The organism is Pseudomonas sp. BCA17, assembly GCF_004519405.1.
In the GTDB taxonomy this organism is placed as follows: Bacteria; Pseudomonadota; Gammaproteobacteria; order Pseudomonadales; family Pseudomonadaceae; genus Aquipseudomonas.
Genome location: NZ_SGWI01000009.1, coordinates 57,672 through 173,014 on the forward strand (window position 1 = coordinate 57,672; position 115,343 = coordinate 173,014).

Genomic DNA, 115,343 nt, shown 5'->3' on the forward strand with positions numbered 1-115,343 from the left:
GGAAACCCTCGGCGAGCTGACCAAGACTGCCTGGAAACATGACGTGCAAACCATGATCGAAGGCCCGGGCCATGTGCCTATGCAGTTGATCAAGGAGAACATGGACAAGCAGTTGGAGTGCTGCGACGAGGCGCCGTTCTACACCCTTGGCCCGCTGACCACCGACATTGCGCCGGGCTACGACCACATCACGTCCGGTATCGGTGCCGCGATGATCGGCTGGTTCGGTTGCGCCATGCTCTGCTACGTCACGCCCAAGGAACACCTGGGCTTGCCGAACAAGGATGACGTGAAGACCGGGATCATCACCTACAAGATTGCCGCTCACGCCGCCGACTTGGCCAAGGGGCATCCGGGCGCTCAGATTCGCGATAACGCCTTGAGCAAGGCACGCTTCGAGTTCCGTTGGGAAGACCAGTTCAACCTCGGTCTGGACCCGGACACCGCGCGCTCCTATCACGATGAAACCCTGCCGAAAGACTCGGCCAAAGTCGCGCACTTCTGCTCGATGTGCGGGCCGAAATTCTGCTCGATGAAGATCACCCAGGAAGTGCGTGAGTACGCAGCCAACCAGCGTATCGATGCGGTGGATGTAGACGTGGCCAAGGGCTTGGCCGAGCAGGCGGAGCGGTTCAAGCAGGAAGGTAGTCAGCTTTATAAGAAGGTATAGGCTGCAAGCTGCAAGCTTCAAGCTGCAAGTTAAAGGCAAAGGCGGATCTGCTTTTGCTTGAGGCTTGCAGCTTATAGCTCGTCACCCCTGTCCTTTCCGAGATCTCTGACTTGAACACCTATTCTCCCGATATCGCGGTCCCCGCCGATAGGCGCGTGTTCGGCGCCCGCGATCTGTTTTCCCTGTGGTTCTCCCTCGGCATCGGCCTGATGGTCCTGCAGACCGGCGCGTTGCTTGCGCCGGGCCTGGGCTTGTCCGGTTCGTTGCTGGCCATCTTCCTCGGCACCCTGGTGGGCGTGTTGTTGCTGGCTGCTGTCGGCGTGATCGGCAGCGACACCGGCCTGTCCGCCATGGCTGCCCTCAAACTCAGCCTCGGCACCCAAGGCGCGAGCCTGCCGGCGTTACTGAACCTGCTGCAACTGGTGGGCTGGGGGGCGTTTGAGATTATCGTCATGCGCGATGCCGCCAGCTTGCTGGGCACGCGGGCGTTCAGCGAAAGCAGCCTGTTGGCGAGCCCTTTGCTATGGACGTTGTTTTTCGGTGGTTTGGCGACATTGCTTGCCGTCAGCGGCCCGCTGACGTTCGTACGGCAAATTTTGCGCAAGTGGGGCATCTGGCTGCTGCTCGCCGCTTGCCTGTGGCTGACCTGGAACCTGTTCGCCAAGGCCGACCTCGCTGCGCTCTGGTCCCAGGCCGGTGACGGTACGATGCCCTTCGCGGTGGGCTTCGATATCGCCATCGCCATGCCGCTATCATGGTTGCCGCTGATTGCCGACTACTCGCGTTTCGGCAAGCGCGCAAAAGGCGTGTTCGGCGGCACCGCGCTCGGCTTCTTTATCGGTAATTTCTGGCTGATGAGCCTGGGCGTGGCCTACACCCTGGCGTTTGCGCCCAGTGGTGAAGTGAATGCGCTGTTGCTCGCGCTGGCCGGTGCAGGCCTGGGGATTCCGCTGTTGCTGATCCTGCTGGACGAGTCGGAAAACGCCTTCGCCGATATTCACTCGGCGGCGGTGTCCAGCGGGATTCTATTGCGTTGGAAGGTCGAGCACCTGGCCTTGGCCATCGGGGTGATCTGCACCCTGATCGCCTGCCTTGCACCGTTGGCGCAATACCAGAACTTCCTGCTGCTGATCGGCTCGGTGTTTGCGCCGTTGTTCGGCGTGGTGCTGGTGGACCACTTCATCCTGCGTCGCCGAGGCCGTGGCACCGTCACTCACCTGCACTGGCCGGCGCTGGTGGCCTGGTTGGGCGGCATCGGCGCGTATCACCTGTTGGCCAACCTGTATCCGAATGTCGGTGCGACCCTGCCGGCGCTGGTGCTGGCAGGGGTACTGCACTTCATCCTGGGCCGGGCCTTCAGTGGCGGGCGGGCACCAGCTCAGGCTTGATTACGCCGGTGAGACGGGCGTAGGGGATGGTCATTTCGATCAGCCCCAACGCGTACGGGCCGATGGTGGCCACGTTGTACTTGAGCACCACACCGTTGCTGGTCAAAGCCACGTTTGGGGTTTTCTGGAACGGCCAGTTCTTCACGAACTCGGGGTCACGGTCCATCTGCGAGTTGATCAGCCAACTGTTGTGGGCGACTTTCGCGGTGTTCCAGAACGCCTGTTCCTGGCCTGGCAGCAACATGTCGGTCAGGCTCAGTTCCTTGTGCAGCAGGCGCGAATAGTTGATGAAGCCACGGCCAGGCTCACCGTGGGCCGCGCCGGTGTCCAGATAACTGGATACTTCGATGATCACCAGTCCGTCATGCTGCTCACGTACCTTGGCTTGCAAGTACATGCTGTTGCGGTCGGCGGATTCGCGCAGGAACTTATCCCGGTAGGCGTTCAACGTCGGCGGCACGCTCGCACCCGGCGTGGTGCGGGTCATTTGCAGCAGGCGCTGCTCCACCAGGTTGTCGAGCTGCGGTTCGGTGGGGAAATGCACGGTATCGATGTTGACCAGCGGGCAATCCGGGCTGTTACAGCCGGGCTTGATCTGTTCCGAGGTATCCGGCCGGGTGTCCAGCGGTTTGAGATAGCTGGGTTGAAACAGACTCTGGCAGGCGCCCAGAGTCAAGGCAATGCAAGCCACGGAGGCGATTTTTAAAAGCGACATGTGCGTCCTTCGTAAATCGATGGAAAGCGAAAAGAGTAGCGCTTGGACTGCCCACGAGGCAGTCAGTTCGCCACTAGACTGATGAGAGTGAGTTTGACGTCCGCCGTCTATCCCGGCAACTGGAAAGGGGCTGCATCCAGGGGCATGAGCGCGTTAGGATGGCGCCAATTGTACGGGGATAGCAGGAGTGAATATGACGGACATTGCGAAGTCGACGCCGAGCAAGATCGAAATTGTTCAGCACGACAATGCCTACCAGGGCTTCTACAAGCTTGATCGCGTGCAGCTGCGCCATGAGAAGTTCGACGGCGGCATGAGCCGAGTGATCAATCGCGAAGTCTTCGTTCGGCATGACGCGGTGTGTGTGCTGCCTTACGACCCGCAGCGTGACGAAGTGGTGTTGATCGAGCAGTTTCGCGTAGGCGCCATGGGCCGTACCGATAACCCCTGGCTGGTGGAAATGGTCGCCGGGCTGATTGACAAGGACGAGCAACCGGAGGAGGTTGCACACCGCGAAGCCGAGGAGGAAGCTGGGCTTACGTTCTCTGCGCTGTGGCCGATCACGAAGTATTTTCCTTCGCCCGGCGGCAGTACCGAATTCGTCCACCTTTACCTGGGGCGTTGCGACAGCGCAGGGGCCGGTGGCGTCCATGGACTGGAAGAAGAGGCCGAAGATATCCGCGTCACCCGCTGGGTGTTCGAAGATGCCTTGCAAGCGGTGCGCGACGGTAAGATTTCCAATGCAGCCAGCATCATCGCCCTGCAATGGCTTGCGCTTAATCGCGCGGAAGTGAGGGGGTTATGGCAGTAAAGGCACGTGAACGATATCGAGTTGACCTGATCGGGCTTCAAGCCGCGTGCGAGGCCAACTATGCGCGGCTGATGCGTCTGCTTCCCGACATGCGTCATGCGCCCGAAGCACGCCGCATTGCCGTGACCCATGGCGACCAGATGCTCGGCGTGTTGACCCTTGAAGTCATCGTCAACTGCCCCTACACCACCACCCTGCGCGTGCGTCAGGAGCACAGCCTGCCGTGGCTGCCGGTGCCGCAGTTGGAAGTGCAGGTGTATCACGATGCACGGATGGCCGAAGTGATCAGCGCCGAGCATGCGCGGCGCTTTCGCAGCATCTATCCTTACCCGAATGTGTTCATGCACCAGCCCGATGAGAAAGCACAGCTCAATGTGTTCCTCGGTGAGTGGTTGAGCCATTGCCTGGCCCTGGGCCACGAGTTTGAAGTCGTGCGGTAGATGTGAACTGCGTCTGCTTCCCCAGGTTTCCTCTTTGCGTCCTGCCCAGCATAATCGCGCCAATCGTCCATTTTCCTGTGACTGCCTTGGGAGAGCGCCTTGCCGAGCGTATCCACTGTGAACCCTGACGCACCGGCGTTGCTGGTGCAGCTGTCCGACAGCCATCTGTTTGCCGAGGCAAATGGCACGTTGCTGGGCATGAACACCCGCGAAAGCCTTCAGCGGGTGATCGAGTTGGTGCGCGCGCAGCAGCCGCAGATCGATTTGATGCTGGCGACAGGGGACTTGTCCCAGGACGGCACGCTTGAGTCGTATCAGCAGTTTCGTGACATGACCCGGCAGGTCGACGCCCCGGCGCGCTGGATTCCCGGCAACCACGACGAACCGCAAGTCATGGCCCTCGCCGCCATGCACAGCGATTTACTGGAGCCGGTGTTCGACATCGGCAACTGGCGGGTCACCCTGCTGGACTCCGCCGTACCCGGCTCGGTGCCCGGTTACCTGCAAGACCGGCAGTTGCAAGTGCTTGCCCAGGCCCTGAGCGAAGCGCCGAGCCGGCACCATCTGGTGTGCTTTCACCATCACCCTGTGCCCATCGGTTGCGCGTGGATGGAGCCGATCGGCCTGCGCAATCCGGAAGCGCTGTTTGCCGTGCTCGACCGTTTCCCGCAGGTCAGGGCTGTGCTCTGGGGGCATGTGCATCAAGAGATCGATCACGAACGCAATGGCGTGCGCCTGCTGGCCTCGCCGTCCACCTGCATCCAGTTCGCCCCGGGCAGTGAAGAGTTCCAGGTCAGCGAGCAGGCGCCGGGCTATCGCTGGCTGCGCCTGCATGCCGACGGACGGTTGGAAACGGGCGTAGAGCGCATTAAGGGGTTCACCTTTACCGTCGATTACGGCAGCAACGGCTACTAAAACCGATAAACGCCGATCAAAATGTGGGAGCAAGCCCGCTCCCACACAGGTTCTGCCGAGCCTGGATGATAGGGACTCACACACCACGCCGATCCCTGTAAACTGCGCCTCTTTGGCTGAAGCACGGAGAGCCCGGCATGTCCGCTTCGATCTTGTATATCCACGGTTTCAACAGTGCGCCTGCGTCCAACAAGGCCAGTCAGTTGATCGCCGTGATGGATAGCCTTGGCTTGGCCGACCAATTGCGTGTGCCGGCTCTGCATCACCACCCGCGTCAGGCGATTCCTCAATTGGAGGCGGCCATTGCGCAGTTGGGGCGGCCACTGCTGGTCGGCAGCTCACTCGGCGGCTACTATGCAACCCATCTTGCCGAGCGCCATGGCCTCAAGGCGCTGCTGGTCAACCCGGCGGTCAGCCCTCATCGGATGTTCGACGGTTACCTGGGCACCCAGAAGAACCTCTATACCGGTGAGACCTGGGAATTGACCCACGATCACGTCACGGCGCTGGCCGAGCTGGAAGTGCCGGCTCCCCTGGATGCCGGGCGTTACCAAGTGTGGTTGCAGACCGGGGATGAAACCCTGGATTATCGCCTCGCCCAACAGTATTACCGGGCCTGCGCCTTGCGCATCCAGGCCGGTGGCGACCATGGTTACCAAGGGTTCGCCCAGCAATTGCCGGCGATGCTGAGCTTTGCCGGCATCGGTGCGGATCAGTATCAATCCTTCGACTTTGCAGCACTGTAAAGTCGCAGGTCACTTTTTAATCGAACGACTCACGACGAGACCCCATGGCCACTCCCAGCGCTAGCTCTTATAACGCCGACGCCATCGAAGTCCTCTCGGGCCTCGACCCGGTGCGCAAACGCCCCGGCATGTACACCGACACCAGTCGGCCGAACCACCTTGCCCAGGAAGTCATCGACAACAGCGTCGACGAAGCCTTGGCCGGGCACGCCAAATCGGTGCATGTCATTCTTCACGCTGACCATTCCCTGGAAGTGTCCGACGATGGTCGTGGCATGCCGGTGGACATCCACCCGGAAGAGGGAGTGCCGGGCGTCGAGCTGATCCTCACCAAGCTCCATGCGGGCGGCAAGTTCTCCAACAAGAACTACCAGTTCTCCGGCGGTTTGCACGGTGTGGGTATTTCCGTGGTCAACGCCCTGTCCACGCTGGTGCGGGTCAAGGTCAAGCGCGACGGCAACGAGTACCAGATGACGTTCGCCGATGGCTACAAGGCCACCGACCTGGAAGTGATCGGTACCGTTGGCAAGCGCAACACCGGCACCAGCGTGTACTTCGCGCCGGACCCGAAATACTTCGATTCACCGAAATTCTCCATCAGCCGCCTCAAGCACGTGCTCAAGGCCAAGGCAGTATTGTGCCCGGGCCTGCTGGTCACCTTTGAAGACAAAGGCACCGGCGAGAAGGTTGAGTGGCACTACGAAGACGGCCTGCGCTCCTACCTGGAAGACTCCGTCAGCGACTTCGAACGCCTGCCCAACGAGCCGTTCTGCGGCAGCCTGGCGGGTAATAAAGAAGCCGTCGACTGGGCGCTGCTGTGGTTGCCCGAAGGCGGCGACAGCGTGCAGGAAAGCTACGTCAACCTGATCCCCACCGCCCAGGGCGGCACCCACGTCAATGGTTTGCGCCAAGGTCTGCTGGATGCCATGCGCGAATTCTGCGAATACCGCAGCCTGTTGCCGCGCGGCGTGAAGCTGGCACCGGAAGACGTCTGGGAACGTATCGCGTTCGTGCTGTCGATGAAGATGCAGGAACCGCAATTCTCCGGCCAGACCAAAGAGCGCCTGTCGTCCCGTGAAGCGGCGGCATTTGTCTCCGGTGTGGTCAAGGATGCCTTCAGCCTTTGGCTCAACGAGCACCCGGAGCTGGGCCTGGCACTGGCCGAACTGGCGATCAGCAACGCCGGCCGTCGCTTGAAGGCCAGCAAGAAAGTCGAGCGCAAGCGCATCACCCAGGGCCCGGCGCTGCCCGGCAAACTGGCTGATTGCGCGGGGCAGGACCCGATGCGTTCCGAGCTGTTCCTGGTGGAAGGTGATTCCGCCGGTGGGTCCGCCAAGCAAGCGCGGGATAAGGAATTCCAGGCGATCCTGCCGTTGCGCGGCAAGATCCTCAACACCTGGGAAGTCGACGGCAGCGAAGTCCTTGCCAGCCAGGAGGTGCACAACATCGCCGTGGCCATAGGTGTCGACCCGGGCGCAGAGGACATGAGCCAACTGCGTTACGGCAAAATCTGCATCCTCGCCGACGCCGACTCCGACGGCCTTCACATCGCCACCTTGCTGTGCGCGCTGTTCGTCCAGCACTTCCGTCCATTGGTGGAGGCCGGCCACGTCTATGTCGCCATGCCGCCGCTGTACCGTATCGACCAGGGCAAGGAGATCTTCTACGCCTTGGACGACGCCGAGCGCGATGGCATTCTCGATCGTCTGGTGGCCGAGAAGAAGCGTGGCAAGCCGCAAGTCACACGATTCAAGGGCCTGGGTGAAATGAACCCGCCGCAACTGCGTGAAACCACCATGGATCCGAACACTCGGCGTCTGGTCCAGTTGACCCTGGACGACTTCGTCGCCACCGCTGAAGTGATGGACATGCTGCTGGCCAAAAAACGCGCCGGCGACCGCAAAATCTGGCTGGAATCCAAAGGCAACCTGGCTGAGGTCCTGGGCTGATGCGCACAGGTTTCGCCCTGGCGATCCTGATGTTGAGCGGGTTGGCGACCACCGTAGTGATCGCCGCGCCCGTGGCTGAGTTGAAGCTGGTATCCGAGCATCCGGTGGACGGTATGCGCGGCGGTAACCTGTCGGGCCTGGCCATGTGCGGCAAGGAACTGTGGACGGTTTCGGACCGTGACGACGACCAGATCTATCGCCTGGATATCAGTGCGCCGACCTGGCAGGCCGAAACGGTAAAGATTGACGTGCCGCCAGTGCCTGAGTCCGGCTTGCCCTGGGGGTTGCGTTCGCGCACCAAGGCCGCGTCCTTCATACGCGGTGGCGACCTGGATTTTGAAGGCATCACCTGCGACGCCGCGGGCAATCGTTACATTGTCAGCGAAGCCCATGCGGCGGTGCTGCAGGTAACGGTAGCCGGGGCGGCCGAGTGGCTGAAAATTGCCCCGGGCATGGTGCGTGAAGCCCGCGCCAGTGGCATGTTGCTGCACTTCAATGCCTTGTTTGAGGGCCTGACGGTGAATCCCGAAGGCAATCAGATCTGGCTGGCTGCCGAACGCGAGCGACGTGGCCTGATCTCCATCAAGCGCGGACAAAGCGTATGGGATTGCGACGGCCCTTGCGTGTTGTTGAGCGAAGCGGGCCAGGAAGTGCAGCCGGCGCAGTTTGAACATGCCAAGGCGGTGTCCAAGGACTTTGCCGATCTGGCGCTGTACAACGGCAAGCTGTTTACCCTGGAGCGCAATGCGTTCCAGATTTGCCGGCGCGATACGCTCACCGCCAAGGTTGAACTGTGCTGGTCGTTTGCCGACGAGGCCCTGACGCCCGACCGACGTTATCCCCAGTCCTATGGCCTGGCCGAAGCACTGGTGGTGGACGCCGACGGAGCCTGGGTGGGTATCGACAACAATTTCGGTCCACGTGCCGATGGTGAAAAGCGCCCGATGGTCTATCGTTTCGCCGCCCCGGCCGGTGGCTGGAGCGCCCAGCCATGAATCACACCTTTTTTGAATTGACTCAGCGCAGCGGCAGTTCCGCTGCGCCTTACCCGACATTGATGAGGCCCGCATGAGTGACATCCTCGCAGACAGCTTAGATGGCGTAGAACGCCGGTCGCTGGCTGAATTCACCGAAAATGCCTACCTCAACTACTCCATGTACGTGATCATGGACCGTGCTTTGCCGCATATCGGCGACGGCCTGAAGCCCGTGCAACGGCGCATCATCTACGCCATGAGTGAGCTGGGCCTGGACGCTGACTCCAAGCACAAGAAATCCGCGCGTACCGTCGGTGACGTGCTCGGTAAGTTCCACCCCCACGGTGACTCGGCCTGCTACGAAGCCATGGTGCTGATGGCGCAGCCGTTCAGCTACCGCTACACGTTGGTGGACGGCCAGGGCAACTGGGGTGCACCGGATGATCCGAAGTCTTTTGCCGCCATGCGTTACACCGAGGCGCGCCTGTCGCGTTACTCGGAAGTATTGCTCAGCGAATTGGGCCAGGGCACGGCGGACTGGGGGCCGAACTTTGACGGCACCCTCGACGAACCCTTGGTGTTGCCGGCACGTTTGCCGAATATTCTGCTCAATGGCACCACCGGCATCGCGGTTGGCATGGCCACCGACGTGCCGCCGCATAACCTGCGCGAAGTCGCGACGGCTTGCGTACGTTTGCTGGATGAACCAAAAGCGACGGTCGAGCAGCTCTGCGAGCATATCCAGGGCCCGGACTATCCCACTGAAGCGGAAATCATCACGCCGCGCGCCGACCTGCTGAAGATGTATGAAACCGGTAAGGGCTCGGTGCGCATGCGCGCTGTGTACCACATCGAAGATGGGGACATCATCGTCACCGCGCTGCCGCACCAGGTGTCTGGCGCCAAGGTGCTGGAACAGATCGCCGCGCTGATGCAGGCCAAGCCGTCAAAACTGCCGCAAGTCGCCGACCTGCGTGACGAGTCCGACCACGAAAACCCATGCCGCATCGTGATCATCCCGACCAATAGTCGGGTCGACCACGAAGTGCTGATGCAGCATCTTTTCGCCAGTACCGATCTGGAATCCAGCTACCGCGTCAACGTCAACATCATCGGTCTGGACGGCAAGCCGCAGTTGAAGAACCTGCGCAACCTGCTGGTGGAGTGGCTGGAGTTCCGCGTGCAGACCGTGCGCCGCCGCTTGCAATTCCGCCTCGACAAGGTCGAACGCCGCCTGCACCTGTTGGACGGTTTGCTGATTGCCTACCTCAACCTGGACGAAGTGATCCATATCATCCGGACCGCCGAGCACCCGAAAGCCGAGCTGATCGCGCGTTTCGAGCTGAGCGAGATCCAGGCGGACTACATCCTCGATACCCGCTTGCGTCAGTTGGCGCGGCTGGAAGAAATGAAGCTGCGTGATGAGCAGGACGCATTGCTCAAGGAGCAAGCCAAGCTGCAAGCCCTGCTGGGCAGTGAAGCCAAGCTCAAGAAGCTGGTACGCAGCGAGCTGATCAAAGATGCGGAAACCTATGGTGATGAGCGTCGTTCGCCAATCGTCGAGCGTGCGGAAGCCAAGGCGCTGACGGAAACCGAGCTGCTGCCGAACGAGAAAATTACCGTCGTTCTGTCGGAAAAGGGTTGGGTTCGTTCCGCCAAAGGGCATGATATTGACGCCACCGGGCTTTCCTACAAAGCCGGTGATGGGTTCAAGACCGCCGCGCCTGGGCGATCCAACCAGTTTGCGGTGTTCATTGACTCCACCGGGCGTAGCTATTCGGTGGCGGCCCATACTTTGCCTTCAGCGCGGGGGCAGGGCGAGCCGCTGACGGGTCGCCTCACGCCGCCGCCAGGTGCGAATTTTGAGTGTGTGTTACTGCCGGACGATGACTCGCTGTACGTGATCGCCTCCGACGCCGGTTATGGTTTCGTGGTCAAGGGTGAAGACCTGCAGGCCAAGAACAAGGCGGGCAAGGCACTGCTGAGCTTGCCGAATAACGCCAAGGTGATATTGCCGCGCCCGGTGGATGATCGTGAGAGCAACTGGCTGGCCTCGGTGACCACCGAAGGCCGTCTGCTGGTGTTCAAGATCAGCGACCTGCCGCAGTTGGGCAAGGGCAAGGGGAACAAGATTATCGGGATTCCCGGGGAGCGGGTGGCCAGTCGCGAAGAGTACGTGACCGATATCGCCGTGATCCCGGAAGGCGCAACCTTGGTGCTTCAAGCCGGTAAGCGCACATTGTCGCTGCGCCCTGACGACCTTGAACACTACAAGGGCGAGCGCGGTCGACGCGGTAACAAGCTGCCGCGAGGGTTCCAGCGAGTGGACGCTTTGTTGGTGGAAGCGCCGGTTTAAGGCGTACTAAGGCCCTCGATCTACGATTTAACGCGTAGATCGACGCTTTGGCGCTGGAGTCATGGCGCATATTCACGGATGATATGGCCTTTCCAGCGCCGGCGTGGCCGAGCGTGTTTAGGTTATTTTTTAGTATTACGTTGTGGTTCGCCTTGTGGCAGCCACCTGGATGGGATGATGACTGCTCCACGCCTTCCTCTATTTTTGATGCTCGCTGGCCTTTTGGGGTTGGCGGGTTGCAGCACACACCAGCCGGTGTCGCTGTACCAGCTGGACAGCGGAAGTCCGGCTCAGCCTGCCCAAGCCGCAGGCATGGCTGTATTACTGGGTCCGGTTATCGTTGCCGATTACCTGCAACGCGAAACACTGCTGCAACGTCAGAACGATGGCAGCCTGCGAGGTTCAACCGACGGGCGTTGGGCGGGCAGTCTGTCGTCTGATATCAATCAGTTGATGCTGCGCCAGGTGGCCGGTCAATTGGACAGCCAGCGCGTAGTGCTGGCCCCTGCGCCAACCGGTTTCACGCCGGATGTCCAGGTTTTGCTGACGATTACCCGACTCGACTCGGGTGCTTCGCAGCCGGCGATCCTGGATGCACAGTGGCGCTTGATCGACCGCCGTGGCCAGGTACGCGATAACCGCATCGTGCATCTGCAGGAAGAGCACGTCGGCACCACCGCGTCCCAGGTCCAGGCCCAGGGCGTGTTGTTGCAGCATTTGGCGCAACAGTTGTCGATGGCGATCAAACCGCTGGCCAATCAACCGGCGGTCGCCGAGGTGCCGCGCAAAACCGCCCCGGTACGCGCCAAGCCTACAGCGCCGGAGAAGCCGAAGATGCCGATGGCCACGCCAATTCGCACGGACATGGAAGTGTTCAGGTTCTGATCCGAATCGCAGCCAAACAAAAGGCCCGCTGAATAAGCGGGCCTTTTTTGTGGTGAGCGGGCTTGCCCACCTCAGGGCTTGGTACGGGTCTCATGCATCCGTGCCAGCTGCCGTTCCAGCATCGACGGGTACGGCTCCATCAGCCGTTCCACGCAGCTTGCGCCTTCGGGGCTGGCGATTGGCCGGATACGTGCGCGCTGGCGGATCAAAGTGTCTTCGCTGATCTTGCGCTCCACCAGCAGCAAATTGCGGCTGTGTTGGGACAGGGCCAGTGCATCCTGGGCTATTTCGGTCAGCAGCAAGTCGATCTGGCTCATGCCGAATAGGTCGTCGCCAACGGTCAGGCCCAGTTGCAGTTGCAAGGTAATGCCGCTATCGGCCACTTCGATCTGCAGAGCATGGCCCAGGGCGCGCAGCAGTTCGCCGCAGCAGATGGCGTTGGTCAGGTAGTCTTCGCCGCTGTCTTCGCTGTGGAACAGCATCAGCGTGCTGCCATCGTTCAGGGTGTGCAATTCGCTTTGATACAGCGAGGCCGCCTGGTCGAGGCAGTCACGGTAGCGTTCGAGCAGTTCCGTCAGGCGGGCGCGGGGCAAGCGACGCAGTTGGTCCTGGGCACCCAGCTGCACGGCCAATACCGCACTGTGCTGGGGCTCGGTGTTCTTCACTGGAACCGGCTTGAGTGCCGCGGCTGGCGCCGCGGCCGACGTGTCGCGCAAGTCGGCGAACGGGTCTTCGTCGTCCAGTTCGTCTTCTTCGGCCTTGACCACGTGGCGGGGCGATGCCTTCAGTCCGGCTGCCGGGGCGCTGTCGTCAAAGCCTGGGTCACGCAGGTCGCGTACTTCGAACTCGGGCTCATCGGCGTCGTCGTATTCGGGCTCGGGTGCAGGCTCGCGTACCACCGGCTCCGGGGCGAAGCTGGCGTGGAGCTGGCGGGCGAGGTCGCCGATTTCGTCCTGGCGGTCGGTGGCCGGGGTGTGTTCGTCGATATCCCGCAGCCAGATGCGCAGTTGCATCAGCGGCGTGGAGATATGCCGGCCCAGGCGCAAGCTCAGGGCCAGGGCCAGCGCCAGCAGGATCGCGCTGAGAATGCCCATGCTTTGCAGGCTGATGGTCATCGGCTGCTGGAATTGCTGCATGTCCAGGCTGATACGCAACTGGCCGGCCTTCACATCCTGGAACGTGATGTTGCTCTGATACAGGCCCTCGGCCTCGCCCAGCAGGCCATTCTTCGGACGCTGCCCGGCTTCGGCCATGATCCGGTTATCCACGCTGTAGATAGCGGCGTGAGCCACCAGCGGATTCTTGGTCAGGTTGTTGAGCAGCACGTTCAGGCTGAGGATGTCGTTGGACACCAGCAACTCAGTCGCCGACGTGGCGGTCTGGGTCGTCAGGCTCGCGCCCAGGGCATCGGCTTGTTCATGCATGGCCTGCTTGAACTGCAAACCCATCACACAGGCGTAGATCACCAAGGCCAGGGCGACCAGGATCACGTTATGGCTGGCGATGCGTAATGCGATCGGTACACGGCGGTGGCGCAGTGCCCGGAAGATCAGCAGGAAGAAGTTATCGGTTTTTACTGGCGTGGGCCGGTTCACTTGCGCTCGGCTCTTGGTCCGTGAAGTTGACGCGCAGTATAGCGATAGCCCTAGGGCCGGCAAAGCGCTGGCTGTGCCCGATGGTCACTGAAAGTGGGTAGAATGCGGTTTTTTTCCAGCCTGGGGGTGCGCTTTGCGCGAAATTGTCCTGATAAACATCACCGGTGAAGACCGCCCGGGTCTCACCGCAGCCATTACCGGTGTGCTGGCCCAGGGTGGTGTGAACATTCTCGACATCGGCCAGGCGGTGATCCACGACACCTTGTCCTTCGGCATCCTCGTCGAAATCCCGAGCACCGAACAGGCGTCTTCGGTACTCAAAGACATCCTGTTCACGGCGTATAAGCTGGATCAACAGGTGCGATTCACTCCGGTGTCCGAAGAGGATTACCAGCATTGGGTGGACGGTCAGGGTAAAAAGCGCCACATCGTGACGCTGCTGACCCGCAAGGTGACTGCCGAACAATTGCAGCGCGTCAGTTCGATCACCGCCCACTATGGTTTGAATATCGACCATATCGACCGTCTGTCGGGTCGCATGCCATTGGACACGCCAGCTGACAAAGGCAAGGGCTGCATTGAGTTCTCTGTGCGCGGCGAGCCGGCTGATCCGCAGGCATTGCGCGCCGAATTCCTGAGCGTGGCCCAGGAGTTGAACGTCGATATCGCCTTCCAGGAAGATTCGCTGTTCCGCCGCAATCGTCGTCTGGCAGTGTTCGACATGGATTCCACGCTGATCGAGGCTGAGGTGATCGACGAGCTGGCCAAGGCTGCCGGTGTGGGCGAGCAGGTCTCCGAGATTACCGAGCGCGCCATGGCCGGCGAGCTGGATTTCCGTGCCAGCTTCAAGGAGCGCCTGGCGCTGCTCAAGGGGTTGGATGTGAGCGTACTGGACTCGATCGGTGCGTCGCTGCGCCTGACCGAAGGCGCTGAAACCCTGTTCGCTGAACTCAAGCGCCTGGGTTACAAAACCGCGATCCTGTCTGGCGGCTTCACCTACTTTGCCAAGCAATTGCAGGCCAAGCTGGGTATCGACTACGTGTTCGCCAATGAACTGGAAGTGGTGGATGGCAAAGTGACCGGCGTGGCGGTGGAGCCGATTGTTGATGCACAGCGCAAGGCCGACCTGCTGAAAGAACTGGCCCACAAGGAAGGTTTGCGTCTGGAGCAGACCATCGCGGTCGGGGACGGCGCGAATGACTTGCCGATGCTGGCAATTGCCGGGTTGGGTGTGGCGTTCCGCGCCAAGCCGCTGGTCAAGCAGTCGGCCAAGCAGGCGATTTCAACCCTCGGGTTGGATGGCGTGTTGTATCTGCTGGGTTTTCGCGACCGTGACGGTCAGTTGTAAGTCGAGATCGCTGTAGCTATGCAGTAAAAATGTGGGACGGGAAAGCCCGCTCCCACATTTGATTACCGTCAGCTTCGGATCAGGCGTTCGGCAGGGCGATGCCTTGGCCCATCTGCACCGGGGTGCCGGCTGTCAGTGCTTCTGCCCACTTCACCTGACCTGGCCCGAACAGCACGATGGCGGTCGAACCCAGTTTGAAGCGACCCAGTTCTGCGCCTTTCTCCAGATGAATCGGTGCCCGCGCCGCTTCGTCGTAGCGGAAGGTCTTAAGCTCACGCTTGGGCGGCGTCACCAAGCCTGCCCACACGGTTTCAATCGACGCCACGATCATTGCACCTACCAACACAACAGCCATCGGGCCGCGTTCGGTGTCGAACAGGCAGACAACGCGCTCGTTACGTGCAAACAGCTCCGGCACGTTTTCAGCGGTGGTCTGGTTCACCGAGAAAATCCGCCCCGGCACATAAACCATCTCACGCAGCGTACCGGCCAAAGGCATGTGCACGCGGTGGTAGTCTTTCGGCGACAGGTAAATGGTGGCGAAATCACCGCCCATGAACGGCGCCGCCAATGCCGCGTCGCCACCCAGCAACTCCAGCACGCTGAAGCTATGGCCTTTAGCCTGGAATACCCGGCCGTGTTCGATCGGGCCCAACTGGCTGACGGCACCATCGGCAGGGCTCAGCACTGCGCCTGGTGTTTGATCCAGCGGGCGTGCGCCGTCTTTCAGTGCGCGGGTGAAGAAGGCGTTGAAGTGCTCATAGGCGGTCAGGTCTTCAACCAGGGCCTGTGACATGTCCACCTGATAACGTTTGGCGAACCAACTTGTGAAGGCGTTCTTGAACCAGCGCACGCGGCACTCGGCAACGCAGCCGGCCAGGCGCGACAGCAAGTGGTGCGGCAACAGGTACTGGCTGAGGATAAACAACTGCTTTTTCATTTACTGTCCTTAAACCTTAAATCTCAACGGGGGTGTCGGGGTGGTTGCCCCATTCGCCCCAGGAACCGGCATAACCTTTGACTCGCGGATAACCGAGCGCCTTGGCCACCAGGTAGGTGAAGCCAGAGCGGTGATGAGTCTGGCAGTGGGTGATGATTTCTTTGTCGCGGGTCAGCCCGAGGTCTTCGAGGATCTGTGGCATGTCACGGCGGATGCGCAGGTTGCGTGCCTTGTCCATGCCGGCGGTCCATTCGAAGTTCACCGCGCCGGGGATGTGACCACCCTTGGCCGCGAGGACTTTCTCGCCGGAGTACTCCAACGGGCCGCGTGCGTCCCAGATGCCCAGGTCGGCCGCGCCGAGACGGCTTTGCAGGTATTCGCGGGTGGCGGTAGGGCCGTCGTGCAAGGTCAGGCTGACCGGGCCGCCGACGGGGGCGGGCACCTCGGTGGACAGCGGGTGCTCGCCTTCCAGCCAGGCGAGCAGGCCGCCGTCCAAATAGTGGTATTTCTGATGGCCGATCACGTCGAGCATCCAGATAAAACGCCCGGCCCAGCCACCGCCTTCGTCGTCATAGACCACGTAGGTCGCGTCCGGGGTGTGGCCCAGCTCGCCGAACAGCTTTTCCAGGTCGGCCTTGCTCGGCAGCAGGCCCGGCGCTGGAGGCTGGCCCAGTTGGGTGCGCTTGGGGTCAACGAAATGCGCGCCGGGGATATGCCCTTCGGCGTAGCGGGCTGCGCTGGTGAGGTCCACCAGAATCAGGTGTTCGGCATCAAGGCGACCTTGCAGGTCGCTGGGTTCGATCACCAGCGGCAAGCCAGAGAAGTCAGGCATGTGAGGTCTCCTGGGCACAAATGTTGGCGATAAAGGACCGCGATTGTAGCGCAAGCATCAAGCGCTGCGGTTGGTAAAGCTGTGCAGCGCTTTCTCGATGCATTGAGCGGTTTTGCCGAAGGCCTGCACCGTGGTTTCAGAGAGTGGCCCGCCGCCCTGGTCAGCGATCATCAGCATGACCACTCGGCCATTGCAGCTCAGGGAGCGCAGCAATAGATGCTCGCCGGTAAACAAGCGACGCAGCACCGGCGGCAGCAGCGCGCAGAACTGTTCATGGTTATCGGGTGTGATGCGCACCTGCGCGGATTTTTCCAGAAGGCGCTGCAACAGCGTGCTGTTGACCACGTCCAGGCTCAGATTCGCGGCGTCCTTCGGCAAACCATCGGCTTGATGCACGCGCAATGTGCTCAAGGCCCGATCGGCCATGAACAACAGCACCCTTTGCATGCCGCTGGCCACCAGGGCTTCCCGCGCGCAAGTGGTCAGGTGCATGGCGTTGGCGAAGCGGCTTGGTTCAACCAGCAACTCGGTACACCGATTGCGCCACACGGCCAAGGACTCGGCAGTGGGCGGCGGCGCGGGCAGCAGGCCGCGATGGATCTTCTGCACATGCCACGGCCAGATCAGCGACAACGCTGGGTGCCAGAGGTCAGGCATCAGGGTGTGGCGGGCGCTGGTCACGGCCTGCTGGTGAACCTGTTGCTGCACTTCACCGAGGGGTTCTTGCAGGTAGAGGGCAGTCAGGTATTGCCAGCGCTCGGTGTGCGGGCAAGTCCAGGATTCCTGGGCCGACATTGCCAGGCCGTTAGCCAGTAATACCGTGTTGGCCGGCTGGTTCAGCCAGCGGCGCAGGTTGGGTTCGGCATCGAGCAACTGCTGGTGGCGCAGTGCGTCGTCTTCGCGGGCGATATGCAGCGCCTTGACCAGCAAGCGCTGTTCGCTCAGCAGCAGGTGGTAGCCTTGGGATACCCAGATAGGCAAGTGCCAGGCTTCGGTCAAGCCAAGGCACAAATCCAGCAGGCGTATGCCGAACAAATCCTGTTCGACCTGACGTGCCGGCTGACCTTTGTGGATCACCCGTAACTCCCATTCTTCCAGGAGTTTGGGGTAGGCAATGGCCATCGGCCAGAGCGGCGACAAAAACAGCAGGCTACCCCAGTGAATGTCTTGCCACAGCCGCGCCAGGCGGCTGCCGAAGAGGCCGTTGGCTTGCTGCGAAGCGTGCTGGCTTATCAGCAGCAGTTGCCGAAAGGCCGCGGGGATTTCATTGGCCGGCACTGAGGGCAGGCGTACCAGCAGTTCTTCGGCGCGTTTGAGGCCGAGGCGGTTGAGCGCCACTTCGAGGTTTTCCGCAGGTGCCGCCATGCTGCCGTGGGTGTGGCTATTGGCTTCGCGCATTACGCCGAGTACCAGCGCCGGGCTGTTTTGCATCAGCTCGGCAATATCTCGTAATGAGCTGCGGCTGTCGCGAATGGCTTTGCACACACGTTCGTGGCTGGCTTGCGGGACGGGCAGCAGGACGTCATCCAGGCGCTTGATCCAAGCCGCGAGGGTGGTCGGTTTTGCAGTTGGGACTGTCGTTTCATTAGCCATGGTTGGGGCGCGATCATCACTTGCATTCAACACGCCCGGAGTGGGCTGAATTGGCTTTTCGCCTTAACGGGCTATAGTCTGGCGCAGTTTTGCCGATAAGTAGAACAAGAGTTTTTCAGCTGCACCTACTATGTCCATGAACCCGACGGCGCAAGTACCAATCTCCTATGGCTAAAATTATCGGCATCATCGTCGTCCTCGCAAGCGTGCTCGGTGGGTACGTCCTGTCCCACGGTAAGATTGCCGCACTGATCCAGCCTTTCGAAGTGCTGATTATCGGCGGCGCCGCATTTGGCGCTTTCCTGCAGGCCAACCCCGGCTACATGACCATGCATGTGATCAAGAAGTCGCTGGGTATGTTCAGCTCGCGCTTCTCCCACACCTTCTATCTGGAAGTGTTGGGGTTGGTCTACGAGATCCTCAACAAGAGCCGCCGTGAAGGCATGATGGCCATCGAAGGCGACATCGAAGACGCCGCCGCCAGCCCGATTTTCGCCAAGTACCCGGCGGTGCTCAAAGATGAGCGCATGACGGCTTACATCTGTGATTACCTGCGCATCATGTCCTCCGGCAACATGGCCCCCCATGAGCTGGAAGGCCTGTTCGACATGGAACTGTTCAGCCTCAAGGAAGAACTGGAACATCCTTCCCACGCCGTCAGCGGCGTCTCTGACGGCATGCCCGGTTTCGGTATCGTTGCGGCGGTACTGGGTATTGTGGTGACCATGGCGTCCCTGGGCGAAGGCGACCAGAAGGCCATCGGTATGCATGTGGGTGCGGCGCTGGTGGGGACCTTTTTCGGTATTCTCGCGGCCTACGGTTTCTTCGGCCCGCTGGCGACCTCCCTGGCCCACGACGCCAAGGAAGAGATCAACCTCTACGAAGCGATCAAGGCGTGCCTGGTAGCTTCGGCCTCCGGTATGCCGCCGTCGCTGGCGGTAGAGTTCGGGCGCAAGGTGTTGTACCCGAAACATCGCCCAAGTTTTGCCGAGCTGGAACAAGCGGTTCGCGGTCGCTAAGCCATGGAAAACAACCAGCCGATAATCATCAAGCGCGTCAAGCGCTTCGCTGCGGGGCACCATGGCGGCGCCTGGAAAATCGCCTTCGCCGACTTTGCGACGGCGATGATGGCGTTCTTCCTCGTGCTGTGGCTGATGTCTACCGCCACGCCGGAACAGAAGATCGCCATTGCCGGTTACTTCAAAGACCCCATTGGCTTCTCGGAAAGCGGTACACCTTTCGTCATCGACCTTGGTGGCTCACCGCAGTTGGCGCCTGAGCGCACCATCAACCCGGAGGTCAAGACCGAGGCGCCGCAGGAAAAAATCCCTGTCGAGCGCGACACTGTCGAGGCCATGGCTGAGCAAGTCGAGCAGGAACGCCTGGAACTGCTGTTGAAGGAATTGCAGACCAAGGTTGAAGAAAACCCGCAACTGCTGAAGTTCAAGGATCAGATCTCCTTCGAAATCACGCCTGAGGGCCTGCGCATCCAGATCACCGACGCCGCTAACCGGCCGATGTTCGACTCCGGCAGCGCGCGCCTGAAACCGTACTTCGAAGATATCCTGCTGGCCATGGCCGACACCATCAAGGCGGTGCCGAACAAGATCAGCATCAGCGGTCACACCGACGCCAAGCCGTATGCGGGCCAGGGCGACTTCGGCAACTGGGAACTCTCGGCGAACCGCGCCAACGCCGCCCGCCGTGCGTTGGTGGCAGGCAGCTACCCGGACCCGCAAGTGGCCCGTGTGGTGGGTTTTGCTTCCTCGCAATTGTTTGATCCTGCGGACCCGTTCAACCCGGTCAACCGCCGGATCGATATCGTGGTGCTGACCAAAAAGGCCCAGCGCGCGATCGAGGGTGATCACAGTGGGGCACCTGCGCAACCGCACCAAAGCGAAGGCGCGCCAGGAGAAGCGCCAGCTGATCCGAACGCCATTCCTCCAGGGCAGGAGCCGTTGCCGGCCCATGAACTGCGACAGAAGCTGAACCTGTTTGATGATGGTGGGGTGAAGGATCCTACGGCGCCTGCCCCCAAGCCGTAATCCCCATGCAAAAAGGCCGCGATTATCGCGGCCTTTTCGTTGGTGCAGGTTAGTAACTGCTCTCCGGCAGACTCGCAATGATCGAGCGATAGCTGTTCATCCGCTGCTGCTGCACGCGGCCATCTTCCAGCGCCTTGAGCAGCGCACAGCCCGGTTCACGATCGTGTTTGCAGTCGCGGAAGCGGCAGGTGCCGATCAGGTCATTGAACTCGATGAAACCCGCTTCCACATCGCTGCGGCTGACGTGGCCGAGGCCGAACTCACGGATGCCCGGGGAGTCGATCAGCTCGCCGCCACCTGGGAAGTGGAACAGCCGCGCGGTAGTGGTGGTGTGGGTGCCCTGGCCGGACAGCTCCGACAGTGGGCCCACGCGGGTCTCGACTTCCGGCAGCAGGCTGTTGACCAGCGATGACTTGCCCACGCCCGACTGGCCGACGAACACGCTGATGCGCCCGTCCAACTGCCGTTGCAGCTGTTCCATGCCATCGCCGTGATGCGCCGAAACTTCCAGCACCGGGTAACCCAGGGTGCGGTAGACCGCCAGCAATGCGTTGAGCGCCGGAGCGTTCTGTTCGTCGATCAGGTCGAATTTGTTCAGCAGCAGCAACGGGCGGATGCCGGCATGTTCGGCCGCCACCAGATAGCGGTCGATCAGGTTGGCATGGGGCTCGGGCAACGGCGCGAACACAATCACGATCATGTCGACGTTGGCGGCCACCGGCTTGAGCTGGCCACGGCTGTCGGGGCGGCGCAGTTCGGTGGTGCGCGGCAGTTGAGCGACGATTACGCCGATGCCCTGGTTGCCGGCACGCCACACCACTTTGTCGCCGGTGACCAGCGCAGGCAGGTTGGCGCGCAGATGGCAACGGAACACCGAACCTGCGAGTTCGCCTTCCAGCGCCTCGACTTCGACCTGTACGCCGAAGTGCGCGATCACCAGGCCCGTTTGTTCGGGGCCCAGGTCGCCGCCCTCAAGTGCTTCCACTGCGGAGGATTCACGTTTGGCGGCGCGCGCGGCGCGCTCACCCTGAATCTTTTCGATGCGCCAGTTTTGGCGGCGATTGAGCTGGCGTTTGGCCATTGGTGTTCCGTGTCGATAATGCAAAGGATAGGTGAAACGGTCGCGAGTCTAGCATGCCCCCGCCTGCTAAACTGCGCAGCCACGCCAAGGTGCCAAGAGAATCAAGCCATGCAAAACCCACAGAACCTGATTTGGATCGATCTGGAAATGACCGGTCTGAATCCCGACACCGACGTCATCATCGAGATGGCGACCATTGTCACCGACAGTAACCTCAATACCTTGGCCGAAGGTCCGGTGATTGCCATTCATCACAGCGATGCAGTATTGGCCACCATGGATGAGTGGAACACCCGCACCCACGGCAACTCCGGCCTGACCCAGCGCGTGCGTGACAGCCGCGTCAGCATGGCCGAAGCCGAGGCCCAGACCATCGCTTTCCTGGAAAAATGGGTACCCAAGGGCAAGTCGCCGATCTGCGGCAACAGCATCTGCCAGGACCGTCGCTTCCTTTATACGCACATGAAGGCGCTGGAAAGCTACTTCCACTACCGCAACCTGGATGTGTCCACTTTGAAAGAGCTGGCCGCGCGCTGGGCGCCGGAAGTCAAAGACAGCTTCCATAAAGGCAGCACGCACCTGGCGCTGGATGATATTCGCGAGTCGATTGCCGAGTTGCAGCATTACCGCAAGCATTTCATCAAGGCCTGAAGGTGCAGCTTGCTCGCGAAGGATGCGGCTCGCTCTTTCGCCAAGCGCCCCCTTTTGGTGCCATCAGCAAATGATTAGACTGCCGACCTCTTTGCAAGGATCGCCATCATGCTGCTGATGCTGTACCTCATCGCCATCACTGCCGAAGCCATGACCGGCGCGCTGTCCGCCGGTCGGCGTGGCATGGATTGGTTTGGCGTAGTGCTGATCGCCTGCGTCACCGCCTTGGGCGGTGGTTCGGTGCGCGATGTGTTGCTCGGGCATTACCCGCTGACATGGGTCAAGCACCCGGAATACCTGGTGCTGACCTCCGTTGCCGCTCTGGTGACGATCTTTATCGCGCCGCTGATGCGCCACCTGCGTTCGCTGTTCCTGGCGCTGGACGCCGTGGGGCTGGTGGCGTTCACCTTGATCGGCTGCATGACCGCTCTGGAAATGGGCCACGGCATGCTGGTGGCGGCGGTCAGTGGCGTGATCACGGGTGTGTTCGGCGGCATCCTGCGGGATATCTTCTGCAACGATATTCCGCTGATCTTCCGCCGTGAGCTGTATGCCAGCGTGTCGTTCCTCGCAGCGTGGTTCTACATGCTGTGCCTGTATCTGGAATTACCGAGCGAGCAGGCGATTTTGCTGACGCTGTTCAGCGGCTTTCTATTGCGGCTGCTGGCGATCCGTTTCCACTGGGAAATGCCCAAGTTCGTCTACAACGACGATGTGCACTAGCGCCTGGCGTGCTGGTCGAGTGCCCACTCGACGTGTTCGCGCACCAGCTCCGATGGATAGTCCCGGCGTGCCTTCAATGCTTCGAGCACCGGGATGCTCGACGGTGCATTGCCCAGGCCCACCGCCAGGTTGCGCAGCCAGCGCTCATAACCGGCGCGGCGTAGGGGTGAGCCTTCGGTGCTGCTGAGGAATTTATCCTCGTCCCACATGAACAGCTCGGCCAGTTCGGCGTTATCCAGGTTGTGACGCGGCTTGAAATCACCCTCGGCGGTAGGGCGGGCGAAACGATTCCACGGGCAAACGATCTGACAGTCATCGCAGCCGAATACGCGATTACCGATCAACGGGCGCAGGTCTTCAGGGATCGCCGTCTTGAGTTCGATGGTCAGGTAGGAAATGCAACGCCGTGCGTCCAGCACATAGGGGCCGACGAAGGCATTGGTAGGGCAGATGTCCAGGCACGCGGTGCAGCGGCCACAGTGTTCGGTGCTATGGGGTTCGTCCACCGGCAGCGGCAAGTCAACAAACAGTTCGCTCAGGAAGAAATAGCTGCCGGCCTTGCGATTGAGTACCAGCGTGTTTTTGCCGATCCAGCCCAGCCCGGCTTGTTCGGCAATGGCTTTTTCCAGTACCGGCGCGCTGTCCACGAAGGCGCGGAAGCCAAATGGGCCGATGTGTGCCTGAATGCGGTCGGCCAGTTGCTGCACGCGCTTGCGGATCAGCTTGTGGTAGTCGCGACCCAGGGCATAACGCGAGATATAGGCTTTTTCCGGCTGGGCCAGCAATTGCGCCATTTGGGTGTCGCCGGGCAGGTAGTCCATGCGCAGCGAAACCACGCGCAAAGTGCCCGGCACCAGTTCATCCGGGTGGGAGCGCTTGCTGCCATGGGCGCCCATGTACTCCATCTCGCCGTGATAGCCCGCGTCGAGCCAGCGTTGCAGGTGCTGTTCATGCTCGGCCAGGTCCAGACCGCTGATGCCGACTTGTTGAAAGCCCAGTTCGCGGCCCCAGTCTTTGATCGATTGGGCGAGGGCGGGGAGATCGGAAGTAATAGCAGGCATGAGACACGGGAAACCACGGGTTAGATGCGTATAATTCTGCCAGACATCGGAGCTTGAAGACGCATGCCGCAGACAAAACACGAAATAACCGACGTTCAGCGCTTGTTGTTCGGCCATTTGCCGCAACTGGCTGCGCGTTCTCCGCAGGCCCATAAAGGCCAGTTCGGCCACCTGCTGGTCATCGGCGGTGACCATGGCTTCGGTGGTGCAGCGCTGCTGAGCGCCGAAAGTGCCTTGCGCAGCGGTGCAGGCATGGTGTCCCTGGCGACGCGGGCTGCGCATGTGCCGGCAGCGCTGGCACGCTTGCCGGAGGTCATGACTGTCGGTGTCAGTTCGGCTAACCAGTTGATGGGGCTGCTGGAGAAAATCTCGGTAATTGTCATTGGCCCTGGCCTGGGTGATGCGTCCTGGGGCAAAAGCCTGTTGTCGGCCGCCGCCAACGCCAAGCAGCCGCAAGTCTGGGATGCGGACGCGTTGAATCAACTGGCGAAGGGGGCTGTCAACTTGCCAGCCGGCTCGGTCATCACCCCGCACCCTGGTGAGGCGGCGCGCTTGATGGGGCTCACGACAGCCGAGGTTCAGGCCGATCGACTTAAGGTAGCGCGCGATTTAAGCCGGAAATTCAATGCAGTCGCTATTCTCAAGGGTGCTGGCAGTTTGATTGCCAGCCCGGACGGCCGGGTTTCCCGTTGTGACCAGGGCCATCCGGCGATGGCTACGGCCGGGCTGGGGGATGTACTGGCCGGCTTGGTCGGTGCCTTGCTGGCTCAAGGCATGCCGGCCTACGAGGCGAGCTGCCTGGCCGTGTGGCTACACGCCTCGGCGGGAGAGCGCCAAGGCACCTTTGGTCGCGGGCTGGCTGCCAGTGACCTGATACCTGCCATTCGTCAATTGCTGGAGGAGCAATCGCCGTGTCTGAAGTAACCCTTTTTCTGGCCGATGAAGACGCAATGGTCGCGTTCGGTCTTCGCATAGCCCAGGTAACGGCGGGCGCCGGGCTGATCTTTCTCGAGGGGGACCTGGGCGCGGGCAAAACCACGCTCTCGCGCGGCATTATCCGTGGGTTGGGCCACACGGGAGCGGTAAAAAGCCCGACGTTCACTCTGGTCGAGCCCTACGAAATTGGCCAAGTGCGGGCCTTCCATTTCGACCTTTATCGCCTGGTTGACCCTGAAGAGCTGGAGTACATGGGGATTCGGGATTATTTCGACGAAGACGCGTTATGCCTGATCGAGTGGCCAGATAAAGGCACAGGCTTTTTGCCAAAGGCGGACCTGACCATTACCATTACGCCGCATGAATCAGGACGTCAGCTGAAGTTGTTGCCCCAGAGCGTTCGTGGCCAGTCCTGGTGCGGCGCTTTGGCATTGGAATTCAAATAATTGGTGGGGTTAGGTATGCGCTTTCGCGCGTTGGTTGCTGTCGTAGGGGTATTGCTTGCGGCAATGACTTTCAATGCTCTGGCTGCTTCGCAGGTGAAAAGTGTTCGCCTGTGGCGAGCTCCGGATAACACGCGACTGGTGTTCGACCTGTCTGGCCCGGTCCAGCACAGCGTCTTTACCCTGACGGCGCCCGATCGCCTGGTGATCGACATCAACGGTGCGACCCTGGGCGCGCCGCTCAAAGTGTCCACCGCCAACACCCCGATTACCTCCATGCGCTCGGCACAGCGTACGCCGACCGATCTGCGTGTTGTTATCGACCTGAAAAAGGCCGTGACCCCGAAAAGCTTCTCTCTGGCACCGAATGCCCAGTATGGCAACCGGTTGGTGGTCGATCTGTTCGACAACGCCGCCGACGCCAACCCGTCGCCGGCGCCGACCCCGAGCGTAGCCACCGTACCCGCCGTGCCGGTCAATCCGTCGCAGCCGCAGGTCAAGTTGCCGCCACCACCGCCGGCACCGCCGGGCAAGCGCGACATTATCGTGGTGATCGATGCCGGCCACGGCGGCGAAGACCCGGGTGCGTCCGGCTCGCGCGGCCAGCATGAGAAAGATGTGGTCCTGTCCATCGCCCGTGAGCTGCAGCGCCAGGTCAACGCGATGAAAGGCTATCGTGCCGAGCTGACCCGTACCGGCGACTACTTCATTCCTTTGCGCGGTCGTACCGAAATTGCGCGCAAGAAGGGCGCCGACTTGTTTGTCTCGATCCATGCCGACGCCGCACCTTCGTCCGCAGCCTTCGGTGCTTCGGTGTTCGCCTTGTCTGATCGCGGCGCCACTTCCGAGACCGCCCGTTGGTTGGCCGACAGTGAAAACCGTTCCGACTTGATAGGCGGGGCCGGTAACGTGTCATTGGATGACAAGGACAAAATGCTCGCCGGCGTGTTGCTCGACCTGTCGATGACCGCTTCGCTGACCTCCAGCCTGAACGTCGGCCAGAAGGTACTGAGCAATATCGGCCGCGTCACTTCGCTGCACAAACAGCGGGTGGAGCAGGCTGGGTTCATGGTGTTGAAGTCGCCGGATATCCCGTCGATCCTGGTGGAAACCGGGTTTATCTCCAACTCCAACGAAGCGTCCAAGCTGGCCAGTACCAGCCACCAGCAGGCGCTGGCCCGTTCGATCAGTGCAGGTATTCGCCAGTTCTTCCAGCAGAACCCGCCACCGGGCACTTATATTGCCTGGCTGCGTGACTCCGGGAAAATCGCCCAGGGCCCGCGTGATCATCGCGTGCAGCCCGGCGACACCCTGGCCATGCTGGCTGTGAGGTTCCAGGTTTCGCCCGCGACGTTGCGCAACGCGAACAACCTGAAAACCGATGAGTTGAAAGTCGGCCAGGTGTTGACCATCCCCGGCACTGAATTGGCGGCGCAGTAATGAGTGAATCACAGTTGAACAGCGGCTCACGCATCGAACTGCTCAGCCCGCGCCTGGCCAACCAGATTGCTGCGGGCGAGGTGGTTGAGCGTCCGGCGTCGGTGATCAAGGAACTGCTGGAAAACAGCATTGACTCCGGCGCCAAGCGCATCGACGTCGATGTGGAGCAGGGCGGTGTCAAGCTCCTGCGCGTGCGCGACGACGGCAGCGGTATCTCCTCCGATGACCTGCCGCTGGCCCTGGCCCGTCACGCCACCAGCAAAATCCGCGACCTGGAAGACCTTGAACGGGTGATGAGCCTGGGGTTTCGCGGCGAGGCCCTGGCCTCTATCAGCTCCGTGGCCCGCCTGACCCTGACTTCCCGCACCCGCGACGCCGACCAGGCCTGGCAGGTAGAAACCGAAGGCCGTGACATGGCGCCTCGGGTCCAGCCGGCTGCGCATCCCGTGGGTACGTCGGTGGAAGTGCGCGATCTGTTCTTCAACACGCCGGCGCGCCGCAAATTCCTCAAGGCCGAAAAAACCGAATTCGACCACCTGCAAGAAGTGATCAAGCGCCTGGCGTTGGCGCGCTTCGACGTGGCTTTTCATCTTCGCCATAACGGCAAGTCCATCCTCAGTCTGCACGAAGCCAATGACGACGCGGCCCGCGCACGTCGTGTAGCGGCCGTTTGCGGCTCGGGTTTTCTGGAGCAGGCACTGCCGATTGAAATCGAGCGCAATGGCTTGCGCCTGTGGGGTTGGGTCGGGTTGCCGACGTTTTCCCGCAGCCAGGCGGACCTGCAGTATTTCTTCGTGAATGGTCGTGCCGTGCGCGACAAGCTGGTAGCCCACGCGGTGCGCCAGGCGTATCGCGATGTCCTGTTCAATGGGCGGCACCCCACGTTTGTACTGTTTTTTGAGGTGGACCCGTCGGTGGTGGACGTCAACGTGCACCCGACCAAACACGAAGTGCGTTTCCGTGACGGGCGCATGGTGCATGACTTCCTTTATGGCACGTTGCACCGCGCCTTGGGCGATGTACGCCCGGATGATCAGCTGTCTGCGCCTATCGTGACGGCGGTGGTACGACCTAGCGGTCCGCAAGCCGGTGAGTTCGGCCCTCAGGGAGAAATGAGCCTGGCCGCCAACCTGCTGCAATCGACGCAGCCGCAACCTTCGTATACGGCTTCAAGCTCTGGTTCTGGCTCAGGTGCCGGCGCGGGTTATCAATATCAATACACTCCGCGCCCGCAGTCGGCGGTACCGGTGGCGGAAGCCCAGGCGGCCTATCGCGAGTTCTTTGCGCCGTTGCCGGGGGCCGAGCCGGGCGCCGTTGCATTGCCGGAGGGCGGTGGTGATATTCCGCCGTTGGGTTACGCGCTGGCGCAACTCAAAGGCATCTACATCCTGGCGGAAAACGCCCATGGTCTGGTGCTGGTCGACATGCATGCCGCGCATGAGCGGATCATGTACGAACGCTTGAAGATCGCCATGGCCAGCGAAGGTCTCAGCGGCCAGCCGCTGTTGGTACCGGAGTCCCTGGCGGTCAGCCAGCGTGAAGCCGATTGCGCCGAAGAGCATCACAGCGTGTTTCAGAAACTCGGCTTCGAATTGCAGCGCCTCGGTCCGGAAACCCTGGCGATCCGCCAGATTCCTGCACTGCTCAAGCAGGCCGAAGCCAATCGCCTGGTGGCTGACGTGCTAGCAGACTTGATGGAGTACGGCACCAGCGACCGCATTCAGGCGCACATCAACGAATTGCTCGGCACTATGGCTTGTCACGGTGCCATCCGAGCCAATCGCCGCCTGGCCCTGCCGGAAATGAACGGACTGCTGCGCGACATGGAAAACACCGAGCGCAGCGGGCAATGCAACCATGGCCGGCCGACCTGGACCCAGATGGGCCTGGATGACCTGGACAAACTGTTCTTGCGCGGCCGTTGATGAGTGCCTTGCCCCCCGCAATCTTTCTGATGGGCCCCACGGCCGCCGGCAAGACCGACCTGGCCATCGAACTGACCAAGGTGTTGCCGTGCGAGTTGATCAGTGTCGACTCTGCCCTGGTTTACCGGGACATGGATATCGGTACGGCCAAGCCTTCAAAAGCGTTGTTGGCCCAGTACCCGCACCGGCTGATCGACATTATCGACCCGGCCGAGAGCTATTCGGCGGCGGATTTTCGTACCGACGCCCTGTCGGCCATGGCCGACATCACCGCGCGGGGCAATATTCCGCTGCTGGTGGGCGGCACGATGCTCTACTACAAGGCTTTGCAGGAAGGCTTGGCGGATATGCCGCCAGCTGACGCCCGGGTGCGCGCCGAGCTTGAGCAGGAGGCTGCGCGCCTTGGCTGGCAAGCCCTGCACGAGCAGTTGGCGTCTGTCGATCCGGTCTCTGCCGCACGCATTCACCCTAATGACCCCCAGCGCCTCACCCGCGCCTTGGAAGTCTGGCGTGTGAGCGGTCAGACCATGACTGAACACAGGCTGAAACAAACTGCGCAAAGTGCTGATGCAGACGCATCTGGACACTCACAATTGCCCTATACTGTGGCGAATCTGGCCATTGCTCCGGCAAATCGCCAGGTGTTGCATGAACGAATTGCACAAAGATTCACAATTATGTTGGAACAGGGGTTTGTGGACGAGGTCGTAGCACTGCGTTCAAGAGGTGACCTGCATCCCGGGCTACCTTCGATACGTGCTGTAGGCTACCGCCAAGTCTGGGATCATCTGGATGGCAAGCTGACGTCGGCCGAAATGCAGGAGCGCGGCATCATCGCCACGCGCCAATTGGCCAAACGGCAGTTCACCTGGCTGCGCAGCTGGAGCGATTTGCACTGGTTGGACAGCCTGGACAGCGACAATCTGTCACGCGCCTTGAAATACTTGGGAACGGTCTCCATATTGAGCTGAGTCCTTGCAATTGCCGTCTATCCTTGGGGGTGTGACGGCCATAAGCTATCTATTTTCCGCTTTTTTATTATTGATCCTTATAGGAGTGCGACACATGTCAAAAGGGCATTCGCTACAAGACCCTTACTTGAATACTTTACGTAAAGAGAAAGTGGGGGTTTCCATCTACCTGGTCAACGGGATCAAGCTGCAAGGCACGATCGAGTCGTTCGACCAGTTCGTGATCCTGCTGAAAAATACCGTCAGCCAGATGGTCTACAAGCACGCTATCTCGACAGTCGTTCCAGTTCGTCCAGTCCGTCTGCCTAGCGCAGGTGATGAACAGGGTGACGCTGAGCCAGGTAACGCCTGATAGGAGTCTCCTTTGTTCTTTGAGCGCCACGGTGGTGGTGAGCGAGTAATCCTCGTTCACTTGGATGGACAGGACCCTGAGGCGCGCGAAGATCCGCAGGAGTTTCAGGAGTTGGCAAATTCGGCCGGCGCCGAGACCGTTGCGTTTTTTAACGTGCCGCGTCATCGGCCAACCGCCAAATTCCTGATTGGCAGCGGCAAGGTCGAGGAACTTCGCGACCTCGTGCACGCCGAAGAAGCCGATCTGGTGATCTTCAATCACGTCCTCACACCCAGTCAGGAACGTAACCTCGAACGTGTCTTCGAGTGTCGCGTGATCGACCGTACCGGTCTGATTCTCGATATCTTCGCCCAGCGCGCCCGTACCCATGAAGGCAAGCTCCAGGTTGAACTGGCCCAGCTTGACCACATGAGCACCCGGCTGGTCCGCGGCTGGACTCACCTTGAGCGCCAGGGGGGCGGTATCGGTATGCGCGGCCCGGGTGAAACCCAGCTTGAAACCGACCGACGCCTGTTGCGGGTTCGCCTGCGCCAGATCAAGGGGCGCCTGGAGAAAGTGCGCAGCCAGCGCGAGCAGTCGCGCCGTGGCCGTTCCCGTGCGGATATCCCTACCGTTTCCCTGGTGGGCTACACCAACGCCGGTAAATCCACGCTGTTCAATAACGTGACGAAATCCGACGTGTACGCGGCCGACCAACTGTTCGCCACGCTCGACCCGACCTTGCGCCGTCTGGACCTGGATGACCTGGGGCCGATTGTCCTGGCTGATACTGTGGGTTTTATTCGTCACTTGCCCCACAAGCTGGTCGAAGCGTTTCGGTCTACGCTCGAAGAGTCGAGCAACTCGGATCTGCTGTTGCACGTGATCGATGCGGCCGAACCGGATCGCATGTTGCAGATTGAGCAGGTGATGTTGGTACTGGGCGAGATTGGTGCACAGGACTTGCCGATCCTCGAGGTCTATAACAAACTCGATTTGCTTGAAGGCGTAGAGCCACAAATTCAACGCGACGAGAACGGCAAGCCCCAGCGGGTATGGCTGTCAGCGCGTGATGGGAGTGGTTTGGAATTGCTCGAACAAGCCATTGCCGAGCTGTTGGGCAGTGATTTGTTTGTCGGTACCTTGCGCTTGCCTCAGCGTTTTGCTCGACTGCGTGCACAGTTTTTCGAGTTGGGCGCGGTACAGAAAGAAGAGCACGACGAAGAAGGTGTCAGCCTGCTGGCCGTTCGATTGCCGCGCTCGGAACTGAATCGGCTGGTCAGCCGTGAAGGCGTTGTGCCGGCGGAGTTCATCGAACAACACACTTTGCAATAAAAGCCTGAGAAAGCGGTTGTGCCGCAGCAGCAGGCATTCTGTAGCATTGGTCGGCGCGCCGTGGGCGCGTCTTTGCTTTATCAGATGGAGAGCGCTATGGCTTGGAATGAGCCGGGTGGCAACTCGAATAATCAGGATCCTTGGGGTGGTAAGCGCCGCAATAATGGCGACCGCAAGGGGCCACCGGATCTCGACGAGGCCTTCCGAAAGCTGCAGGAAAGCCTGAATGGGTTGTTCGGTGGTGGGAAAAAAAGTGGTGGTGACGACGGCGGTCGCACAAGCAAGGGTGGCGGCTACGGCCTGCTCGGCCTGGGGCTTGTCGTGCTGGCAGCCGTGTGGCTGTACAGCGCGGTCTACGTAGTGGACGAGCAGGAGCAAGCCGTGGTGCTGCGCTTCGGCAAGTACTACGAGACCGTTGGGCCGGGCCTGAACATCTACTTCCCGCCAATCGACAAGAAGTACATGGAGAACGTCACGCGTGAGCGTGCCTACACCAAGCAGGGCCAGATGCTGACCGAAGACGAGAACATCGTCGAAGTGCCGCTGACCGTGCAGTACAAGATCAGCAACCTGCAGGACTTCGTGCTGAACGTCGATCAGCCGGAAATCAGCCTGCAGCACGCGACCGAAAGTGCCCTGCGCCATGTAGTGGGCTCCACTGCGATGGACCAGGTGCTGACCGAAGGTCGTGAGTTGATGGCCAGCGAAATCAAGGAGCGCCTGCAGCGGTTCCTCGATACCTATCGCACCGGTATCACCGTCACCCAGGTGAACGTACAGAGCGCAGCGGCACCGCGTGAAGTGCAGGAAGCCTTTGACGACGTGATCCGCGCCCGTGAAGACGAGCAGCGTTCGCGCAACCAGGCTGAAACCTATGCCAATGGCGTCGTGCCGGAAGCCCGTGGTCAGGCCCAGCGCATTCTCGAGGATGCCAACGGTTACCGTGACGAAGTGGTTTCTCGCGCCAAGGGTGAGGCGGATCGCTTTACCAAGCTGGTTGCCGAGTACCGCAAGGCTCCGGAAGTCACGCGTGAGCGTCTGTACCTGGACACCATGCAGGAAGTCTTCAGCAATACCAGCAAGGTTCTCGTGACCGGCAACAAAGGTGGGCAGAGCAATCTGCTGTACCTGCCGCTGGACAAGATGATCGAAGGTGGTCGTAGCGGCACCGGCGCGCCGTCTACCGGTTCGACATCGGCTGCCAACGAAGCGAGCGCCCGTTCGGCCGCTGACTTGCTGCAACAGCAAACACGTACCAGGGAGAGTCGTTGATGAGCAATAAATCGCTGACCGCCCTGATTGTGGGCGTCGTCGTGGTCATCGCTGCCTGGAACTGCTTCTACATCGTGTCTCAGACCGAGCGTGCGGTGTTGCTGCAATTCGGTCGTGTGGTGCAGGCGGATGTCCAGCCGGGCCTGCATGTGAAGGTCCCCTACGTCAACCAGGTGCGCAAGTTCGACGGCCGCCTGATGACCCTGGATGCACCGACACAGCGCTTCCTGACCCTGGAAAAGAAAGCCGTGATGGTTGACGCCTACGCCAAGTGGCGCGTCAAGGATGCCGAGCGTTTCTACACTGCGACCTCCGGCCTCAAGCAGATTGCCGATGAGCGTTTGTCGCGCCGTCTGGAATCGGGCCTGCGTGACCAGTTTGGTAAGCGCACCCTGCACGAGGTGGTATCCGGTGAGCGTGATGCGCTGATGGCTGACATCACGCGTTCGCTGAATGCGATGGCGGAAAAAGAGCTGGGCATTGAAGTGATCGATGTCCGGGTCAAGGCCATCGACCTGCCGAAGGAAGTGAACCGCAGCGTGTTCGAGCGCATGAGCACCGAGCGTGAGCGTGAAGCCCGTGAGCACCGCGCCAAGGGTAACGAGTTGGCCGAAGGTATCCGTGCGGATGCGGACCGTCAGCGCCGTGTACTGCTGGCGGAAGCCTATCGTGAGTCTGAAGAGGCGCGCGGTGATGGCGACGCTCAAGCGGCGGCGATCTACGCCAAGGCTTATGGTCAAGACCAGGAGTTCTACGCGTTCTACCGTAGCCTGCGTGCCTACCGTGAAAGCTTCGCGAACAAAACCGACGTCATGGTGCTGGACCCAAGTAGCGATTTCTTCCGCTACCTGGAAAAAGCCAAGTAAAAGCCTGTGACTTTAAGGCGCACTCCGTCGGGCGGCTAAAACGCCTGGCGGGGTGATCCTTTCACAAAACGGGTGTATGATGCGGCAGCCGGGAAATTCCCGGCTTTTTTGCGTCTGCGTGTTTGATTCGGCAGGCGTGACAGGTTTTTCGAGGAAAGTGCCCGACGAGGCCGCTAGCAGGCCGATCGTCACGTCGCTCTTGCGCGTGGTTTATGCAGACGGCGGGTATTTTCTGCTTCACTCAAGGCTCGGCCGAGGGCTGGCCGCCCGGATCATAGGGGAATGGCGTAATGGCAACGGTAGACCGCTGGCTGCTGCCAGATGGCATCGAAGAAGTACTGCCACCGGAAGCTGCGCGCATTGAAGTAGCGCGTCGCCAGGTGTTGGATCTGTTCCAGAGCTGGGGTTACGAGTTTGTCGTCACCCCCCATATCGAGTACCTGGAATCCCTGCTGACCGGCGCGGGCCAGGATCTGGATTTGCGCACCTTCAAGGTCATCGATCCACAATCAGGCCGGCAGATGGGCTTCCGTGCGGACATCACGCCGCAAGTGGCGCGTATCGATGCGCACACCCTGCGTCGCGAAGGTCCGAGCCGTCTGTGTTACGCCGGCAGTGTGCTGCATGCGCAGCCTCGTGCCTTGTCGTCTTCCCGTAGCCCGATCCAGTTGGGTGCCGAGTTGTACGGCGATGCCAGCCCGAGCAGCGACGTCGAAGTAATCAGCTTGATGCTGGCGATGCTGCAACTGGCGGATGTGCCGGATGTGCACATGGACCTGGGTCATGTCGGTATCTACCGCGGCCTGGCCCGTGCGGCCGGTTTGTCCGGTGAAGTGGAGCAACAGTTGTTCGATGCCCTGCAACGCAAGGCCATCGATGAGGTCGTCGCCCTGACTGCCGGCGTGCCTGCCGATCTGGCCGACATGCTGCGTGCGCTGGTGAACCTGTGCGGTGGTCGTGAAGTGCTGGTGGCTGCGCGTGAGCGCCTGGCCAATGCGCCGGCGCCGGTACTCGCGGCACTGAATGACGTACTGGCGATTGCCGAGCAGCTGTCGGCGCGTTTCCCGGAACTGCCGCTGTACTTTGATTTGGGCGAGTTGCGCGGCTACCACTACCACACCGGTGTGGTGTTCGCCGTATTTGTACCGGGTGTTGGCCAGGCCATCGCCCAGGGTGGCCGTTACGATGATATTGGCGCCGACTTCGGTCGAGCGCGTCCGGCCACTGGCTTTTCCACCGATTTGAAAACCCTGGTGACCCTGGGGCGTGCTGAGGTCGAGCTGCCGTCTGGTGGCATCTGGATGCCTGACAGTACGGACGCAGCACTCTGGCAGCAGGTTTGCCAGTTGCGCAGCGAGGGTCAGCGTGTCGTCCAGGCATTGCCTGGACAGCCATTGGCCGCCGCCCGTGAAGCGGACTGTGACCGGCAATTGATTCTGCAGAACGGGCTTTGGCAAGTATCGCCACTGGCTTCTTGAGTTTTCCTGCCGGCCATCGCCGGCACCAAGTTTGCGCGAATGAGGACAAGTGTTATGGGTAAGAATGTCGTAGTCCTGGGCACCCAATGGGGTGATGAGGGCAAAGGCAAGATCGTTGATCTGCTGACCGAACATGCTGCCGCCGTAGTGCGCTACCAAGGTGGTCACAACGCCGGCCACACGCTGGTTATCGACGGCGAAAAAACCGTCTTGCACCTGATCCCGTCTGGCGTGCTGCGCGAAGGCGTGCAGTGCCTGATTGGCAACGGCGTGGTAGTTGCACCTGACGCCTTGCTGCGTGAGATCACCAAGCTGGAAGAGAAAGGCGTACCGGTGCGCGAGCGCCTGCGTATCAGCCCTTCCTGCCCGCTGATCCTGTCCTTCCACGTTGCGCTGGACCAGGCTCGTGAAAAAGCCCGTGGCGAGCTGAAGATCGGTACCACCGGTCGTGGTATCGGCCCGGCCTACGAAGACAAGGTCGCGCGTCGCGGCCTGCGTGTGGGCGACCTGCTCAACATGCCGCGCTTTGAAGACAAGCTGCGTGAGCTGGTGGATTACCACAACTTCATGCTGGTGGGTTATTACAAAGAGCCGGCGATCGAGTTCGACAAAACCCTGGCTGAATGCAAGGAATACGCTGAGCTGCTCAAGCCGTTGATGCTGGACGTGACTGCTGAGCTGCACGACCTGCGCCGCGCCGGCAAAGACATCATGTTCGAAGGCGCCCAGGGTTCGTTGCTGGACATCGACCACGGTACCTATCCTTATGTGACCAGCTCCAACACCACCGCAGGTGGCGTTGCGACAGGTTCGGGCGTGGGTCCAATGTTCCTGGACTACATCCTGGGCATTACCAAGGCCTACACCACGCGTGTCGGTTCTGGCCCGTTCCCGACTGAGCTGTTCGACGAAGTCGGTGCGCACCTGGCCAAACAAGGTCACGAATTCGGTGCGACCACCGGGCGTGCTCGTCGTTGCGGCTGGTTCGATGCCGTTATCCTGCGTCGCGCTATCGACGTGAACAGCATCTCGGGCATCTGCCTGACCAAGCTGGACGTACTCGATGGTCTGGAAACCATCAATATCTGCGTTGGCTACAAAGATGCGCAGGGCAAGGATGTTGCTCCGACTGACGCCGACAGCTATGTGGGCCTGCTGCCAGTGTACGAAGAAGTACCGGGCTGGACCGAATCGACCGTGGGTGCCAAAACCCTGGAAGAGCTGCCCGCCAACGCCCGTGCTTATATCAAGCGTGTGGAAGAGCTGATTGGCGCACCGATCGACATTATTTCGACGGGCCCGGACCGCAACGAGACAATCGTTCTGCGTCACCCGTTCGCTTAATAAGCTGTTGATGTAAAAAGCAAAGGGCTCCTTCGGGAGCCCTTTGTCGTTTTTGCCTGGCAAACGGCACGGGCCTTGCTTCGGTTCTTTCCTTCGCGGTGCTATCGGATTAATGGCACCCAGGTGGAGGGATTCCCGATGTCTGCCGTTCTGTCATTGTTACAAAGCCGTCTGTTGCGGCCGGTGTTCGTTACCCTTGGTATCGCTCTTTTGGTGCAGGTGTTGGTGGCTGTCGCTCTGACGCGGAGCACCGTCACTGCGCTTGAGGCTGATTTGGGCAATCGGCTGGGGGGAGACAGTCAGAAATTGTCGGGTGAGCTGGCGCAAGCCGGTAAAGAGGTCACGTCGAGCCTGGACAGCCTGTCTTCGAGTACGCGCCAGCGTCTCACTACCGGTTTATCTTCGCGCTTGCAGGAAGAGCAGAAGCAGCTGCGCGCGGCTTTGGAAAAAGACTTGAAGGACTCTGCCAACGACATGGCGCAACTGCTCGCGTCGGTGGCGCCTCGCGCCATGTGGGACAGTGACGTGCCGACCCTGTCGGAGTTCGCCCGACGTGCCCAGCGTAATCCCAATGTGCTGTTCGTGGTGTATGACGATGCGGCGGGGGAGCACTTGACGCGCTACCTGAATCGGGAAAACCCGATCAACCAGGCCCTGCTGGAAAAGGGTCAGGGTGACCGTGCCCTGGACAAGGTCTTGAATGCTGCCAAGAACGATCCGTCGGTGTACTACGTCGAGGCGTCCATCAGCCCTAACGGTGTGGAAATCGGCAAGGTCATCATGGGAGTTTCGACTGCATCGGTAGAGACTGACCTGGCTGCTCTGGATAAACGCTTTGCTTTGCTCATTGCCAGCAGTGATCAACTGGTGGGTGACAGCCTCAAGGGGGCAGCTGCCGACAGTGCGAGCGCAATGGGCGCACGCCTGCAGTCGGCTCAGGTCACCGCCACTCAGATGGCTGCCAATACCGCCAGTGCTGTACAGGAGGCTGCTGGCACTCTGCGCTGGCGCATCGGTATGGGGCTCGCCATTGTCGGTTTCGGCGTACTGCTGTTGGTCGCTATCGTGTTGGGGCGTCGTGTGGTCAACCGCCTGAAGCTGCTGATTGCCGCCATGGATGATCTGGCGGCGGGTGAGGGCGACCTGACCAAGCGTGTGCAAATCAACAGCCAGGACGAAATCGGCGCCATGGCCTCGGCGGTCAATCGTTTTGTGGATAAGTTGCAACCGATCGTACGCGAGGCGGGCGATGTGGCTCAGCGAACCGGCGTAGAGATCGGAGCCATGACCCTTCGCAATGCCGGTGCTGATGCGGCGGCTGGTTTGCAGCGTGATGAAGTGGCCGAGAGCTTGCGCGCGCTGTCGCAGATGGCGGATGAGGCCCAGGCTGAAAGCCATGCAATGCAGGCGGCGTTACAGCAGGTGGTGGATATCCGTCAGGCCACGGATGAGAACTCGCGGACTTCGGCGCAAGTCGGCAGCTTGATCGAAGCCTTGGCCGGGCAAGTGCAGGCCGGCTCCCAGGTGATCGAGCGGTTGGCGCAGCAAAGCGAGCAGATCGAAGTGGTGCTGACGGTCATCCACGGGATCGCCGAGCAAACCAATTTGTTGGCCCTCAACGCTGCAATCGAAGCGGCGCGTGCCGGTGAGACCGGGCGCGGCTTTGCGGTCGTGGCGGATGAGGTGCGGGCCCTGGCCAGCAAAACCCAAAGCTCAACCGGTGACATCCAGGCCCATATCGTGGCGTTGCAGCAGGGCGCGCGTGAGGCGGTGGAAACCATCGGCAAAGCCGGGCGCCAGGCCAGCGAAGGGCTGCTGGTGTTGCGCGACAGCGTGCGCTTGCAGCAGACCGTGCAGGCGTCGGTTGAACAGGTGCATGCGGCGATCGGTTTGGCGACGCGCGCAGCCGAGCATCAGGCCCAAGGCGCCCATGCGGTACGTGGTCGTGTCGAGGTGATCCATGCACAGGCGGAGCGTGCTGCGCAGGCAGTGGTAGAGACCACCGCCAGCGGCAAGGTGCTGGACGGGTTGGCGGCGCAGTTGAAGGCGAGCCTGGGGCAGTTCCGGGCCTAGGGGTTTGTCAGCAGGGATGCTGGCAGTCCCGACGTGGCGTCAACAGGAGCGCGTAGTGCACTGTTGACGCGAATGTCAGTGCAAGCGTCACCCCCGGGCTAATGCCAGTCAGTTAAGAGTGAAGGCTGTATTTGTGGCGAGGGAGCTTGCTCCCGTTGGGCCGCGAAGCGGCCCCGCTCTTTGTTTACAAAGCATGGGACTGCTGCGCAGTCCAACGGGAGCAAGCTCCCTCGCCACAGGTTACTTTTTAGCCTTTCTCTTTCTTAACTGACTGGCATTACACCCTTAGGCTTGTCTTCAAGAAGTGCGGGGGAGGGAGTTGCAGGGAAGGTTTTCGAACGTCAGAAACGAAAAAACCCGCTTTCGCGGGTTTGATCTGAATTTGGTGCCCAGGAGAAGACTCGAACTTCCACGACCGTAAGGTCACCAGCACCTGAAGCTGGCGTGTCTACCAATTTCACCACCTGGGCATTATCAGCAACGCTTGCGCTGTTGATGGAGCGAACTATACGGAGGGCTTTTTGATCTGTAAACCCCTGATAACAAAAATATAAATCAATATTTTCGTTGAAAATCAAAGGCCTGAAACACAAAAACCCGCTTTCGCGGGTTTTTGGGAGACTCGAGGTTGAACCTTGAGTTTGAAATTGGTGCCCAGGAGAAGACTCGAACTTCCACGACCTTGCGATCACCAGCACCTGAAGCTGGCGTGTCTACCAATTTCACCACCTGGGCAGCATCAACAACGTTGCCGTCGTCGATGGCGCGCACTATACGGAGCGATTTTTGAGCTGTAAACCCCTACTATGAAAAAAACTGGGAAATTTCGTCAATGGTGGTGCAAGGTCCGTGTCAGGAGGCTGCAAAAGACTTTTAAACACTTGTTGGCGCCTGAAATTTCCCGTTTCAATACGCGTATGCCAAACTAACCCGCATATAGACAAGGTGAAAACTCTCTAATGGCCGATTGGCAATCCCTCGATCCCGAGGCCGCTCGTGAAGCGGAAAAATACGAAAACCCAATTCCTAGCCGCGAACTGATCCTGGCGCACCTCGCCGATCGGGGTTCGCCTGCTAGCCGCGAACAATTGGTTGAAGAATTCGGTCTGACCACCGAAGACCAACTCGAAGCCCTGCGCCGCCGCCTGCGCGCCATGGAGCGCGACGCACAACTGATCTACACCCGCCGTGGTACTTACGCGCCTGTGGACAAGCTCGACCTGATCCTCGGCCGTATCGCCGGTCACCGTGACGGTTTCGGCTTTCTGATCCCGGATGACGGCAGCGACGACCTGTTCATGAGTCCGGCGCAAATGCGCCTGGTGTTCGATGGCGACCGTGCCCTGGCCCGCGTATCCGGCCTGGACCGTCGCGGTCGCCGTGAGGGCGTGATCGTAGAAGTGGTGTCCCGTGGTCACGAGACCATCGTGGGGCGTTACTTCGAAGAAGGCGGTATCGGCTTTGTGGTGCCGGACAATCCCAAGGTCCAGCAGGAAGTGCTGATCACTCCGGGCCGCAATGCCAATGCCAAGGTCGGTCAGTTCGTCGAGGTGAAAATCACCCACTGGCCAACCCCGCGCTTCCAGCCGCAAGGTGATGTCATCGAAGTGGTCGGCAACTACATGGCGCCGGGCATGGAAATCGATGTCGCGCTGCGCACCTACGATATTCCTCACGTCTGGCCTGAAGCCGTCGTGAAAGAAGCCCGCAAGCTCAAGCCGGAAGTCGAAGAGAAGGACAAAGAGAAGCGCATCGACCTGCGCCACCTGCCGTTCGTCACTATCGACGGTGAAGATGCCCGCGACTTTGACGATGCGGTCTACTGCGAAGCCAAACCTGGCAAGTTGCGCCTGTTTTCCGGCGGCTGGAAGTTGTATGTGGCGATTGCCGACGTTTCCAGCTACGTGAAGATCGGCTCTGCCTTGGACAACGAAGCCCAAGTACGTGGTAACTCGGTGTACTTCCCCGAGCGCGTGATTCCGATGCTGCCCGAGGAGTTGTCCAACGGCCTGTGCTCGCTGAATCCGAAAGTCGACCGTTTGGCCATGGTATGCGAGATGACCATCTCGAAAACCGGCGAAATGACCGATTACCAGTTCTACGAAGCGGTGATCCATTCCCAGGCGCGCCTGACCTACAACAAGGTCAGCACCATCCTGGAAGCGCCGAAGACCAGCGAAGCCAAGGCTCTGCGTACCGAATACGCAGGTGTTGTGCCGCACCTCAAGCAGCTGTATGCGCTGTACAAGGTATTGTTGGGCGCACGTCATACCCGTGGCGCGATCGATTTTGAAACCCAGGAAACCCGGATTGTCTTCGGTTCCGAGCGCAAGATCGCCGCGATCACCCCGACCACCCGTAACGATGCGCACAAGCTGATCGAGGAATGCATGCTGGCGGCCAACGTGGCCACCGCTGAGTTCCTGAAAAAGCACGAAATCCCTGCGTTGTATCGTGTGCACGATGGTCCGCCACCTGAGCGTCTGGAAAAACTGCGCGCGTTCCTCGGCGAGCTCGGCCTGTCCCTGCATAAAGGCAAGGACGGCCCGACGCCGAAGGATTACCAGGCTCTGCTGGCCAGCATCAAGGATCGTCCGGATTACCATGTGATCCAGACTGTCATGCTGCGCTCCCTGAGCCAGGCGGTGTACAGCGCCGACAACCAGGGGCACTTCGGCCTGAATTACGAGGCGTACACCCACTTCACCTCGCCGATTCGCCGTTACCCGGACTTGTTGACGCACCGGGCGATCCGCAGCGTGATCCACTCCAAGCAGAACACCCCGCACGTCAAACGCGCTGGTGGCATGACCATTCCGAAGGCGCGGATCTATCCGTACGACGAAGCGGCCCTGGAACAGTTGGGCGAGCAGTGCTCCATGAGCGAGCGCCGTGCCGACGAAGCGACCCGCGACGTGGTGAACTGGCTCAAGTGCGAGTTCATGAAGGATCGCGTAGGCGAGTCGTTCCCAGGCGTGATCACGGCCGTGACCGGTTTTGGTTTGTTCGTCGAGTTGACCGACATCTACGTCGAGGGGCTGGTGCACGTAACCGCCTTGCCGGGTGACTACTATCACTTCGATCCGGTGCATCACCGCCTGGCAGGCGAGCGCACCGGTCGCAGCTTCCGTTTGGGCGACACCGTGGAAGTGCAGGTCATGCGCGTCGACCTCGACGAGCGCAAGATCGACTTCGGCATGTCCGACAAACCCGCCGAATCACCGGGCAACCGTAAAAAGCGTGGCAGCGAAACCGCTGCGCCAGCCTCCAAGGGCAAAAGCGCTCCTGCAAAAGCAGCAGAGCCTGAGCCGGCCAGGGCCGGTCGTCGTTCGTCCACCAAGGACAAGGCCGCCGAAGCCTACCGCCCAAGCGATGCCGCTGCGAAAAACGCTGAGCTGCGCAAGAGCCGTGAGTTGAAGCAGCAGTTGCTCAACGAAGCCAAAAATGGTGGTAAAGCGGCGTCTGGGGGAAAGTCCCGCGCGGCGGAAAATCCGTCAAGCAAACCGAGTAAACACCGTAAAGGCCCGCCTAAAGCGGGTTCGGCCCCCGCGAAAAGCGGCGGGTCGCGCAAACCTAAGGCCAAGTCATGAGTCTGGAAAAAATCTACGGCGTGCACGCCGTGGAAGCACTGCTGCGTCACCATCCCAAGCGCGTCAAGCAGGTGTGGCTGGCAGAAGGTCGCAGCGAGCCGCGTGTGCAAACGCTGGTCGAACTGGCCAACGAAAACCGCGTCGCCATCGGCCAGGCCGAACGTCGTGAAATGGATGCGTGGGTGGAAGGCGTTCACCAGGGTGTGGTTGCGGACGTCAGTCCGAGCCAGGTCTGGGGCGAAGCGATGCTTGATGAGCTGCTCGACCGTACTGAAGGCGCGCCGCTGCTGCTGGTGCTGGACGGCGTGACCGACCCGCACAACCTCGGTGCTTGCCTGCGCTCGGCGGATGCCGCCGGTGCGCTGGCGGTGATCGTGCCTAAAGACAAGTCGGCGACCTTGACGCCGGTCGTGCGTAAAGTCGCCTGTGGCGCGGCCGAAGTGATTCCGCTGGTGGCCGTGACCAACCTGGCGCGTACCCTGGAGAAACTCCAGCAGCGTGGCCTGTGGGTTGTGGGTACGGCAGGGGAGGCTGAGGTCAGCATTTATGACCAGGACCTCACCGGCCCGACCATCCTGATCATGGGCGCCGAAGGCAAGGGCATGCGCCGCCTCACCCGTGAGCATTGCGATTACCTGGTGCACCTGCCGATGGCTGGTAGCGTCAGCAGCCTCAACGTGTCGGTCGCCACCGGCGTGTGCCTGTTCGAAGCGCAGCGTCAGCGGGCCGCTACGCGAAAGCGCTGAGTTTCCAGCTCTAAGCTGCAAGTTTGAACGCTCGGTGGCATTACCACTTGTAGCGTGCAGCTTGCAGCTTGCCCCCTGCTCCTCTACTATTGCGCCCCTTGCCTTCCTGGCAGGCACCGATGTGCCTCTCTGCGGCAAGATCCATAAGTGTCATTCACTCCTTGTCTGACCGTTTTTGAGCGGCAGGCTACAACCCGTAAGGAGCATTCATGCGTCATTACGAAATCATCTTTTTGGTCCACCCGGATCAAAGCGAGCAAGTCGGCGGCATGGTTGAGCGTTACACCAAGCTGATCGAAGAAGACGGCGGCAAAATCCACCGTCTGGAAGATTGGGGCCGTCGTCAACTGGCCTACGCAATCAACAATGTTCACAAGGCTCACTACGTGATGCTGAACGTTGAGTGCACTGGCAAGGCCCTGGCCGAGCTGGAAGACAACTTCCGCTACAACGATGCAGTGATCCGTAACCTGGTCATCCGTCGCGAAGAAGCCGTTACCGGCCAATCCGAGATGCTCAAGGCTGAAGAAAACCGCAGTGAGCGCCGTGAGCGTCGCGACCGTCCTGAGCACGAAGGCGCTGATAGCGCTGATAGTGATGACAGCGACAACAGCGATAACGCTGACGAGTAATCCACGGACCTTTTAAGGAGCCTATCAAATGGCACGTTTCTTCCGTCGTCGTAAATTCTGCCGCTTCACCGCTGAAGACGTGAAAGAGATCGATTACAAAGATCTCAACACTCTGAAAGCCTACGTATCCGAGACCGGCAAAATCGTTCCAAGCCGTATCACCGGTACCAAAGCTCGTTATCAGCGTCAGCTGGCCACCGCTATCAAGCGCGCCCGCTTCCTGGCCCTGCTGGCCTACACCGACAGCCACGGCCGCTGAGACCGGGCAGTCGACAAGTAGTAAGGGATTGAATGCATGCGCGCCTTAGCTGAGTTCATCATGCGCGGCCGTGTGCAGGCCACTCTGGTAGTGGCTGGCTGTGCGGCATTGCCGTTGTTTTATTGGTTGGGTGCTGCTGCAGGTTGCCTTGTGCTCCTGCGGCGCGGTTTGAAGGACGCCGTTGGCGTTCTTGCCTTGGGATTGTTGCCGGCCTTGATCTGGTGGCTGCAATTCGGTGATCCACGGGTACTTCTGGTACTGCTGGGGTCATCGAGCCTTGCGTTGGTTTTACGCGCAAGCGAGTCCTGGGTCCGTACGCTGCTGGTCAGCGTGGCATTGGGTTTGGTGTACTCGGTGATGCTTGGCGCGGCTTTCCGCCCGCAGATCGAGGCGCTGGCGCAAGAGATCGTCAAGATCCTGCCGCTGGCCCTCGGGGATATCTACCAGCAATTGTCGGTAGATGAGCGAGCGCGGTTTGTGTCACTGATTGCTCCGGTCCTGACCGGCCTGATTGCGGCACTGTTGCAGGTTGTCAGCGTGATGAGCCTGATTCTTGGGCGTTACTGGCAGGCGTTGTTGTACAACCCGGGTGGTTTTGGTCGCGAATTCCGCAGTATCAGAATCCCGGCCGGGCCGGCGATGTTGCTGCTGGCGTGCATGGTTGTCGGGCCGAACTTCGGTCCTCAGATGGCCTTGCTTGCGCCGATTTGCAGCGTACCGCTGGTGTTTGCCGGACTGGCCTTGATCCATGGGCTGGTTGCGCGAAAGCGCCTGGCCAAGTTTTGGCTGGTGGGGTTGTACGTCACGTTGTTGCTGTTCATGCAGCTGATCTATCCGTTACTCGTGGTTTTGGCCATTGTCGACGGCCTGATTGATTTTCGCGGTCGTCTGGCGCCGAAAGACGCCGATAGCGCGAACGGTGAAGGTTAAAAGTTAGAGGATTTTCACATGCAACTGATCCTTCTGGAAAAAGTCGCCAACCTGGGCAACCTGGGCGACAAAGTGAACGTTAAGGCCGGCTACGGTCGTAACTACCTGCTGCCATACGGCAAAGCCACCGCTGCAACCGCTGCCAACCTGGCTGCGTTTGAAGAGCGTCGTGCTGAGCTGGAAAAAGCAGCAGCAGACAAAAAAGCTTCGGCTGAAACCCGCGCTGCCCAACTGGCTGAGCTGGAAGTGACTATCACTGCCACCGCTGGTGACGAAGGCAAGCTGTTCGGTTCGATCGGCACCCACGACATCGCTGATGCACTGACCGCCTCGGGCGTTGAAGTGCAGAAGAGCGAAGTTCGTCTGCCGAACGGCACCATCCGCAACGTAGGCGAATTCGACGTAGCCGTGCACCTGCACGCTGAAGTTGAAGCCACCGTACGCGTTGTCGTGGTAGCAGCTTAAGTCGCACCTAACTGGCTGGCACCTCGTGTGCCAGACGGTTAACATCGGGCACGATCCTGTTTACAGGTCGTGCCTTTTGTTTTTCTACACACCCCCAATTCCAAGTGGCCATGAACGATATTTCAGCTCCCGAGCAATACGATCTGCAAACCGCTGCCCTGAAGGTGCCGCCGCATTCCATCGAGGCCGAACAGGCCGTGCTCGGTGGCTTGATGCTGGACAACAACGCCTGGGAACGCGTGCTGGATCAGGTTTCGGACGGCGATTTCTATCGGCATGACCACCGCCTGATCTTCCGCGCCATCGCCAAGCTGGCCGACCAGAACTCGCCGATCGACGTGGTGACCCTGGCCGAGCAACTCGACAAGGAAGGCCAGACCTCCCAGGTCGGCGGTCTCGGTTACCTGGGAGAGCTTGCGAAAAATACGCCGTCCGTCGCCAACATCAAGGCCTATGCCCAGATCGTTCGCCAACGGGCCACTCTGCGTCAGTTGATCGGTATCAGCACCGAAATCGCCGACAGCGCCTTCAACCCCGAGGGGCGCACGGCCGAAGAAATTCTTGATGAGGCCGAGCGCCAGATCTTCCAGATCGCTGAAGCGCGGCCCAAAACCGGCGGGCCGGTAGGCGTCAACGAGTTGTTGACCAAGGCCATCGACCGCATCGACACCCTGTTCAACACCGATGCCGCCATTACCGGTATTTCCACCGGCTACACCGACCTCGACGAGAAAACCAGCGGCCTGCAACCGGCCGACTTGATCATCGTCGCCGGCCGTCCGTCGATGGGTAAGACCACCTTCGCGATGAACCTGGTGGAAAACGCCGTATTGCGCAGTGACAAGACGGTATTGGTGTACTCCCTCGAGATGCCTGGCGAATCGCTGATCATGCGTATGCTCTCGTCACTGGGGCGCATCGACCAGACCAAGGTGCGTTCCGGCCAACTGGAAGACGATGACTGGCCGCGCCTGACCTCGGCGGTCAACCTGCTCAACGACCGCAAGCTTTTCATCGATGACACCGCCGGCATCAGCCCGTCGGAAATGCGCGCGCGTACCCGCCGCCTGGTGCGTGAGCACGGTGACATCGCGCTGATCATGATCGATTACCTGCAGTTGATGCAGATCCCGGGTTCCAGTGGCGACAACCGTACCAACGAGATTTCCGAAATCTCCCGATCCTTGAAAGCCCTGGCCAAGGAATTCAACTGCCCGGTGGTGGCGCTGTCCCAGCTCAACCGCTCCCTGGAGCAACGCCCCAACAAGCGTCCGGTGAACTCCGACTTGCGGGAATCCGGAGCGATCGAGCAGGACGCCGACGTAATCATGTTCGTGTATCGCGATGAGGTGTATCACCCCGAGACCGAACACAAAGGCATCGCCGAAATCATCATCGGCAAGCAGCGGAACGGCCCCATCGGTTTCATCCGGTTGGCCTTCATCGGCAAGTACACGCGTTTCGAGAACCTGGCGCCGGGTAGTTACAACTTCGACGACGACGAGTAAGCCCTCTGCTCAATTCCGACCGTTATCGTCGGAATTGGTCAAAATTTGTGCTATATTCCGCGCCCGCGATTTCTCATCTCAGTTTTTTCATCTCAACACCGGTCATCGTCATGCAAACAGCCAAGCCGTTATTTGACTATCCCAAGTACTGGGCCGAGTGTTTCGGTCCAGCGCCGTTCCTGCCGATGAGCAGGGAGGAGATGGATCAGCTTGGCTGGGATTCCTGCGACATCATCATCGTCACCGGTGATGCCTACGTTGACCATCCGTCGTTCGGCATGGCGATCATCGGCCGGCTGCTGGAGTCCCAGGGCTTTCGCGTCGGGATCATTGCCCAGCCGAACTGGCAGTCCAAAGACGACTTCATGAAGCTCGGCGAGCCGAACCTGTTCTTCGGCGTCGCGGCCGGCAACATGGATTCGATGATCAACCGCTACACCGCCGACAAGAAAATCCGCTCCGACGACGCCTACACCCCCGGCGGCATGGCCGGCAAGCGCCCGGACCGCGCGAGCCTGGTGTACAGCCAGCGTTGCAAGGAAGCCTACAAACACGTGCCGATCGTGCTCGGCGGCATTGAAGCCTCCCTGCGCCGGATCGCCCACTACGACTATTGGCAGGACCGGGTGCGCAACTCGATCCTGATCGACGCCAGCGCCGACATCCTGCTGTACGGCAACGCCGAGCGGGCCATCGTCGAGGTTGCCCAGCGCCTGTCGTGGGGCCACAAGATCGAAGACATCACCGATGTGCGCGGCACCGCGTTCATTCGCCGTGACACGCCTGCGGGCTGGTACGAAGTGGACTCCACGCGTATCGATCGTCCGGGCAAGATCGACAAGATCATCAACCCGTACGTGAATACCCAGGACACCCAGGCCTGCGCCATCGAGCAAGAAAAGGGGCCTGTTGAAGATCCGTCGGAAGCCAAGGTCGTGCAGATCCTGGCCAGCCCGAAGATGACCCGCGACAAGACCGTGATCCGCCTGCCCTCGGTGGAAAAGGTGCGCAATGACGCCGTGCTCTATGCCCATGCCAACCGCGTGTTGCACCTGGAAACCAACCCGGGCAACGCCCGCGCCCTGGTGCAGAAGCACGGTGAAGTGGACGTGTGGTTCAACCCGCCGCCCATACCGATGACCACCGAAGAAATGGATTACGTGTTCGGCATGCCTTACGCACGTATTCCGCACCCGGCGTATGGCAAGGAAAAAATCCCGGCCTACGACATGATCCGTTTCTCGGTGAACATCATGCGGGGCTGCTTCGGCGGCTGCACGTTCTGCTCGATCACCGAGCATGAAGGTCGCATCATCCAGAACCGTTCCGAAGAGTCGATCATTCGCGAGATCGAAGAGATCCGCGACAAGGTTCCGGGTTTTACCGGGGTCATCTCCGACCTCGGCGGCCCGACCGCGAACATGTACCGGATTGCCTGCAAGAGCCCGGAAATCGAATCTGCGTGCCGCAAGCCATCGTGCGTGTTCCCGGGCATCTGCCCGAACCTCAACACCGACCACTCGTCGTTGATCCAGCTGTATCGCAGCGCCCGTGCATTGCCGGGTGTGAAGAAGATCCTGATCGCTTCCGGCCTGCGCTACGACCTGGCCGTGGAGTCGCCGGAGTATGTGAAAGAGTTGGTCACGCACCACGTCGGTGGCTACCTCAAGATCGCTCCGGAACACACCGAGGAAGGCCCGCTCAACCAGATGATGAAGCCGGGCATCGGCAGCTATGACAAGTTCAAGCGCATGTTCGAGAAGTACACCAAGGAAGCGGGCAAGGAGCAGTACCTGATTCCTTACTTCATCGCGGCTCACCCCGGCACCACTGATGAAGACATGATGAACCTGGCCCTGTGGCTCAAGGGCAACGGCTTCCGTGCCGACCAGGTGCAGGCGTTCTACCCGTCACCGATGGCCACCGCCACGGCGATGTACCACTCGGGAAAGAACCCGCTGCGCAAGGTCACCTACAAGAGCGATGCGGTGACCATCGTCAAGAGCGAGGAGCAGCGCCGTCTGCACAAGGCGTTCCTGCGCTATCACGACCCTAAAGGCTGGCCGATGCTGCGTGAGGCATTGACCCGCATGGGCCGTGCCGACCTGATCGGGCCGGGCAAGGACCAATTGATTCCGCTGCACCAGCCGTCCACCGACAGCTACCAGAGTGCACGTCGCAAGAACTCGACACCGGCAGGCAGCCACAAGGTCGCCAAGGAAACCACCACCCGGATCCTCACTCAGCACACCGGCCTGCCACCCCGTGGCAGCGACGGCAGCAACCCGTGGGACAAGCGCGAGCAAGCCAAGGCCGCGGCCCAGGCGCGCAACAAGCAGGCCGCCAAGGAGCGCACCGATGCGGCCAAGGGCAAAGGCAAGAAGCCTGCCCGCAAGCCGGTCGTGCCGCGTTGATCGCAGCCTGAAACGCAACACGCCAGCCAAGTGCTGGCGTTTTGCTTTCTAGCGGGTAGGTAGCCTGTTTGTTAAGGTGGCGGCCGTTAAATCGCCTTTGCGGGCTTGCTCGCCAAAGCGCCAGTTCAGTCTCCACCCATTTCAAGGAAGAACACCCCATGGGCAGCCCCCTGGCCGGTATCGGCATGGACTCGAACCGCTCGCAGTTCATGGCGCGCCAGCGCATTGAAAGCCAGATGAACCTGCCGCGCCTGTTTGCCGCCATCGACGCCGACCCCGGTATTGTGGGGGCGGGTGTGGTGTATATCGATGCCGACTTCAATGTCGTCACCCTGCGCGAATTCCAGCCCATCTGCAGCATCGCACCCAAGCGTGTGATCCTGCGTGAGGCGCAGAAGTACATCGCGCCAACGCAATTCGCCCAGCAGGTGCAAGACAACCCACGTGAATCCCGATTAGTGGACGAAGCGGTCAATACCACGCTGTCGTGTGGTGGCGCGGTCATCGGTTGGATTGTGGTGCTCAGTGGTTCCGTCGCGGTCCCGTTTTCGGCAGGGGCCAGTTCGGTGGTCGTGGCGCTCGGCTACACAGCCGCGGCAGCCAGTTCAGTGCAGTGTTTTGCCAGCGGCTATCGCACGGTCAATGAGATCCGCAACCCCGCGCGCAACGATCAGCTCGACAGTGAGGAGTGGTACCAATACACCATGATTGCCCTGGATGCGGCGTCGTTGGTTGGGGTGGGTTCATCGGCGTTGGCAACGGTCAAGCTGGTGCGGCTGAATAAGGCCGCTACCGGAAAAAGTGTAAGAGAGGTACTCAGGGGGCTGAACCGACAGGAACGCGCCAAATTGACCAAAGAACTGCTGAGCATCAACGACCCACGCCTGACGTCCAAGATGCTCAAGTTGAAGCAGTTGTCGGGTGAGTTGCCCAAGCGGTTCACGCCTACCGAGGTCAGGCATGCAACCGTTACGGCGATCAAGGATGCCGTGGGCGCGACCGTCGGTTTTACCGGCAGTGCGGTGTCAGGGAACGTGCGCACGATCGCCGTAGGGCTGTATGAGGAGATCAAAGAATGAACGAGCTGCCCAGCATTCGCAGTTTTCTGTCGACGTATTTTCCGGTCTTCATGGGGGCGATATTTGCCTGCATTTTCACCCTCGTGCTTGCGGTTCCGGTGTTCTTCGACAGCTATATGCCAAGCTTGTCCATGGCAGATAACGCCAAGTACTCCTTCCTGCTGGGTATCGCGCTCACGCTAGTGATTGTTCACTGCAATTTCATGATTGCACGCGGGCGTCCCCAATGGACGTGGCCGTTGGTGGTGCTTTTGGGGGTGTGCTTTGTGGGTGTATTGCCAACCCTCAATGATCAACCGAACGGGGTGATGTATTCCTTGAGTCTGTTGTTGCCATTGCTTGGGCTATTGCTGCTCAACAGCAAACGCCACCGCGAAATGCGTCAGAAACTGATCGAAGTCCGTCGCCTGCGCCAGGCCATGATTGCCCGACACAAACACCGTTGACTGGGTAGATTCACCACCCCACCCTCGCACGTGTGCCACAAATATGTGCGAGCCTCGCACCACGTCACCACCCCTGGCGCCGTTTTGGTGCTGTACTGCACCGGGTCTTACGATAAAGCGCAATGGCTGCCGCTCTGGCATAAGTCTTGCGCGCGTTGTTTCCATGCCCTGGCTCGCAGGAGGCCGCCGTGTCGATTCATGTCGCGTTGCACCACGTTACGCATTACCGCTACGAGCGGGCTGTCGAACTCGGCCCGCAGATCGTACGTTTGCGCCCCGCAGCCCACAGCCGCACGCGGATATTGTCCTATGCGTTGAAAGTGCTGCCCGAGCAGCATTTCATCAATTGGCAGCAGGACCCCCAAGGCAATTACCTGGCGCGCCTGGTGTTTCCGGAAAAGACTGACGAGCTGCGTATCGAAGTCGATCTGGTCGCCGAGATGGCGGTGTTTAACCCGTTCGACTTTTTCCTCGAGCCCTACGCCGAAAAAATCCCGTTCGCCTACGCCGCCGATGAGCAGCGTGAGCTGGCCCCGTACCTGGAAACCCTGCCGCTGACGCCGACGTTTGCCGCCTACCTGGCCGGCATCGACCGTACGCCATTGCTGGCAGTGGACTTCCTGGTAGGGCTCAATCAGCGCCTGGCCGCCGATATTGCTTACCTGATCCGTATGGAACCCGGCGTGCAGACGCCGGAGTTCACCCTGGAAAACGCTTCCGGTTCGTGCCGCGACTCGGCCTGGCTGCTGGTGCAATTGCTGCGCAACCTCGGGTTGGCGGCGCGATTTGTGTCCGGCTACCTGATCCAGCTGACTGCCGACGTCAAAGCCCTGGACGGCCCGTCCGGCACCGAAGTGGACTTCACCGACCTGCATGCCTGGTGCGAAGTGTATTTGCCCGGTGCGGGATGGATCGGCCTGGATGCCACTTCCGGTCTGTTTGCCGGTGAAGGGCATATCCCTTTGGCTTGCAGTCCCGATCCATCCTCTGCCGCGCCGATCAGTGGGTTGGTGGAACCGTGCGAGTGCGAATTCACCCATGAAATGTCGGTGGAGCGCATCTGGGAAGCGCCACGGGTGACCAAGCCCTACACCGAAGAGCAGTGGCTGGCGATCCAGGCCCTGGGCCGGCAGATCGACAGTGACCTGCTCAAGGATGACGTGCGCCTGACCATGGGCGGCGAACCGACTTTCGTCTCCATCGACGACCCCGACGGTGCCGAGTGGAACACCGCCGCCCTGGGGCCGGATAAGCGACGCCTGTCCGCCGAGCTGTTCCAGCGCATGCGCAAGCACTACGCGCCGCAGGGCCTCGTGCATTTCGGCCAGGGCAAGTGGTACCCCGGCGAGCAATTGCCGCGCTGGTCGCTCAACTGCTACTGGCGCCGCGACGGTGTGCCGATCTGGCACAACACTGCCCTGATCGCCGACGAGCAGGAAGACTATGGCGCTGATGACGCAATGGCCGGACGCTTCCTGGCCAGCGTCGCCGAACGCCTCAAGTTACCCACCCGTTTCGTGTTCCCGGCCTTCGAGGACAATTTCTACTACCTGTGGCGCGAGGGCGCGCTGCCGCAGAACGTCACCGCCCAGGACTCGCGCCTGGGCGACGAGCTGGAGCGTGAACGCCTGCGCAAGGTATTCAGCCAGGGCCTGGATAAAGTCATCGGCCACGTGCTGCCGCTGGCGCGCACGGCGGCCAATGATCGTTGGCAGAGCGGGCGCTGGTACTTGCGCGATAACCACTGCCGGCTCGTGCCGGGGGATTCGCCGCTCGGCTATCGCCTGCCATTGGCGTCGCAGCCATGGGTGAGCGCGGCGGAGTATCCGTTCGTGCATCCGACTGACCCGAATCAGGATCAACATGAGCTGCCTTCCAATGGGCAACTGCAGAGCCTCGGCGAACCCGCACCCAGCGCCGAGCGCGTGCCTAACGTGGATGAGTCCGCCGATTGGCTGACCCGCACCGCACTGTGTGCTGAAGCGCGGGGAGGGCGCCTGTATCTGTTCATGCCGCCGCTGGAACGCGTCGAGGATTACCTGGCGCTGGTGGCCGTCATCGAAACCACCGCCGAAGAGCTGCATTGCCCGGTCCTGCTCGAAGGCTACGAGCCACCGTTTGACATGCGCCTGAGCAACTTTCGTATCACGCCGGACCCGGGTGTGATCGAGGTCAACGTGCAACCGTCCGCCACCTGGGACGAGTTGGTGGAGCGCACCGAATTCCTCTACGAAGAGGCGCGGCAAACCCGCCTGACCACCGAAAAGTTCATGATCGACGGGCGCCACACCGGCACCGGGGGTGGAAATCACTTTGTGTTGGGCGGCGCGACGCCCAAGGATTCACCGTTCCTGCGCCGGCCTGATCTGCTGCGCAGCCTGATCAGCTACTGGCACAACCATCCGTCGCTGTCCTACCTGTTTTCCGGGCTGTTTATCGGCCCGACCTCCCAGGCGCCGCGGGTGGACGAGGCGCGTAACGATGCTCTCTATGAGCTGGAGATCGCTTTTGCGCAAATGCCTGCGCCGGGCGAAGAGTGCCCGCCGTGGTTGGTCGATCGCCTGCTGCGCAACCTGCTGATCGACGTGACGGGTAACACCCATCGCGCGGAATTCTGCATCGACAAGCTCTATTCGCCCGACGGTGCCACTGGCCGGCTGGGCCTGCTGGAACTGCGTGCCTTTGAAATGCCCCCCCATGCGCGCATGAGCCTGACCCAGCAATTGCTGTTGCGTGCACTGGTCGCACGTTTCTGGCGCGAACCCTATGCGCCGCCGAAGCTGGCGCGTTGGGGCACTGAGCTGCATGACCGTTTCCTGCTGCCGCACTTTATCGAGCAGGACTTTGCCGATGTGATCGTCGAGCTGAATGCCGCCGGGTATCCGCTGCGTGCCGAATGGTTTGCGGCGCACCTGGAGTTTCGTTTCCCCAAAGTCGGCGACTACGCGGTCGGTGGCATCGAGCTGGAACTGCGCCAGGCCCTCGAACCCTGGCACGTGCTGGGTGAAGAGGGCGCGGTGGGCGGCACGGTGCGCTACGTGGATTCGTCTTTGGAACGTCTGCAAGTGAAGCTCAACGGGCTGCCGCCGCAACGCTACCTGCTGACCTGCAACGGCATCCCGGTGCCGCTGCAAGCCACGGGGCGGGTGGGTGAGTTTGTCGCCGGCGTGCGCTACCGCGCCTGGCAACCGGCCAACTGCCTGCAACCGACGATCCCGGTGCATGCACCGCTGGTGTTCGACGTGCTCGACACCTGGATGCAGCGCTCCCTGGGCGGTTGCCAGTATCACGTGGCCCATCCGGGCGGGCGTAATTACGACAGCTTGCCGGTGAATGCCAATGAAGCCGAGAGCCGGCGCATGGCGCGGTTTTTCCGTTTGGGGCATAGTCCCGGAAAGCTCCCTGTACCTTCTCTGGTGATTAACGACGAGTTGCCCATGACCTTGGACCTGAGACGCTTCCCCCATAAAAATGACTGACGCCGATCAACGATGAGAACACGCTTCCGTGGCGAGGGAGCTTGCTCCCGCGGGGCTGCGTAGCGGCCCCAGAGATCCAGGGAGCGCTTCGCACTCCAGCGGGAGCAAGCTCCCTCGCCACACAGCGCTTGTCCACATTAGACTGCGGTGACTTTGACCTTCCTTGCCCTGCCGAGCGTTCCATGTCCGATTTGCTCGACCGTTACCCGCTGACTGCGGGCACTTATCACGAACTGCTGGACGACAGCGGCACGGTGCGCGCCCATTGGCAGCGCCTGCTCGACCACTTGCAACGCAGTACGCCCGCGCAACTGGCCCAGCGTCAGGCGCTGTTGACCCGGCAAATCCAGGAAAACGGCGTGACCTACAACGTCTACGCCGACCCCAAGGGCGCCGACCGCCCGTGGGAACTGGATTTGCTGCCCCATGTGCTGGCTGCCGATGAATGGCAGCACCTTGCTGCGGGAATCGCCCAGCGTGCGCGCTTGCTCAATGCCGTGCTGGCCGACCTCTACGGTCCGCAACGCTTGATCACGGAGGGCCTGCTGCCGGCCGAGCTGGTGTTCGGGCATAACAACTTCCTATGGCCGTGCCAGGGTATCCAGCCGCCGGAGGGCGCTTTTCTGCACCTGTATGCCGTGGACCTGGCGCGCACACCGGATGGGCGCTGGTGGGTCACCGCCGACCGGACACAGGCGCCGTCGGGGGCGGGTTACGCCTTGGAAAACCGCACCATCGTGTCCCGTGCCTTCCCCGACTTGTACCGCGATCTGCAAGTGCAGCACCTCACAGGTTTCTTCCGCACCCTGCAGGAAACCCTGGCTCGACAGGCGCCTGGCGATGACCAACCGCCGCTGGTCGTGCTACTCACCCCTGGGCGGTTCAACGAAAGTTATTTCGAACACCTCTACCTCGCACGCCAATTGGGTTACCCGCTGGTGGAGGGTGGCGACCTGACCGTGCGCGACAGCACGGTCTTCCTCAAAACCCTCAGTGGCCTGCGTCGGGTGCACGCGATCATGCGCCGGCTGGATGACGACTTCTGCGACCCGCTGGAATTGCGCACCGACTCGGCTCTCGGCGTGCCCGGCCTGCTGGATGCCGTGCGCCAGGGTAACGTGCTGGTGGCCAATGCCTTGGGCAGCGGTGTGTTGGAATCCCCGGGTCTGCTCGGTTTCCTGCCGAAGATCAACGAGTTCCTGTTTGGCGAAGAACTGATCCTGCCGTCCATCGCCACCTGGTGGTGCGGTGAGGGGCCGGTGCTTGCAAAAGCCTTGGAAAAACTCCCGGAGTTGCTGATCAAACCGGCGTTTCCTTCGCAAAGTTTTACCCCGGTATTCGGTCGTGACTTGAACGACGAACAACGCGAGGCCCTGGCCGAACGCATGCGTGCGCGCCCCTACGCCTATGTCGCCCAGGAGCTGGCGCAACTGTCCCAGGCACCGGTGTGGCATACCGTGGATGACCATCTGCAACACCGCGCCATTGGCATGCGTGTGTACGCCGTGGCGAGTGATGAAGGCTATCGTGTGCTGCCTGGCGGGCTGACCCGCGTGGCGGCTGAGGCGGATGCCGAAGTGGTGTCGATGCAACGCGGTGGCGCCAGTAAAGACACCTGGGTGCTCGGCGAACGTGCCGCGGGTGGCGAGCATTGGCGTGCGCAACGGGCAATCGGCGTGCATGACCTGGTGCGCCGCGACCCTTATCTGCCGTCACGGGTGGTGGAGAACCTGTTCTGGTTTGGCCGTTATTGCGAGCGCTGTGATAACAGCGCGCGCTGGCTGCGCATCGTGTTGGCGCGGTATGTCGACGGCGACGACCCTCGGGCGTTGCAGGCCGCGGTCGAGCTGGGTGACAGCCTGCGCTTGCTGCCGGAGGAGGGTGAGTTACCTGAGCGCCTGTTGGCAGCCTTGCTCGGCGATGACTGGCCGTCGAGCCTGCGGGCCAATCTGCAGCGCTTGCAATGGGCGGCGTCCCAGGTGCGCGGTAAGTTGTCCCGGGAAAACTGGCAGGCGCTGGTGGAGTTGCAGCGCGAAGCCCTGGAGTTGGAAAGCGAAGTGCCGGATTTCGGCGAGTTGCTGGATTTCCTCAATCGTCTGGTGATGTCGCTGGCGGCGCTGTCCGGGTTTGCCCTGGACGATATGACCCGCGACGAAGGCTGGCGTTTCTTGATGATGGGGCGGCGTATCGAACGCCTGCAATTTCTCAGCAGCAGCCTCGCCGCGTTCCTGCGTGGCATGGCGGTCTTCGATCAGGCGGGGTTGGAGTGGTTGTTGGAGCTGGGTAACAGCAGCATCACCTACCGTTCTCGCTACCTGGCGGTACCGCAGTTGATCCCTGTGCTCGACTTGCTGCTGCTGGATGAGCAGAACCCCCATGCCGTGCTGTTCCAGCTCAAATTAGTGAGCCGGACCCTGCGTCGCCTCAATGATGACTTTGGAGTGCCGCGGGAACTCGGCCTTGGGCCGTTGGTGGAGCGCCTGACGCGTTTCGACCTGGGCTGCCTGGAGAACCCGCTGTTCGGCGAGTCCAGTGTACGCGCCGCGTTGGACGGCCTGGCCGACCTGCTGCAAGCGGTGGCCGATGAGAGTGGGCAGGTGTCGGATCGCCTGGCGTTGCGTCACTTCGCCCATGTAGATGATGTCAGCCAACAGACGGTGTCGGTGTGATGAGTGCGCGCTACCAGATTTTCCATGATACCCATTACCACTATGACAGCCCGGTGTCCCTGGCCCAGCAACTGGCACATCTATGGCCTCGGCCCTGTGCCTGGCAGCGCTGCAGCTTGCAGCAACTGGACATCAGCCCGCAGCCATCCTCGCGGCGTGATGAGCTGGACGTGTTCGGCAACCCGATCACCCGTCTTGCGTTTGAACGGCCTCATGACGAGCTGCTGGTGAACGCAGGGCTGACCGTGGAGGTGCTGGCGCGGCCGGCGCTGGACTTTCAGCAGTCGCCGGCCTGGGACCAGACCCGTGACAGCCTGACCTACAGCAGCCAGCCGATGTCGGCACAACTGATCGAAGCCTGCCGCTATCGCTTTGAATCGCCGTACGTGCACCTGAAGAAAACCTTCGTTGAGTTCTCCGAAAGCTGTTTCCCCAGAGGCACGCCATTATTGTTGGGGGCGCGAGCGCTGATGGAGAAGATCTTCAGTGAGTTCACGTTCGATGCCGAAGCTACCCAGGTCGCCACACCGCTGGTGGAAGTGCTGGAGCGCCGTCGCGGTGTCTGCCAGGACTTCGCGCACCTGATGCTCGCCTGCCTGCGTTCGCGTGGCCTGGCGGCGCGCTACATCAGCGGCTACCTGCTCACCCAGCCGCCGCCTGGTCAGCCACGCCTGATCGGCGCCGATGCGTCCCATGCCTGGGTTTCGGTGTATTGCCCGGTGTCGGGCTGGGTGGATTTCGATCCGACGAATAATGTGCAGCCGGCACTGGAGCACATCACCCTGGCCTGGGGCCGGGACTTTTCCGATGTGTCGCCGTTGCGAGGGGTGATTCTGGGAGGAGGGAGCCATGACCCGGAAGTGCGGGTGACGGTGATGCCGCTGGAGTAGCAGATTGTGGTGAGCCGGGCGGGCCTGCTCACCACAAAGGAATTTATTCAGCCGGATCTTTTGGTGTTTCAGACGCGTCGTTCGTCTCTTCAGTATCCACATCCTGGTTCAGACCGTCGGTCTCTCCTTCTGCAGCGGCTTTCTTGCGTTGCAGTTTTTCCTCTTTCTTCTGCTCCTTGGCCAGGTCTCTCTGACGTTTGGCGAAGGAGTAATTAGGTTTGGCCATGGGCGATCCTCTAGGGTCGAAGGTGAGGGTGGCGGCGTGCAGCTGCCTTGGGTTGCCATGGTATCAGCTTAGCAGCGCGCTTGGCCTTCACTTACCGCAGGCGTAGGCAGCGAACAGGCCGTTGAAGAGTTGGTTGAGGTGCATGGCTCGGACTCCAGTGGGTGATGGGCCGATCATAGTCAGCGTGTGGCACTTTGGCTGGTTGATTGTGTCGATAAGTCTGATAGCCTAAAGTTGTATACAATTTGTTGACTCAGGTCATACACATTTCTGCCTGCTTGAGGCACCCTTGTCGCAATACGCGTTTTTTAAACCCTGCCTTGGAGATTCACATGTTTGCCAAACTCGTTGCTGTTTCCCTGCTGACTCTGGCGAGCGGCCAGTTGCTTGCTGCAGAGTGCAAGGTCACCGTCGACTCCACTGATCAGATGTCCTTTAACACCAAGGCCATTGAAATCGACAAAAGCTGCAAGACGTTCACCGTGGAGCTGACCCACTCCGGCAACTTGCCGAAAAACGTCATGGGCCATAACTGGGTGCTGAGTTCGGCTGCCGACATGCCTGGCGTCGCCAGCGACGGCATGGCCGCCGGTATCGACAAGAACTACCTGAAAGACGGCGACACCCGCATCATCGCCCACACCAAGATCATCGGTGCCGGCGAGAAAGACTCGGTGACGTTCGACGTGTCGAAGCTGGCGGCGGGTACTGATTACGCGTTCTTCTGCTCGTTCCCAGGCCACATCTCGATGATGAAAGGCACTGTGACCCTGAAGTAAGCCGACATCGGTCAAAAAAAGCGCCTTTTCAGGCGCTTTTTTTTCAAGGTCGTATCAGTTCGAAAGATTCAAGGTCGAGGCCCAGTTCCATGTGATGGTGCGTCAGTCTTTTTTCAGCCCTGTCCATGAAATGGACAGGGCGCGCACCGCCCGTCTGAGATGTCCCACGGCAGTCGAGCATTTGCCGGGACTCAGTGATGAGGCTTTCTTGCCAATCACAGCTGGCCTGGGCTGAGTTATCGGTGAAAAAATTGGGTAGGCGTTTGCTGTCATAGACTTCGGGTGATTGTTCGTTGAGTGACTCAGGAGGCGTTAAGTCGAGCGCCGCGCTTACCGGCGTTGAGGCAAGGAGTGCAATCAGCATAATAGGTGTGTGCGACATACCGGGCATTCCAACGTGGGGTAGGTCACGAGACTGCAATGAGGCCTTGGTGCATTCAATAATCAGTGAGTGAATCAGACCGTTCCCACGCAAGTGTGAGAACGGTCTAGAGGCAGGTTCACGGCGCGAATGGCATGACTCGTTTGTGCTCGGTCTTGCGATAGGTATCGCAGATGATCTTGAACGCTTCCTCACGTACCGGCTCACCATGCAGGAACGCATCGATCTCGGCGTACGTCACCCCGTGGGACGCCTCGTCCGGCTTGCCCGGCGACAGGTCTTCCAGGTCGGCAGTCGGTACCTTCTCCACCAACGACTCCGGCGCGCCAAAGTGGCGTGCAATCGCCCGCACCTGATTTTTCACCAGCCCGCTCAACGGCGCCAAATCACAGGCCCCGTCACCGAATTTGGTGAAAAAGCCCATTACCGCTTCTGCCGCATGGTCGGTGCCAATCACCAAGCCACCTGCCGCGCCGGCGATGGTGTATTGCGCCACCATCCGCATGCGTGCCTTGGTGTTGCCCAGCACGAAATCGCGGGATACCGCCGCCTTGCCTTCAAACGCCGCCACTTCATTGGCCAGGGCTTTCACCGCCGGGCCGATGTTCACGGTGTGGCGCTCATCCGGCTCGATAAAGTCCACCGAAGCCTGGGCATCGAGTTCGTCGAACTGGGTTTCGTAAGGCAGGCGCACGGCGATAAAGCGGTAGGCCTCGTCACCGGTGGTGGCGCGCAGTTCCTTCATGGCGCGCTGGGCCAACAGGCCTGCGGTCAGGGAGTCGACGCCGCCGCTGATACCCAGCACCAACGTCTTGAGCCCGGAATTGCGCAGGCAATCCTGGATAAAAGCCACGCGGCGAGCCACTTCGGCCTCAAGGGCGGCCTGGTCTTTGAACGGCGCTTGGACCTTGAGCTGCTGCGCAATCTCACGCTGTACGGCTTGCATGATTCACTCCTTGCTGGATAGGGCAGGTACTTTGAAAACGTGACGCAAATAGGCGACGAAGTTCGGATCGGTGCAATGAGTCTTGCCCGCTTCATCGGAGATTTTCGCGACGGGCTGGCCATTGCAGGCCGTCATTTTAAGCACGATGCTCATCGGCTCAACCCCTGGAATATCACAGGTCAGGTTGGTGCCGATGCCGAAGCTCACATTGATCCGACCTCGCAGCGCCCGGAATATCTCCAGGGCCTTGGGCAGTGTCAGGCTGTCGGAGAACACCAGGGTCTTGCTCATCGGCTCGATACCGAGCTTGTGGTAGTGGGCGATGGCTTTCTCGGCCCATTGCACAGGGTCGCCGGAATCGTGGCGCAGGCCATCGAACAGCTTGGCGAAATACAAATCGAAGTCGCCGAGGAACGCGTCGGTGGTGATGCAATCGGTCAGCGCGATGCCCAGCAGACCACGGTATTCGCGGACCCAGCAATCGAGCGCGGCGATCTGGCTGTCGATCAGGCGCGGGCCGAGTTGCTGGTGCGCCATGATCCACTCATGGGCCATGGTGCCCAACGGTTTCATGCCCAGCTCCCGGGCCAGGTGCACGTTGCTGGTACCGACGAATCGACCGGGGAAGTCGTGCTTGAGCACATTGACCACTTCTTCCTGCACCCGGTACGAGAAGCGTCGGCGCGTGCCGAAGTCGGCCACTTGCAACTCCGACAGCTCGTCGCTGCTGGCGTTGTCGGTCAGCCAGTCGAATTTGCGATACAGCTGCTCGCGGGCCTGTTCGAGGATCACGGTCTGATAGCGATAGCGGTTACGCACTTCGCTGACGATGGCCAGCATCGGCACTTCAAACAGGATCACGTGCAGCCACGGCCCGCGCAGGCGGATGAACAACTCGCCGTTCTCGATGCCGGTCTGCACGTAACGCAGGTTGAAGCGGAACAGCCCGAGAAAGCGCAAAAAATCCGGCTTCATGAAGCTGATGCGCTCCAGGAAGCCCAGTTGGTCCTGGCTCAGGCTCAGTTCGGCAAGACGCTCGATCTGGTAGCGGATTTCCGCCAGGTACGGGCGCAGGTCTTCGCTGTTACGGCAACGGAATTCCCATTCAACTTCCACGTTGGGGTAGTTGTGCAGCACCGCCTGCATCATGGTCAACTTGTAGAAGTCGGTGTCGAGCAGGTTCTGCACGATGCGATCGGCAAACACACTCTCGCTCATTATGGGAGTCTCCAAATGGGTCGGCGATGGGCGCCGGCCTTTACGCTCTATTAAGGAATGGCACTAGTGGCGCATAGACCCGTGGGGTTTTGCCAGTCATTTTTTTGCCAAGGCCACTGGCTTGCAGGCGACGTGCCTCAAACTGATTCGACTTGCTCCATCATCCACTTCACAAACTCGCGGACTTTCGGCACCTCCGCCGAATGCTCCGGATAGGCCAGGTAATACGCATCCTGGCTCGGCATTGCATGCTGCCAGGGAATCACCAGCTTGCCCTCGGCCAATTCCTCCTCCACCAGAAAACGCGGCAGCAGCGCCACGCCACAACCCACCTGCGCCGCACGAATGCACATATAGAACGTGTCGAAACGTGGCCCATGGTAGCTGTGCTCGGTCTGGTAGCCCTGGCTGGCGAACCAGTCGTGCCAGCCCTGGGGGCGTGAGGCGTTTTGCAGCAGGACCAACTCGCTCAGTTGGGTGGGATCGCTGAACGGTTTGGCCGGCAGGCTCTCCGGCGCGCACACCGGTACCAATTCCTCGCTGAACAGTCTCAGGCTCTCGGTGCCGGGGCGTGAGCCCTGGCCGAAGTAGAAGGCCATGTCGGCCTTGCCTTGCAGCAGTTCATCGGGGTCCTGTTCGTTGCACAGGTCGAGGTGGATCTGCGGATGGCGCAGCCGCCAACCCTTCAGGCGTGGCACCAGCCAGCGTGCGCCGAAGGTGTAGGGCGTAGAGACGCGCAACACCTCGGTCTCGCCGCCGTAGGAACGCAGGTAGTGGGTGGACATCTCCACTTGCGTAAGGATCTTGCGTACTTCCACCAAGTACAGATCCCCCGCCGGCGTCATCTGCAGGCGACGGCGCACGCGGCGGAACAGCAGGTGTTGCAGCAGTTCCTCCAACTGCGCCACTTGCTTGCTCACCGCGCTCTGCGTGAGGTTCAACTCCTCCGCCGCGCGGGTAAAGCTCAAATGGCGGGTGGCGGCTTCGAAACACTGCAGGGCGGTGATCGAGGGCAAATGTCTTTTGTTCAGCACGGCGTGCCTCTTTTTATGCTTTGCATGAATAAACGGAATGATATCTCGCCTAATCGTCGTTTGTTGGCAAGTCTTGGGCCAGCTACAAATAAGCTCTGGATCGCCGTGCTGGCCGCGGCGCAAATTTTCTGTTTGCAGATTGAAGGAGCGACCCATGGTTGCCGCATTGCTTGACCGTCTCGGGGTAAACCCGGCGTTGTACCAGTCGGGTAAACAACCCGTGCATTCGCCGATCGATGGCAGCCGTATCGGCAGCGTGCATTGGGAAGGTGCCGCCGAGGTGGAGCAACAGGTCAGTCGCGCCGAGCATGCATTCGAAGCCTGGCGCAAGGTGCCGGCCCCGCGGCGTGGCGAGCTGGTGCGCCAGTTCGGTGATGTGCTGCGCGAATACAAGGCCGACTTGGGCGAACTGGTGTCCTGGGAGGCGGGCAAGATCACCCAGGAAGGCTTGGGTGAAGTGCAGGAGATGATCGATATCTGCGATTTCGCCGTCGGCCTGTCCCGCCAGTTGTACGGCTTGACCATCGCTTCCGAGCGCCCCGGCCACCATATGCGGGAAACCTGGCATCCGCTGGGTGTGGTCGGTGTGATCAGCGCGTTCAACTTCCCGGTGGCCGTGTGGGCGTGGAACACGACGCTGGCGCTGGTGTGCGGTAACGCGGTGATCTGGAAACCGTCGGAAAAGACCCCGCTCACCGCCCTGGCCTGCCAGGCGCTGTTCGAGCGCGTACTGAAGAATTTCAGCGATGCACCGCCGTACCTGAGCCAAGTCATCATCGGCGGCCGCGATGCTGGCGGCGCGCTGGTGGATGACCCGCGTGTAGCGCTGATCAGCGCCACCGGCAGCACCCGCATGGGCCGCGAAGTGGCACCCAAAGTCGCCGCGCGGTTTGCCCGCAGCATCCTCGAGCTGGGCGGCAACAACGCCATGATCCTCGGCCCGAGCGCCGACCTGGACATGGCCGTGCGTGCCATCCTGTTCAGCGCCGTCGGCACCGCCGGGCAGCGTTGCACCACCCTGCGTCGCCTGATCGCCCATGAGTCGGTCAAGGAAGAAATCGTCACCCGTCTCAAGGCCGCCTACTCCAAAGTGCGCATCGGCCACCCGCTGGAAGGCAATTTGGTCGGCCCGCTGATCGACAAGCACGGTTTTGAGAATATGCAGGACGCCCTGGAGCAGGCCCTGAGTGAGGGCGGCAAGGTGTTCGGTGGCAAGCGTCAGTTGGAAGACAAATTCCCCAACGCCTATTACGTGTCGCCCGCCATCGTGGAAATGCCCGAGCAAAGCGACGTGGTGTGCACCGAAACCTTCGCGCCGATCCTGTACGTGATCGGCTACAGCGACTTCAATGAGGCCCTGCGCCTGAACAACGCCGTGCCGCAAGGGTTGTCCTCGTGCATCTTCACCACTGACGTGCGCGAAGCTGAGCAGTTCATGTCGGCGGTGGGCAGTGACTGCGGCATCGCCAACGTCAACATCGGCCCGAGCGGCGCGGAAATCGGTGGCGCATTTGGCGGTGAAAAAGAGACCGGTGGCGGGCGCGAATCGGGTTCGGATGCCTGGCGCGGGTACATGCGCCGCCAGACCAATACTGTCAACTACTCGCTGGAGTTGCCGCTGGCCCAAGGCATCACCTTCGACTGACCACTGTCGAAACGCGGTTAAAAATGTGGGAGCGGGCTTGCTCCCACATTGATTGGTTTACCAGGTCGAAACTGAATTCAGTTGTTTGTTAGGTCTCATCGGAGTCTGGCAATGGCATTACGCGAAGCATGTTTGTGGGAACACCTCACGCCCGGCCGGCCCGATCGCGCTGCACTCAGCGGCGAACTCAAGGTGGATGTGTGCGTGATCGGCGCCGGGATCACAGGGTTGTCGGCTGCCGTTCACTTGCTGGAGCAGGGCAAAAGTGTCGCCGTACTGGAGGCACATCGCACCGGCCACGGCGGTTCGGGGCGTAACGTCGGGTTGGTCAATGCCGGCATGTGGATCCCGCCGGACGAGATCGAAGCCGGTTTCGGCGAAGCGGTGGGCAGCCAGCTCAACCGCATGTTGGGCGCGGCACCATCCCTGGTGTTCAGTCTGGTCGACAAATACAACATCGATTGCCAATTGCGCCGTGAAGGCACCTTGCACATGGCGCACAACGCTCGTGGCGAGGCGGATTTGCGCAGCCGTGAAGAACAATGGAAGCGCCGTGGCGCGCCGGTCGAGCTGCTCACCGGGCAGGCTTGCGAACAGGCCACGGGCACCCGCAAGATCGCCGCCGCGCTGCTGGATCGACGTGCCGGTACCTTGAACCCAATGGCCTACACCACGGGTTTGGCGAATGCCGCAGTGGGCCTGGGTGGGCAGCTGTTTGACCATTCTCCGGTCACCCGGCTTGAGCGCCAGGGCGCGCAGTGGTGCGTGCAGACCGCGCAAGGCGCTGTGCAGGCGGCACAGGTGGTGATCGCGTCCAATGCCTACACCGAGGGTGAATGGACCGAGCTGCGCCGCAACTTTTTCCCCGGTTATTACTACCAGGTCGCTTCGGCCCCGCTGACGGACGACGTCGCCCAACACATCCTTCCCGGTGGGCAGGGCTCTTGGGACACGCGGCAGGTGCTCAGCAGCATCCGTCGCGATGCCGACGGGCGCCTGTTGCTCGGCAGCCTGGGCAACGGCAGTCAGAAACCCGCGTGGTTCCTCAAGGCGTGGGCCGATCGGGTGCAGCAGCATTACTTCCCGTACCTCAAATCGGTGCAGTGGGAATACACCTGGACCGGCTGCATTGCCTTCACCCCGGACCATTTGATGCGGCTGTTCGAGCCTGCCCCGGGCCTGGTGGCCGTCACGGGCTATAACGGGCGTGGCGTGACCACCGGCAGCGTGGTCGGCAAGGCGTTCGCCGACTACCTGTGTCACCAGAATCCCCAGGCGTTGCCGATTCCCTTTGCACCGATGCAACCGTTGGCCGGGGTGGGCCTGCGCAGTTGCCTGTATGAAGCCGGATTCTCGCTGTATCACGCGGGGCAATGCCTCAGGATCGTGATCTGATCGGCGAGATACCTGTCAAAAGCCTGCATTTTCTTAGCAGGCTACCCATCTGTATTGGTGCAAGTCGTAGCAATCGCGCACTGTAAATGTGCAGTTCCGTTACGCACGTTGTTACAGCTGTAGGAACTGTCGTTTATCGGTCTGGTTGCAGGTGCGACCTGCTCGGGTTGTACTTTTTCGCTGCAAAGGTTGCACCTCCTCAAGCTAGACGGTTGCACGTCCTGGCGAAAGGAGCCGAAACGCCCGCAATAACAATGACACCGTGTCTTTTTGAAGAATAAAAACGTAATGGCACGCGCCTTGCTCTGGGCTTTAAGTGGAAAGTTTGAATGCAAGTTGTCGTGCCAAAAATCAAAAATATCGGAGCACCACTCATGTCCCAGACGTTTTACAAGAAAGGTTTTCTGGCTCTCGCCGTCGCAGCGGCGCTGGGTGTTTCTACGTTTGTTCAAGCTGATGTGAAGATTGGCGTGGCCGGCCCGATGACGGGCGCCAACGCAGCTTTCGGTGAGCAGTACATGAAGGGTGCCCAGGCGGCGGCCGATGTCATCAACAAGGCCGGCGGTATCAATGGCGAGCAGATCAAGCTGGTAGCCGGTGATGACGCGTGTGAGCCCAAGCAGGCCGTGGCCGTTGCCAACCGCCTGGCGGACCAGGACAAAGTGATCGGCGTGGTCGGGCACTTCTGCTCGTCCAACACCATCCCGGCATCCGAGGTCTACGACGAAGCGGGCATCATCGCGATCACCCCAGGCTCCACCAACCCACAAGTGACCGAACGCGGCCTGGGCGCCATGTTCCGTATGTGCGGGCGGGACGACCAGCAAGGTATCGTTGCCGGCGATTACATCGTCGACGTGCTCAAAGGCAAGAAAGTCGCCGTCATCAACGACAAGGACACCTACGGCAAAGGCCTGGCCGACGCCACCGCTGCCCAGTTGACCAAGCGCGGCGTGAAGCCTGTGCTGGAAGAAGGCCTGACCCGTGGCGAGAAAGACTTCAGCGCCCTGGTCACCAAGATCCGCTCCCTGGACGCCGACGTTGTGTACTTCGGCGGCCTGCACCCGGAAGCCGGTCCTTTGGTTCGTCAGATTCGTGAAGCGGGCCTCAAAGCCAAGTTCATGTCCGATGACGGCGTAGTGACCGACGAACTGGCGAAAACGGCCGGCGGCAACCAGTACGTAGAAGGTGTCCTCATGACGTTCGGCGCCGATCCTCGCTTGCTGCCTGACAGCAAAGCCGTGGTGGATGAGTTCCGCAAGGCCGGTTATGAGCCGGAAGGCTACACCCTGTACGCCTACGCCTCGATCCAGGCCCTGGCCGCCGGCTTCAACGGTGCCAAGTCCAACAAGGGCGAAGACGCCGCCAAGTGGCTCAAGGCTCACCCGGTGAAAACCGTCATGGGCGAAAAAGCCTGGGATGCCAAAGGCGACCTGAAAGTCTCCGACTACGTGGTTTACGAGTGGGATAAAGACGGCAAATACCATCAGTTGGAAAAGCAGAAGTAAGCCCTGAGCACCCCAGTTCCAATGTGGGAGGAGCTTGCTCGCGATAGCGCAGTGTCAGCCGCACATGCATGACTGACCCAACGCAATCGGGAGCAAGCCCCCCCCCGCAGGAAGTGGGGTTGTTATTGAGATCTGTTTTTTCCTCCAGAAGTGCCGCACACCCACCGGTGTGCAGGTGCTCACCGCGTGAGATTGCGTTATGGATGGTATTTTCCTGCAGCAACTGGTCAACGGCCTGACCCTCGGGTCGGTCTATGGCCTGATCGCCATCGGCTACACAATGGTCTATGGCATCATTGGCATGATCAACTTCGCCCACGGCGAGGTTTATATGATTTCCGCTTACCTCGCGGCGATCAGTCTGGCACTGCTGGCTTACTTCGGCATCGAATCCTTCCCGCTGCTCATTCTCGGCACCTTGATCTTCACCGTGGTCGTCACTGGCGTTTACGGTTGGGTCATCGAGCGTGTCGCCTACAAACCCCTGCGTAACTCCACCCGCCTGGCACCGCTGATCAGCGCCATCGGGATCTCCCTGATCCTGCAGAACTACGCGCAGATCGCCCAGGGCGCCAAGCAACAAGGTATTCCCACCCTGCTGGCCGGGGCCTGGCGTGTCGACATCGGCAGCGGGTTCGTCCAGCTCACGTACACCAAGGTGTTCATCCTGGTCGCTGCCTTCGCGGGCATGGCCCTGCTGACCTACGTGATCAAGTACACCAAGCTCGGCCGCATGTGCCGCGCTACCCAGCAAGACCGCAAGATGGCCTCGATCCTGGGCATCAACACCGACCGGGTGATCTCCTACGTGTTCGTCATCGGCGCCGCCATGGCCGCGCTGGCCGGCGTGCTCATCACTCTCAACTACGGCACCTTCGACTTCTACGCCGGCTTCATCATCGGCATCAAGGCGTTCACCGCAGCGGTACTCGGCGGCATCGGCTCCCTGCCTGGGGCGATGTTGGGCGGGATCATCCTCGGTATCTCCGAGTCGTTGTTCTCGGGGTTGATCAACTCTGACTACAAAGACGTGTTCAGTTTCTCCCTGCTGGTGGTGATTCTGATTTTCCGTCCCCAGGGCCTGCTTGGTCGCCCACTTGTGGCGAAGGTGTAAACATGTCTGCTGCCAAATCTATCGATATCAAGAAAAGTGTGGTCGATACGGTCCTCGCCGGGCTGATTTCGCTGATCGTGTTCGGTCCCATCGTCGGCGTGGTCCTCGACGGCTACAGCTTCAACCTGGAACCTGCCCGCGTGGGCTTGCTGGTCGCCATCGTGATGGCCGGTCGCTTCGCCATGAGCCTGTTCCTGCAAACCCCCAAGGGCGTGAAGATCCTGCAGGGTTTCGAGAGCAGCGGTTCCGGCGTGCACGTGCTGGCACCGGATTACAAGTCGCGGCTGCGCTGGATTATCCCGGCACTGATCGTGATTGCCATCGTGTTCCCGATTTTCGCCAACAAGTACCTGCTGACCGTGGTAATCCTCGGGCTGATCTACGTATTACTGGGCCTGGGCCTCAATATCGTGGTGGGGCTGGCCGGTTTGCTCGACCTGGGTTACGTGGCGTTCTACGCCATCGGTGCCTATGGCTTGGCGCTGGGTTATCAATACCTTGGGCTGGGGTTCTGGACGGTGCTGCCGTTGGCGGCCATCGCGGCGGCATTGGCGGGGTGCATTCTCGGGTTCCCGGTGTTGCGAATGCACGGTGACTACCTGGCCATCGTGACCCTGGGCTTCGGTGAAATCATCCGGCTGGTGCTGAACAATTGGCTGTCGTTCACCGGTGGTCCGAACGGCTTGCCGGTGCCATCGCCTACCTTTCTCGGCCTCGAATTCGGTAAGCGTGCGAAGGATGGCGGGGTGCCGTTCCATGAGTTCTTCGGCATCGACTACAACCCCAACATCAAATTCATGTTCATCTATATCGTGTTGTTCCTGGTGGTGCTGGCCGTGCTGTACATCAAGCATCGCCTGACCCGCATGCCGGTCGGCCGTGCTTGGGAAGCGCTGCGTGAAGACGAGATCGCCTGCCGCTCCATGGGCCTGAACCACGTGCTGGTCAAGCTCTCGGCGTTCACCATCGGTGCTTCCACTGCCGGTTTGGCCGGGGTGTTCTTTGCCAGCTACCAGGGTTTCGTCAACCCGTCGTCGTTCACCTTTTTCGAGTCGGCGCTGATCCTGGCCATCGTGGTATTGGGCGGCATGGGTTCGACGGTGGGCGTGGTCATCGCGGCGTTCGTCCTGACTGTCGCGCCGGAATTGCTGCGTAGCTTCTCCGAATACCGCGTGCTGCTGTTTGGCGTGTTGATGGTGGTGATGATGATCTGGCGCCCACGCGGCTTGATTCGGATCAGCCGCACGGGTGTGACGCCACGCAAGGGGGTCGCACCATGAGCAAGGAAATCGTGCTGTCCGTGGAAAACCTGATGATGCACTTCGGTGGCATCAAGGCCTTGAGCGATGTGAGCCTCAAGGTCGAACGCAACTCGATCTTCGCCCTGATCGGCCCCAATGGTGCGGGCAAGACCACCGTGTTCAACTGCCTCACCGGTTTCTATAAAGCCAGCGGCGGCAAAATCGAACTCAACGTGCGCGGCAAGCAGACCAACGTGATCCAGTTGCTCGGTGAACGCTTCCAGCCCGTCGACTTCGTATCGCCGAAAAGCTTCTTCAGCCGGGTGTACTACAAGATGTTCGGCGGCACCCACCTGGTGAACCGTGCAGGTCTGGCACGCACCTTCCAGAACATTCGCCTGTTCAAGGAAATGTCGGTGGTGGAAAACCTGCTGGTGGCCCAGCACATGTGGGTCAACCGCAACATGCTTGCGGGCATCCTCAACACCAAGGGCTACCGTAAGGCCGAAAGCGACGCATTGGACCACGCCTTTTACTGGCTTGAAGTGGTGGACCTGGTGGACTGCGCCAACCGCTTGGCCGGCGAGCTCTCCTACGGCCAGCAGCGCCGCCTGGAAATCGCCCGTGCCATGTGCACCCGGCCGCAGATCATCTGCCTGGACGAACCGGCAGCAGGCCTCAACCCCCAGGAAACCGAAGCCCTCAGCGCGATGATTCGCCTGCTGCGCGACGAACACGACCTCACGGTGGTGCTGATCGAACACGACATGGGCATGGTGATGAGTATTTCCGACCACATCGTGGTGCTCGACCACGGTAACGTGATTGCCGAAGGTGGGCCGGACGCGATCCGCAACGACCCGAAAGTGATTGCCGCCTATCTGGGCGCCGACGAGGAGGAGCTGGTATGAGTGCACCTATCCTCGAAATGAAAGACCTGGACGTGTACTACGGCCCGATCCAGGCCCTGAAGAAAGTCTCGCTGCACATCAATGAAGGCGAAACCGTCAGCCTGATCGGCTCCAACGGCGCGGGGAAATCCACGCTGCTGATGTCGATCTTCGGCCAGCCACGGGCCGAGTCGGGCCAAATTCTCTACAACGGCATCGACATTACCCACAAGACGTCTCACTACATCGCCTCCAATGGCATTGCACAGTCGCCGGAAGGGCGGCGGGTGTTCCCTGACATGACCGTTGAGGAAAACCTGCTGATGGGCACCATCCCCATTGGTGACAAGTACGCGCAGGAAGACATGCAGCGCATGTTCGAACTGTTCCCGCGGCTCAAGGAGCGGCGTACCCAACGTGCGATGACCATGTCTGGCGGCGAACAGCAAATGCTCGCTATCGCCCGTGCGCTGATGAGCCGGCCCAAGTTGTTGCTGTTGGATGAGCCGAGCCTGGGCCTGGCGCCCATCGTGGTGAAGCAGATCTTCTCCACCCTGCGCGAGCTGGCGTCAACCGGGATGACCATTTTCCTGGTGGAGCAGAACGCCAACCATGCGCTGCGCCTATCGGACCGAGCCTATGTGATGGTCAACGGGGAAATTCGCCTGACAGGCACCGGTAAGGAATTACTGGTGAATGAGGAAGTGCGCAACGCCTACCTGGGTGGCCACTGATCTGAATAACCACGCAGTACCCTGTGGGAGGGGGCTTGCTCCCGATGGCGGTGTATCAGTCAGCACACCTGATGCTGACACCGTTATCGGGAGCAAGCCCCCTCCCATATTGGTTTTTTGGGGTCGCTTTCGAAATTGTGGAAAACAAATCCGGCCACCCTCCAAAGCGCGACATATAGCCGCCGCAAATCCCTGTTTTGTCACAGTTTTGACTTGTCCCCATCCGCTGTGGAACCGGCTGTGGGTAACGTGGTAGTAGCTGTCTGGAGGCCTTTAACCGCGTGGCTTGCAGCGTGATGGTCATTTTTTGATCAGGGTCTTTTTCGCGACAACCCATGAGGTTTGTCAACCTGTTTAAAGACACAGGTATATGACCGGTTTGTGTCGGTAAGGCCTGTGGATAAGTCTGTGATTAAACTCTGGAAAGACTGCCGCAGAGGCCGAACTGACTGGCCTGGAGCCATCGCTCGGATTTTCTCTGTCATCCCGGGCCTACATACGCCCCCGCTCAGGTCAAGCAAAAAACTTTCTAAAATACCCTGGAGCCCTTGTGCAGAGCGGCCTGAGCTATTTTCTATTTGCCCCCAAAGACTGTGGGCGCAGCTGTGGATAACCTGCGTGCATATGGCTGCAGGCCACGGTTCATAAGGGTTTGCTTGATATGGTTAAAAAGTGATCAGCTGCGGCGCAAAGTGTGTGCTTAACGGTTGCCGCAATCCCGGGGTAAGGGCATTCTGCTGGCTGATTTTTTCCCCTCGATGCCCGCAAGGAGAACACCATGTCCGACACGCTGTTTATTACTGGCGCAACTTCAGGTTTTGGCGAAGCCTGTGCCCGTCGTTTTGCCGACGCCGGTTGGAAACTGGTGCTCACCGGCCGTCGCGCCGACCGCTTGAATGCTCTGGTCGAAGAGCTTTCCAAGCAGACTGAAGTGCATGGCCTGGTGGTGGACGTCCGGGATCGCAAGGGCATGGAAGACGCCATCGCCAACCTGCCGCCTTCGTTTGCCAAGCTGCGCGGGCTGATCAACAACGCCGGCCTGGCTGTGGGGACCGACCCTGCGCCCAAGTGCAACCTCGACGATTGGGAGACCATGGTCGACACCAACATCAAGGGCCTGTTGACCACCACCAACTTGCTGCTGCCACGCCTGATCGCCTACGGCCGCGGTGCCGGCATCATCAACCTGGGCTCCATCGCCGGTAACTACCCGTACCCGGGCAGCCATGTATATGGCGGTTCCAAGGCATTCGTGAAGCAGTTCTCGCTGAACTTGCGCTGCGACCTGCAAGGTACCGGCGTGCGTGTGACCAATATCGAGCCGGGCTTGTGTGAGAGTGAGTTTTCGTTGGTGCGCTTCGGCGGGGACCAGGCGCGCTACGACGCTACCTATGCCGGCGCCGAGCCGATCCAGCCGCAGGACATTGCCGACACGATCTTCTGGGTGATGAACACGCCGGCGCATGTGAACATCAACCGCCTGGAGCTGATGCCGGTGAGCCAGACCTGGGCTGGTTTTGCGATTGAGCGCGGGGCCAAGTAAGGCTTTAGACCGTGTCGCTGTCATCCTGTAGGAGTGAGCTTGCTCGCGAAAAACCCGACAACGCCGCGTTGAATCAGGAAACCAACGTCATCGTTAACGACCTTCGCGAGCAAGCTCGCTCCTACAGAAGGTCTCGACTGACTGGCCATCGGGCTTGCTCCCGATGGCGTCAAATCGGCCAAAACACGGCATAAGGTATACTCCGCCGCCTGAAAGCCCCTCCGCATCGTGCGGATTCAGGTTTTGACGGGAGGAAATGTGAGTAACCGAGGTGAGCAGGCACTGCTCAAACAATCGACCATCCTGATGTTCGCCGTGGCGATCGCCGGGATTGTCACGGGTGTGATTTCTGGCGCCCAATCCATTTTATTCGACGGCTTTTTCTCGCTGATCGCCACCGCCATCAAGGTGTTGATGCTGATCACGGCCAAGCTGATTGCCAAAAAAAGCAACGAGCGCTTCCAGTTCGGCTATTGGCACCTGGAGCCCATGGTGCTGCTGATCGAAGGCAGTTTCCTGCTGCTGATCGCCATTTATGCGTTCCTCAATGGCGTGTTCGGCATTATCAATGGTGGACGCGAGATCGAGTTGGGGTTGGTGATCATTTATGCGGCGGTGTTTACCGTCGTCGAATTCGCCTACTTCTTCTACGTGCGCTACCGCAATCGCACGCTGAAATCTTCACTGATCCAGTTCGACAATATCAGTTGGCTGGTGGATGCGATGCTGTCGGTGGGCTTGCTGATCAGCTTTCTCGCTTCCCTGTTGCTCAAGTCCCAGGGTTACGGCGAGTGGGCCGTGTATGTCGACCCATTGATCTTGATTCTACTGGCCCTGAGCATGCTGGCCCCGGCCTTCAAGATCTTGCGCCCGGCGCTGCGTGAGGTATTGGGCATCGCCCCGGACCAGTTGGACGACAAAGTACGCGAAGTGATGGACGCGGCCCAGGCCAGGCATGGCTTCGACGACTACGTGTCTTACGTGCAAAAGCACGGGCGGGCGCGGTTTATCGAGATCCACGTGGTGCTGCCGGCGGATTACCCGGTGGATAACATTGCAACCCTCGACCGGCTGCGCGAAGAGATATCCACAGGGCTCGGCGCGCCTGATGCGGCGCGCTGGCTGACGATCAGCTTTACCGCAGATCGCAAGTGGATTGCATAAGACCCTGGTAGCAGGTCGCCAAGTGATACGGCGTGGTCGACGGCATGTCCCGTCGGCTCACGTCGCCCTTGGCATCCAGGCATTCATGCCAGCCTTTTTCATGCAGGAAGCGTTGTTGCAGCGCCAGCAATTGGCGTTGCAACACGGCCTCGCTGCCTGGCCGCAAGGTCAGTGCGCGCAGGTATTCGGCCTGCGCCCAGATCCGTTGGGTGCCGTCGCGCACGCTGCCATCGAGGGCAAGCATGCCACTGACCGCGCCGCTGGATTTATCCACACCCTTGAGCTCGGCGTAGGCAAATGCCCGCGTCAACGATGCATGCAGCGGCGTGCCGCGCAGCACGTCTGACGATTCCAGCAAAAAGAACCATTCGAACTGGTGCCCTGGCTCAAACCAGTTATCCACAGCACCCAGTGGCTTCTCCATCATCACGCCGTGCTGACGATCGATAAAACGCTTCTGCAGAGCGTTTGCCAAATCCAGCAGCGCGTCTTGTGTGACAGTGTCTTCACGCACCGCCAGCGTGGCGAGGAAGCCTTCGGCCAGATGCATCAGCGGGTTTTGCAACGGGCCGGATTGAAGGGATGACCAGTTGCGTTCCACTACCGCTTCGTACAGGCCGTCGCCGGTAGCGAAGCGTTCGGCGACCACCGCCAGGGCGGCATTCAGCACCGACTCCACCAACGGCTCGCGCACCTTCGCCCAGTAGTGGGCGCAGGAGAAGATGATGAAGGCGTGGGTGTACAGGTCTTTGCGCTTGTCCAGCGGCTGGCCGGCCGCGTCGATGCTGTAGAACCAGCCACCGTGCTCGGCGTCGTGGAAATGCCGTTGCAGGGAACGGAACAGCGCCGCTGCGCGCTCTTCGGCAAAGGCGCTGTCGGGCTCACCGATCAGGCTGGCGAACAGGTACAACTGCCGGGCACAAGCCATGGCGCGGTAGCGTTGCGGGGGCAGTGGCCGGTGGTCGGCATCCAGCGCCTCATAGGGCAGCGCGAGGTCGGCATTCCAGCCCGGGCCTTGCCAGAGGGGCACGATCAGGTCATGGAAGTGCGTGAGCACGGAATTCAAGGAAGGTTGGGAAGCGATGGGCATCAGCTGGCGTCGTCACGGCAGGGGTGTAGGCGCGCATGGTAGCAGAGGGGCCGTCGCAAGTTGTTAGCGGCAAGCTGCAAGTAAGCGCAAATCAGCTTTTACTCGCAGCTTGCAGCTTGCAGCTTGCAGCTTTTAGCCGAAAAGCAGCCACCCCCCAGTCGCCGCCGACGCTGCCCCGGCCACCCGCACCAACGGCGCTGCCGCCGTCGGCAGGAAGCGCACCACGGCATAACCGGCAGCGTGCAGTGCCGCAGTCGCACCGACGAACCCAGCCGCATACGCCCAAGGGCTGGACATATCCGGCAGTTCCAAACCATGCGCCACACCATGGAACAGCGCAAACAACGCCGTCGCCCCGACGGCCACGAACAATGGCGGCCGCACCGCCAGTGCTACGGCCAGGCCCAACGCCAGCACCGAGGCGGCAATCCCGCTTTCCAGTGCCGGCAACTGCAGCCCTTCGAAGCCCAGCAGGCCGCCTATCAGCATGGTGCCGACAAAGGTACAGGGCAGTGCCCAGCGCGCATTGCCTTTTTGTTGCGCCGCCCACAGGCCGACCGCAACCATCGCCAGCAAATGGTCGAGACCGCCCAGTGGGTGGCTGATGCCGGCCACCAGGCCGTTGTCGCCGTGGCCCGGGTGGGCGAACGCTAGGGCGGGGGCCAGCAGCAGACTGGCGGCGGCGAAGAGTTTCTTGAGGTTCATAACAGACTCCTTGTGGGGGATCAGGCGGCAGTCAGCAAACCCTGACGTTCGATAAAGGCGACGATGTCATCCAGGCCGACGCCGGTTTTCTGGTTGCTGAATACAAAGGGTTTACCGTTGCGCATGCGCTGGGTATCGCTGTTCATCAATTCCAGCGAGGCGCCCACCAGCGGCGCCAGGTCGATCTTGTTGATCACCAGCAAGTCGGATTTGCAGATACCCGGTCCGCCTTTGCGTGGCAGTTTGTCGCCGGCGGACACATCGATCACATAAATGGTCAGGTCCGACAGCTCCGGGCTGAACGTCGCCGACAGGTTGTCGCCGCCCGACTCCACCAGAATCAAGTCCAGGCCGGGGAAACGCCGGTTGAGCTGGTCCACCGCCTCCAGGTTGATCGAGGCATCTTCACGAATCGCCGTATGCGGGCAGCCGCCGGTTTCCACGCCGATAATGCGTTCGGGGGCCAAAGCCTGGTTGCGCACCAGGAAGTCGGCATCTTCGCGGGTGTAGATGTCATTGGTGACCACCGCCAGGTTGTAGCGATCGCGCAGCGCCAGGCACAGGGCCAGGGTCAGGGCCGTCTTGCCGGAGCCCACCGGGCCGCCGATGCCGACACGCAGGGGTTGTGTGTTCATGTGTCTCTCCAAAATAAACCGCTCCTAAGAGCGGAACAGGCGGCTGTACTGGCGTTCATGGGCCATACACGCCAGGGACAGGCCGAAAGCGGCGCTGCCGAGGTGGTTGGGGGCGATATCGGTGGCATCCTGCTGGGCCTGTTGCAGCAACGGCAGCAATTGGCTGGTCAGGCGTTGCGCGGCCTGCTGCCCCAACGGCAGGGTTTTCATCAGCACGGCCAGTTGGTTTTCCAGCCAGCTCCACAGCCAGGCGGCCAGGGCGTCGCCGGGGCTGATGTTCCAGGCGCGTGCCGCCAGCGCCCAACCCAGGGCGAGATGCGGTTCGGCGCACGGTTCAAGAAATGTACGGGCTGCGTCGTCCAGTTCGGGCAGGCCGTTGAGTAGTTGTTGCAAGGAATAGCCCATCTGACGGCTTTCCTGATACAGCTCGCGGGTCTCACGGCTGGCGCGGTGTTCTTCATACAATTGCGCGAGGCGCGGCCAATCCTGCGCAGCGGCAGCGTTGCAATGGGCGAGCAACAGAGGGGCTTCGAAGCGGGCGAGGTTGAGCAGCAACTGGTCGCTGATCCATTCATGCGCGCTGGCCGCATCCTTGACCCGGCCATTTTCCACGGCCATTTCCAGCCCCTGGGAATAGCTGTAGCCGCCAATCGGCAATTGCGGACTGGCCAGACGCAGCAGCGCCCAGGCTGGGTTCATAGACGCACGCCGAACTGGTGCAGCTTGGGCGGGTAGTTGAAATCTTCATCGCCATGGCGCGAGTGATGGTGGCCACCGCCATAGGCACCATGCTCCGGTTGAAAGGGCGCTCCGATGGTTTGCGTTTGCGCGCCCAGTTGTTCGAGCATGGCCTTGAGCACATAGTCATCGAGCAGGCGCAGCCAGCCGTCGCCTACCTGCAATGCCACATGGCGGTTGCCCAGGTGGTAAGCCGCACGCGTCAATTCAAAGGCACTGCTGCAGGTGACGTGCAGCAGTTGTTCAGGCCGGGCACACACGCGTACGACACGTCCGTCTTCAGCCTGCAGGAATTCGCCATCGTGCAGCGGTGGCTGACCACGCTCCAGGAAAAGGCCGACGTCTTCACCGTCGGCACTGAAACAGCGCAGGCGGCTTTTGCTGCGCGCCTCAAAGTTCAGCAGCAACTCGGCGGCCCAGAGGGCTTGTGGGGCGATTCGGCGGTGGATCACCAGCATCAGAGAGCTTCCAGCTATGAGCGATGAAACAGCTAGAGCAAGGGGCTTGCCAACCTCGAGGGGGAGTAGGAATTGCCTGTAGGTAAGTACAGCGGCGCCACCTAATAGGGCGTCGGCGGATTCCTTGATCGCTCTAAATTGGTGCGTGAATTGGCTTGATGCACCCGATATGGGCGTTTTCGGATTTGTCCTACGGGCCTTCAGGATTCTCCGTTCAAAACATTACCGACATGATCATTAGGCTGTGCGCCGTGTTTAATCCACTGCGACGTTCATCATGTTTAGATCATTGTGTTGTTTAGTGCTTATCAGCCTGTCTTTTGTCATTTCATCGGCTTCGGCTTCCTTGCAGCCCCACCCCACCTTCAGTACCTCGCTGAAGGAAACGGCCATCGACGATGTCGTCGACCGCGCCCATGAACTGCTGGGCACACCTTACAAATGGGGTGGCACTTCGGTGCAACAGGGCTTCGATTGCAGCAGCTTTCTGGTCTACCTGTTCAAGACGCAAGCCCGTATCCAGATACCACGCACCACGGCGGCGATGCACCGTTCCTCGGCCCCGACCATCAAACGCAACGCCCTCAAGCCTGGGGACGCGGTGTTTTTCAAAGGTAACGGACGCGGTCAGGTCAGCCATGTGGGCCTTTATATAGGCGAGGGCAAATTTATCCATTCGCCGCGCACCGGCAAGAACATCCGCATCGATTCGTTGAGCAACCGTTACTGGAACAAGAACTACACCACGGCCAAGCGCTTTCACCCGGCGGGGTGATGGCGTCATTCGGTGCTGCCCAGGCCTTGCCAGTGCTTCAAGCCGATGAAGATAAAGCGCAATTGCTGGGTGATTTTCGCCTGTGGCGTGAGGTGCGGCGGCAGCGCGTGGGCGGGCGGATCAATGATATCGGGCAGGGTGGCGAAGACACTTTTGACGATCAAGTCGGCCATCACGTGCAAGCCGTCTGCGTCGAGGTGTTGCAACTTGGGCATCAGCGTGAGATCTGCGGCCAGGTCGCGGGTGATGTCTTCGCGCAGTGCGCCGATAGCTTGACGCACGGCCAGGCAGCCACCGTATTGCTCGCGTGCCAGAAACAGGAACTGCGAGCGGTTGGCCGACACCACATCCAGAAAGATCCGGACCGAGGCATCGATAATGCCGCCCATCACGAATTCATTGTGGCGCACCAGGCGAATCGTGGCGCGGAAGGTTTGGCCGACTTCACTCACCAACGCCAGCCCAAGCTGGTCCATATCGGCAAAGTGCCGGTAGAAACCGGTGGGCACGATTCCCGCCTTCTTGGTCACTTCCCGCAGGCTCAGGCTGCCGAATCCTCGGCCACACTCCATCAGATGGCGGGCTGCGTCCATCAGGGCGAGGCGGGTCTGTTGCTTCTGTTCGGCGCGGGGCAGCATGAGCGGGAGGGCTTAGTCGGCAAGTACAGCGATGCACTCTAGCAAAAGCGCTTTGCCGGCGTCGAACTTGGCGGGAGCAATGCGTGATGCGGTCTATATAAAAGCAAAAGCCCGATCGGCTGATCGGGCTTTTTTCCGGGCCACCACGGGCTCAGCTCTGTGCTTGATGCAGTTCTTGCAGACGGTCTGCACCGCCTTCAGCAACGCCGTCGGTATAGGCACGTTTGTTGGCTTGTTCAGCGCCGCCTTCTACCAAACCTTTCTCTTGCAGGCGATCATAGCCACCTTCAGCGACGCCTTCGGTGTAGGCGCGTTTGTTGGCGTGTTCCGAACCGTTTTCAGCAACAGCACCTTTGGCGTAGTCGCGATTCTCTTCTTCTTGCGAACCGCTGCGGGCCAGGGTCTGGCTGGATTGCATGACTTGAGCTTTGTTCTGTGGGGTGGCTTGTTCGGCAGCTGGCAAGGCAAACGCACTGGAAGCCAGGACGGACAGCAACACGGTAGCGAGTAGTTGGCGTTTCATGAGAGTTGCTCCTTGGGAGGGCGATAAAGTGGGTACAGAGCTAATGCTACTCTTGATAAGTCGATATAAAAGTTCATAAACACAATGGTAATAATCAACAGAATTGATTGTTCCGTGCAGAGGCTCTAGCGCGGGCCTCTCAAGCCCGCGGTTTTGCACCGTGGTGGGTATTTTCGACACGAGCCCGGGTAACAATGGTGCGCCGTTGATGATTTAAGCTGTCGGTTCGGTCAGGAAAACGGCTTTTTTCGGCTAAAACCGCAGACCGGTTAAACCCCCGGGCGGTTTGCCAGTCACAGCTTTATAAGTTGCTCCAATGGAGTAGCCTTGCCAGTCGTATTCAGGAGTCCTGTGCAATGACGCGCACTCGTAAAATTGTGGTTTGGAGCTGCGCCAGCTTCGTTCTGTTAATCGCCGTGGTGGTAATGGTCCTGGCATTCTTTGACTGGAACCGCATCAAGCCGCCCCTCAACGCCAAAGTCTCGGAAGAGCTGCATCGCCCGTTCGCCATCAATGGCAACCTTGCGGTGGTGTGGCAACGTGAGCCCGATGAAGGCGGCTGGCGTGCCTGGGTGCCGTGGCCCCACGTGATCGCCGAAGACCTGACCCTGGGCAACCCCGACTGGTCGAAAAAACCACAGATGGTCACGCTCAAGAAAGTGGAGTTGCGCATTTCGCCCTTGGCGTTGCTGGTGCAGCGTGTGGTCATCCCACGCATTGACCTCACCGAGCCGAGTGCCGACTTGCAGCGCCTGGCCGATGGCCGCGCCAACTGGACCTTCAAGTTCGACCCCAAGGATCCCAATGCCGAACCTTCAAACTGGGTGGTAGACATCGGTGCCATCGGCTTCGACAAAGGTCATGTGACCCTTGATGACCAGACGCTGAAGACTCAGCTGGACGTCATCATTGACCCGCTGGGTAAACCCATCCCCTTTGGCGAGATCGTCGGCGATGCCGATGCGAAGAAGGCCCTGGAAAAAGGCTCGGCGCCCCAGGACTATGCGTTCGGTCTCAAGGTCAAAGGCCAGTATCACGGCCAGAAACTCGACGGCACCGGCAAGATCGGTGGCCTGCTTGCGCTGCAGGACGCGGCCAAGCCTTTCCCGTTGCAGGCTCAGGTGAAGGTGGCCGACACCAGTATCGCCCTGGCCGGCACCCTCACCGATCCGCTGAACCTTGGAGCCCTGGACCTGCGCCTGAAGCTCTCCGGCAGCAGCCTGGGCAACCTGTACCCGTTGACCGGTGTGACCCTGCCGGACTCGCCGGCCTATTCCACCGACGGCCATCTGATCGCCAAGCTGCACGAAACCAGCGGCGCGTCCTTTCGCTATGAAAACTTCAACGGCAAGATCGGCAACAGCGATATCCACGGTGACCTGGGCTACGTAGCCAGCCAGCCACGGCCAAAGCTCACCGGTACCTTGATCTCCAACCAACTGTTGATGGCCGACCTTGCCCCCTTGATCGGCGCAGACTCCAACGCCAAGCAAAAAGCCCGTGGCGGCGCGAGCAAGCAGCCGGCAACCAAAGTGCTGCCGGTGGAAGAGTTCCGCACCGACCGCTGGCGCGATATGGACGCCGACGTGGAGTTCACCGGCAAACGCATCGTGCACAGCGCCGAGCTGCCCTTCACCGACCTCTATACCCACTTGGTTCTCAATGACGGCCAGCTCAGCCTCGAACCCCTGCGTTTCGGCGTGGCGGGCGGCAAGCTGGACGCGCAGATCAGCCTGAACGGCCGTACCACGCCGATGGAAGGCCGGGCCAAGCTCACCGCGCGCAACTTCAAGCTCAAGCAGTTGTTCCCAACCTTCGAACCGATGAAAACCAGCTTCGGCGAGCTCAACGGCGATGCGGATATTTCCGGGCGTGGCAACTCCGTGGCGGCGCTGCTGGGCACTTCCAATGGCGACCTGAAGATGTTGATCAACGATGGCGCCATCAGCCGTGGCCTGATGGAAATTGCCGGGCTCAACGTGGGCAACTACGTGGTGGGTCGCTTGTTCGGCGACAAAGAAGTGAAGATCAACTGCGCGGCTGCCGATTTCGGCATCAAGACGGGCTTGGCGACCACGCGGCTGTTTGTGTTCGACACCGAGAACGCCATTATCTACATCGACGGCACCGCGAATATGGCCACGGAGCAGTTGGACCTGACCATCACGCCGGAGTCGAAAGGCTTCCGCCTGTTCTCCCTGCGTTCGCCGCTGTACGTCAACGGGCCGTTTATCAAGCCCAATGCAGGGGTCAAGGCCATTCCGCTGGCATTGCGGGGGGCGGGCATGGTTGCGTTGGGTGTGATTGCCGGTCCGGCTGCCGGTTTGTTGGCGTTGGTCGCACCGAGCGGTGATGAACCCAACCAATGTGCGCCGCTACTGCAGCAGATGAAGGAAGGTAAAGCGCCGAAAACCGTTAAGTAACGGTGGTAACCGAGAAACTGATGTGGGAGGGCAAGCCCTCCCACATAGGTATTGCGGTGTTAACGATTACAGGCTTTCGAGGATATCCGCCATGTCGTCGGCATGCTCTTCTTCCTGCGCCAGAATCTCCTCGAACAGGCGGCGGGTGGTCGGGTCTTTATCGCCGATGTATTGGATGATTTCGCGATAGCTGTCCACCGCAATACGCTCCGCCACCAGGTCTTCGTAGACCATTTCCTTGAGGTCCTTGCCGGCCACGTATTGAGCGTGGGAGTTTTTCGACAGCAGGTCGGGGTTGAACTCCGGCTCGCCACCCAACTGCACGATGCGTTCGGCGAGTTTGTCGGCGTGCTCGGCTTCCTGGGTCGCGTGCTCAAGGAACTCATCGGCGGCGACGGAGGCTTTGATACCACTGGCCATGAAGTAGTGACGCTTGTAACGCAGCACGCAGACCAGTTCAGTGGCCAACGACGCGTTGAGCAGGCGGATGATTTCTTCGCGGTCGGCCTCATAGCCTTCGGTCACGGCGCCGTTTTCAACGTTCTGGCGGGCGCGGCTGCGTAGGGTCGCGACGTCAGTCAGGTTTGCTTGGTTCATCTCAATCTCCTGGGAGTAATCCGGTTTTGCGCCACGCTCTGCTGGCGTGGTAGCTCCAAGTTGTGAGTCCTGAGTGAAGCAAAAAGTTTTATCGGATTTACCGACAACGTCATAAGGCGGACTTGAGGTTGGGCTAGGCTGCTGGAATCAGGTTTGGAGGATGCCCGTTTCATGTCGCAGTCGTTGGCCACGCGTTATCCCTTGGTGCTGGTGCCAGGCATGCTGGGCTTTGTGCGCCTGGGGTGGTTTCCCTACTGGTACGGCATCGTTCCGGCGCTGCAGGCGGGCGGGGCGCAGGTATTTCCTGTGCAGGTGGCGCCGCTCGACTCCAGCGAGGTGCGCGGCGAGCAATTGCTGGCGCACATCGAGCGCATTCGTCGCGAGACCGGCCTCGCCAAGGTCAACCTGATCGGCCACAGCCAGGGTGCGCTCACGGCGCGTTATGCTGCGGCCAAGCGCCCCGAATGGGTGGCATCGGTGACGTCGGTGGCCGGGCCCAACCATGGCTCCGAACTGGCCGACCATTTCCACCTGCATTACCCGCCCGACGGTGTTAAAGGCCGCATCATCAGCGCGCTGTTTCATCTGGTCGCCTGGGTGATGGGTGTGCTGGAAACCGGCTATCGCGGGCCGCGCTTCAAGGCGGACCTGCGGGCCTCGCATCTTTCCCTCACCCGCGAAGGGGTGGCGCTGTTCAATCGCCAGTACCCACAGGGTCTGCCGCAGACATGGGGCGGGCACGGCCCGGAGGAGGTCAACGGCGTACGCTATTACTCATGGTCGGGCACCTTGCAACCGGGTATCACCGACCGTGGGCGCAACCTGTTCGATGGGAGCAATCGAAGCTGCCGCTTGTTCGCGCGCAGCTTCGTGCGGGAGAAGGGCCAGTGCGACGGCATGGTCGGGCGCTACAGCTCGCACCTGGGGTTGGTGATCGGTGATGACTACGCCCTGGACCACTTCGATATCGTCAACCAGTCCATGGGCCTGGTGGGTAAGGGCGCCGAGCCGATCCGGTTATTTGTCGAGCATGCCGCGCGCTTGAAGGACGCCGGGCTTTAATGGGGGAGGGGCTCAGGCGGCCCTGACCGGCGTCGTCCAACGCTCCGACAGAATCACCCCGCCCAGCGTCAGCAAGCCGCCCACCAGGTGATACAGCGCCAGCTCTTCCTTCAGCACCACCGCCGCAATCAACGCGGTGATCAACGGCAGCAGGTTGAAAAACAGCGTGGTGCGGCTCGGGCCCAAGGTCTTCACCGAATGCATCCAGGCCAACGGCGCCGCCATTGATGCCAGCAAGCACGCATACAGCACCAGTGGAATATTCGCCCAGCCCAAACCCGCCTTGGCTGAGAACAGGAACAGCGGAAACAGCACCACCACGGCCACCAGCACCTGCAGGTACAGCAAGACCAACGGTGGCAGGCGCAACTGCCATTTTTTCAGCAGGGTGCTGTAGACCGCGTAGGCGAGGGTGGCCACCAGCATCATGCCGTCGCCCAGGTTGACCCCATGTTGCAGCAGCGCGCCCAGGCTGCCGGCCGACACCACGACGACCACGCCGGCAAACGACAGCACCGCGCCGGCCAGTGCGCCGAAGGTGAGCCGCTGGCCGAGGCTGATGATTGCAGCGGTCAGTGCCATCAAAGGCATCAGCGACAAGATGATGCCCATGTTGGTCGCGGTCGTCAGGGACGCGGCGTAATACGCCAGGCTTTGGTACACGGCCATGCCGAGCACGCCGAGGATGAAGACCTTGCCCAGGTTCGCGCGGATGTTCGTCCAATGGGCAATCACGGGCTTGAGCATGAACGGCGTGAACAGCAGTGCCGCCAGCAGCCAGCGATAAAAGCCGATCTCCGCCGGGAAAAGCGAGCCCACGGCCAGTTTGTTGACAACGGTGTTGCCGGCCCAGATAAAAATGGCCAGCAGTGGATACGCGTATTGCATCGAGGGAAACCTGGTGTGTTGACGAGACGGGATTATCCGCTGTCTGGATAGAAGCTTATACTGCGAACCAGACAACCGACCCCTGTATCCAGACAACATGGCCAGACATACCGTACGCCTCCCGGATTTCCGCCGGCTGCCAAGCCCCGTGTACTTCCGTTACTCCGATTTCGCCCCCGATACCGAGTGCACGCCACATGAGCACTTCTGGGGATCGCTGGATTATTCCTCCAGCGGCGTGATGCGCATGGAAGTGGCCGGCAGCCGCTTCATGTCGCCGCCGCAGTACGCGGTGTGGGTGCCGCCGCATACCGAGCACAGTTCCTACAATGCCGAGGCGATTGTCTACCACTCAGTGGGCTTGGCGCCTGAACTCTGTGAGCAACTGCCGCCGCAGCCGTGCACCCTGGCCATCAGTGATATCCTCAAGGCCATCCTGCGCGACTTCGCCCGGCGCGGCGTCAATATTCCGCGGGCCGACGCCGATATCCGCCTGGCCCAGGTGCTGGTGGACCAGCTCAAACAGGCGCCGATTCACGATTGCTTCCTGCCTTACGCGCGCAACCCGGGGCTGCTGGGTGTGCTGGAAGGCCTGCAGGCCGACCCCGGTGATAATCGACCGTTGGCGCAATGGGCCGAGCAGGTGCACGTCAGCGAGCGCACCTTGGCGCGGCAATTCTTGCGGGAGTTGGGCATGAGCTTCGGCGAATGGCGCCAGCGTTTGCGCTACCTGGCCGCCATCGAAGCGTTGGACAGCGAGCGCAGTGTGCAACATGTCGCCTTCGACCTGGGCTACAGCACCGCGTCGGCCTTCATTGCCATGTTCCAGCGCCACGCCGGTTGCACGCCGGAGCAGTACCGCCGGTCAAATATCCGCGGACGCTGAAGATGTAACAGGTTTTGGCTACACTGCTCGTAGGCCATGCCCCTCCGGCACGGTAACAGGGAGAAAACTCCATGAAGATGTTGCGTGTTCCGCTGTTGATGATCGGTTTGCTGCTGTGTTCCCAAAGCTTTGCCGAGACCGCTCAGCAAAACAAAATGACCACCTGTAACGCCGATGCCACCACCAAGGCGCTCAAGGGCGATGAGCGCAAGGCCTTCATGAGCACGTGCCTCAAGGCTGCCCCGGCGCCGGCCGCCAAGACCCTGACCCCTCAGCAGCAAAAGATGAAAGATTGCAACGCGTCGGCGAAAACCCAGGCCTTGGCCGGCGATGCGCGCAAGACTTTTATGAGCACTTGCCTGAAGAAGTAATAGCCCCAAGCCATAGAAGGCTGCGACACTCGCACACAGCCCTCTGCTGCCGGAGCCGGTTACCTTGTTCCGGCAGCAACATCCTTTAACGTCGTTCGTTTTGAGGCTGTATGCCAACGTTTTCTCAGCGTCACGTATTGTTGTTGGTCAGTTGCATCATCATTTTTGGCGGGTTGTTGCTGGTCCTGCCGTTGAGACTGCTGCCTAGCCTGTTGGCCGGTTTGTTGGTGTATGAACTGGTCAATATGCTCACCCCCCAATTGCAACGGCTGATCGAAGGGCGACGTGCGCGTTGGCTCGCCGTGGCATTGCTTGGCACATTGATTGTCAGCGTACTGGCGCTGATTTTCGCCGGCGCCATCAGCTTTTTGCTCCACGAAGCGGAAAACCCCGGGGCTTCCCTCGACAAATTCATGGGCGTGGTCGACCGTGCACGCAGCCAGTTGCCGCCGTTCCTCGATGCCTACCTGCCCGCCAGCGCCGCTGAGTTCCGCGTAGCCATCGGCGACTGGCTGAGCAAACACCTGAGCGAACTGCAACTGGTGGGCAAAGATGCCGCCCACATGTTTGTCACGCTGCTGATCGGTATGGTGCTCGGTGCGATCATCGCCCTGCAGCGCGTGCCCGACCTGACCAAGCGCAAACCCCTGGCCGCTGCGTTGTTCGACCGCCTGCACCTGCTGGTCCAGGCCTTCCGCAATATCGTCTTCGCCCAGATCAAGATTGCAGCGCTCAACACCGCCTTCACTGCCATATTCCTTGCCGTGGTGCTGCCCCTGTGTGGCATCCACCTGCCGCTGACCAAAACCTTGATCGTGCTGACGTTCCTGCTGGGGCTGCTGCCGGTGATCGGCAACCTGATGTCCAACACCCTGATCACGATCGTGGCGTTGTCGCTGTCGATTTGGGTGGCGGTGGCGGCGTTGGGGTATCTGATCGTGATCCACAAGGTCGAGTACTTCCTCAACGCGCGCATTGTGGGCGGGCAGATCAGTGCCAAATCGTGGGAGTTGTTGTTGGCGATGCTGGTATTCGAGGCCGCGTTCGGTTTACCCGGTGTTGTAGCGGGGCCGATTTACTACGCGTACCTCAAGAGTGAGCTCAAGCTCGGCGGGATGGTTTAAGCCTGGCCCCGTCGGGGCAAGCCCTTATGCTGTAGGAGCGAGCTCGCGAAAACGTCGACGATAACGCGTGTTGCCTGAATGAACGCGGCGCCTGTGGGTTTTTCGCGAGTAAGCTCGCTCCAAGGTATCAGGCGCCGTAGACCTCCAGCTGAAACTCAGTAGCCGTAGCGCTTACTGGCTTCAATCGCCAGGCCACTGCCGATACTGCCAAAGATATTCCCTTCCACATGCCGTGCATTCGGCAGCATCGCCGAGATGCTGTGGCGCAGTGCGGGGATGCCGCTGGAGCCGCCGGTAAAGAACACGGTGTCCACTTGCTCGACGCCTACGGATGCGTCGCTGAGCAACTGCGTCACACTGCCGCGCACCCGCTCCAACAGATTGTCGATGGACGACTCGAACAAGGCCCGGCTGAGGTCGACGCTCAGGCCTTTTTCGATACGGTCCAGCGCCACATGGCGGTTGTCTTCTTGGGTCAGCTGGATCTTGGTCTCTTCCACTTCCATCGCCAACCAGTGCCCGGCGCGCTGTTCGATCAGCTTGAACAGGCGGTCGATGCCGCCCGTGTCTTCGATGTCGTAGCGCATGCTGCCCAACGCCAGCTGGGATTTTTGCGAGTACACCGAGTTGATGGTGTGCCAGGTGGCCAGGTTCATGTGATGGCTGGTGGGCATATAGGCGCCGCTTTTCATGCGGCTGCCGTAACCGAACAGCGGCATCATGCCGGCCAGCGACAGTTGCTTGTCGAAGTCGGTGCCGCCGATGTGCACGCCGCCGGTGGCGAGGATGTCGTCGTGGCGGTTATCGACGGAGCGGCGTTCCGGGCTCAGGCGCACGAGGGAAAAGTCGGAAGTACCACCGCCGATATCGACGATCAGCACCAACTCTTCTTTTTCGATGGTGGACTCGTAGTCGAATGCCGCCGCAATCGGTTCGTACTGGAACGAGACTTCCTTGAAGCCCAGCTTGCGTGCCACGTCGACCAAGGTGTCTTCGGCTTCTTTGTCGGCCATCGGGTCGTCATCGACGAAGAACACCGGGCGGCCCAGCACAACCTCTTCGAACTCGCGACCGGCGGTGGCTTCAGCGCGGCTTTTGAGCTGGCCGATAAACAGGCCCAGCAGGTCCTTGAACGGCATTGCAGTACCCAGCACGCTGGTGTCGTGCTTGATCAGCTTGGAACCCAGCAGGCTCTTGAGCGAACGCATCAAGCGCCCCTCATAGCCTTCGAGGTACTCGTGCAGGGCCAGGCGACCATAGACCGGGCGACGTTCCTCGATGTTGAAGAACACCACCGACGGCAGGGTAATCTTGCCGTCTTCCAGCGCGATGAGCGTTTCCATGCCGGGACGGATCCAGCCGACGGTGGAGTTGGACGTGCCAAAGTCGATGCCGCAGGCACGGGCTGGAGATGGGCTGTTCATGTCTATCGGGTTCCGGTCGAAAAAACGGCCGCGCAGTGTATGCCAGTCGAAGGCGGATGCGTAGGCCAACTCGCTGTTAAATCGCGCTTGAAAGTACGCAATTTGCCCCCACATCTGTTGCATACGGCAAGCGCCGATAACACTTTGACGCACTCCCAGGCCACAAGACTCAACAGGTGCAAAGCAGCGCACGTTGTGCCCCGGGCTGTGCGATCTCGATTGAGGATGGTGAACCGCCGATGGATTTCAAAGACTACTACAAGATATTGGGCGTTGAGCCGAGCGCGGACGACAAGGCAATCAAGGCCGCGTATCGCAAGCTTGCGCGCAAATATCATCCGGATGTGAGCAAGGAAAAAGACGCCGAAGAGAAATTCAAGGATGCGTCCGAAGCCTACGAAGCGCTGAAAAGCGCCGACAAACGTGCCGAGTACGACGAACTGCGCAAGTACGGTCAGCATGGCCAGCCGTTTCAAGGGCCACCGGGCTGGCAGAGCCGTGGCGGTTTTGGCGGCGGCCAGGATGCGGGCGACTTCTCGGATTTCTTCAGTTCGATCTTCGGCTCGCGTGGCGACGCTTTTGGCGGTGGTCAACGCCGCCCTGCCGGGCGTAAAGGCCAGGACGTGGAGATGCAACTGCCGGTGTCCCTTGAGGAGACGCTGTCTACCGAGTCCAAGCAGATCAACTTCCAGGTGCCGCAATACGACGCCTCGGGCCGGCACGTCAGCAACACCACCAAGAGCCTGAATGTGAAGATCCCCGCCGGTGTGGCCGACGGCGAGCGCATCCGCCTCAAGGCGCAGGGTGCGCCAGGTATTGGTGGCGGGGCCAATGGCGATCTTTACCTGATCATCAAGTTTGCACCGCACGCAAGATTTGAAGTGGACGGCGAAAACCTGGTGATCAACCTGCCGCTGGCGCCTTGGGAACTGGCGCTGGGTACCGAGGTGGCGGTGCCGACCCTTACCGGCAAGATCAACCTCAAGGTACCGGCCGGCAGCCAGAACGGCCAGCGCATGCGTGCCAAAGGCCACGGTTTGCTGAACAAGGCCGGGCAGCGGGGTTACCTGTTCGTGCAGCTCAAGGCGGTGATGCCGAAAGTGGCTGACGATGAGGTCAAGGCACTGTGGCAGGAACTGGCGCAGAAAGCCGCGTTCAACCCGCGCGAAAACTTCTGACCTTCATTGCAGCGCCCCGACCGGGGCGCTGCATGGCTGCAACTATCTACGACCGACCGCCGCTGTCGACGTGATGTGCTGGTGCTCCAATCTTCTGGAGCGACACCATGCCCGACATCACCCTCCCCGCCGTTTCACCCGGCATTCACAGCGCTTTGCTCAAGCGCGCTATCCCTGCCTGGTTTTCCCAGGCCCGTCTGCCCCGCCAGCAGGAGTTGGCCAATCATTCGCTGGTAGTGCCCGCCTGGTACATAAATGCCTCGCAGACACAAAAAAACGCCCTGTCCGCCAGCCATGCCCAATACCGCACGATCTTCAATCAGGTCGACGCCACGCTCGCGACGATCCAGGACGTCCAGGCATTCGCCGAACCTTTGCTCAAGGCGGCGATCAAGGAGCGCTTCAAGCTGGATATCGACGTGCGCAACGTCTACCTCGCGCGCAAATTCGCGCCGGCCAGCCGCAATGACTTCTATGGGTTTTTCACTCTGGACCGCACCCGCACTTCACGGCTGGATGAAGAGTACCGGGGCGTCTCGTTGCTGGAGGCCGCCCTGGCCAACTTCCTGCCCGGAGAAGAGCAGGCTTCACGTTGCGCCGACTGCGAAATCATCACCGGCTGGGGCAGTTACGACGGCGGCGTCATTCCTGATTTTGCGGCGGTCAACTCCCAGGTCCAACCCATTGCGCCGCCCGCGTTCGCCAAACTGTGCCGCAGCCTCGACCTGGGCCGCCTGTACCAGCAACATATCAAGGACATCCTGCAACCCAGGGAGCAAGAAAAACGCCAGGCGCTCATCCGGCAGTTGCAGGAATATCAGCGTCAGCAACTGGTGCTGAGCACCGAAATCGCCTGGCAGCAATTCGCCACAAAGCCCAACAGCTACCTGGTCGGTGCAGGCATCAGCCATGATGTCTACCAGATGCTCAAGCAGGTTCTCGCCGCCAAACCCGAGCCGATGCTGGATGGTCGTCCGGTCACTTTCGCCAACCTGCAACTACTGGGTGTGGAGCTGGTCGGGCCGTTGTTGATCGGGCCAAGGCGCAAACGCGCGCCGCGGGTCGAGCGCCTGGTGGTGTACTTGCCCGATGACCCGCAGCAACCGCTGAAGGAATACGCCAACCTTTACGAGTTTCTTGCCGACTTGGGCGAACGCTTGAAGAGCATGGAGTACCGGCGCTTTTTCAGCCGGTTTGTACCGGTGTCCAGGCAAGGGGCGTTCTTCAACAAAGTCGATGCCCTGTGCCGGCCATCGCGGACGGTCAAACCGGCTGAGCTGGCGATGGACGAAGCGACCATCAAAGGCGATCTGTGGCAGCACCGCTACCAGGCGAGCGTCGACAAAATCCTTGCCGATGCACGCGCCGTGGCGGTACCCACCGATGACGAAGACGCCAAGGCCCGTTCGGCACGCCTGGAGGGGTTCAAGGACGCCGTGCTTAGCGTGTTCAACCTGGCCGCCTTCGTGGTGCCGGGGCTGGGCCCGATCATGCTGGCGGTGGGCGCCGTGCAGATGTGCGAGGAGGTGTACGAGGGCATAGAAGCCTGGGAGCAAGGCGAAACCCGTGAAATGTGGGCGCACTTTTCCGGCGTTGCGCTGAACGTCGCCCTGCTCGGCACCGGTGCCACTGTGCTGCCCCATGTACAAATGTCCGGTGTGGTGGATGCCCTCAAGCCGGTGCTCCTGGCCGACGGCAAGCAAAAGCTGTGGTCCCCGGACTTGTCTCGCTACAAAACCAATATTCAGTTGGCCGCGGATGCCAAAACCGACGGCCTGGGCCTGTACCGCCACGAGGGAAAACCCGTGTTGGCCCTTGACGGTGAGTGCTATCGGGTCGAGCAGGAAACCACTACCGGCCAGTACCGTGTACAGCACCCGACCCGCGAGGATGCCTATCGCCCCCTGCTGGAGCACAACGGTGAAGGTGCCTGGACCCATGAAGGCGAAGACCCGCTGGCATGGGATGAGGCCACTCTGCTGCGACGACTGGGCCAACCTGCCGCCGGCCTGAGTGCCGAGCGGTTGCAGCAGGCGCGCCTGGCCAGTGGAGTCGAGACCGAGGCCCTGCGTGAAATGTGTTTCGACCAGCAGGCCACGCCGCTGTTGCTGGCCGACAGCTTCAAACGTTTCACCTTGCATCGCGAGCTGGAAATCTGCATCGAACAACTGCGCAGTAGTGACCCAGCGACCTACGCCAAGGCCGATCCGGCACTGCAACTGGACCTGATGAAACGCCGCGGCATGCTCTCCAGCGAGCCCTCGCTACGTGTGCTCGGCAGTGACGGACGCGAATTGTGGAACGACCCTGCGCCCGCGTCAGAGCTTCGCCGGGTCGTCGCGCTCGATTCGGCGCAACAGGCCCGCGGTGAGTTACTCGAGCAGGTGCTGCACACCCTGCAAGCCAGCGATCCCGTGCTTCAGGAAATACCCGGCGAAGCCTCGCAGTCGCTTGGCGAGCGCGCTGGCCAATTACGCCTCTCCCTGGCCGACACCGCCGAGCAGCTCAAAGGTTCGCTGCTGGAGGAGCGCTACAAGGCGCAGAACTGCTGCGCCGACGTTGATGTACAGCGCGTGCTCAACAGTTATCCCCAATTACCGGCACCGGTAGCCAGGCTGTTGCTTGACGCGATGAGCGCCGACGACCTGCAAGGTTTTCGCAGCCATCGGCGCCTGCCCGGGCCGATCAATGAGCGTCTGCGCTGGAGCGATCAGGAGGTCCGCGTATCCCGTGCCTACGAAGGCCTGTTTCTCGATTCGATGGGCAATCTCGACAGTGATCGCCTCGTGCTGCGCACCCTGGAACTGTTGCCGGGCTGGCTGCGCGGTACCCGTCTGGAGCTGCGTGAGTATTTTGCCGAAGGCCAGGTGCTGGATGCCATCGGCCATCCCCAGGCCACTGCGTCGCGGCCCTTGGTGCGTGATGCCGAAGGGCAGTTTCAAGGCCGCGACGTCTACACCGCGCTTTGGCAGGTGCTCACCCCGGCGGAACGGCAGGCGCTGAATTTCACCCGCGTGACGCAGTTAAAATCGGCGATCCTGCGCAACCCTTTGCCTCGGGAGCCGTTGCGTACGGTGCTGCTCGAGCACCCGTTGCGCCGTCCGGTCATTGACCCCACGATGCGCCTGCTCGGTGGTGGGCGCGGTTTCAAGCAACTGATGAACACGCTGCGCAGCGACGAGTCGCGGGTGCGACGCTTGTTTCCGTCGTTTTCCGACGTCGATGTCGGCGCATACGTCCAGTCCCTGGGCGCCGATGTGCGTATCCGGTTGACGCAATTGGAGGCCGATTACTTCAACCTGAAGCAAAGCCTGAAGACCTGGGTACGAGCCACCGACGCCCAGCCCGACGGCAGCACAGCGCGCCTCGCCATGGAGATCCTTCGGTGTTGGCGGTGCGAGACCGGCGACGAATTGGACCTCTCGACGACGGCTCCGACCCGCTTGCCGGCACTGACCGCCGGTTTCAGCCATGTGCAGGAACTGGCCCTCGGCAAAATCATCTGGAATGCCGACACTCAGACCTTCCTGAAAAACTTCATGCACATCCGCGAGCTGCGCATCAGCGATACCGGTCTGACGGAGCTACCCGATATCGTCGGCGACCTGCGCCAGCTGACGCATCTGCGCTTGCGCGGCAACCGCATTCGCCTGACCGACGCCAGCGCCGAAAAACTCGCCGGGCTGGATCAACTGCAAAGCCTCGACCTGGCAGGCAACCCGCTGCACATGACGCCGGATTTCAGCGCCCTGCAGCGCCTCAAATTCCTCGACCTGAGCAATACCGGCATCAGCCAGTGGCCCCGCGGCCTGCTTAGCCAGACCGAGCTGCAACGGGTGGACCTGCGCAACAACCAACTGAGCGAAATCCCCAGAGAACACCTCTACCCACAGGCCGAGCACTTCCAGCGGATTATCCAGATCAATAACGCGACGGTGATCGGCGGCAACCCGTTCTCCGAGGCCTGCATGGTTGAAGTGGATAACTATTGGAAGCGCTTGGGCGAGGTGGCACCTGAGCTGGCACAGAGCAGCATTACCGATGCGTTTTCCGTCGAGTCCCCGGCCATTGTGACGGTGCAGCGCATGTACCCGGACAAAACCATCAGGGCCGCCAGAGAGCTGATCTGGAGCCTGGGCGAGGGTGCCGACGCGGAGTTGGCGCGACGAGCGACCGAGTTCGACAGGCTGACCGAACAGCTCAACGCCTGGGCCTTCTCGGGTGGTGGCGCAAGTGAGCGCTATATTCGCTCCGATCAACTGCGCAGCAACGCGACGACGCGGGATGACCGCTACATTGCCAAATCGCGCATCCTGCAATGCTGGCGCCGCGAAACGCCGATGAAACTGGCCAATGACGGGACTCCATTCGGTCTGGAGCTGGACCTGAGCAATCTACGGCTGCCGAGCCTGCCGGACCTGGATGCGGATTTTTCCCATGTCGGTTCACTCAAGCTCAGCGGGATGGCGTTGAGCGCCTCTCCCGAAGGCTTCCTGGCGCGCTATCGCGGCGTGCGCTGGCTGGACCTGTCGAATAACCAACTGCGCGAACTGCCACCGGCCCTGGGTGAGATGCACGGGCTGACGCGCTTGTTCTTGCAGAGCAACCAGATTCAGTTGACCGCGCAGACCGCCGAGGTCCTGGCCGGACGCACCAGCCTGCGGGCGTTGTGGATGGATAACAACCCATTGGGCATCGCGCCGGATTTCAGCCGGATTGCCGATATGCGTTCGCTGGGCCTGAAAAACACCGGCATCGACGTCTGGCCGCCCGGGCTGGCCGAGCAGCCATTGCTGGACCTGCTTGACCTGAGCGGTAACCGCATCACCACGCTGCCGGACTTCGTCGTCGCGCCGCTACCCGAGCAACTGGCGCAATCGGTACGGCTGACCCAGGTGGCCAACCTGACCGGTAACCCCTTGAGCGAGGCGACGCGGGTGCAGGTCCGGGCTTATTCCGAACGTCTCGAACAGAACGGGCCGGTTGTACCGGGCCGCCCGAATCTGTTGGTGGAGTCGGCCTTGCGCATTGCCCACCGTGAACGCCTGGAGGTGGCCCCGGGAGTTGATTTCGAACACTGGAACCTGGGTTTTTCCGCGGAGCAAACGGCCATGCGCAGGGCCCAATGGCTGGCATTGCGGGAGCAGCCGGGGAGCGAGGGTTTTTTTCGGATGCTGGCCGATCTGACGGTGGTCAGCGAGCGCCATGCCAACCTGCAGGACCGGGTCTGGGAGGTGATCGACTGCATCACGCAAAACAGCAGCGAGTCGGAGCGCCTGCGCGAGCAGATGTTCGACTGGGCCGGTCGGCCGGCGTGTTGTGACCGGGCGGCGTTGTCGTTCAGCAACGTCGAAGTCATGGCGATGGTCTACAGGGCACGGGCAGCCGCCACCGATGCGACCCAGGGCGCGGCGTTGCGCACACTGGCGCGGGGGTTGTTCCGCCTGGACGAGGTGGAAAAAATCGCCCTCAACGACATTGCCGAACGGACCGCTGCGATCAATGCCACAGCGCATTTGAGCGATGCAGAGAAGGCCCGGCGCATAGGCCGCCTGGAAGAGGTCGAAATCCGCCTGGCTTATCGGTTCGGCCTCAAGGGCACGGACCAGCTCGACTTGCCTGGTCAACCCGAGCAGGTACGCTTCACCGGCATGGGCAAGGTCAGCCAGGCGATGCTCGACAGCGCTCGCACCCGGGTGCTCGAACTCAACGACTCGCCGCAGGAGTTCGAAGCGCTGTTGTCCCGGGATTTCTGGCTTGACTACGTGACGCATAAATACCGCACGCAGTTTGACGCCTTGACCAAGCCATATTAGGCGCGTCTTTCGGTGCTGCACGAGCAGTCCGCGACCGGCCTGCTGACCGCCGACGAATACGCGGCGCAGGCCAGGGATCTGCAGGCACAACTGGCGATCGAAGAAGCTGGCCTGATCGAAGCATTGACCCGCGAGGAGCTTGACGCGGGTTAAAACAGAAAATAGCGCTGCGCCATCGGCAGCGTTTCCGCCGGCTCGCACCACAGCAATACGCCGTCGGCCTTGACCTGATAGGTTTGCGGGTCGACGTCGATGTGCGGCAGGTAGTCGTTATGGATCAGGTCGGTTTTCTGTACCGTGCGACAGCCCTTGACCACGCCGATCTGTTTCTTCAGCCCCAGCGTCGCGGGTAACCCGGCGTCGTACGCCGCCTGGCTGATAAACGTCAGGCTGGTGGCCTGCAGCGAGCTGCCGAAGCTGGCGAACATCGGGCGGTAGTGCACCGGTTGCGGTGTGGGAATCGACGCGTTGGCGTCGCCCATCAGGCTCGATGCAATCGCCCCGCCTTTGAGAATCAAGGTCGGCTTGACCCCGAAAAACGCCGGGCGCCACAGCACCAGGTCGGCCCACTTACCCACTTCGATCGAACCTACTTCATGGCTGATACCGTGAGTGATCGCCGGGTTGATGGTGTACTTGGCGATATAGCGCTTGATGCGGAAGTTGTCGTTGCCCGCGCCGTCGCCGGGCAAGGCGCCGCGCTGCTTTTTCATCTTGTCGGCGGTCTGCCAGGTGCGCGTGATGACTTCGCCGACGCGGCCCATGGCCTGGCTATCGGAGCTGATCATGGAGAACGCGCCGAGGTCGTGCAGGATATCTTCGGCAGCGATGGTTTCGCGCCGGATACGGCTTTCGGCAAACGCCACGTCTTCGGCAATGCTCGGGTCCAGGTGATGGCAGACCATCAGCATGTCGAGGTGCTCATCGATGGTGTTGCGCGTGAAAGGTCGCGTCGGGTTGGTGGAGCTGGGCAGCACGTTGGGGAAACCGCAGGCCTTGATGATGTCCGGCGCATGGCCGCCACCGGCACCTTCGGTGTGGTAGGTGTGGATGGTGCGTCCCTTGAGCGCGGCAAGGGTGGTTTCGACGAAGCCGGACTCATTGAGCGTGTCGCTATGGATCGCCACCTGCACATCGTACTCATCGGCCACGCTGAGGCAGTTGTCGATACTCGCCGGGGTGGTGCCCCAGTCTTCATGCAGCTTCAAGCCGATGGCGCCAGCCTTGACCTGTTCGATCAACGGCTCCGGCAGGCTCGCATTACCTTTGCCGGTAAAACCGATGTTCATCGGGAACGAGTCGCTGGCCTGGAGCATGCGCGCCAGGTGCCATGGCCCGGAGGTGCAGGTGGTGGCGTTGGTGCCGGTGGCAGGTCCGGTGCCGCCGCCGATCATGGTGGTAACGCCACTGGTCAGCGCTTCTTCGATCTGCTGCGGGCAAATGAAGTGCACATGGCTGTCGATGCCGCCGGCGGTGAGGATCATGCCTTCGCCGGCGATCACTTCGGTGCTGGCGCCGATGGCGAGGGTCACGCCGGGCTGGATATCGGGGTTACCGGCTTTGCCGATGGCAGCGATACGGCCGTTCTTCAAACCGACATCGGCCTTGACGATGCCCCAGTGGTCGATGATCAGCGCATTGGTAATCACGGTGTCGACCACTTCATGGGCCAGCAGCTGGCTCTGGCCCTGGCCATCGCGGATCACCTTGCCGCCGCCGAATTTCACTTCTTCGCCGTAGGTGGTGAAGTCCTGTTCCACTTCGACGAACAGCTCGGTGTCGGCCAGGCGGACCTTGTCGCCCACGGTGGGGCCGTACATGTCGGCGTAGGCTTGGCGGCTGATTTTCATGTGTGTGCCCTGAAATATTTGCGTTGAATGTGAAACCGCTGTCGGGGCAAGTCGAATCGTCGCACCGCCCCGATGAGGCCCTAAAGGTCGCCCATGATCCGACCGGCGAACCCAAATACCCGCCGCCCACCGCTCAAATCCACCAACTCGACCTCGCGACTCTGTCCCGGCTCAAACCGCACCGCCGTGCCCGCCGGGATATTCAGGCGCATGCCACGGCTGGCGGCGCGGTCAAACGTCAGCGCGTCATTGGTCTCGAAAAAATGATAATGCGAGCCGACCTGGATCGGCCGGTCACCACTATTGGCCACGCTCAGGCTGACGGTGCGTCGGCCCACATTGAGTTCGATCTCGCCAGGCTGGATCTGATATTCGCCAGGAATCATGCAGGTTGCCCCAGGGTCTTGAAGTAGATGGCGGTCGGGCTGTAGCGCCCGTCCGGGCTTTGGCAGTAATTGGGCAGCTCACCGACCTTGGTGTAGCGCAGTGCCTGGTAGAAGGCTTCGGCGGCCGAGCCGGCTTCGGTGTCCAGGTACAGCAGGCCGCGTTTATGCTGGCGGGCGGTGAGTTCCAGGGTGTTCATCAGTTGTTGGCCCAGGCCATGACGCCGCGCGCTGCTGTGCACCAGCAGCTTCTGCACTTCGGCGCGGTTCAGGCCGTTGGCCTTCTGGCAGAGCGCCAACTGCACGCTGGCGATCACCTGTTCATCACGTACCACCACCCACAGCAACAGGCTGCCTTCCTCGATACTGGCCTGCACGCCGCTCAGATAGGCGCGGGCCTGGGCATCATCAAAGTCAGCCATGAACCCTACGCTGGCGCCGTGCTTGACCGCGTCGAGCAACAGCCCAATCAGGCCCTGGCGGTAATGGGCAAAACTTTCGGCATTCACTCGACGCAGATGCGTGGCGCTCATCGCTTTCACTCCTTGGGTGGCTCGGCACCCGGGTTCAGAGCCAGTTGCATAAAGGTCAGGTCCAGCCAGCGGCCAAACTTGATACCCACTTGGGGCATCTGCCCGGTCGTTATGAAACCCTGGCGTTCATGCAGGCGGATCGAGGCCTGGTTGCCGCTTTCGATGGCGGCAACCATGACGTGTTTGCCGCAGGTCCGCGCGCGCGCGATCAGGACCTCCATCAGGCGTGGCCCGGCGCCTTTGCCGCGTTGGTCGCTGCGCACGTATACCGAATGCTCGACGCTGTAGCGAAAACCTTCGAACGGCCGCCAGTCGCCGAACGAGGCGTAGCCGGTGACTTCGTCGTTTTCGATGGACACCAGCACCGGATAACCCTGGGCCTGGCGCGCAGTGAACCAGGCCAGGCGGTTGGCCAGGTCCACCGGCTGTTCGTTCCAGATCGCCGTGGTGTTGCGCACCGCATCGTTATAGATATCGCGGATCGCCGGCAGATCCTGTTCGGTTGCATCACGAATCATGGCCGTGCCTCAGGCGATGGGTTGGTGGACGGTGACCAGTTTGGTGCCGTCGGGGAAGGTCGCTTCCACCTGGATATCCGGGATCATCTCCGGGATGCCCTCCATCACTTGCTCACGGCTGAGCAGGGTGGTGCCGTAGTGCATCAAGTCGGCCACGGTGCGTCCGTCGCGGGCGCCCTCCATCAAGGCGGCGGAGATGTAGGCGATGGTTTCCGGGTAGTTGAGCTTTACGCCGCGCGCCAGACGCCGTTCGGCGACCAAGCCTGCGGTGAAGATCAGCAGTTTGTCTTTTTCCCGTGGGGTCAGGTCCATGGTTCAGGTGCTCCAGATTCGCGGTGAAACGGCTTCCCGGCCCAGCGTCGCCGGGCGCAGCAGCCGCCATAAATCGATCAGCCAGGCACGCGCCAGCAGCGCTTCGCTGGCCAGGCAGCGGGCGACCAGCAGGCCAGGCAATTGGGTCAAGTCGCCGCGCACCGCGTGGGGCAGGGCGCGGCAGGTTTCCAGTAATTCAGGGGTGATGTCGGCGGTCAGCAGCAACGTCGCGAATACCGGCTGCCCGTCCAGGCCGATGGGCGAGTCGAGCAAACCGTCGGCACCCACAATGCGCTGGCGCTCATGCCAGAGCAACCGGCCGTCGCGGCGGATATCCAGGTGCGATTGAAAGTGGCCGAGGTCGAAGCGTTCGTGGCTGGCCGGGCGGCCCAGGGCGACTACGTCCCAGTAAAACAGACGAGCGTCACCGTGCAGGTCGATCCGGGTGCTGAGCTCGGCTTGGGCGGCGCTGAACACGATGGTTTCCTGGGGCAGCCATTCCAGTGTCGCGCCGGCTTCGACGGTCAAGGCCAGGTGCTGGAATGCCGGGCTGCCGGCGCGGTACCACTTTGCCGCGCCGGGGCTGGTCAACTGGACCCAGGCGCCTTCACCCACCTGTGCGCTGATCGCCAGGCGGTCGCCCCCGGCGATACCTCCCGGCGGGTGCACGATGATGTGTTGGCACACCTCGGGGCCTTCAGCATACAAGTGCTTTTGCACCCGCAGCGGGCCGAGGTGGCGACGCATCACCGGGCGTGTGGTGTCGCCGAAACGCGCGTAGCCGAGTTCCAGCGCGGCATGCCAGCTGGGGGTGAACAGGGCAGGAGAAACGGGCTGGTTCATGGTTGATGCTTATTATTCGGACACTGGAGAGTAGAACGTAACGGGCGTGCGCACAGCTTGAGCAGGAAGATTTCATGCGTGCCTGATACCGCGTTGCAAGCCTTGTGCCCGTGGCACCTGCCCAGCGGGTGGGGGGCCGACAACGGCGCGGCTCGCGCTTTTGCACTGAAAGCGTGCGTGGCAGCTCCATGTTGGTGCGCGCCGTGCTTCCTGCGCAGCCCGCCGTTCATGGGCCTCGACGATGCGGCGCTACGTCGTGGTGCGAAGGTGCACAGGATGTGGCTGTTCACGGATGGGCCGGCCATAAAGCCGCGATACCGTTCCGTGGGCAGGTCCCTTAGATGGTTACCAGGCCGCGCACGCCCTCGCTTTCCATATGTTCACCGCGTCCCTGCTGGACGATTTCGCCACGGGACATCACCAGGTACTGGTCGGCCAGCTCCGCGGCGAAGTCATAGAACTGCTCCACCAGCAGGATCGCCATGTCACCGCGTGCGGCCAATTGCTTGATAACCGCGCCAATTTCCTTGATCACCGACGGCTGGATGCCTTCGGTGGGCTCATCGAGAATCAGCAGACGGGGGCGGCTGGCCAAGGCCCGGCCTATGGCGAGCTGTTGTTGCTGACCGCCGGACAAGTCGCCGCCGCGCCGATGCTTCATTTGCAGTAATACCGGGAACAACTCGTAGATAAAGGCCGGCACTTCCTTGGCTTCGGCGCCTGGAAAGCGTGAAAGCCCCATCAGCAGGTTTTCTTCCACCGTCAGGCGCGCAAAAATCTCCCGGCCTTGGGGCACGTAGGCGATACCGGCTTGTACGCGCTGGTGCGGCTTGAACCCGGTGATGGCCTTGCCCTCCCAATTGACTGCGCCTTCCTTGGCCGGCAACAGGCCCATCAGGCACTTGAGCAGGGTCGTCTTGCCCACGCCGTTGCGGCCGAGCAGGCAAGTCACTTCGCCGATCTTCACCTCGAAGGACAGCCCGCGCAGGATGTGGCTACCGCCGTAATATTGATGCAGGTGTTGTACTTGTAGCATTGGAACTCCGTTAGTTGGGCTTCAAGCGGCAGGCTTCAAGCTGCAAGTGAGCGCGGGTGTTTTCAGTGGTTGCCTTTACTTGCCGCTTAAAGCTTGGCGCTAGCAGATGGCCAATGTTCACCGCCCCAAATACACCTCAATAACCCGCTCGTCGGCCTGTACCTGCTCCAGCGACCCTTCAGCCAGCACGCTGCCCTGGTGCAACACGGTGACGTGGTCGGCAATCGAGCCGACAAAGCCCATATCGTGTTCCACCACCATCAGCGAATGCTTGCCCGCCAGGCGCTTGAACAGTTCGGCGGTGAATTCGGTTTCGGCATCGGTCATACCCGCCACCGGTTCGTCCAGCAGCAACAGTTGCGGGTCTTGCATCAGCAGCATGCCGATTTCCAGAAACTGCTTCTGGCCGTGGGACAAGAGCCCGGCCGGGCGCTGCACCGAGGCGGTGAGGCGGATGGTGTCGAGGACTTCGTCGATACGGTCTTTCTGTTCGCCGCTCAGGCGCGCGCGCAGGCTGGCCCATACCGACTTGTCGGTCTTTTGCGCCAGCTCCAGGTTTTCGAACACGCTGAGGGCTTCGAACACTGTGGGTTTCTGGAATTTGCGGCCGATACCGGCCTGGGCGATCTGTACTTCGCTCATGCCGGTCAAGTCCAGGGTTTCGCCGAACCAGGCATTGCCGTGGCTGGGGCGGGTCTTGCCGGTGATCACATCCATCAGCGTGGTCTTGCCCGCGCCGTTGGGGCCGATGATGCAGCGCAGTTCCCCTACGCCGATGTACAGGTTCAGGTCGTTGAGTGCCTTGAAACCATCGAAGCTCACGCTGATGCTTTCAAGGGTCAGAATGGTGCCGTGGCGGGTATTCAGACCCTTGCCTGCGGCCTGACCAAGGCCGATGGCATCGCGGCCACTGCCGGCATCGAAAATGGGTTCAAGCATGACGTTCCTCATTTCTTCAGCAAGCCGATAACGCCCTTGGGCAGGTACAGGGTGACGATGATGAACAGCGCCCCGAGGAAGAACAGCCAGTATTCCGGGAATGCCACGGTGAACCAGCTCTTCATGCCGTTGACCACGCCGGCACCGAGCAGCGGGCCGATCAGCGTGCCGCGCCCGCCCAAGGCCACCCACACAGCCGCTTCGATGGAGTTGGTCGGCGACATTTCGCTGGGGTTGATGATGCCCACTTGCGGCACATATAACGCCCCGGCCAACCCACACAGCACCGCGCTCAGTACCCACACGAACAGCTTGAAGCCACGCGGGTCGTAGCCGCAGAACATCAGGCGGTTTTCCGCGTCACGCAGGGCCGTGAGCACCCGGCCGAACTTGCTCTTGGCCAACCGCCAGCCGATGAACAGACTCGCCACCAGCAACAGCACCGTTGCGACAAACAACACGGCTCGGGTGCCGGGCTCAGTAATGCCGAACCCGAGGATGCTGCGAAAGTTGGTGAAGCCGTTGTTGCCGCCAAACCCGGTCTCGTTGCGAAAGAACAGCAGCATCCCGGCAAAGGTCAGGGCCTGGGTCATGATCGAGAAATACACGCCCTTGATCCGCGAGCGAAACGCGAAGAAACCGAATACCAGCGCCAGCAGGCCCGGCGCCAATACCACCAGGCACAGCGCCCAGAGGAAGTGTTCGGTGCCGATCCAGTACCAGGGCAGTTCGGTCCACGACAAAAAGGTCATGAACGCCGGTAACTCATCCCCGGAGGCTTGGCGCATCAGGTACATGCCCATGGCGTAACCGCCCAGCGCGAAGAACAGGCCGTGACCGAGGGACAACATGCCCGCGTAACCCCACACCAGGTCCAGCGCGAGGGCGACAATGGCATAGCAGAGGATCTTGCCCACCAGGGTCAAGGTGTAGGCCGAAACATGCAAAGCGTTTTCCGGCGGCAACAATGACAGCAGCGGCAGCGCGAGCAGCACGGCGAGGATCAACCCGCCGAGCGCAATCGTCAGCGTGGGGCCGGCCTTTTGCGTGGCCGTCAGCATCAATGGTTGGTTCATCAGTCGATCACCCGTCCTTTCAGTGCGAAGAGTCCCTGCGGGCGTTTCTGGATAAACAGAATGATCAGCGCGAGGATCAGGATCTTGCCGAGCACCGCACCGATCTGCGGTTCAAGGATCTTGTTGGCGATGCCCAGCCCGAAGGCCGCCGTCACGCTGCCGGCCAGTTGGCCGACACCGCCGAGTACCACCACCAGGAACGAGTCGATGATGTAGCTCTGGCCCAGGTCCGGGCCGACGTTGCCGATCTGGCTCAGCGCCACGCCACCCAAGCCTGCGATGCCGGAACCCAGGCCAAAGGCGAGCATGTCCACACGCCCGGTGGGCACACCGCAGCAGGCGGCCATGTTGCGGTTCTGGGTGACGGCGCGCACGTTCAGGCCCAGGCGCGTCTTGTTCAGCAGCAACCAGGTCAGCACCACCACGCACAGGGCAAAGGCGATGATCACGATGCGGTTGTAGGGCAGCACCAGGTTGGGCAGCACCTGGATACCACCGGACAGCCACGCGGGGTTGGACACTTCGACGTTCTGGGCGCCGAACACCAAGCGCACCAGTTGGATCAGCATCAGGCTGATGCCCCAGGTGGCGAGCAGGGTTTCCAGCGGGCGGCCATAGAGGTGACGAATCACCGTGCGTTCCAGGGCCATGCCGATGGCGGCGGTGACAAAAAACGCCACCGGCAGTGCAATCAGTGGGTAGAACTCGATGGCTTGCGGCACATAGCGCTGCATCATCAGTTGCACCACGTAGGTCGAGTAGGCGCCGAGCATCAGCATCTCACCGTGGGCCATGTTGATCACGCCGAGCAGGCCAAAGGTGATCGCCAGGCCGAGCGCCGCGAGCAACAGGATCGAGCCAAGCGACATGCCGCTGAACGCCTGGCCGAGCAGTTCGCCCACCATCAATTTACGCTTGACCTGCGCCAGGCTGGTTTCGGCGGCGGTGTGCACGGCCGCATCAGTTTCCACGCCGGGAGCGAGCAGCGCCTCGAGGCGGGTGCGCGCCAGCGGGTCGCCGGTGCTGCCCAGCAAACGCACGGCCGCCAGGCGCACTGCGGGGTCAGGGTCGACCAATTGCAGATTGGCCAGGGCCAGGCTCAGGGCAGTGTGCACGCCTTCATCCGTTTCGGCGGCGACGCGTTGGTCGAGGAATTTGAGTTGCGCCGGTTGCGCGCTTTTTTGCAGGGTAATGGCTGCGGCCAAACGCAGCTTGGGGTCGGCGGCGAGCAGTTGCTGGCTGGCTTGCACGTTGTCGATCAGGCCGCGCAGGCGGTTGTTCAGGCGCACGCTCCGGGTTTCACCGTTGAGCGTGAGCTGGCCTTGTTGCAGGGCATCCACCAGTTCGATGCGCGCAGGGTCGGGCTGGGCGGCCCAGTCCTGGAGCAGTTTGGCTTGCTGCGTGGGGGTGGCGTTGATGAAGTCTTCGGCGTCGCTGGCGTGTGAGGTCAGAGGCAGTAGCAGCAAGGCCGCGAGGATGAAGCGGTACAGGGCAGTAGGCATAACAGAATGTCCTGATCATGCGCGGTCAATTGTGGGAGAGGGCGTGCCCCCTCCCGCATTGATCTGTGGTGGGACTCAGTTGCTCTTCACTGCGTAATCCGGCTTCTTGTCATTGCCCGGAATGTAAGGGCTCCACGGTTGGGCGCGGATCGGCTCCTGGGTCTGCCACACCACCGAGAACTGACCGTCAGCCTGGATTTCGCCGATCATCACCGGCTTGTGCAGGTGGTGGTTGGTCTTGTCCATGGTCAGGGTGAAGCCCGACGGTGCGGCGAAGGTCTGGCCGGCCAGGGCTTCACGCACTTTATCGACATCGGTGGACTTGGCCTTCTCGGCGGCCTGCGCCCACATATGGATGCCCACGTAAGTGGCTTCCATCGGGTCGTTGGTCACCGCCTTATCCGCGCCCGGCAGGTTGTGCGCCTTGGCATAGGCTTTCCAGTCGGCGACGAATTTCTTGTTCACCGGGTTCTCCACCGACTGGAAGTAGTTCCAGGCGGCGAGGTTGCCCACCAGCGGCTTGGTGTCGATGCCGCGCAGTTCTTCTTCACCGACGGAGAACGCGACCACTGGCACCTCGGTGGCTTTCAAGCCCTGGTTGGCCAGCTCTTTGTAGAACGGCACGTTGGAGTCGCCGTTGACGGTAGAGATCACAGCGGTCTTGCCGCCGGCGGAGAACTTCTTGATGTTGGCGACGATGGTCTGGTAATCGGCGTGGCCGAACGGTGTGTAGACCTCTTCGATGTCTTTATCGGCTACGCCTTTGGAATGCAGGAACGAGCGCAGAATCTTGTTGGTGGTGCGCGGGTACACGTAGTCCGTGCCCAGCAGGAAGAAGCGCTTGGCACTGCCGCCTTCTTCGCTCATCAGGTATTCCACTGCAGGAATCGCCTGCTGGTTCGGTGCCGCACCGGTGTAGAACACGTTTGGCGACATCTCTTCGCCTTCGTATTGCACCGGGTAGAACAGCAGGCCGTTGAGTTCTTCGAACACTGGCAGTACGGATTTACGCGACACCGAAGTCCAGCAGCCGAACACCACGGCGACCTTGTCCTGGGTCAGCAACTGCCGGCCTTTCTCTGCAAACAGGGGCCAGTTCGACGCCGGATCGACTACCACGGGTTCGAGCATCTTGCCGTTCACACCGCCCTTGGCGTTGATTTCGTCGATGGTCATCAACGCCATGTCTTTGAGCGACGTTTCGGAGATGGCCATGGTGCCGGACAGCGAGTGCAGGATGCCGACCTTGATGGTCTCGGCGGCCTGCACGGTCCAGGTCAGGCCCATGGCGGCAATGGATGCCGAAAGAGTGAAAGCCTTGATCAAGCTGCGACGCTTCATAGTGCTGTCTCCGTGCCGATTTTTGTTGGATGGCTGTTAAGGGGGCGTTGCACTGGAGATAGCAAGGGCTGTGCCTAAGTCAAAAAAACCGCACTGACGGGGGCGGTAGGGGCTTCAGTTCACGTATCGCGCACCATTGTGGCGCTCCTGCGGCGTGAGCGGGCATGGCAGTGTGCCGTCGTGGTGCCGGTTTGATTTATGTAGCGCCCATCCGCACGGGGGGGCCTCCAAGATGTTGGACGATTCAGTGCCCGCTTGTGTGGGCCTGGTTTATCAACTTCTTAGTGAATAGGTGTTTTTCATGGACGAACACAACCAACCTGCAAAGCGTGCGGCCATCCCCGTCGGCCATTCCAAACTGCCCGAGCTCACGCCGGCTTTTCTCAATATTGATGACGCGGCGCGCTACGTGCACGAGCAAATCGGCAGTCGACGTGACGTCGAGTACGGCAGCGTGATCATGCAACGCCTCTCGGACCAGTTGTTTGTGGCGACCGAGCCGGTTCGGGGTGAAGAAAAGCTGTTTGATCTCGCCAAGATACTTGAGCGCGACAGCCAAACCGGCAATCTGGTTAACCCAAAGGGTTACCGTCTGGTCGCGGGGCTGCATTCACATCCAGACAGTTATGATGAAACCCAACGTCAGAACCCAACGTGGTCGCTGCAACAGGTCAAGGCGTTTAACGGGTTTTTCGCCACGGAAGATATCATTCTCAATTGGCGTCTGCGCCATTCGTTGCCTTACGCCTACTTATCCGGCCCCAGTGGCGAATTGATCCGCTACCAATCCACCAACACCCGTGCCGAAGAGCAACGTGTGCGCTGGCTACGCCGGGAAGGCCCGTGGACCTCCGCCCATGACCGGGAAGGAACGGAAGAGGGCGCCTATAAAGCGCTGGCCGTTGTGGGGTTGATACGCTTTGTGGTGTCCAGCCCGGTGTGGGGCGGTTCGGTGGGAGACGTGCCGGTTGACTGGGAACCCTACAAGCCGTTCAAGGCACCTGAGTTGCCGATAGCTTGCGGGCCGGTGTACGCAGAAGTACAGCAGGCCCTGGCTTATGCCTGGACGCGAATCCAGCGCCAGCCCACCGTACGCCAGCAGGTGTTGCTGTTGCAGCACAGCGTAAAAGGTCTGTATATCGCCGCCGAGCCGCAACCGCCCGCGCAGCTCAAGCAACTGCCGACCCTGCCGGAAGGCTTTCACCTGCACGGTGTGTACGTGCATTCGCGGCCTTTGCCCGGCAACTACCCCGAGCTGGAAGCCTGGCTGTACAAGAACTTCATCAGCCCGCTGGAGCTGGCGCAATACATTACCCAGTTCCGTGGCTATGCGCTGGCACCGTCCTCGACCCTGGGCGCCTCGCTGTTCATTCGCCTGCGCGATGAAGCGCTGTTGCGCTACCGTTTCTCAGGCTCGGCCGACGAGTCACTGCTGTTTGCGACCGAGGCCGATGGCACGGTCCGCGATCAGGGCCTGCAGGCGCAGTTGGCCAACGGTGCATTGCTGACCCGGGACTATGTACTGCGCGTGGCCAGGGCCGGCGAGTTGAGTGTGGAAAAAACCAGTGCGCTGTGGGATCGCCTCGGGGTGGTCGACGCACACTGGCGTCCTTATTCGAACCGCACAGTGACGCCGCTCACGCGGGCTTTCCTGTCGGCTGACGACGCTGCCCGGCATGCGCACCTGCACATCGACGAACAGCGCGAGCAAGCCTATGGCGGTCTGATCCTGCAGCGCAGCGACGGGCGTTTCGTGGCCACTGACCCGGTGCGGGCCCAGGGCTCCCCGTTCACGCTGGATGGCGGCTACCCGAAGGACCGCCAGGGTGGTCTGATCGTTCTGCATGCCGGCCATCGCCTGCATGCGCGGTATGGATCGCGCCAGGCCTTATCGAAAAATGATCGTACCCAGGGCTCCCGGCTCAAGTGGAGCCACCAGGAAGCCGAGCTGCATGGGCAAATGTTCAGCGACCTGGATATACAGGCGATCCTGCAATCCAATTGTCCGGGCTACCTCTCGGGAACACAGGATAGCCTGATCGCGTTCCAACCGGGCGAGGCCACGTCGGCCTGGCGTCAACAGTGGCAGGCCACGGCAGCTGGCGGCGTAAGCCTGATCGCCGGGCGTCTGGACAGCGGCGCGATCAAGCCTGCCGATATCGTGCGCATCCTGGCTGAGCCTGGCACCTTGCGCGTGATGACGGCCAGCGAGCTGTGGGGGCCGGCGGAAAAGGTCGAGACGGACTGGGCGCCCTTCGTACGAGTGGTTGAGTTCCACAGGCCCGACGAGTTGAGCTATGGCGCCGTGTTCGACAGCGCCGACGCTGCGGCGCTGGACCTGCAGCGCCGCCAGCCGGAACGTGCTTATCCGCGTTACGCCAACACGTTCTTCGCGTTCATCTTCAAACACCAGGCCCGCGAGGAATATGTCGCCAGCGAGTGGCTGCCGGCCACCCAGAAAACCCCGCTGCTGTCGCTGCCCGGCGTGTCCGATAACCCGGTGCCTGAGGGCTTTGCCTGCCAGGGCATGTGCGTCACTCGGCAAACGGCGGGCAGGGGGCCGAATGCATGGCTGGAGCGGTTGTTTATCCTGCCCGACGATTTGAGCACGGCCATTATCCAGGGGCGCACCGCCGTGCCGTCATCGCTTGGCGCGCCGACGATCTACATTGCGCCGCCGGAAGGGGCTTTGCTGAGTTTTCGCTCATCCTCCACCGATAGCCTGTTCGAGGCCGGGAGCAATGGCGACAGCGTCGAGCAGATCATGGCCAAGCTGAGTTTCGGTACCCTGTCCGGGCTCGGGTTCGTACATCAAGTGGCGGCAGCGGGAGACCTGCGTGTGATCGCCACCAGCCCCTGCTGGGATCGCCTGGGCGCTGTTGCGGGCACTTGGGAGGCCTATGCGCACCTGACGCGTCGGCGTATGAGTGCGGCGTTCCTGTCGATGGACGATGCCGCACGCTACGTTCACCGCAGGGTGCCGCTGGGCGGCGGGAAAAGCTATGGCGGGGCGATTCTGCGGCGTGACGACGGCTGGTTTATCGCCAGCGAACCGTTGCCGCTCGCCGACGAGGTATTCGGCAAGGACTGGCTGTTCCCCGACGAACTGGTGGCCCGTGGGCTTTACCCAGAGCGTTGCATGTTGGTGGCCTACTATCATTCACGCCCGTCAAGGGCGCTGCCGTTCCTGCTGACCCGCGAGCAGGCCACGGTGTACGGCAACATGTTTTCCACGCGTCTGTTGGCCCACGCGATGGGTGAGGGCCATAAGGGCATCACGCATTACTCACTGGGTCAGGATGGTTCACTGATTCGCCTGTTGGCGACGGCACGGGTCAAGTATCCGCCGATCACCCAGGCCAACCTGATCATGCGTGCACACAACCGTCGCGACTGGCTCTATGGCCAGACTGAGCGCGCGTTGCGTTCCGCTGAGTTGACGCCTGTGGAGTACGTCAACCGTGTCGCCGCGTCGTTCTCCCTGGACGTGGTGCAGGGCAGCGCACTGTGGGGCGTGCAGGGGCCGGTGTCGGGTTGGGTGCCCTACGCCACGCCGCAGGGCGCCGAGCCCAATTACACGCGGGCACGGCAGGACCCGGCGTTTGGTCCTGTCTGCACGCAACTGGACGATGCTGCGCGGTCGCTGTCCTCGACACTGACGACGTGCGACCAGTTGCAGTTTGGTTATCTGCTCAAGTCCCAGGACGGCCACTTCGTCGCGACCTTGCCGATCAAGGACAATGGTGCGCGGTTTGCCCACCGACGGGTGTTCAGTGACGCGGGTTACCCGCGTGGCTACACAATGGCCGGGCTGTATTTTTGCGTTTCGCAGCCCATAGAGTTGAGTCCCCGTGGGACCTTCATCGGTGGCGACGAGATTTACCAGGGGCTGTTTTCGCCCTACGACCTCAAGGACGCGCTGTATCAGGTCAGTGCCAGTCGGACACGCGGCAGTTTGCCGCTGTACATCTTCTGTGCCGACGGTGCGTTACTCAAGTATGTGGTTGTCGACCCGCGATTCGTCCAATACCGCGACCATACGGACTTGCACGTAAGGGTGCTGAGCCCGCGCGATTTCATCCGGCGCATGGCCGCGGCCGGCGACTTGCGCATTCTGCGTTCCAGTACCCACTGGCCGGGTCTGGGCAGGGTCGGCAGCCAGTGGCAGCCCGGGCGTTCGCAAGGCATGCCGGAGCTGGACGATCACACCTTGAGCCTGGGGCCGGTCTACCTCCATGCCGAGGATGCGGCGCTGCATACCCATACACTGGCCGGGCAGTTCACCGGCAAACAGTACCTGGGGGCACTCTTGGAAAACACCCAAGGCAGTGACTACCTGGCGGTCGTCCCGGCGCTGGACCAGGGTTATCCGTCCGCGGTCGCTGAACGCTTGTTCCCCCAGGCTTTCAAAGGCATCGGCCCGGCCCGTATGGCGCCGCAGTTGCCCGCGGATTACCGGTTCTGCGCCGCGCACCTGGTGTTTCACAGCGGCCTCGACCAGCCTGAAAAGGCCGGTGAAGATGCCTACCGCATGACCTTCGTCTCGTGGCGTGAGGTGGGTTTCTACCTCCACACCTTGAGAAGTGCCGGGGTGGCGGTCAACGCGTTGTACCTCTCGACCCGTGATGGTGCCCTGTTGGGCTACCTGCCGAGCTTCAGCAATGAGGAGTACAACCTGCTCGACAGCCACCTCAAATGGTCCAAGGCCGACGGCTACACCGCTTATGCGCCAGCGCCCTCCCATGTGGTTTCCGAGCTGGCGCGTCTGGGCGAGTTGCGGGTTATTCACCCGTCGGCGTTCTGGCGTGTCCGCGGAAAACTGGGCGCGGACCTGGCGTCGACGGTCGGCGAGAGGGTTCTGGTGCCGACCAGAGACGAGTTATGAGCCGCTCGTGCTTTGCCAGAAATACCTGGACAACACCAGCCGATCCAGGACCCCTATCACCACCAGCGAAACGCCCACCAGCGGGAAAAGGAGCGCCAGGCAGAGCATAATCACCATGGCGGTTTTCCACTTCGGCAGGTCATGACGCAGGGGTGGAACACCCAGGCCGCCAGCCGGGCGGCGCTTCCACCAGATCACCAGGCCACTGACCGCGCTCAGCAGAATCATCAGGCAAATCAGCAGGACGATGATCTGGTTCACCACACCGAACATCTTGCCCTCGTGCAGCATCACGCCGGCCTCGGTCGCGCGAGCGACTGCGTTGTAGTGTTCCCAACGCACGTCGGCCAGGACTTTGCCGGTGTATTGGTCCACATGCAGGGTGGCGTCGTTGCGCGGGTCATTGGCAAATACCGCGACGGTGAACACACCCTCGGCGGTGGTCGGGAAGGTGATGCTGTAGCCTGGCTCGACCTTGCGGGCGTTGGCCAGGTCGACCACTTGTTGCAGGCGCACCGTGGGTGCGGCGGGGCCTGCGTGCAGGGCACCGTGGTTCATGTGTTCGGCATGGTCGCCGGACATCGGCATGGGCGTGTTTTCCATGGCCCACGGCACGGTCTGTTGGCTGGCGGTATTGAGGGCACGTGCCTGCTGGTCGGACTGCGGCACGTTATTCCACATGGCTGCCGGGAAGCGGTTCCACAGCTCGGCATACTGCTTGCCCCAGAAGCCGGTCCAGGTCATACCGCTGAGCAACATCACCAGCAGAAACGCTGCGCCCCAGAAGCCGGCGACGGCATGCATATCGCGCCAGAGCACACGGCCCCGCGCACTGAAACGGGGCCACAGCACACCGGCCGATGACTTGCTGCGCGGCCACCACAGGTACAGGCCCGACACCACCAGCATCACGCCCCAGCCGGCGGCGAGTTCCACCAGGCGATCGCCGACGGTGCCGATCATCAGCTCACCGTGCAGGGCTCGGGCGATGGCTTGCAGGTTGTATTTGGCATCCTGTTGGCCGAGCACGGTGCCACGATACGGATCGATGAATACCGTCACTTCGCGGCCTTCGTTGTGCATCACGAATTGCGCGCTGCTGGTGGCGTCAGCCGGTGGCAGGTACTTGGTGATAGTGCCTTGGGGGTACGCCGCTTTGGCCCGTTGCAGTTGTTCATCGGCACTCAGTGCGTGCTCGGCGCTTTGCACCTTGAGCAAGTCGCCATACATCAACGGGTCGAGTTGGGGTTTGAACAAATAGATGATGCCGGTAAGGGCCAGCAGCACCATGAAAGGGGCGACGAAAAGGCCGGCGTAGAAGTGCCAGCGCCAGGCCAGGTTGTAGAAGGAAATCTTTTGAGTGGTCATCATTGGGCTCCGCAAGGCTTTGAATTTTTTGTGTTGATTACACCGCTATCGCAGGCAAGCCAGCTCCCACAGCTGGAACGCATACCCGTGTGTGGGCTGGCTTGCCTGCGATGCTGTCAGAAGCTCATATCGACTTTGGTCCAGAGCGTACGCCCCGGCTCCTTGATGGCCTGCGGGTCGTTGGCCGGGTAACCGAACCCGGCGTTACCGGCCAGGTTCAGGTGCTCGGCATAAGCCTTGCCGAACAGGTTGTCGACGCCGGTGCTGACCTTGAAGTTTTTATTGATGCGGTACGCGGCATTCAGCGAGAACACGCCAAAGCCGCTGCTCTTGTCGAAGTCCTTGCCGACCACGTTGCCTTTGTTCTGGTCGATGCGGTTTTGCGCCGCGACCACCCGCCACAAGGCGCCGGCGCTCCAGTCATCTTCGCTGTAGGTCAGGCCGAAGCGGGCATCGAGCGGTGGCATTTGCGGCAACGCCTTGCCATCGCTGGTGTTCTTGCCCCAGGCGTAAGCGAGGGTGGCGTCGGCTTTCCAGTTGCGCGTCAGCTTGTACGCCGTGCCCAGTTCACCGCCCATGATGCGTGCATCGACATTACGCGCTTGGGAGGTGGTGCCCATCATGCCGGGCTGGTAGTCGAACAGAATGAAGTCCTGTACCCGGCCGATGTAACCCGAGGCCCAGGCTTCCAGGTCGGCCGTTTTGTATTGCGCACCGAAGTCGAGTTGGGTGGTTTTCTCCGGCTTGACGCCATCGAAGGCGTTGACCGAGCCGACCGCGCCGGTGTTGGGGGAAAACAGCTCCCAGTAGTCCGGGAAACGTTCGGCGTGGCCCAAGCCCGCATAGACCGTGGTGGGAGTGTCGGCCAGGTCATGCTCGTAGCGTACAAAGCCCGACGGCAAGGTATCGGCGCGTGTGTCGTCGGCGGTCGGGTTGGGGCGGGACATCATTGTGGAGCCCGTGCGCTGGCGGAAGTCCTTGGCGGACGCGCGGTCCAGGCGTGCGCCGGTAATCAGGCGGTCGCGGTCGGCGGCATACCAGGTCAGCTCGCCAAACACGCCGTAGTTGTGGAAGTTGGCGTCCTTGTCGCGTGGCAGGTTCTTATAGGTGTCGATGCCCATGCTGCTGCGCTGGCGGTGTTCGTTGGTTTGCGCATCCAGGCCGCTGATCAATTGCACATCGGCCCAGCGCCAGGTGGCCTTGATACGGGCGCCGAGGGTACGGCGGTCGACGTTGGAGGCCATCGGCCCTGCCATCATGCCGGTGCCGGACGGTACACGCAGGCTGTAGTTGTCCATCACGTGGTCGGCGTAGTTGTAGTAGACCTGAGCTTCAACCTTATCCAGCACTTCGCCGATGTTGGACTTTTCGAAACGCAGGCCCAGGCTTTCGCGCAGGAACTGCGAGCCGTCCATGCCGCGCCCGGCGTAACGTGCTTCGCCATCACCCCGGCCGGCGGTGAGTTCCAGCAGGGTGTCGGCATCGGGGGTAAAACCCACGGCCACATCGCCGTTCCACTTGTCGTAGCGTGAGGCGACCGTTTTGTTATTGCCGTCCTTGTAATCATCGGCGTGGGCTTGGTTGCCGATCACCCGCACATAGCCCAGCGGCCCACCGGCCGCGGCGTCGATGACCTTGTCGAAACGTCCGTTCGAGCCGGCCAGCACACTGGCGTTGACCCGCGTCCCCAGCGCACCGAACTGCTCCGGCTCGCGGTCGAACAGGATGGTGCCGGCCGATGCACCTGGCCCCCAGAGTACGGTTTGCGGGCCTTTGATCACGGTCAGTTTGTCGTAGGTTTCCGGCGAGATGTATGAAGTGGGCGCATCCATCCGCCCGGGGCAAGCGCCGAGCATCATGCCGCCGTTGGTGAGGATATTCAGGCGCGAGCCGAACATGCCGCGCAGCACGGGGTCGCCATTGGTGCCGCCGTTGCGCACCAGGGCGAAGCCGGGGATGGTCTTGAGGTAGTCGCCGCCGTCGCTGGCGGGGACGGGCTGACGTGGGTCCTTGGGGTGGGTGACCACGGTCAGCGGCGAGCTGGGCGCGACCGCCGTGATCACGGTAGGGCTCAGCTCGTGCTCGTCAGCATGGGCCTGTGGCATCAGCAGTGCGCCGCACAGAACGGCGACAGCGGGGGTGCATCCCAAACGGGAGTCAGCAGAAAACCTGGACATGAAAAATTCCATCAATCATTCGTAAACAACACGGCCAGCAGCCTGCGGCTGTCTGTCTAAAGTCGGCCGGGGTGAAGTAACGGTGCTCAGTGCGCTTACGTAGGGATGGGCGGTGCGCGGCTGCGGGCGCCGGGGAAGATGCTTTGCCGGGCATGGCCCAGGCGCGTGGCGGGGGTCAGGGCGTTAGCGGGCGGCGGGGTGTCCAGGATGACTGGGGAGACACTGCCGGGCAGGGCCGGGCAACTGAAGAGCAGGTCGCAATAGCCGCACTTGGCCCAGAGCGCGTGGTGCTCATCGGGCGCTTTTGGGTGATGGGAGGCGCCATGCTCCATCGGCATGCTCATCGACATACCGGCGTGGTGATTCATCGGCATCGCTTGAGAAATCAGCGGACCGATAAAGATCATCAACATGGCGAACAGGCTGATCCAACTGCCGCGCGTCACGCGGCGGTGTGGGCTTGGCCTGGCGCGATGGGCGCCCATCGAGTTTTAGCCTACTGAGCGTGCATATGCTCGTGTCCGGCCATCGGCGGTGCTTTCTGCACCGAAACCTGCACCTGGACCTTGCCGGCTTTTTCGAAGGTCAATATCAATGGGAACTGCTTGCCATCGGCCAACAGGCTGCGGTCTTTGAGCCCCAGCAGCATCACGTGATAGGCCATCGGGGCGAACGTCAGGTCTCCCTTGGCCGGCACCGCCACGCTGGGCACTTGCTGCATCTTCATCAAGTCGCCCTGCATCACATGCTCATGCAGCTCGGCCTTGTCCGCCACCGGCGTTTGCGCGCTGAGCAGGCGGTCCGGTGTTTCACCGGTGTTATGAATCACAAAGTACGCCGCCACGGTGGGCGCATTGGGCGGCAACTCCTGGGACCAGGGATCGCTGACCAGCAGAGTGCCGGCCTTGTAGTCATCGGCATTGGCAGCGACGCACACCGGCAGCAACAACGCAGCCAGAAGCAGGGAAGATTTGAGCATGGCAGTTCTCCAGAACGGTTCTAAACGCAGTTCACTTGCGAAGAAATCAGACCGTTGGAGAGGCTCGGGGGTTGAGGCTGGGCCATTGCTGGCGCGGGGTCGGGTTTTGCAGCTGGGGCGGCGGCAAGCTTTGTACGGCGTCGAACCGCGTGACATACAACTGCGGCACATGCCCCGGCAGCGCCACCAACGGCGCCGAGCCCGAGCAACACCAGCAATGCTGCATGGTGGAGTGATCGTCCTGCTGCGGCGCTGGAATATCCAGCTTGCCCAGGGCAATGGTCTTCAGGCTGGCGCCATTGGCGGAGCAGAAACTGCCCCACAGCAATTGCTGCACAGGGTCCTGGGACTGTTGCATCGCTCCGGCCATCGGCATGGCAAAGGCGTTGAACAGCACTGCAAGGCAGGCGATCCAGGCAATTGCGAAGCGTTGACGGGCCATGGCGGACAATCCGTAGGGTTTAACGATCAGGCGGGTATTTAGCCTGATCAGGGGGGATAAGTAAAAAGCGGCGGTGTGGTTTGGTGTCGCAGTGGGTCAGCCCGCCGTTGCGTGAAGCTTGAGGCCCAGAGCTTTCATGACTTTCATGATAGTCGCGAACTCAGGATTGCCAGTGCTGGAAAGGGCTTTGTACAAACTTTCTCTTCCGAGGCCGGCGTCGCGGGCTACTTGGGTCATGCCTTGGGCGCGGGCGATATTGTTGAGGGCTGAACGAATCAATAAGCCGTCGCCAGAGTCTTCTTCGAAAGACGCTTCAAGATACTCGGCCATGTCTTCCGGGGTTTTAAGGTGCTCAGCTACGTCGAAATCTCGAAACTCAGTCATGGGTCACTCCTTTTGCCAAATTCATCAGCAATCTGTTTAGCGCGCTGGATATCGCGTTTTGCGTTGATTTATCGCATCCGATCAACAGCAGGTAAACCACCTCACAGGATGGCAAGTTGCGATGCGCTGCAAAAGCAGTGCATCCCCATCGCGGATACTGGTGCGAAACCGCGAGTGGGGAGGTTAGGGCGAGGGCTTTTGGCGAAGCGAGCCAGCTGGTTCGGAAGTGTTTGTAGGTAGATTCGACTTTGGGCGGAGAAGCCCAATAGTGGGTCATTCGGCTAATGCCAGTCAGTTAAGAAGGAGAAAGGCTAACCTGTGGCGAGGGAGCTTGCTCCCGTTGGACTGCGCAGCAGTCCCATGCTTTGCAAACAAAGAGCGGG

General features: G+C 61.0%; 99 protein-coding genes and 2 tRNA genes (1 of these 101 only partly in view). 60 read left to right on the top strand and 41 right to left on the bottom strand.

Going from position 1 to position 115,343, the window contains the following annotated elements; translation table 11 throughout:
* Both thiC and cytX read left to right on the top strand, forming a co-directional pair.
* Nucleotides 1-670: the 3' portion of a phosphomethylpyrimidine synthase ThiC gene (gene thiC, locus EXW71_RS26340; RefSeq protein WP_123716140.1), read on the top strand. It extends 1,235 nt beyond the left edge of the window; the window shows 670 of its 1,905 coding nt (coding positions 1,236-1,905); its start codon lies beyond the left edge, outside the window; the stop codon is at nucleotides 668-670.
* Nucleotides 671-780: 110 nt separating this feature from the next.
* Nucleotides 781-2,058: a putative hydroxymethylpyrimidine transporter CytX gene (gene cytX, locus EXW71_RS26345; RefSeq protein ID WP_256657093.1), complete on the top strand. Its 1,278-nt coding sequence runs from the start codon at nucleotides 781-783 to the stop codon at nucleotides 2,056-2,058.
* Here cytX and EXW71_RS26350 read toward each other — a convergent pair.
* Nucleotides 2,027-2,773 carry an RsiV family protein gene (locus EXW71_RS26350; RefSeq protein ID WP_134661017.1) on the bottom strand — a complete coding sequence of 249 codons (747 nt, stop codon included), beginning with the start codon at nucleotides 2,771-2,773 and terminating at the stop codon, nucleotides 2,027-2,029. The genes cytX and EXW71_RS26350 overlap by 32 nt on opposite strands.
* 193 nt (nucleotides 2,774-2,966) lie before the next feature.
* Between EXW71_RS26350 and EXW71_RS26355 the strand changes: the two genes are divergently transcribed.
* The 8 genes from EXW71_RS26355 (at nucleotide 2,967) to EXW71_RS26390 (ending at nucleotide 11,852) form a co-directional block, all read left to right on the top strand.
* Nucleotides 2,967-3,584: an NUDIX domain-containing protein gene (locus EXW71_RS26355; protein ID WP_134661016.1), complete on the top strand. Its 618-nt coding sequence runs from the start codon at nucleotides 2,967-2,969 to the stop codon at nucleotides 3,582-3,584.
* Entirely contained in the window at nucleotides 3,575-4,024 is a 450-nt protein-coding gene (locus EXW71_RS26360) for a DUF1249 domain-containing protein (protein ID WP_017138485.1), read from the top strand. Before EXW71_RS26355 ends, EXW71_RS26360 begins: the two co-directional genes overlap by 10 nt.
* 99 nt (nucleotides 4,025-4,123) lie before the next feature.
* A complete protein-coding gene (cpdA, locus tag EXW71_RS26365) occupies nucleotides 4,124-4,939 on the top strand; it encodes a 3',5'-cyclic-AMP phosphodiesterase (RefSeq protein WP_134661015.1) in 816 nt (271 codons plus the stop codon).
* Nucleotides 4,940-5,076: 137 nt separating this feature from the next.
* Complete coding sequence (locus EXW71_RS26370) at nucleotides 5,077-5,685, top strand: YqiA/YcfP family alpha/beta fold hydrolase (protein WP_134661014.1); 609 nt, start codon at nucleotides 5,077-5,079, stop codon at nucleotides 5,683-5,685.
* A 44-nt stretch (nucleotides 5,686-5,729) separates the two neighbouring features.
* Nucleotides 5,730-7,634, top strand: coding sequence for a DNA topoisomerase IV subunit B (gene parE / locus EXW71_RS26375; protein ID WP_123716133.1), 1,905 nt, complete (start codon nucleotides 5,730-5,732; stop codon nucleotides 7,632-7,634).
* A complete protein-coding gene (locus EXW71_RS26380) occupies nucleotides 7,634-8,629 on the top strand; it encodes an esterase-like activity of phytase family protein (RefSeq protein ID WP_134661013.1) in 996 nt (331 codons plus the stop codon). Before parE ends, EXW71_RS26380 begins: the two co-directional genes overlap by 1 nt.
* A 73-nt stretch (nucleotides 8,630-8,702) precedes the next feature.
* Nucleotides 8,703-10,967: a DNA topoisomerase IV subunit A gene (gene parC / locus EXW71_RS26385; protein WP_123716131.1), complete on the top strand. Its 2,265-nt coding sequence runs from the start codon at nucleotides 8,703-8,705 to the stop codon at nucleotides 10,965-10,967.
* Nucleotides 10,968-11,141: 174 nt separating this feature from the next.
* A complete protein-coding gene (locus EXW71_RS26390; RefSeq protein WP_123716130.1) occupies nucleotides 11,142-11,852 on the top strand; it encodes a membrane integrity-associated transporter subunit PqiC in 711 nt (236 codons plus the stop codon).
* A gap of 71 nt (nucleotides 11,853-11,923) precedes the next feature.
* Here the strand turns inward: EXW71_RS26390 and EXW71_RS26395 are convergent, their stop codons facing one another.
* On the bottom strand, nucleotides 11,924-13,447 hold the full coding sequence (locus EXW71_RS26395) for a HAMP domain-containing protein (RefSeq protein ID WP_134661012.1): 1,524 nt from the start codon (nucleotides 13,445-13,447) through the stop codon (nucleotides 11,924-11,926).
* 133 nt (nucleotides 13,448-13,580) lie between these two features.
* On the opposite strand from EXW71_RS26395, the gene serB reads away from it, so the two are divergent.
* Nucleotides 13,581-14,795, top strand: a complete 1,215-nt coding sequence (gene serB, locus EXW71_RS26400; RefSeq protein WP_123716128.1) for a phosphoserine phosphatase SerB — start codon at nucleotides 13,581-13,583, stop codon at nucleotides 14,793-14,795.
* 79 nt (nucleotides 14,796-14,874) lie between these two features.
* Here the strand turns inward: serB and asd are convergent, their stop codons facing one another.
* Genes asd through EXW71_RS26415 form a run of 3 tightly spaced genes read right to left on the bottom strand, consistent with a single transcriptional unit; the run spans nucleotide 14,875 to nucleotide 18,160 of the window.
* A complete protein-coding gene (gene asd / locus EXW71_RS26405) occupies nucleotides 14,875-15,735 on the bottom strand; it encodes an archaetidylserine decarboxylase (RefSeq protein WP_134661011.1) in 861 nt (286 codons plus the stop codon).
* Between the two features lie 16 nt (nucleotides 15,736-15,751).
* Nucleotides 15,752-16,567 carry a thiosulfate sulfurtransferase gene (rhdA, locus tag EXW71_RS26410; RefSeq protein WP_134661010.1) on the bottom strand — a complete coding sequence of 272 codons (816 nt, stop codon included), beginning with the start codon at nucleotides 16,565-16,567 and terminating at the stop codon, nucleotides 15,752-15,754.
* 57 nt (nucleotides 16,568-16,624) lie between these two features.
* Entirely contained in the window at nucleotides 16,625-18,160 is a 1,536-nt protein-coding gene (locus EXW71_RS26415) for an HDOD domain-containing protein (RefSeq protein WP_134661009.1), read from the bottom strand.
* A gap of 167 nt (nucleotides 18,161-18,327) precedes the next feature.
* Here EXW71_RS26415 and motA point away from each other — a divergent pair, with 167 nt between their 5' ends.
* Both motA and motB read left to right on the top strand, forming a co-directional pair.
* Nucleotides 18,328-19,179, top strand: coding sequence for a flagellar motor stator protein MotA (motA, locus tag EXW71_RS26420; RefSeq protein ID WP_134661008.1), 852 nt, complete (start codon nucleotides 18,328-18,330; stop codon nucleotides 19,177-19,179).
* A gap of 3 nt (nucleotides 19,180-19,182) precedes the next feature.
* Nucleotides 19,183-20,205, top strand: coding sequence for a flagellar motor protein MotB (gene motB, locus EXW71_RS26425; RefSeq protein WP_123716123.1), 1,023 nt, complete (start codon nucleotides 19,183-19,185; stop codon nucleotides 20,203-20,205).
* 49 nt (nucleotides 20,206-20,254) lie between these two features.
* Here motB and rsgA read toward each other — a convergent pair whose 3' ends face one another.
* On the bottom strand, nucleotides 20,255-21,286 hold the full coding sequence (rsgA, locus tag EXW71_RS26430) for a small ribosomal subunit biogenesis GTPase RsgA (protein WP_123716122.1): 1,032 nt from the start codon (nucleotides 21,284-21,286) through the stop codon (nucleotides 20,255-20,257).
* Nucleotides 21,287-21,394: 108 nt separating this feature from the next.
* On the opposite strand from rsgA, the gene orn reads away from it, so the two are divergent.
* Entirely contained in the window at nucleotides 21,395-21,937 is a 543-nt protein-coding gene (gene orn / locus EXW71_RS26435) for an oligoribonuclease (RefSeq protein WP_123716121.1), read from the top strand.
* 105 nt (nucleotides 21,938-22,042) lie between these two features.
* Nucleotides 22,043-22,660, top strand: a complete 618-nt coding sequence (locus tag EXW71_RS26440; RefSeq protein ID WP_177421612.1) for a trimeric intracellular cation channel family protein — start codon at nucleotides 22,043-22,045, stop codon at nucleotides 22,658-22,660.
* Here EXW71_RS26440 and queG read toward each other — a convergent pair.
* The gene (gene queG / locus EXW71_RS26445; protein WP_134661006.1) at nucleotides 22,657-23,721 is read right to left on the bottom strand and encodes a tRNA epoxyqueuosine(34) reductase QueG; all 1,065 of its coding nucleotides are present in this window, start codon (nucleotides 23,719-23,721) and stop codon (nucleotides 22,657-22,659) included. The genes EXW71_RS26440 and queG overlap by 4 nt on opposite strands.
* Nucleotides 23,722-23,784: 63 nt before the next feature.
* Here queG and EXW71_RS26450 point away from each other — a divergent pair, with 63 nt between their 5' ends.
* From EXW71_RS26450 to EXW71_RS26505, 12 genes are all read left to right on the top strand, one after another.
* Entirely contained in the window at nucleotides 23,785-24,645 is an 861-nt protein-coding gene (locus tag EXW71_RS26450) for an NAD(P)H-hydrate dehydratase (RefSeq protein WP_134661005.1), read from the top strand.
* Nucleotides 24,633-25,103: a tRNA (adenosine(37)-N6)-threonylcarbamoyltransferase complex ATPase subunit type 1 TsaE gene (gene tsaE, locus EXW71_RS26455; protein WP_123716119.1), complete on the top strand. Its 471-nt coding sequence runs from the start codon at nucleotides 24,633-24,635 to the stop codon at nucleotides 25,101-25,103. Before EXW71_RS26450 ends, tsaE begins: the two co-directional genes overlap by 13 nt.
* Nucleotides 25,104-25,118: 15 nt before the next feature.
* Nucleotides 25,119-26,540, top strand: coding sequence for an N-acetylmuramoyl-L-alanine amidase (locus tag EXW71_RS26460; protein ID WP_123716118.1), 1,422 nt, complete (start codon nucleotides 25,119-25,121; stop codon nucleotides 26,538-26,540).
* A complete protein-coding gene (gene mutL, locus EXW71_RS26465; protein ID WP_123716117.1) occupies nucleotides 26,540-28,465 on the top strand; it encodes a DNA mismatch repair endonuclease MutL in 1,926 nt (641 codons plus the stop codon). Before EXW71_RS26460 ends, mutL begins: the two co-directional genes overlap by 1 nt.
* Nucleotides 28,465-29,436: a tRNA (adenosine(37)-N6)-dimethylallyltransferase MiaA gene (miaA, locus tag EXW71_RS26470; protein ID WP_134661004.1), complete on the top strand. Its 972-nt coding sequence runs from the start codon at nucleotides 28,465-28,467 to the stop codon at nucleotides 29,434-29,436. The genes mutL and miaA overlap by 1 nt, the downstream gene beginning before the upstream one ends.
* Before the next feature lie 94 nt (nucleotides 29,437-29,530).
* The gene (hfq, locus tag EXW71_RS26475) at nucleotides 29,531-29,788 is read left to right on the top strand and encodes an RNA chaperone Hfq (RefSeq protein WP_123716115.1); all 258 of its coding nucleotides are present in this window, start codon (nucleotides 29,531-29,533) and stop codon (nucleotides 29,786-29,788) included.
* 12 nt (nucleotides 29,789-29,800) lie between these two features.
* Nucleotides 29,801-31,102, top strand: coding sequence for a ribosome rescue GTPase HflX (hflX, locus tag EXW71_RS26480; RefSeq protein ID WP_010213610.1), 1,302 nt, complete (start codon nucleotides 29,801-29,803; stop codon nucleotides 31,100-31,102).
* A gap of 96 nt (nucleotides 31,103-31,198) precedes the next feature.
* Entirely contained in the window at nucleotides 31,199-32,374 is a 1,176-nt protein-coding gene (hflK, locus tag EXW71_RS26485; RefSeq protein WP_123716114.1) for an FtsH protease activity modulator HflK, read from the top strand.
* Nucleotides 32,374-33,240 (top strand): protease modulator HflC, encoded by an 867-nt coding sequence (hflC, locus tag EXW71_RS26490; protein ID WP_016976907.1) that lies wholly within the window; start codon nucleotides 32,374-32,376, stop codon nucleotides 33,238-33,240. The genes hflK and hflC overlap by 1 nt, the downstream gene beginning before the upstream one ends.
* A gap of 290 nt (nucleotides 33,241-33,530) precedes the next feature.
* Complete coding sequence (locus EXW71_RS26495; RefSeq protein WP_123716113.1) at nucleotides 33,531-34,718, top strand: ATP phosphoribosyltransferase regulatory subunit; 1,188 nt, start codon at nucleotides 33,531-33,533, stop codon at nucleotides 34,716-34,718.
* A 54-nt stretch (nucleotides 34,719-34,772) separates the two neighbouring features.
* Entirely contained in the window at nucleotides 34,773-36,062 is a 1,290-nt protein-coding gene (locus EXW71_RS26500) for an adenylosuccinate synthase (RefSeq protein ID WP_134661003.1), read from the top strand.
* 138 nt (nucleotides 36,063-36,200) lie between these two features.
* The gene (locus EXW71_RS26505; RefSeq protein ID WP_134661002.1) at nucleotides 36,201-38,135 is read left to right on the top strand and encodes a methyl-accepting chemotaxis protein; all 1,935 of its coding nucleotides are present in this window, start codon (nucleotides 36,201-36,203) and stop codon (nucleotides 38,133-38,135) included.
* Between the two features lie 383 nt (nucleotides 38,136-38,518).
* Here the strand turns inward: EXW71_RS26505 and EXW71_RS26510 are convergent.
* Nucleotides 38,519-38,605 (bottom strand) — tRNA-Leu (locus EXW71_RS26510).
* 178 nt (nucleotides 38,606-38,783) lie between these two features.
* Nucleotides 38,784-38,870: transfer RNA gene (locus EXW71_RS26515), tRNA-Leu, on the bottom strand.
* 224 nt (nucleotides 38,871-39,094) lie between these two features.
* Here EXW71_RS26515 and rnr point away from each other — a divergent pair.
* The 13 genes from rnr (at nucleotide 39,095) to EXW71_RS26585 (ending at nucleotide 57,242) form a co-directional block, all read left to right on the top strand.
* The gene (gene rnr / locus EXW71_RS26520) at nucleotides 39,095-41,725 is read left to right on the top strand and encodes a ribonuclease R (RefSeq protein WP_134661001.1); all 2,631 of its coding nucleotides are present in this window, start codon (nucleotides 39,095-39,097) and stop codon (nucleotides 41,723-41,725) included.
* Nucleotides 41,722-42,471: a 23S rRNA (guanosine(2251)-2'-O)-methyltransferase RlmB gene (rlmB, locus tag EXW71_RS26525; protein WP_123716111.1), complete on the top strand. Its 750-nt coding sequence runs from the start codon at nucleotides 41,722-41,724 to the stop codon at nucleotides 42,469-42,471. The genes rnr and rlmB overlap by 4 nt, the downstream gene beginning before the upstream one ends.
* 209 nt (nucleotides 42,472-42,680) lie before the next feature.
* A complete protein-coding gene (gene rpsF, locus EXW71_RS26530) occupies nucleotides 42,681-43,103 on the top strand; it encodes a 30S ribosomal protein S6 (protein ID WP_003236224.1) in 423 nt (140 codons plus the stop codon).
* A 28-nt stretch (nucleotides 43,104-43,131) separates the two neighbouring features.
* A complete protein-coding gene (gene rpsR / locus EXW71_RS26535) occupies nucleotides 43,132-43,362 on the top strand; it encodes a 30S ribosomal protein S18 (RefSeq protein ID WP_002551829.1) in 231 nt (76 codons plus the stop codon).
* 36 nt (nucleotides 43,363-43,398) lie between these two features.
* Nucleotides 43,399-44,292, top strand: coding sequence for a hypothetical protein (locus tag EXW71_RS26540; RefSeq protein ID WP_123716110.1), 894 nt, complete (start codon nucleotides 43,399-43,401; stop codon nucleotides 44,290-44,292).
* A gap of 18 nt (nucleotides 44,293-44,310) precedes the next feature.
* Nucleotides 44,311-44,757: a 50S ribosomal protein L9 gene (gene rplI, locus EXW71_RS26545; RefSeq protein ID WP_003171376.1), complete on the top strand. Its 447-nt coding sequence runs from the start codon at nucleotides 44,311-44,313 to the stop codon at nucleotides 44,755-44,757.
* Between the two features lie 110 nt (nucleotides 44,758-44,867).
* A complete protein-coding gene (dnaB, locus tag EXW71_RS26550) occupies nucleotides 44,868-46,265 on the top strand; it encodes a replicative DNA helicase (protein WP_034095616.1) in 1,398 nt (465 codons plus the stop codon).
* A 110-nt stretch (nucleotides 46,266-46,375) separates the two neighbouring features.
* Nucleotides 46,376-48,679 carry a YgiQ family radical SAM protein gene (locus EXW71_RS26555; protein WP_123716109.1) on the top strand — a complete coding sequence of 768 codons (2,304 nt, stop codon included), beginning with the start codon at nucleotides 46,376-46,378 and terminating at the stop codon, nucleotides 48,677-48,679.
* Nucleotides 48,680-48,837: 158 nt separating this feature from the next.
* Nucleotides 48,838-49,758, top strand: a complete 921-nt coding sequence (locus tag EXW71_RS26560; protein ID WP_134661000.1) for an NAD synthetase — start codon at nucleotides 48,838-48,840, stop codon at nucleotides 49,756-49,758.
* Complete coding sequence (locus EXW71_RS26565) at nucleotides 49,755-50,204, top strand: hypothetical protein (RefSeq protein ID WP_134660999.1); 450 nt, start codon at nucleotides 49,755-49,757, stop codon at nucleotides 50,202-50,204. The genes EXW71_RS26560 and EXW71_RS26565 overlap by 4 nt, the downstream gene beginning before the upstream one ends.
* 188 nt (nucleotides 50,205-50,392) lie before the next feature.
* On the top strand, nucleotides 50,393-53,683 hold the full coding sequence (locus tag EXW71_RS26570) for a DUF2126 domain-containing protein (protein WP_134660998.1): 3,291 nt from the start codon (nucleotides 50,393-50,395) through the stop codon (nucleotides 53,681-53,683).
* Nucleotides 53,684-53,865: 182 nt separating this feature from the next.
* Complete coding sequence (locus EXW71_RS26580) at nucleotides 53,866-56,352, top strand: circularly permuted type 2 ATP-grasp protein (protein WP_134660996.1); 2,487 nt, start codon at nucleotides 53,866-53,868, stop codon at nucleotides 56,350-56,352.
* On the top strand, nucleotides 56,352-57,242 hold the full coding sequence (locus EXW71_RS26585) for a transglutaminase family protein (RefSeq protein WP_134660995.1): 891 nt from the start codon (nucleotides 56,352-56,354) through the stop codon (nucleotides 57,240-57,242). The genes EXW71_RS26580 and EXW71_RS26585 overlap by 1 nt, the downstream gene beginning before the upstream one ends.
* 43 nt (nucleotides 57,243-57,285) lie before the next feature.
* On the opposite strand, the gene EXW71_RS26590 is transcribed toward EXW71_RS26585, so the two are convergent.
* Nucleotides 57,286-57,468, bottom strand: coding sequence for a hypothetical protein (locus EXW71_RS26590; protein WP_134660994.1), 183 nt, complete (start codon nucleotides 57,466-57,468; stop codon nucleotides 57,286-57,288).
* A gap of 332 nt (nucleotides 57,469-57,800) precedes the next feature.
* Between EXW71_RS26590 and azu the strand changes: the two genes are divergently transcribed.
* On the top strand, nucleotides 57,801-58,247 hold the full coding sequence (gene azu, locus EXW71_RS26595) for an azurin (protein ID WP_134660993.1): 447 nt from the start codon (nucleotides 57,801-57,803) through the stop codon (nucleotides 58,245-58,247).
* A 43-nt stretch (nucleotides 58,248-58,290) separates the two neighbouring features.
* Here the strand turns inward: azu and EXW71_RS26600 are convergent, their stop codons facing one another.
* The 4 genes from EXW71_RS26600 to EXW71_RS26615 form a co-directional block, all read right to left on the bottom strand.
* Nucleotides 58,291-58,629, bottom strand: coding sequence for a hypothetical protein (locus EXW71_RS26600; protein WP_134660992.1), 339 nt, complete (start codon nucleotides 58,627-58,629; stop codon nucleotides 58,291-58,293).
* Nucleotides 58,630-58,747: 118 nt separating this feature from the next.
* Nucleotides 58,748-59,575, bottom strand: a complete 828-nt coding sequence (gene nadE / locus EXW71_RS26605) for an ammonia-dependent NAD(+) synthetase (RefSeq protein ID WP_123716101.1) — start codon at nucleotides 59,573-59,575, stop codon at nucleotides 58,748-58,750.
* A 3-nt stretch (nucleotides 59,576-59,578) separates the two neighbouring features.
* Entirely contained in the window at nucleotides 59,579-60,793 is a 1,215-nt protein-coding gene (gene pncB / locus EXW71_RS26610; protein ID WP_123716100.1) for a nicotinate phosphoribosyltransferase, read from the bottom strand.
* Between the two features lie 137 nt (nucleotides 60,794-60,930).
* Complete coding sequence (locus tag EXW71_RS26615; RefSeq protein ID WP_123716099.1) at nucleotides 60,931-61,827, bottom strand: LysR family transcriptional regulator; 897 nt, start codon at nucleotides 61,825-61,827, stop codon at nucleotides 60,931-60,933.
* 154 nt (nucleotides 61,828-61,981) lie between these two features.
* Here EXW71_RS26615 and EXW71_RS26620 point away from each other — a divergent pair, with 154 nt between their 5' ends.
* The 9 genes from EXW71_RS26620 (at nucleotide 61,982) to EXW71_RS26665 (ending at nucleotide 73,061) form a co-directional block, all read left to right on the top strand.
* Nucleotides 61,982-63,472, top strand: coding sequence for an aldehyde dehydrogenase family protein (locus tag EXW71_RS26620; protein ID WP_134660991.1), 1,491 nt, complete (start codon nucleotides 61,982-61,984; stop codon nucleotides 63,470-63,472).
* A 111-nt stretch (nucleotides 63,473-63,583) separates the two neighbouring features.
* Entirely contained in the window at nucleotides 63,584-64,867 is a 1,284-nt protein-coding gene (locus EXW71_RS26625; protein ID WP_134660990.1) for an FAD-binding oxidoreductase, read from the top strand.
* Between the two features lie 374 nt (nucleotides 64,868-65,241).
* A complete protein-coding gene (locus EXW71_RS26630; RefSeq protein ID WP_134660989.1) occupies nucleotides 65,242-66,375 on the top strand; it encodes a branched-chain amino acid ABC transporter substrate-binding protein in 1,134 nt (377 codons plus the stop codon).
* A gap of 199 nt (nucleotides 66,376-66,574) precedes the next feature.
* Entirely contained in the window at nucleotides 66,575-67,489 is a 915-nt protein-coding gene (locus EXW71_RS26635; protein ID WP_010213575.1) for a branched-chain amino acid ABC transporter permease, read from the top strand.
* 2 nt (nucleotides 67,490-67,491) lie between these two features.
* The gene (livM, locus tag EXW71_RS26640) at nucleotides 67,492-68,769 is read left to right on the top strand and encodes a high-affinity branched-chain amino acid ABC transporter permease LivM (RefSeq protein WP_123716096.1); all 1,278 of its coding nucleotides are present in this window, start codon (nucleotides 67,492-67,494) and stop codon (nucleotides 68,767-68,769) included.
* The gene (locus tag EXW71_RS26645) at nucleotides 68,766-69,641 is read left to right on the top strand and encodes an ABC transporter ATP-binding protein (protein WP_134660988.1); all 876 of its coding nucleotides are present in this window, start codon (nucleotides 68,766-68,768) and stop codon (nucleotides 69,639-69,641) included. The genes livM and EXW71_RS26645 overlap by 4 nt, the downstream gene beginning before the upstream one ends.
* Nucleotides 69,638-70,354: an ABC transporter ATP-binding protein gene (locus EXW71_RS26650; RefSeq protein WP_123716095.1), complete on the top strand. Its 717-nt coding sequence runs from the start codon at nucleotides 69,638-69,640 to the stop codon at nucleotides 70,352-70,354. The genes EXW71_RS26645 and EXW71_RS26650 overlap by 4 nt, the downstream gene beginning before the upstream one ends.
* Before the next feature lie 778 nt (nucleotides 70,355-71,132).
* Nucleotides 71,133-71,897, top strand: a complete 765-nt coding sequence (locus EXW71_RS26660) for an SDR family oxidoreductase (protein ID WP_134660987.1) — start codon at nucleotides 71,133-71,135, stop codon at nucleotides 71,895-71,897.
* A 258-nt stretch (nucleotides 71,898-72,155) separates the two neighbouring features.
* Nucleotides 72,156-73,061, top strand: a complete 906-nt coding sequence (locus EXW71_RS26665; protein WP_134660986.1) for a cation diffusion facilitator family transporter — start codon at nucleotides 72,156-72,158, stop codon at nucleotides 73,059-73,061.
* On the opposite strand, the gene EXW71_RS26670 is transcribed toward EXW71_RS26665, so the two are convergent.
* The 5 genes from EXW71_RS26670 to ureE form a co-directional block, all read right to left on the bottom strand.
* Nucleotides 73,033-74,151 carry an AGE family epimerase/isomerase gene (locus EXW71_RS26670; RefSeq protein ID WP_134660985.1) on the bottom strand — a complete coding sequence of 373 codons (1,119 nt, stop codon included), beginning with the start codon at nucleotides 74,149-74,151 and terminating at the stop codon, nucleotides 73,033-73,035. The two genes, EXW71_RS26665 and EXW71_RS26670, sit on opposite strands and share 29 nt — an antisense overlap.
* Nucleotides 74,152-74,283: 132 nt before the next feature.
* On the bottom strand, nucleotides 74,284-74,856 hold the full coding sequence (locus tag EXW71_RS26680; RefSeq protein WP_134660984.1) for a HupE/UreJ family protein: 573 nt from the start codon (nucleotides 74,854-74,856) through the stop codon (nucleotides 74,284-74,286).
* Nucleotides 74,857-74,876: 20 nt separating this feature from the next.
* Nucleotides 74,877-75,491 carry an urease accessory protein UreG gene (gene ureG / locus EXW71_RS26685; RefSeq protein WP_003188109.1) on the bottom strand — a complete coding sequence of 205 codons (615 nt, stop codon included), beginning with the start codon at nucleotides 75,489-75,491 and terminating at the stop codon, nucleotides 74,877-74,879.
* 24 nt (nucleotides 75,492-75,515) lie between these two features.
* The gene (locus tag EXW71_RS26690) at nucleotides 75,516-76,190 is read right to left on the bottom strand and encodes an urease accessory protein UreF (protein ID WP_134660983.1); all 675 of its coding nucleotides are present in this window, start codon (nucleotides 76,188-76,190) and stop codon (nucleotides 75,516-75,518) included.
* Nucleotides 76,187-76,687, bottom strand: coding sequence for an urease accessory protein UreE (ureE, locus tag EXW71_RS26695; protein WP_134660982.1), 501 nt, complete (start codon nucleotides 76,685-76,687; stop codon nucleotides 76,187-76,189). Before ureE ends, EXW71_RS26690 begins: the two co-directional genes overlap by 4 nt.
* Nucleotides 76,688-76,964: 277 nt before the next feature.
* Here ureE and EXW71_RS26700 point away from each other — a divergent pair, with 277 nt between their 5' ends.
* Nucleotides 76,965-77,462 (top strand): C40 family peptidase, encoded by a 498-nt coding sequence (locus tag EXW71_RS26700; protein WP_123716089.1) that lies wholly within the window; start codon nucleotides 76,965-76,967, stop codon nucleotides 77,460-77,462.
* Nucleotides 77,463-77,467: 5 nt separating this feature from the next.
* Here EXW71_RS26700 and EXW71_RS26705 read toward each other — a convergent pair whose 3' ends face one another.
* Together EXW71_RS26705 and EXW71_RS26710 are read right to left on the bottom strand one after the other, a co-directional pair.
* Nucleotides 77,468-78,100, bottom strand: a complete 633-nt coding sequence (locus EXW71_RS26705; protein ID WP_134660981.1) for a TetR family transcriptional regulator — start codon at nucleotides 78,098-78,100, stop codon at nucleotides 77,468-77,470.
* 151 nt (nucleotides 78,101-78,251) lie between these two features.
* On the bottom strand, nucleotides 78,252-78,623 hold the full coding sequence (locus EXW71_RS26710; protein WP_123716087.1) for a hypothetical protein: 372 nt from the start codon (nucleotides 78,621-78,623) through the stop codon (nucleotides 78,252-78,254).
* A 356-nt stretch (nucleotides 78,624-78,979) separates the two neighbouring features.
* On the opposite strand from EXW71_RS26710, the gene EXW71_RS26715 reads away from it, so the two are divergent.
* Nucleotides 78,980-81,046: an AsmA family protein gene (locus EXW71_RS26715; RefSeq protein ID WP_123716086.1), complete on the top strand. Its 2,067-nt coding sequence runs from the start codon at nucleotides 78,980-78,982 to the stop codon at nucleotides 81,044-81,046.
* Between the two features lie 66 nt (nucleotides 81,047-81,112).
* On the opposite strand, the gene EXW71_RS26720 is transcribed toward EXW71_RS26715, so the two are convergent.
* On the bottom strand, nucleotides 81,113-81,643 hold the full coding sequence (locus tag EXW71_RS26720; protein WP_134660980.1) for a bacterioferritin: 531 nt from the start codon (nucleotides 81,641-81,643) through the stop codon (nucleotides 81,113-81,115).
* Between the two features lie 171 nt (nucleotides 81,644-81,814).
* Between EXW71_RS26720 and EXW71_RS26725 the strand changes: the two genes are divergently transcribed.
* A complete protein-coding gene (locus EXW71_RS26725; RefSeq protein ID WP_134660979.1) occupies nucleotides 81,815-82,705 on the top strand; it encodes a triacylglycerol lipase in 891 nt (296 codons plus the stop codon).
* 12 nt (nucleotides 82,706-82,717) lie between these two features.
* Here the strand turns inward: EXW71_RS26725 and EXW71_RS26730 are convergent, their stop codons facing one another.
* Nucleotides 82,718-83,593 (bottom strand): DMT family transporter, encoded by an 876-nt coding sequence (locus EXW71_RS26730; protein ID WP_123716083.1) that lies wholly within the window; start codon nucleotides 83,591-83,593, stop codon nucleotides 82,718-82,720.
* A 97-nt stretch (nucleotides 83,594-83,690) separates the two neighbouring features.
* Here EXW71_RS26730 and EXW71_RS26735 point away from each other — a divergent pair, with 97 nt between their 5' ends.
* From EXW71_RS26735 to EXW71_RS26745, 3 genes are all read left to right on the top strand, one after another.
* Nucleotides 83,691-84,479 (top strand): helix-turn-helix transcriptional regulator, encoded by a 789-nt coding sequence (locus EXW71_RS26735; protein WP_134660978.1) that lies wholly within the window; start codon nucleotides 83,691-83,693, stop codon nucleotides 84,477-84,479.
* A gap of 71 nt (nucleotides 84,480-84,550) precedes the next feature.
* Nucleotides 84,551-84,850, top strand: coding sequence for a PsiF family protein (locus EXW71_RS26740; protein ID WP_123716081.1), 300 nt, complete (start codon nucleotides 84,551-84,553; stop codon nucleotides 84,848-84,850).
* Nucleotides 84,851-84,960: 110 nt separating this feature from the next.
* Nucleotides 84,961-85,974, top strand: a complete 1,014-nt coding sequence (locus EXW71_RS26745; RefSeq protein WP_123716080.1) for an AI-2E family transporter — start codon at nucleotides 84,961-84,963, stop codon at nucleotides 85,972-85,974.
* A 155-nt stretch (nucleotides 85,975-86,129) separates the two neighbouring features.
* Here EXW71_RS26745 and EXW71_RS26750 read toward each other — a convergent pair whose 3' ends face one another.
* Nucleotides 86,130-87,398 (bottom strand): Hsp70 family protein, encoded by a 1,269-nt coding sequence (locus EXW71_RS26750; protein ID WP_134660977.1) that lies wholly within the window; start codon nucleotides 87,396-87,398, stop codon nucleotides 86,130-86,132.
* Nucleotides 87,399-87,637: 239 nt separating this feature from the next.
* Between EXW71_RS26750 and EXW71_RS26755 the strand changes: the two genes are divergently transcribed.
* The 3 genes from EXW71_RS26755 to EXW71_RS28855 all read left to right on the top strand — a co-directional run bounded on the left by EXW71_RS26755 (nucleotide 87,638) and on the right by EXW71_RS28855 (nucleotide 94,545).
* Nucleotides 87,638-88,576, top strand: coding sequence for a DnaJ C-terminal domain-containing protein (locus EXW71_RS26755; protein WP_134660976.1), 939 nt, complete (start codon nucleotides 87,638-87,640; stop codon nucleotides 88,574-88,576).
* A gap of 107 nt (nucleotides 88,577-88,683) precedes the next feature.
* Nucleotides 88,684-94,392, top strand: a complete 5,709-nt coding sequence (locus EXW71_RS26760; RefSeq protein ID WP_134660975.1) for an NEL-type E3 ubiquitin ligase domain-containing protein — start codon at nucleotides 88,684-88,686, stop codon at nucleotides 94,390-94,392.
* Nucleotides 94,393-94,404: 12 nt separating this feature from the next.
* The gene (locus EXW71_RS28855) at nucleotides 94,405-94,545 is read left to right on the top strand and encodes a hypothetical protein (RefSeq protein WP_167659702.1); all 141 of its coding nucleotides are present in this window, start codon (nucleotides 94,405-94,407) and stop codon (nucleotides 94,543-94,545) included.
* Here EXW71_RS28855 and ureC read toward each other — a convergent pair.
* The 11 genes from ureC to urtA all read right to left on the bottom strand — a co-directional run bounded on the left by ureC (nucleotide 94,542) and on the right by urtA (nucleotide 104,725).
* Nucleotides 94,542-96,242: an urease subunit alpha gene (gene ureC / locus EXW71_RS26765; RefSeq protein ID WP_123716078.1), complete on the bottom strand. Its 1,701-nt coding sequence runs from the start codon at nucleotides 96,240-96,242 to the stop codon at nucleotides 94,542-94,544. The genes EXW71_RS28855 and ureC overlap by 4 nt on opposite strands.
* A gap of 80 nt (nucleotides 96,243-96,322) precedes the next feature.
* Nucleotides 96,323-96,628 (bottom strand): urease subunit beta, encoded by a 306-nt coding sequence (locus EXW71_RS26770; RefSeq protein ID WP_123716077.1) that lies wholly within the window; start codon nucleotides 96,626-96,628, stop codon nucleotides 96,323-96,325.
* Nucleotides 96,625-97,158: a GNAT family N-acetyltransferase gene (locus tag EXW71_RS26775; protein ID WP_134660974.1), complete on the bottom strand. Its 534-nt coding sequence runs from the start codon at nucleotides 97,156-97,158 to the stop codon at nucleotides 96,625-96,627. Before EXW71_RS26775 ends, EXW71_RS26770 begins: the two co-directional genes overlap by 4 nt.
* Nucleotides 97,159-97,163: 5 nt before the next feature.
* Entirely contained in the window at nucleotides 97,164-97,676 is a 513-nt protein-coding gene (locus tag EXW71_RS26780) for a GNAT family N-acetyltransferase (RefSeq protein ID WP_134660973.1), read from the bottom strand.
* A gap of 9 nt (nucleotides 97,677-97,685) precedes the next feature.
* Complete coding sequence (ureA, locus tag EXW71_RS26785; RefSeq protein WP_003171437.1) at nucleotides 97,686-97,988, bottom strand: urease subunit gamma; 303 nt, start codon at nucleotides 97,986-97,988, stop codon at nucleotides 97,686-97,688.
* A gap of 3 nt (nucleotides 97,989-97,991) precedes the next feature.
* A complete protein-coding gene (locus EXW71_RS26790; protein WP_134660972.1) occupies nucleotides 97,992-98,831 on the bottom strand; it encodes an urease accessory protein UreD in 840 nt (279 codons plus the stop codon).
* Between the two features lie 337 nt (nucleotides 98,832-99,168).
* Entirely contained in the window at nucleotides 99,169-99,867 is a 699-nt protein-coding gene (gene urtE, locus EXW71_RS26795; protein ID WP_134660971.1) for an urea ABC transporter ATP-binding subunit UrtE, read from the bottom strand.
* A gap of 117 nt (nucleotides 99,868-99,984) precedes the next feature.
* Nucleotides 99,985-100,818: an urea ABC transporter ATP-binding protein UrtD gene (gene urtD, locus EXW71_RS26800; protein ID WP_123716073.1), complete on the bottom strand. Its 834-nt coding sequence runs from the start codon at nucleotides 100,816-100,818 to the stop codon at nucleotides 99,985-99,987.
* Nucleotides 100,815-101,882 (bottom strand): urea ABC transporter permease subunit UrtC, encoded by a 1,068-nt coding sequence (gene urtC, locus EXW71_RS26805; RefSeq protein WP_134660970.1) that lies wholly within the window; start codon nucleotides 101,880-101,882, stop codon nucleotides 100,815-100,817. Before urtC ends, urtD begins: the two co-directional genes overlap by 4 nt.
* Complete coding sequence (urtB, locus tag EXW71_RS26810; protein WP_123716071.1) at nucleotides 101,882-103,384, bottom strand: urea ABC transporter permease subunit UrtB; 1,503 nt, start codon at nucleotides 103,382-103,384, stop codon at nucleotides 101,882-101,884. The genes urtC and urtB overlap by 1 nt, the downstream gene beginning before the upstream one ends.
* 75 nt (nucleotides 103,385-103,459) lie before the next feature.
* On the bottom strand, nucleotides 103,460-104,725 hold the full coding sequence (urtA, locus tag EXW71_RS26815; protein ID WP_060755047.1) for an urea ABC transporter substrate-binding protein: 1,266 nt from the start codon (nucleotides 104,723-104,725) through the stop codon (nucleotides 103,460-103,462).
* A gap of 301 nt (nucleotides 104,726-105,026) precedes the next feature.
* Here urtA and EXW71_RS26820 point away from each other — a divergent pair, with 301 nt between their 5' ends.
* Nucleotides 105,027-109,610: a DUF4329 domain-containing protein gene (locus EXW71_RS26820; protein WP_134660969.1), complete on the top strand. Its 4,584-nt coding sequence runs from the start codon at nucleotides 105,027-105,029 to the stop codon at nucleotides 109,608-109,610.
* Here EXW71_RS26820 and EXW71_RS26825 read toward each other — a convergent pair.
* The 6 genes from EXW71_RS26825 to EXW71_RS26850 all read right to left on the bottom strand — a co-directional run bounded on the left by EXW71_RS26825 (nucleotide 109,605) and on the right by EXW71_RS26850 (nucleotide 114,960).
* Nucleotides 109,605-110,978: a PepSY domain-containing protein gene (locus EXW71_RS26825; protein WP_134660968.1), complete on the bottom strand. Its 1,374-nt coding sequence runs from the start codon at nucleotides 110,976-110,978 to the stop codon at nucleotides 109,605-109,607. The genes EXW71_RS26820 and EXW71_RS26825 overlap by 6 nt on opposite strands.
* A 116-nt stretch (nucleotides 110,979-111,094) precedes the next feature.
* Complete coding sequence (locus tag EXW71_RS26830) at nucleotides 111,095-113,155, bottom strand: TonB-dependent copper receptor (protein WP_134660967.1); 2,061 nt, start codon at nucleotides 113,153-113,155, stop codon at nucleotides 111,095-111,097.
* Nucleotides 113,156-113,250: 95 nt separating this feature from the next.
* Nucleotides 113,251-113,640, bottom strand: coding sequence for a DUF2946 domain-containing protein (locus tag EXW71_RS26835; RefSeq protein ID WP_134660966.1), 390 nt, complete (start codon nucleotides 113,638-113,640; stop codon nucleotides 113,251-113,253).
* 11 nt (nucleotides 113,641-113,651) lie between these two features.
* Nucleotides 113,652-114,134 carry a copper chaperone PCu(A)C gene (locus EXW71_RS26840; RefSeq protein WP_123716067.1) on the bottom strand — a complete coding sequence of 161 codons (483 nt, stop codon included), beginning with the start codon at nucleotides 114,132-114,134 and terminating at the stop codon, nucleotides 113,652-113,654.
* A gap of 46 nt (nucleotides 114,135-114,180) precedes the next feature.
* On the bottom strand, nucleotides 114,181-114,576 hold the full coding sequence (locus EXW71_RS26845) for a DUF2946 domain-containing protein (RefSeq protein WP_134660965.1): 396 nt from the start codon (nucleotides 114,574-114,576) through the stop codon (nucleotides 114,181-114,183).
* Nucleotides 114,577-114,672: 96 nt separating this feature from the next.
* Nucleotides 114,673-114,960, bottom strand: a complete 288-nt coding sequence (locus tag EXW71_RS26850) for an addiction module antidote protein (protein ID WP_123716065.1) — start codon at nucleotides 114,958-114,960, stop codon at nucleotides 114,673-114,675.
* Nucleotides 114,961-115,343: the final 383 nt, after the last annotated feature.

Bases quoted from the DNA above. Each gene is read 5' to 3' on its own strand.
- EXW71_RS26635 (WP_010213575.1), top strand. From the start codon at position 66,575: ATGGATGGTATTTTCCTGCAGCAACTGGTCAACGGCCTGACCCTCGGG.
- EXW71_RS26540 (WP_123716110.1), top strand. From the start codon at position 43,399: ATGCGCGCCTTAGCTGAGTTCATCATGCGCGGCCGTGTGCAGGCCACT.
- EXW71_RS26580 (WP_134660996.1), top strand. From the start codon at position 53,866: ATGTCCGATTTGCTCGACCGTTACCCGCTGACTGCGGGCACTTATCAC.
- EXW71_RS26850 (WP_123716065.1), bottom strand. From the start codon at position 114,960: ATGACTGAGTTTCGAGATTTCGACGTAGCTGAGCACCTTAAAACCCCG.
- EXW71_RS26730 (WP_123716083.1), bottom strand. From the start codon at position 83,593: ATGCAATACGCGTATCCACTGCTGGCCATTTTTATCTGGGCCGGCAAC.
- EXW71_RS26740 (WP_123716081.1), top strand. From the start codon at position 84,551: ATGAAGATGTTGCGTGTTCCGCTGTTGATGATCGGTTTGCTGCTGTGT.
- ureC (WP_123716078.1), bottom strand. From the start codon at position 96,242: ATGAAAATCAGCCGCCAAGCCTACGCCGACATGTACGGCCCCACCGTG.
- EXW71_RS26415 (WP_134661009.1), bottom strand. From the start codon at position 18,160: ATGGCTAATGAAACGACAGTCCCAACTGCAAAACCGACCACCCTCGCG.
- rpsR (WP_002551829.1), top strand. From the start codon at position 43,132: ATGGCACGTTTCTTCCGTCGTCGTAAATTCTGCCGCTTCACCGCTGAA.
- pncB (WP_123716100.1), bottom strand. From the start codon at position 60,793: ATGAGCGAGAGTGTGTTTGCCGATCGCATCGTGCAGAACCTGCTCGAC.
- queG (WP_134661006.1), bottom strand. From the start codon at position 23,721: ATGCCTGCTATTACTTCCGATCTCCCCGCCCTCGCCCAATCGATCAAA.
- EXW71_RS26715 (WP_123716086.1), top strand. From the start codon at position 78,980: ATGACGCGCACTCGTAAAATTGTGGTTTGGAGCTGCGCCAGCTTCGTT.
- ureE (WP_134660982.1), bottom strand. From the start codon at position 76,687: ATGCTGGTGATCCACCGCCGAATCGCCCCACAAGCCCTCTGGGCCGCC.
- EXW71_RS26710 (WP_123716087.1), bottom strand. From the start codon at position 78,623: ATGAAACGCCAACTACTCGCTACCGTGTTGCTGTCCGTCCTGGCTTCC.
- hflC (WP_016976907.1), top strand. From the start codon at position 32,374: ATGAGCAATAAATCGCTGACCGCCCTGATTGTGGGCGTCGTCGTGGTC.
- EXW71_RS26755 (WP_134660976.1), top strand. From the start codon at position 87,638: ATGGATTTCAAAGACTACTACAAGATATTGGGCGTTGAGCCGAGCGCG.
- EXW71_RS26835 (WP_134660966.1), bottom strand. From the start codon at position 113,640: ATGGGCGCCCATCGCGCCAGGCCAAGCCCACACCGCCGCGTGACGCGC.
- EXW71_RS26380 (WP_134661013.1), top strand. From the start codon at position 7,634: ATGCGCACAGGTTTCGCCCTGGCGATCCTGATGTTGAGCGGGTTGGCG.
- EXW71_RS26770 (WP_123716077.1), bottom strand. From the start codon at position 96,628: ATGATTCCTGGCGAATATCAGATCCAGCCTGGCGAGATCGAACTCAAT.
- parC (WP_123716131.1), top strand. From the start codon at position 8,703: ATGAGTGACATCCTCGCAGACAGCTTAGATGGCGTAGAACGCCGGTCG.
- EXW71_RS26630 (WP_134660989.1), top strand. From the start codon at position 65,242: ATGTCCCAGACGTTTTACAAGAAAGGTTTTCTGGCTCTCGCCGTCGCA.
- EXW71_RS26460 (WP_123716118.1), top strand. From the start codon at position 25,119: ATGCGCTTTCGCGCGTTGGTTGCTGTCGTAGGGGTATTGCTTGCGGCA.
- EXW71_RS26750 (WP_134660977.1), bottom strand. From the start codon at position 87,398: ATGAACAGCCCATCTCCAGCCCGTGCCTGCGGCATCGACTTTGGCACG.
- EXW71_RS26625 (WP_134660990.1), top strand. From the start codon at position 63,584: ATGGCATTACGCGAAGCATGTTTGTGGGAACACCTCACGCCCGGCCGG.
- EXW71_RS26620 (WP_134660991.1), top strand. From the start codon at position 61,982: ATGGTTGCCGCATTGCTTGACCGTCTCGGGGTAAACCCGGCGTTGTAC.
- rsgA (WP_123716122.1), bottom strand. From the start codon at position 21,286: ATGGCCAAACGCCAGCTCAATCGCCGCCAAAACTGGCGCATCGAAAAG.
- ureG (WP_003188109.1), bottom strand. From the start codon at position 75,491: ATGAACACACAACCCCTGCGTGTCGGCATCGGCGGCCCGGTGGGCTCC.
- urtE (WP_134660971.1), bottom strand. From the start codon at position 99,867: ATGCTACAAGTACAACACCTGCATCAATATTACGGCGGTAGCCACATC.
- EXW71_RS26555 (WP_123716109.1), top strand. From the start codon at position 46,376: ATGCAAACAGCCAAGCCGTTATTTGACTATCCCAAGTACTGGGCCGAG.
- EXW71_RS26825 (WP_134660968.1), bottom strand. From the start codon at position 110,978: ATGACCACTCAAAAGATTTCCTTCTACAACCTGGCCTGGCGCTGGCAC.
- EXW71_RS26600 (WP_134660992.1), bottom strand. From the start codon at position 58,629: ATGTCGCACACACCTATTATGCTGATTGCACTCCTTGCCTCAACGCCG.
- EXW71_RS26645 (WP_134660988.1), top strand. From the start codon at position 68,766: ATGAGCAAGGAAATCGTGCTGTCCGTGGAAAACCTGATGATGCACTTC.
- EXW71_RS26450 (WP_134661005.1), top strand. From the start codon at position 23,785: ATGCCGCAGACAAAACACGAAATAACCGACGTTCAGCGCTTGTTGTTC.
- nadE (WP_123716101.1), bottom strand. From the start codon at position 59,575: ATGCAAGCCGTACAGCGTGAGATTGCGCAGCAGCTCAAGGTCCAAGCG.
- EXW71_RS26495 (WP_123716113.1), top strand. From the start codon at position 33,531: ATGGCAACGGTAGACCGCTGGCTGCTGCCAGATGGCATCGAAGAAGTA.
- EXW71_RS26845 (WP_134660965.1), bottom strand. From the start codon at position 114,576: ATGGCCCGTCAACGCTTCGCAATTGCCTGGATCGCCTGCCTTGCAGTG.
- EXW71_RS26775 (WP_134660974.1), bottom strand. From the start codon at position 97,158: ATGAGCGCCACGCATCTGCGTCGAGTGAATGCCGAAAGTTTTGCCCAT.
- EXW71_RS26700 (WP_123716089.1), top strand. From the start codon at position 76,965: ATGTTTAGATCATTGTGTTGTTTAGTGCTTATCAGCCTGTCTTTTGTC.
- EXW71_RS26355 (WP_134661016.1), top strand. From the start codon at position 2,967: ATGACGGACATTGCGAAGTCGACGCCGAGCAAGATCGAAATTGTTCAG.
- EXW71_RS26760 (WP_134660975.1), top strand. From the start codon at position 88,684: ATGCCCGACATCACCCTCCCCGCCGTTTCACCCGGCATTCACAGCGCT.
- EXW71_RS26370 (WP_134661014.1), top strand. From the start codon at position 5,077: ATGTCCGCTTCGATCTTGTATATCCACGGTTTCAACAGTGCGCCTGCG.
- EXW71_RS26585 (WP_134660995.1), top strand. From the start codon at position 56,352: ATGAGTGCGCGCTACCAGATTTTCCATGATACCCATTACCACTATGAC.
- hflK (WP_123716114.1), top strand. From the start codon at position 31,199: ATGGCTTGGAATGAGCCGGGTGGCAACTCGAATAATCAGGATCCTTGG.
- dnaB (WP_034095616.1), top strand. From the start codon at position 44,868: ATGAACGATATTTCAGCTCCCGAGCAATACGATCTGCAAACCGCTGCC.
- EXW71_RS26360 (WP_017138485.1), top strand. From the start codon at position 3,575: ATGGCAGTAAAGGCACGTGAACGATATCGAGTTGACCTGATCGGGCTT.
- EXW71_RS26790 (WP_134660972.1), bottom strand. From the start codon at position 98,831: ATGAACCAGCCCGTTTCTCCTGCCCTGTTCACCCCCAGCTGGCATGCC.
- EXW71_RS26500 (WP_134661003.1), top strand. From the start codon at position 34,773: ATGGGTAAGAATGTCGTAGTCCTGGGCACCCAATGGGGTGATGAGGGC.
- rlmB (WP_123716111.1), top strand. From the start codon at position 41,722: ATGAGTCTGGAAAAAATCTACGGCGTGCACGCCGTGGAAGCACTGCTG.
- EXW71_RS26820 (WP_134660969.1), top strand. From the start codon at position 105,027: ATGGACGAACACAACCAACCTGCAAAGCGTGCGGCCATCCCCGTCGGC.
- motB (WP_123716123.1), top strand. From the start codon at position 19,183: ATGGAAAACAACCAGCCGATAATCATCAAGCGCGTCAAGCGCTTCGCT.
- rplI (WP_003171376.1), top strand. From the start codon at position 44,311: ATGCAACTGATCCTTCTGGAAAAAGTCGCCAACCTGGGCAACCTGGGC.
- ureA (WP_003171437.1), bottom strand. From the start codon at position 97,988: ATGGACCTGACCCCACGGGAAAAAGACAAACTGCTGATCTTCACCGCA.
- EXW71_RS26840 (WP_123716067.1), bottom strand. From the start codon at position 114,134: ATGCTCAAATCTTCCCTGCTTCTGGCTGCGTTGTTGCTGCCGGTGTGC.
- EXW71_RS26670 (WP_134660985.1), bottom strand. From the start codon at position 74,151: ATGCCCATCGCTTCCCAACCTTCCTTGAATTCCGTGCTCACGCACTTC.
- EXW71_RS26720 (WP_134660980.1), bottom strand. From the start codon at position 81,643: ATGAACCAAGCAAACCTGACTGACGTCGCGACCCTACGCAGCCGCGCC.
- EXW71_RS26735 (WP_134660978.1), top strand. From the start codon at position 83,691: ATGGCCAGACATACCGTACGCCTCCCGGATTTCCGCCGGCTGCCAAGC.
- asd (WP_134661011.1), bottom strand. From the start codon at position 15,735: ATGAAAAAGCAGTTGTTTATCCTCAGCCAGTACCTGTTGCCGCACCAC.
- EXW71_RS26650 (WP_123716095.1), top strand. From the start codon at position 69,638: ATGAGTGCACCTATCCTCGAAATGAAAGACCTGGACGTGTACTACGGC.
- urtB (WP_123716071.1), bottom strand. From the start codon at position 103,384: ATGCCTACTGCCCTGTACCGCTTCATCCTCGCGGCCTTGCTGCTACTG.
- EXW71_RS26745 (WP_123716080.1), top strand. From the start codon at position 84,961: ATGCCAACGTTTTCTCAGCGTCACGTATTGTTGTTGGTCAGTTGCATC.
- EXW71_RS26590 (WP_134660994.1), bottom strand. From the start codon at position 57,468: ATGGCCAAACCTAATTACTCCTTCGCCAAACGTCAGAGAGACCTGGCC.
- rpsF (WP_003236224.1), top strand. From the start codon at position 42,681: ATGCGTCATTACGAAATCATCTTTTTGGTCCACCCGGATCAAAGCGAG.
- orn (WP_123716121.1), top strand. From the start codon at position 21,395: ATGCAAAACCCACAGAACCTGATTTGGATCGATCTGGAAATGACCGGT.
- livM (WP_123716096.1), top strand. From the start codon at position 67,492: ATGTCTGCTGCCAAATCTATCGATATCAAGAAAAGTGTGGTCGATACG.
- EXW71_RS26780 (WP_134660973.1), bottom strand. From the start codon at position 97,676: ATGATTCGTGATGCAACCGAACAGGATCTGCCGGCGATCCGCGATATC.
- parE (WP_123716133.1), top strand. From the start codon at position 5,730: ATGGCCACTCCCAGCGCTAGCTCTTATAACGCCGACGCCATCGAAGTC.
- motA (WP_134661008.1), top strand. From the start codon at position 18,328: ATGGCTAAAATTATCGGCATCATCGTCGTCCTCGCAAGCGTGCTCGGT.
- EXW71_RS26690 (WP_134660983.1), bottom strand. From the start codon at position 76,190: ATGAACCCAGCCTGGGCGCTGCTGCGTCTGGCCAGTCCGCAATTGCCG.
- EXW71_RS26680 (WP_134660984.1), bottom strand. From the start codon at position 74,856: ATGAACCTCAAGAAACTCTTCGCCGCCGCCAGTCTGCTGCTGGCCCCC.
- EXW71_RS26390 (WP_123716130.1), top strand. From the start codon at position 11,142: ATGATGACTGCTCCACGCCTTCCTCTATTTTTGATGCTCGCTGGCCTT.
- EXW71_RS26830 (WP_134660967.1), bottom strand. From the start codon at position 113,155: ATGTCCAGGTTTTCTGCTGACTCCCGTTTGGGATGCACCCCCGCTGTC.
- mutL (WP_123716117.1), top strand. From the start codon at position 26,540: ATGAGTGAATCACAGTTGAACAGCGGCTCACGCATCGAACTGCTCAGC.
- urtC (WP_134660970.1), bottom strand. From the start codon at position 101,882: ATGAACCAACCATTGATGCTGACGGCCACGCAAAAGGCCGGCCCCACG.
- EXW71_RS26505 (WP_134661002.1), top strand. From the start codon at position 36,201: ATGTCTGCCGTTCTGTCATTGTTACAAAGCCGTCTGTTGCGGCCGGTG.
- EXW71_RS26705 (WP_134660981.1), bottom strand. From the start codon at position 78,100: ATGCTGCCCCGCGCCGAACAGAAGCAACAGACCCGCCTCGCCCTGATG.
- hfq (WP_123716115.1), top strand. From the start codon at position 29,531: ATGTCAAAAGGGCATTCGCTACAAGACCCTTACTTGAATACTTTACGT.
- rhdA (WP_134661010.1), bottom strand. From the start codon at position 16,567: ATGCCTGACTTCTCTGGCTTGCCGCTGGTGATCGAACCCAGCGACCTG.
- EXW71_RS26660 (WP_134660987.1), top strand. From the start codon at position 71,133: ATGTCCGACACGCTGTTTATTACTGGCGCAACTTCAGGTTTTGGCGAA.
- rnr (WP_134661001.1), top strand. From the start codon at position 39,095: ATGGCCGATTGGCAATCCCTCGATCCCGAGGCCGCTCGTGAAGCGGAA.
- miaA (WP_134661004.1), top strand. From the start codon at position 28,465: ATGAGTGCCTTGCCCCCCGCAATCTTTCTGATGGGCCCCACGGCCGCC.
- azu (WP_134660993.1), top strand. From the start codon at position 57,801: ATGTTTGCCAAACTCGTTGCTGTTTCCCTGCTGACTCTGGCGAGCGGC.
- EXW71_RS26560 (WP_134661000.1), top strand. From the start codon at position 48,838: ATGGGCAGCCCCCTGGCCGGTATCGGCATGGACTCGAACCGCTCGCAG.
- EXW71_RS26725 (WP_134660979.1), top strand. From the start codon at position 81,815: ATGTCGCAGTCGTTGGCCACGCGTTATCCCTTGGTGCTGGTGCCAGGC.
- EXW71_RS26565 (WP_134660999.1), top strand. From the start codon at position 49,755: ATGAACGAGCTGCCCAGCATTCGCAGTTTTCTGTCGACGTATTTTCCG.
- urtA (WP_060755047.1), bottom strand. From the start codon at position 104,725: ATGAAGCGTCGCAGCTTGATCAAGGCTTTCACTCTTTCGGCATCCATT.
- urtD (WP_123716073.1), bottom strand. From the start codon at position 100,818: ATGAGGAACGTCATGCTTGAACCCATTTTCGATGCCGGCAGTGGCCGC.
- EXW71_RS26350 (WP_134661017.1), bottom strand. From the start codon at position 2,773: ATGTCGCTTTTAAAAATCGCCTCCGTGGCTTGCATTGCCTTGACTCTG.